The following is a 112,662-nucleotide window of genomic DNA, read 5'->3' on the forward strand; positions in this document are numbered from 1 at the left end:
ATATAAATAGTGGTCAAGTGAAACACGGTCCCGGGAAACGTGCATCAAACCATTTCCCAATATACTGAACTGGAGGAGGGGATGCAACTCAGTGTTTGACAAATCTACGGCTTCAAAAGGTGTACTACGGTCAGAAACGTATCTCAACAGCGGCTATCACCCGGACCAACCTATCGGCCGGGACTCAGAAATAGACCGGATAGCCGACGCAGTAAGACCTCTCACACACCGAAAGAAGCCTGAAAACCTGTTGATACACGGACCAGCCGGCGTCGGCAAAACCACCTGTGTAAAACATGTATTCGATCAGTTAGAGAACGAGACTTCTGCCAGATCCGTCTACATCAACTGCTGGCAGTACAACACCCGATCCAGTCTTCTCACACAGCTTCTGATCGAACTCGGGTATCCAGCACCACGGAAGGGAAAACCGGTAGACGAACTACTTTCAAAAATCCGGGAATGGCTTGACAAAAAGCGGAATGTAGCCGTCGCACTCGACGAATTTGACCAACTAGAACAACGCACCGAGATCATCTACGACCTCCAACTGCTCAACGAAGAAGCAGACAACCAAATCGGCATAGTCATGGTATCCAACCACCACCCATCCAAACTCAAACTCGATCCCAGAAGCAGAAGCCGACTAAACTGCCAAACACTCCAATTCAAACCCTACAACCAAGACCAACTCAAAAACATCCTCGAAAAACGAGTCGAACAAGCCTTCCGCCCAGGCACAGTACCCGACGAAGTCATAGAAAAGATCGCCGAACAGGTAGCAGAAAACAGCGGCGACTGCCGAGAAGCACTAGAAATACTGCTGAGAGCAGGAAGAGAAGCAGATTTAGAAGAAAAGAAACGTGTAAATCCGTCTGATCTACCTTTTGAGCAAAGATAATGTTATGAATATCCGGTCTATTATTTTGATCATAATCGAATGCGGTAGTAAAATATGCCTGATAATCTAATTCTCACGGTAGAAGAGGTTGTCGAGGACTCTAACAGGCTCGTTGCAGCCTTTGGTAATCAGAATGAAATCATAGTGGAAAATGATATAGAAGAATCTGTATCCTCTGGCGATGCCGTACGCATCAATGAAGATGGAACGGAAGCTCTCGAATTAATTAAGGCTGGAGGTGTCGATACAGGGAATTTAGTGGGGGTAGTCAAACGGATTTCTTCTGAAAGAGTGGTCGTTCAGACTGACAATGCTCCACTTGGATTTGCTAATCCTGATGATGTTGATCTAGAGGTGGATGACACTGTGGAGATTGCCTCAGGAAGGATTCTTAGAGTGATTGATGATATCGAGCCTCTATCATTTGATGAGGGAGCAGGTGACTCAGATGTGAGCGAGTATAGAACAGACAATCCAGAGAAATCATTTAGCGATATCGGTGGTCTGGATCGGATCAAGGAGCGTGTCCGGGAAGTCGTAGAATTGCCTCTTAGTAGGGCGGAGGAGTTTAGTGAGATAGGAGCAGAGGCTCCGACAGGAGTTCTTTTTTACGGGCCCCCTGGAACAGGTAAAACATTGTTTGCTCAAGCAGTAGCAAATAGTCTTGAAAATGGCACATTCTACAATATCAATGGTCCAGAAGTTCTTAGCAAGTGGTACGGGGAAAGTGAAAGGGAAATTCGCCGGATCTTCGAGGATGCTTCTGATCAAGAGGGGCCCTCTGTAATATTTATCGACGAAATTGAAAGTATAGCTTCCTCACGCGAGGGATCCCGCGAGGTCAACCGCCGGATTGTCACACAGCTATTGACTATGCTGGATGGATTTGATGATTTTGAGGATGTAATTGTCATTGCCGCAACCAACCGTCCTGAGGACATCGATCAAGCACTTAGAAGACCAGGTCGTTTTGATCGTGAAATAGAGTTTCCTTCGGAACTACCCACTAGGGATCGAGTGGACATTCTCAAAACGATCTCTGAACAAGAGGATATGAAAATCAGCGACTCAGTCGATTTCGAGGAATATGGCGCTAAGGCAGAAGGATGGAGTGGGGCAGAATTAGAACGGTTGCTGAACGATGCCGCGATAATCGCTATTAAGGACGGAAAGACTACTATTATGTCTGAGGACTTGAATTTAGCCTTCCGGCAAGTGGAACGCTCCAGACGAAATAAAAAGAAAACATCGAAAGGTGAAAGCAATGACTAAAATGCCGATGTGGCCATACAGTAAGCGTTCCCAAGAGAATACTGATGAGGATTTACCTCTAAGAGAGTTCGTCTATCTTGACGAAACGAGTGTTGTAAGTTTGCTGGCATCGCTTACACGGGAAGTTACACAGGCAAGAACGGAAACTGACACAACTGAGGAACAAGAGGGTTGGGGAGCTAAAATTAAAGCTACGTTGCCGCTCATAGGTAGTGGGGTTGATGCACACCATTTGGAAATCGATAGAGATACTGAAGAGGTTGTTCGGAGGTCAGAAATTCAATCGAAGTTTGACGAGCTTTACAGCGAAACCTCCTCACAATTTGAACTACAGAACGGCGAACAGGACGTCACTAGAGATCTCTCAGATGTCTCTGAAGGTGGTGTTGCTGAGGTAGAGGTTGAGTTTTCGGCTCATGAGCTTTTTCACTATTACAAGGCTTTTGAGTACCTGATCGATATGGCTGAAGGGGCGGAGTATGAGTTCAACGATGATGAAAAACAGATTGTGGAACTGTTGGGTTCTCTGTTTGGAGAACAGATTCCCGTTGTCGGTGAGGTCCATGGATATAGACTGGTAGAAGGGAAGCTCCGGCCAACAGAGACCGTCAGTGAAGATGAGTCTGAACCGTTGCTGATCGTTGGGACTCTTGATCCAGATATGATGTGGCAGGAAGCCAGCCAATTCCTATTCGAGGATAATCAGTATACTGCGTACGTTCGAATTCCTGAACCAGAAATTCAAGATGAGTGGGATCCTCTGAAACTAACCCGAGTTATCAGAAGTATTTCTCCGCGTATTGGAGATCAGTTGAGTGTCGTTCTTGATGGAGCTCTTCGACAGGCAAAGCAGGAAATCGACGAGACTTCAATAGAGAACGTCGCGGTGCAGGATGACTTGGTTAATGATCGTCATCACAATTATTTTGATTATATCGAAGAGGAGCATGAAATCACAGTCTCTGATGAGTATAGAGCTCAAATCGTAGAAGATGCATACGAAAGTAACAATTCGCCAGAGGATGCGTCAGATTATGAGATCGAATCAGAAGTTCTGAAGGACGCAACAGATTCTATTGAAGAAGATAAGGATGTTGAGTTGGATAGAGAGAGCTTGTCTGACTTTCGGTCAGATATTCTTGATCAGCAACAGAATGGGCCAGTTCCGGGTAGCAGTGAGGAGGATCAGAACTATCTGGAGGTTAGCTTTGTAGCTATATATTGGTGAGTTTATACCCTTGCGAGCCGTTCAATTAGTGTTATCTCTCAGGCCGAAAGCCTGCTTACCCGGTGTTTGAAGGGGGTGCGTGATAATACTAAGTTGACGAAGAGACCGGCCAACACCGGAAAAAACAGGAAAGTCCAAGACGCAACCGTGGTTCGGAAAACGGAAGAGATTCCTGCTGCCTGAGGACGGACAAAAATCGGTTTCCAGGCCACGACTTATATCAGTGTCTTGGTAAGGACGAGAGCCCGGGTTCAAATCCCGGCCTAGGCTCTTTTCACGATCCACGTACCCGACAGATCTTCGCGTGTCTCCGAGGTGGGACGCTGGCCACGAGAGGATCAGTCACTCACCGTCCCGGTGACGACGAAGTACCGGTCGAACGGGACTCACCTTTGACTCTCCGTCGCGTGGACGAACGTCCAGTCATCCGTGTCGACTCCCTCGGTCCGTTTGTCGACGCTGTCCTCGACCTCCGACGCGCTGTCGACCCGCGGCATGTCGTTTGCGCGCTCCTCTGCGGAGCGTTTCTCGACCGTCTCCGGGCTACTGTCCGACCCGTCTCCGTCGACGTTTGGCGATATCGTGCCTCGTCGTGAAACCGTTCTCTTGTACGCCCCTGCCTGCCTCGATAGCGTCGACATACGTTCCCACCGAACTCGGCAACACGCGGAGTAGCCCAACCGACTGGTACCTCCGGCGTCCGTTCAGGACTCTGAAAGTCTGATAGGGTCGCCATCCCAGCGGATATCGAGGCGGTGACGGGGGAGATACGGCGCGAGATGATCGGCCGTAACGAATCCCTCGTACCCGTTGTCGACGATCGGAAGCACCGAGATGCCTGCGTCCCGCATCCTGTCGGCGGCGAGACCGACCGGTAGCGTCGGGTCGGCGGTCTGTACTGGTGTCGACATGTACGCCTCGACGGGTGGGTTCTCACCACCCTCTGCGACGGTAGCCACGATGTCCGATTCGGTCACGACGCCGATCAACGTCTGACTCTCTACGACGAACAACGCCGGAATCTCCGGATCCCGGAGCCGTGCAGCCGCGCTCGCCGTCGTCTCGGTCGGTCCGATCAGCGGTTCCCGCTCGACCATTGCCGACGACACTGGCACGTCGATCATATATTCAAATGTTTCGCAATCTACGTAAATCTGTGGTGTGTGTCACGTTCAGGGCCATATTACCTAGTTATTTTGATCTCAATAGCACAGAGATACCAGAATAAACTTTTCTGTCCGGGCCGTCTCCCGCCGGGCGGCCGGACCAGACGCCAAGCTTGATTTCCCTGCCGTCGGTTGATCTGGTATGTCCGGAATCGACATCGCAGCACTGGGTGCGAAATACGCCGGCCTTCTCAGTCAACTGGCCGAGTTCGCACTCGTGACTGTGCTCCTGTACCTCCCGGCTCGGTTCGTCCTGCGGCCGCTGGTCAGCCACGGTCTCGCACGGTGGAACCTGAACCGGACGCTCGAACAGACCATCGAGAAGGCACTGGGTGTCGTCACGGTGCTCGTCGCGGTCGTAGCCGGTGCGTGGGCGGCCGGTTTCGCGGGGTTACTCGGCGGTTCCGCACTCTTTTTCGCCGCGCTGACGCTTGCAATCGGCTTCGCGGCACAGGACGTGCTCTCGAATTTCGTCGCGGGCATCTTCATCGTCCAGGACCCGAACTTCAACATCGACGACTGGATCGAGTGGGAGGACAAAGCCGGGTTCATCGACGATATCGGCTTCCGCGTGACGCGCATCCGAACGTTCGACAACGAGACGGTGACAGTCCCGAACACCGTGCTGGCGACGACCCCCGTCACGAATCGGATGAGCAACGAGACGCTACGGATCTCCTACACGGTCGGCATCGGCTACGCCGACGACATCGATACCGCGACGCGGATTCTGCTGGACGCGGCCGCCGACCACGCCGACATCCTCGACGACCCGGAACCGTCCGTTCGCGTCGCCGAACTCGCAGACAGTGCGATCCTGCTCCAGTCTCGCTTCTGGATCGCCGACCCGGACCGCGAGGACTTCTCCGTCACTCGTTCCGAGTACATCCAGGAGACGAGCGAGCGGTTCCGCGAGGCGGGAATCGATCTCAGCACGACGACACAGCACCAGTTGTCGGGCAACCTCAGCGTCGACACCGACCCGCGGGAGTGAGCACGCGAGCGCCGCTCCGACGAGTGTAGGGATCGTTTCGGGGGCGACTCAGACGAACTGCGACGCCGCTTCGAGATTTCCGGCGAGCGTTTCGAGAAACCGCGCACCGTCGGCGCCGTCGACGACCCGGTGATCGAAGCTCAGATCCAGCGGGAGTTCCCGACGGAACGTGACGCCGCCGTCGCCGTCAGGCATAGCTCGCTCGTCGAGTCGCCCGACCGCGAGAATCGCAATCTCAGGCGGGTTGATAATCGGCGTGAACGAATCGACTCCCAAGGGTCCGAGATTCGTCACGGTGAACGTCCCGTTTCTGAAGTCGCTCATCGAATACTCACCGGCCCGAACGCGGTCGACCAGCGACCGCCGCTGTCGGTGAATCGTCTCCAGCGACTTCGAGGCGACATCCCCGAGCACCGGTGTGACCAGGCCGCTGTCGATATCGACCGCGAGACCGATGTTGTGCTCCTCGTAGAGGCGGTGGGTCCCGTCCTCGTAGGTTGCGTTGAACTCCGGATGCTCCGCGAGCGTCTCCGAGAGCGCACACAACAGAAGATCGACGAACGAGATGCTCTCGATCTCCATTGCCGCCTGCTCTGTCGCTTCGAGCAGTGGCTCCGCGTTCACCTGCCGACTCAGCGTCACGTGCACAGCCTCTCGATAACTCTCGGAGAGTCGTTTCGCGATGGTCTTGCGCATCCGGTCGAGTGAACGCTGCTCGCGGAGTGTCCGCTCGACGGGGTCGGCTCGACCGCCGTCGGCCTGCAACCGAGTGCGATCGGTCCGACACCGGGCGCTGTCTGCCCGATACGACCGGCGTGGGAGTTCGTCGTCAGTCATACTCTCCGATGTACGCGAGTGTCTCTCCGCGCTCGAACTCGCCGTCCTCCGGGACGACGATTTCGGTGACCGTCCCACCCGCTGGCGCGGCGATATCGACGTCGACCTTTTCGACCTGAATCTCACAGATGACTTCCCCCTCGTCGACGGTCGTCCCCTCACCGACGAACCAGTTGATGACGACGCCTTCGTCGTCGTCGGCATCCTCCGGCCAGTACTCGTCGACGTTGATCGCCACTCGGTCGCCGCTCATGGCTCTGTCGCCCGGATCGCCTCCTGGATGTCCTCGCTGTCGGGAACGACCTCGTTTTCCATCGGTCGGGCGTACGGAATCGGGATGTCCGGTATCGCGACCCGCTCGACGGCCTCGACGCTCCCGGGGTCGTCCTCAACGACCCGGGTGATTACCTCGCCGGTGACCCCGAAGGACTGGTAGTCCTCGTCGACGGCGACGAGACGCCCGGTCTTGTCGACGGACTCGCGGATCGTCTCCTCGTCCAGCGGGACCAGCGAGCGGAGATCGATTACCTCGACGTCGATCCCCTCCTCGGCGAGTCGCTCCGCGGCATCGAGCGCACGGTGGACGTGCAGACCGAGGGTGACGACGGTGACATCGTCGCCCTCGCGTTTCACGTCGGCACTGCCGAACGGAATCGTGTACTCCGTCTCGGGGACTGCGGTCTTGGGGCCGTCCGGCGCGGGCAGCCAGCCGATTCCCATCAGTCGCTTGTGGAACATGTAGGCCACGGGGTCGTCGTCGCGGATGGCGTTGTGCATCAGCCCCTTCGCGTCGTAGGCGGTCGACGGGACGACCACCTTCATTCCGGGGACGTGCGCGAAGGTGCCGTACAGCGTCTGTGAGTGTTGTGCGGCGTCGTTGTACGTCCCCCCGACGGCGGCGGTCAACACCATCGGGACGTTGACCGCCCCGCCGCTCATGTAGGTGTTTTTCGCCATCTGGTTGTAGATCTGGTCCATCGCGACGCCGAAGAAGTCGACGAACATCAACTCCGCGATGGGCCGCATCCCCTCCTGGGCGGCGCCGACCGCCGCGCCGATGTAACTCGTCTCGCTGATCGGAACGTCCATGATCCGGTCCCGGCCGAACTCCTCGAGCAAGCCCTCCGTGGAGTCGAAGATGCCGCCGTAGTCCGCGACATCCTCTCCCATGTAGAAGACCTCCTCGTTTTCGCGCATCTCTGTCGCGATGGCCTCGACCATCGCGTCGCTCATCGTTCGCGTTCGCTCGACCGTCTGTCGCTGTTGTTGTGCCATCAGTCGTCACCTCCTGCGAGATCGAAGTTCGGTTCTGTGTCCGTCACGCCCGAGGGTGGGTTCACCCACATGTCGTCGTAGGCGTCCTCGGGGTCCGGTTTCGGCTGGTCTTTGGCCCACTCGATGGCCTCCTCGACACGGCTCTCCGCGCGCTCGCGGATCTCCGCCAGCGTCTCGTCGTCGACGCCGTGGCTGCGCAGATCCGCCGCGAGACGTTCGATGGAGTCCCGGCGCCGGTGAGCCTCCTGATCCGCCTCGGATCGGTATGTCTCGGGGTCGCCCATGAAGTGGCCCATCCGCCGGTGGACCTGCACCTCGATGACCGTCGGTCCGTTGCCGTCTCTGGCACGCCCGACGGCCTCCCGGGCGGCCTCGGACACCGCGAGCACGTCGTCCTGATCGACTCGGATCCCCGGCATATCGAAGCCGTCCGCCCGACGGGAGCCGTCCTGGGAGTCCGCGACCCGCTCTTTGGGCATGCTGATCGCCCAGTCGTTGTCCTCGATGATGAACACGACGGGCATGTCGTGGACGCTCGCGAAGTTCAGCGATTCGAGAAAGGCCCCCTGGCTGATCGCTCCCTCCCCGAGGAAGGCGACGCCGACGCTGTCCTCGTTTCGCTTCTGTGCCGTCAGACCCGCACCGACCGCCGGCGGAACCCCCTCGGCGATGATCCCGCTACAGGCGAAGTTCACGTCGGGATCGAACAGGTGCATATGTCCCCCCTTCCCGGAGGAGAGGCCGGTCTCGCGGCCGAATATCTCGGCGGTCATCCGCTTGAGATCGACCCCCTTCGCGATGGCGATGTGGTGCGGGCGATGCGGTGCCGTCACGGTATCTTCGTCGCGGAGGTGGTGACAGACGCCGACCGCGGCGGCCTCCTGACCCGCCGCGAGGTGCAACTCGCCCGGAATCTGGCCGGCGCTGATGTCGAATCCGGGTGTTTTCCCCTCCATATACTCCTCCTGCAACCGCTCCTCGTACACTCGTGCCGTCACCATGTCCTCGTAGAATGATTTCATTTGTGTGGTGCTGACGCTTGTCATGAAACCCCCCAATCGTTGTTGGTTCGAATCCGACATAAAATTTGAGGGTGTCAAAAACCGATAGTACAACCGGTTTATTTCGTGTTTCGTGATGAACGCCAGCTGATGATCTACCTGCGGTGGTCGCTTCGTCTCCGGTTTCGTGTGTCCTGTTTCGTCTCGACTACTTCGCGCCGGGCGTCTCTTCGAGGCTTGATTGCGGACATTACAGTGGAAGATCTATTAAATCGAACAATATTTTGAATCGCGGGAAACGACACATCTATGCCCTCCACCGAAGACACCCACAGTAGCGGACCGAGTGAAAGAAGGCTCAGTGTGATTCTCTACGTCCTGGGTATCGTTACCGTTCTTTTCCTGACTTTCATGTTGCTGATTTACGAAGGCCCCAACGCGCTCAGGATTATCCGGATCGGGTGGGTCGTCTCGATAGTGTACCTGGTTTCTAAGCTCGCATAGGTGGGTTCGTCTTCCAACAGGACACGCTGGTGCTGTCTCATTTGTTGGCGGGTCGGCCGCCAGTCACCCTGAGATATTGTGGATGCTATGGTCTCGGACTGGCGGCTTGCGGTGACGGTCTCACACAGATTGGTGAGAGTGGCCCAACAGTTCTGGCGTATTCCTGCGTAAAAAGATAAACATCGCCGTTCGAATTCAGCTGCAACCAGGGTTACCGACTGGCTCAGTCACTATTCCACTCCCAGAATACGGGCGACATCTCTGGCGTCACGCACGTTAATGGTATTCGCCTCTGACTCCAGGCTATTACTCTGGTCAATCGCTTCGTTCGCACTCTCAATATTCCCCTCACGAGAGTATTTCGCAGCCTGTTCTGCTTGCCACATCGCCTGTTCCATCATGGATGCATGTTCCTCTGCATCACTACAGATTTGCTGGACACGTTCATTGTTTATTTCATACGCGAGATCAAGTGCTTGGGCAAATCCTGATGCAGCGCTTGAGAAGTGCTGTTGCGCTGTACTTGCTTCGCTCTCTGCTTGACCGTAATTCTCGGAGTTCATTGCGTTGACTGCGTTATTTCGCGCAGAAATACCGTTATTCAAGCTACCGAGCGCCTCGTTATATCTGTCAGCCAACCTCTCCCGAGTCCGCCGGTTCTTACTGTTCCCATCGTCGGACTCCCCACCAGAATTTCCTCGCTGGCCCACGCTCGGGGTGGTTGTATTTGTTTGATCTTCTTCACCCTCGTTCTTTCCACTCTCTTCTATCCAATTAGAACACCCCGAGAGCGCAACCGCAATCGCAGTTCCTGACCCAATCAGGAGGGATCGTCGTGAAGACATACAGACAGACGGCGTCGGTACGACCTTAAAATTAACTCTACTTTAACATTAGATAACAACTACACTACAAGCATTTTGGATTTTTCAATTTAAATATAATGTCACCTGAACCCGTAGTGAGGTTGCACGGTAATGAGAACGGTGACCGGTCTGTACGACTCTGTTATTTCCCTGTTCTTCGTGACCTGAACCCGGACCCAGACGTGCTCGCTTCGCTGCGCGCGACCGGTGGGGATTCAGATCCACACGTCCGCAGAGCAGACGCTCGGCTCGCCATTTTTATTCGTTCAGAAACGGACCCGCCGGGACTGAGCAAAACCGAAGGTTTTGCGAAGGTCGGCGAGGCCACTCACTTCCTTCCGTCGCTTCGCTCCGTCAGTCTTCGTGGCCTCGCCGGGATTTGAACCCGATTGCAAGACTCGCTACGCTCGTCTTGCGTGATTCAAATCCCGTCTCGACCATTCTCGCTCGCAAGAACTCGCTCCGATGGACTCGCCGGGATTTGAACCCGGGGCCTCTTGCGCCGCGACAGGGCCTCCTACCGCCGATTTGGGGGAGGCCGTCGCGGCGCGTGGGGTGCGAAGGACCGCCGCGGCTGCCAAGTTGGGTTGAGCGAAGTCCGACGGTGCGCACCCTCACGCGCGTTCGGTGGGAAAACCATGAACGCAACACCACCACACGAAGCCAAGAACCGCTACCTGAAAGACAAGTCCACCGACGTTACCGACTCGACTCTCTCGAACTACGAAACCACGTTGAACGTATTCTGCGGCTGGCTCACCGATGAGGCAGATGTGGATACACTCAATACGCTAAGCAGCGACGATACACAGAAATTCAAAGAATGGCGGCTCGAACGGGTGAAAACCATCACTCTCAAGAGCGACATGACCTGCATCAAGGGCTTTATCCGGTTCTGCGAACACATCAATGCCGTACCGGAGGGGATGCACAAGTTGGTTCGTGTGCCGAAACCGAGCCGCGAAGACGAGGTGTCCAGCGATCTAATCACCAGCGAGGAAGCTAGCGAGATCTTGGACTACCTCGATACCCACGAATACGCGAGCCTCCGTCACGTCATCTTCCGTACCCTGTGGAAGACCGGGATGCGGCGGAGTTCGCTGTACGCGCTTGATGTAGACGACTTCGATGACGGATCAAAGCCGGTACTCCGCCTGCGTCATCGGCCTGATACCGGCACGCCGCTCAAGAATAAGCGCCGAGGCGAGCGGGATGTGCGTCTTGACCGAGAGACAGCAGATGTGATAGCCGACTTCCTCAAGCACAATCACCCCAGCGGGACCGATCAACACGGACGGACGCCGCTACTCATGTCCACACAGGGGAAACGATGCAAGCCTTCCACCATCCAACGGAACATCTACACCGTCACTCGGCCCTGCCACTACACCGGCGAGTGTCCCATGGGCCGCGACCTCGATGAGTGCGAGGCAACATCCTACAATACAGCGAGCAAGTGTCCGGGTTCGGTCGGCCCACACGCCCTTCGGCGCGGGTACGTCACCGAGGCATTGAACGCCGGTCAACCACGTGACGTAACTGCCGACCGAGTAGACATGACTACTGAGGTATTGAACAAGCACTACGATCACGCGACGAAAGAGGAGCGGATGGAACGGCGAGAAGACTACCTCGTTGATGTATAGCGACTTCGAGTGAACATCAAGAGTTATTAGACACCACCGCATACACCAAAATGAGCGTCTTTGAGAGAAGACGTGATTTCAGTCCCTCACAGGGGATTGACTTTTACACTCATTAGTCGCAACTACTCCTCTTATCCCTCAAAATACTCAATTGCTTCGTCTCCAACAATTAACTCGACATCCTTATTCAGCTGAGATAGACGGGTTAATTTATCTGTTTCTCTGTCCAGGGCAACCAGTACATCCCCTTCCGAAATATAGTGTCGGTCGATTTTCATGTCAAGCGATTTGACACAGCCTCGCTTCCGATAGGCATAATCACAGGCATACCGCATGGCGTCAAGAGATTCCATTTCTTTTTTACCCACGTTCCCTCGATCTATATATATGGTTGGCTTCGGGTAGTGTTGGGAGCGTCGGATTGTTTCATTTCGGCTCGGAATCATACGCTCAAACTCGTACTCTTGTGATGTACTCAATCCATCTGCGTCGATCCAAGCATCTGAATTACTCCCATCATCATAATACTCCCGCAGGTGTTCATAGATATTCTGTGCGAACAATGGATAGACTTCCTGCTCTAAATATCCCATAATAATATCTGCGGCAGAAAGTAGCGGGTACGTTTGATCTCCGTTGGGAACAATATTTAGGTGCTCTGATTGATCGCCCAATTCTGACCACATTTTATTATATTTCCCAGTGAAGTCATCAGTCAATATATTATTTCTATTTTCTGTGGGTCTACTACCATCATTGTCAAGATACTGCCATATTGACACAAGATTATAATACGAAGATAGTTTCCCAGTCAGCAGTTCTTGAGCGTTTATTCGGTTATGTGAATGGTCGTCATCTTTGTAGATGTCAACCCACGAAGGTTCAAAGTATGTTTCTGTAATCTGTATAGTTTCAACAGAATTTATATCTAGTAGAGAAGTCGCAATATCAACCCGAGCTTCATCAATCCTCCAATCGGCGACCCATCTGTTAATATCTTTATTTTTTATGACCTCGAATGGGACTCGGATATTGTATTTTTCTTTCTTTTCTGATATGACCTCTTTATAACTTTCATCGAAGTCATCAATATCCTTCACAGCGACTGCAACAGAAAGAAGGCTGGCTCCTCCGGGCCGTTCACTGTCAAATCTCACTACCAAGGAATCCGAAGCAACCCAGCCATTGTTTGTCATACACATTGTTTGATGCTAAATAAGTATAAATTATGGGGAGGATAATGATCATGGATTCAGTAGAAGTTCGATCCCGTAACACGGCCAAGATTTCTTAACCACTGGGGTCTGGTTCGAATCACTGATCAACTCCTCGACCGACCTCCTGAATAGCATCTAATGCCCGGCTCATTTTTTCCCTCACATCTTTGCCTACGCTGATCGTGTCTTGTGCGGCCCTTTCGTATCTTCGCGGACCAAAATCGGCCTCATATGGATATAACAGTCGTACTATTTGTACACCATCCCAAATTGGCCCATCCTCTGAATTCTTATTTTCCAAACTCAGATTCTGTATACGACAATCTGTGTGCGTTATGTAGGAGTCTGCCTCCTCCAGAGATTTCCTCGCTTCTTCAATGCCAATATCGTCAATGCGCTCATATGCAACCTTCTTGTGTAAGTCTTCGTCGCCTATTGTAGTCTCATCAATCTCATACCTCTCTATATGGCCACGAAGTAGTTGGTTTTCCCGCTTATATGCTGCTATCAGTTCATTACTGAGACGATATTCGTATTGTATCCTGAAATGTCGAGTATACGGCTCTGCTAATAGATCTATATACTCATCACCTCGATGTAGTGTGAATTTCAGACCAGATTCACTTTTTCTCTGAGCATATATCGAGTCGCCAGCACCCAGAGCATAAGCCAATACTTCTCCGACCGCATCATAATATTCGTCAGCAGCCATTCGTAGGCGTATACTGCGGGAAATTTTATTAAATTATTCACCACGATGAGAATCTCTGTTACTAAAATCAACTAACATTTATAGTATCTGTAGTAACGTGACGGTAATCTACTGATCATGAAAATTTTAATGTTGGCGTCTTATTCGCGAAATATGGCTGATGAAAATAATGAAGGTGATAAGGATAGTAATCCAGAAACCAGCGAAAGCGAAAATTCAGAATTTAATGTATTTACAGGGTTAGAGGACGCGGGTGATGACCGAAGTGGATCTCCGCCACACGCACCAGAGAATGATAATGCGCCGACAACTGGTCAAATGGCAAACGAACAGCCTGACTTGAACAAAATCCTTGCAAACCTTGAGGATATAACCGACTTAATAAGAGAATACTTTGAACAATCCCGAGAAAATAAGCGAGTAGAAAATGAACGAAGACAGCGTTACTTAAAACACCAAAGGAAAGTCATCTTTACGGCTGCGATTACATTTATTGTCGTTATTGGGATCTCGGCCCTGATGACATTCTACAATGCTCTCAGTGGAGATGCTTTCACTTTTGTGCTGGGGACACTGTTTGGTGCTATTCTCACTTTCTTACAGAATATGCTGGGTGCGAATAGTGAGGACTAACTTGCGTTGATATCCTTAATTCACAGCAAGTTCGTACCGTCTTATTCTGGAATACGACTAACCCACCGATGACGAACCGAATAAAATTCCAGAGAAGCCATCCCATCCTCTTGAATAATATCCACCAAACTCACGGGAATTGATACCGGTCCTGAAATTATATTAACAGTGAGTTAGAATCTACCTGTCGTCCCACCGTCGCGGTAGCCTATACCGATAACAACCATGGATATTGAATTACCATCTGACAACGATCAAGAAGATGATTCCGTGTTTGGTGGCCGTATTGATGCCTATGAGGCGTACTGGCTGTACGTTGACGGCGTGAGATACGTCGGTCCCGCATTAGAGCAGTCTGAAGCCACAAAACAGGACGAGGATCGTTCTCCGCTCGCTTGCCACTATAATCACTTCTATGAAAAGAAGGAAGAATACAAGGATAGGTGTAAGGATCTTCCAGGGTCCCTTCCTAAATACAAAGATCATTTTGAAGAACCGCGGGGTGATGTCCGAAAGATTCCAGAACACCGGCTGTCTGATTTAGGACTCGGTCAGGAGGGTGATGATCCAATTTGGCTTCCCCCAGAGTACGAGTTGCCGGATGTATGGGAAAATGATCTCGATGAAATGGACGAGCCGGAGCTTCGGGACCTTGTCGAGAAACTTCGAGAGGAAAAGAAAGAATTGAAACAAGAACGCGATGATCTGCGCGAGAAATTAAAACAGGTTCGGCAGTCGTTGACGAGTTTTCTTGATGATGAGTCGATGAATAAGAGCGACGGTGATTCGGCAGCCTACACCTGCAATAATTGTGGCCGGGCATTTGAGTCCCGAGCAGCTCGGAACGGTCACAAACCCCACTGCGATGGCGTGTCTTCTGGCAATCGTGCTTCGGATGATAACGCGTCCCGGCAAGACTTGGCTCAACTTGCTGAGGACCTACCCGAAATATTGGAAGAACAATCGGACACAGATCATGAATCCGCTGAGGAGGAGCTGAAGAATCTAAATCATCTGCTTCAAGGTAGCCTGTAAACGCGTTCTTATTACATCTATCTGTCAGGGAGGCTAATAGACACTCACCGTAGCAAATAACATCATCCGGCCAGATTGGACGGACATGGCTCTCACGTTGGATGATCTTGATTCACATCTATTCAAATGCGCTGACATCATCCGCGATGCAGTAGACCCGACGGATTATAAAGAATACATCCTCCCGCTCGTCTATTACAAGGCGATTTCCGACGAGTTCGAGAAACAGTACGAGGAGAACCTTGACGACTACGGCGAGGACTTCGCTCGTGATCCCGACCTCTACGACATTCCTGTAGTCCCGGAGGGCTACCTCTGGGAAGACATCCGTGCGGTCAGCGATAACGTCGATCAGGCACTCAACGAGGCTTTCGATGCCCTCACCGAGGAGAATCCTGACTTGGAAGGCGTCTTTCTGGCGGATTACATCGACGCTGGTGGCCTCGATGACGACCGACTGGGCAGACTGGTCGAACACCTCTCGAAGGACGGGTACGAACTGGACCGCGATAGCGTTCCGCCGGACATGCTTGGTGAGGCGTACATGGACCTCGTTCGCCACTTCGCGGAGGAGGAAGGCAAGTCCGGTGGGCAGTTCTTTACACCGCCGCACATCGTCCGGCTTGCGGTCAAGCTCGTGGACGACTTCGAGGATGGTGACGAGTTCCACGACCCTACAGTTGGTTCCGGTGGGATGCTCATCGAGGCTGCGAAGCACTATCGGGAGGAGCAAGGCGGTGACCCCTCGAAGCTCCGTTACACTGGTCAGGAAATCAACCCTGACATCGCGGCTATTGCCCGGATGAACCTGTTCCTCCACGGGCTGACAAACTGGTCGGTCGAGCGCGGCGACTCGCTCTCATCGCCGGCGTTCACCGATGGGGACCAGCTGGAACGGTTCGACTATGTCCTTGCTAACTTCCCTTTCTCGGCAGACTGGGCGAAGGACGAACTTCAGGACGACCCGTACAACCGCTTCGACTGGCACGAGAAACTACCCCGAGCTGACCGCGGTGACTACGCGTTCATCATGCACATGGCGAAGCAACTGAAACGCCCCAGCCTCGATGACACCGGCGGAAAGGCCGCCATCGTGATCCCTCACGGCGTGCTGTTCCGCAAACACGAGAGCCGGTATCGGGAACCAATGCTGGAAAACGACATGGTCGAGGCCATCGTCGGTCTACCAGAGAACCTGTTCCAGAACAACTCGATTCCGTCGGCCATCCTCGTGCTGAACACGGACAAGCCCGCCGAACGAGAGGGCGAGGTGCAGTTTATTCACGCCGCCGACGAGGACTTCTACGAGGAGCTGTCGAACCAAAACGAACTAACCGAAGACGGCCTCGATCACATCATCGATAACTTCCGCGGGTGGAAAACCGAGGAGCGCGTGAGCCGTACTGTGTCTTTGGACGAGATTCGAGAGAACGACTACAATCTCAATATCGCGTTGTATGTAGATACTACGGAACCGGAGGAAGATATTGACGTGGAGGAGGAGCTGGCGACACTGCGCGAGTTACAGGCTGAGCGCGATAAGATCGAGTCGCGGATGACTCGACACATGGAGGCGCTAAATTATGAGTAAGGACTCTACCTTGGACGACTTTATCGAGGATAAGAAAGAGAAGTCATCGAATCTGAAACTGGGTCCTATTGAGATAGACATACCGGATGAGTGGGACTCGAAAGAACTGACAAGCGTACTCGATTTAACCACTGGGAATAACTACTCTGGAAAGCATCTCTCGGATAATGATAATGGTGGTCGTATATTCTTAACACTGAAATCGGTAAATAAAGGAGGCGGTTTCAACTGGGATAGTCTAAAATACTACACTGGTGAGGTGAATGACAAAGAAATAGTAGAGCCAGGAGATCTACTCATAGCCAATACTGACGTTACCCAAGACGGAGACATTGTCGGGTATTCCATCAGGGTACCTGATTTTAACTCAAAAAAAGAGATTGCGGCGTCAATGGATCTGTCCATCTTACGGCCTAAATGTGATAGTATAAATATCCCATACGTAGAGTACCTTCTACAGACGAATTATGTGCACTCTCGAATGCGAGCATTCAGTGCAGGTTCAACAGTCCTACACCTGAATACCGATCTTGTAAAATCACTCTCTCTTCCTTTCCCACCACTCCCCGAACAGCGCAAAATCGCGACTATACTCCACTCCGTCGATCAGGCGATTGAGAAGACCGAGAAGATTATTGAACAAGCAGAGAGAACAAAACAGGCTCTTATGCAGAGTCTCTTTGTAGATGGGTATTTTGAACATGGTGAGACAGTTACCGCTCACCACCAGAACCGACTTCCTCGGCATCCAGCAGAATGGCAAACTAAACCAGCAGAAGATGTGATGGAGGTGACTCGAGGTGCCCATCCCCGGCCTAAGAGTGACGATTCTCTTTGGAGAGGAGAAACTCCTATTGTGAAAATCGGCGACCGGAATCGAGGGGATTCCCGTACGATTACCACAACGAAAGAGAAAGTAACCGAAAAAGGGAGCCAAAAGAGTAAATTGGTTGATGAGGGAACTTTGATTGTATCTAATGCTGGGACTGTTGGGGTTGCCCGAATTACGGGAATGCAAACCTGTATTCACGACCATTGGCTCATCCTCCGAGACTACGAGGAAGACCTCTCTACACGCTATCTCTACTATTTCATAAACTGGAATCAGGAATTCTTAGAGGCACTTGCATCTGGTAGCACAGTATTGGATCTAAATACTGACGATTTCCGACTATTTGATGTGACCTTCCCGCCGTTGGATGAGCAACAAAAAATCGCTGACTCACTTGACAGCCTACATGACCAGAAGATGGCTAATATACAATACTCTGAGCAACTCAAACGTCTCAAGCAAGGGCTTATGCAAGATCTCCTTTCAGGAACAGTCCGCACAACCGACACTAACATACAGGTTCCCGACGAAATCGAACAGTATGGTTAGTATCCCATCCGAGAGCGGTGTTGAGCGATCACTTCTCTCGTGGCTTGACGGCGAAGGATGGGTGATACACGGACAGGATGGAGATCGGGGCGCAAACGTTCTTGATGACGCCTACAACCGCGATAGTCACGATGTCATCTACTGGAATCTCCTCGAAGAACAGGTAATTGAACTCAATGATGCCGTAACAGAGGGCAACGTCGGAAAGTTCATTTCCTCGCTTCGCCGCGATCTCGACGCCGAGAACCTGATGGACGGCAATCAGGCGTTTCACCAGTTGCTCACCAAAGGCAAGCCATTCGCTGTTCAGCGTGATGATGGGAGTAGTGAGACAGTCTACGTTGACCTCATCGACTACGAAAATCCCGATAACAATCGCTTCCACGCGGTGAATCAGTTCTCTGTCTCCCGCGAGACGACGATCCGCCCCGACGTGAATCTCTTCGTGAACGGGATTCCGCTCGTGACGATGGAACTCAAAAGTCTCGCACAGGATAACGACTGGCACGACGCGGTGAGTGATCTGTTGGCTTACGAGAACGATGCTCCCCGACTGTTTGTTCCCGGTCTGTTCAATATTGCCGCCGATACGATGGAACTTCGATATGGGGCCGTCGGGGCTCCCCGCGAGTTCTACGAACCGTGGAACGACGCACCAGCGGACTTTGAGGATGAGAATTCGATGAGACAGGCAGTCAGGGCGCTCTGCAATCCCGATACCATCCTCGATCTGCTGAAAAACTTCGTCTTCTACGAACAGCGGCCCGGTGGAGACGCGAAGATCGTTCCGCGGTACATGCAGTACTACGCGGTAAATCGCATCCTCGACCGCGTTCGTCAAGGCAATCATAAGCGCGGTCTCATTTGGCACACCCAAGGATCCGGGAAGTCGTTCACCATGCTCTACGCCGCCGAGAACCTACTCTCTCGCCCCGACGTGGCCCGCAACCCGCAGGTCTTCATCATCGTCGATACGGACAAGCTGAACTCCCAGATGCGGGACCAGCTGGCAAACCTCAATCTGAATCAATGGACCGAGGCCGAGAGCATCGATCACCTCCAGCAACTCATCGAAGACGGTCAGAGTGAACTGGTATTAACGACCATTCAGAAGTTTGAGGACGTTGAGCCGGACGTGCAGGGTAACGATGATGTCGTAGTGATGTCGGACGAGGCTCATCGCTTCATGGAGGCTGACCTCGGAAGCCGGCTTGATGCCGCATTACCTGATTGCTATCACTTCGGATTCACGGGTACGCCCGTCCGTGAGGGTGAACGCCACGAGGACCGCAACACTTTCCGTGAGTTCAGCCCCGATGACGAAGACTACCTGCACCGCTATTCAGTCAAACAGGGCATTGATGATGGTTTGATCCTCCCGGTCTACTTCACCCTCCGTCACGAGATGGAGTGGGAGATCGACGAAGCTGAACTTGATGAGGAATTCGAGCAGCAGTTCCGTGGGATGAGTACTGAGGAGAAACGTGAGTTCATTCAGGATAATATCAACGCGACTACGCTGGCTGAACTCGCTCCTCGTGTTGATCGAGCGGTCGAGGAAATTGACCAGCACTACGATGAACACGTCGCACCCAACGGCTGGAAGGGCATGGTAGTCACGCCGAGCCGACGCTCAGCCGCGATGTATGGCGAACGACTGAGCAGACGCCGCGATGAGGGCGAGGTGGAAGTGCTGTATACTGCAACGAACGATGATCCGGATCTTATCCAGCAATTCCACACAGACAACGACGAGCGTGACCAGATCGTCCAAGACTTCAAACAGGAAGCTAATCCCAAGTTGCTCGTAGTGCATAATATGCTCCTGACTGGGTTCGATGCACCGGTGCTAAAGACGATGTATCTCGACCGCAACCTGAAGAATCACAATCTCATGCAGGCAATCGCGCGGACTAACCGTCCCGCACCGGGGAAAGAGAATGGCGAGATTGTGGACTTCCAGGGCGTGTTTGAGAACATCGATGAAGCACTGGACTACGACGCCGAGACGAAAGCCTACGCTGCCCGTGACAAAGACGAACTGTTCGAAGATCTCGTTGATCACCTCGGAACAGTCTGGGATATCTTCGATGGAATCTCGAAAAACGACGACCAGGAAGCCACCTACGAAGCAGTAGAACGCGTAAGCACCCACCCAGAACGGCGCGAGTTCAAACAGGGCTTCCGTCGTCTTCAGAACCTCTACGAAGCAGTGGCTCCCGATGGCCGCCTCGTTAGCGAAGGTATCGAAGACAAGTACAAGTGGCTCAGTCGCGTCCATGTTGCCTTCAAGCGAACCACCTCTGGTGACCCGAAACCCGAGAAAGCAATGCGGGAAAAGACCCGCGACATTTTAGAGGAGAATATTGACGTGGGAGAGATCCGCCGTGATTTCCCGACGTACAAACTCGGTGAGGAGTATCTGGAGGACGTGGAGGGGCTGGACAACCCCGGAGTGAAAGCCTCACAGATTGCGCACGCCACACGGGAGCATCTGCATCCCCGGACCGAGCAGAATCCGCGATATAAGCGGCTCAGTGAGAGAGTGAACGATATCGTCGAGCGGTGGCAAGGTGGTGAAATCGGTGATCCTGAGGCCGTTGAGGCCTTGAGGTCTGTTGAGGAAGAAGTGCTGGAGGTTGAGGAGCAGGCCAGCGAACAGGAATTGAACGATGCAGAGTTCGCTATCTTCACTCACCTCACAGAGGAATGTGAAGAGAGCATCAGCACCGATGAGGCCAGAGAGATTGCTCAGGAGGTCGTGTCGGAGTTCGAAGATCGCGTTGACCGTGGTTACCCTGGTTGGGAATCTAACCAGCAGACTACAAAACAAATTACACAGATTCTGTTCGACATTTTGGTCGCAAATCGTGGGCTTGGACACCTGATCAAGGGAGATGATGAGTTTACAGACGCAGTTCAGGGATATCTCATTGAGAACTATGTCTGAAGTGGCCTCGCATGAAGTCACGTTGCTTGGGGAACGTGTGAACTATGACCTAAAGCAGAGTGATGAAGCGACAGAACCTCGAATTGAGGTGGATATCCATGGAGTGACTGTTATTCTTCCTCCGAAATCGTCCGCAGATCCAGAAATATTACTTCATGAAAATGCCGCGTGGGTGGTTGAAAAGAAACGTAAATTCGATACTTACCGTGAGGATATACCCCAGCGTAAATTTGAACCTGGGGAGTCGTTCCCCTATCTCGGCAACCCTCATGAGGTCATCATTGAGCGGCGTTCTTCCTCTGTGGTTGGAGACAATACACTTCGGTTAGCAAAGCACCACGTTCAGGAAACGTCGGTGAAGCGTGCATTGGAAACCTTGTATCGGCGGAAGGCTCGTGAACGGTTCGAGAGCCAAGCCAATCGTTACGCGTCAGAGATGGGAGTAGAGTATGAGAAGATCGAAGTACGGAACCAGCGGACCAAGTGGGGGAGCTGCTCAACAACCGGAACACTTGGCCTGAACTGGCGATTGATGATGGCCCCACCGGAGATCTGTGACTACGTCATCATTCATGAACTTGCACATCTCAGTGAACCCAATCATACAGACGCATTTTGGTCGCTGGTTGCGAAGTATGATCCAGAATACGAAAGTCACTCGCGGTGGCTTGAAAACCACGGCGCCGAGCTGATCTTCTCTGATGACGACATTTAGGTTAACATTGTAAAATAGCGACTTTCCTGGACTGGAGAGTGAACGCCGAATTTCAGGCTATATATAGAAATTCTAAACAGCCTGCTACCAAAGATCGAAACTTTGACCGAACCCTCATGTAATAACTCCCGTGTGGTTTTTAATCTCGCTGAGAGCGCTAAGGACGCTTTCTGAGAGGTTTCTATCTGGCATAGTGTTTCCCCCTCGCTCAGTCATTAATCCTCATAGGGCTTATCTCAGGCTTGTTTTGGCCGTTTGCAGAGTGTAGGGCCGGTCTGACAATAATGGGGGGTACTGGAATCTGTCAAGATCAGTAGGGGCCCTCTTGTGCCAAAGCTATCTGAATTTGAAAACCAGTGGGGATCAATTCTAACGGTATTTGCATTGAAGCGGTAACTCCTGTAGGTGTCTGTATCTGGAAGGTCCCCAACTTGGTGCATACACACTGGTGAGTCTGGTGTAATCTACACAGTCAGTATAACTTATAAAGTGTACACACCGATGAGGCCGAGAGACTTTACACATGTCTAACTGGTACCGTTTCATTGGTACACATCTAACTGATACCGTGTTATTGGTACTGGTAGAGTTACTATTGAAAGTGGGACGTATGAGAGTATACCTTGTTGTGGGGGCCCTTTGTTGTGGGCCCCTGCTTAGGCAATGCCCACTATGTTGTTCCCCTTCGTTGTTGCATTCAATTGTGGCTCCATTTTTATAGCCCAATTGATCATCTTCCCCTGAACTCAACGACTGTCTCAGGCAAGATCTGGTGGTTATGGAGACTTGATGAATAATGGCTGCCTTTCATGATTTTACTAATTGTGCTATATTCTGGTAGTAACGTAACATTGTAAGTTGCTCCTATCGAGACATCCATGAGGCCAGTTTCCCCGCTATTGGATTCCCAGATTCACGGATTTTTGACTGCTTCAATCATTATATTATTATAATTTCATACCAAACGACAAGACAACATCGTCCGTCATCGGTGTCATGACTTGCTAAGCTCTACAGCAGGAGGAGAGTTCACTTTAATTTCTGGACAATACAAACCTGATACGTTGTCAACTCGGCGTAAACAGTATATCAGTACGGTAGTCGAAGGTGATTCGCTGCTGCTGCTTGGCCTTCGGCGTAGATAGTTTCGATGTATTCAGGGTACCAAATAGTGGTGGTAAAAACGCTCATCTCATTTCCGGACGAAGACCTATCAATTTTGAAATCAACTCGGTCGGTTCCGAAGACCTCAGCCGGGTGTTCTCGCGGCGCGTCACAGTATGCGATTAGTGTTTTCGTGACAGCATCAGAGAGTTCTGCATAGGGTCTACCTGAATCGCTTAGATATGTTACACTGACATTGTCAGATTGCTCCTTCATACTGGACTCTTGTGCGGCTCGCAGATCTTGAGAAAAGTGTAATGACACACGGAGAACTCGCTTATTATCAACCCCACCTGTGATGCTGATGGTTTCAAGGGCTGGAGTGGAAGCAATTGACAATGTATCCTGCTGCTCCCACTGTGCAGGGATTAACCGTGTGACTTCGTCGTTTTCCCGATGGGCCTCAGTGATTATGTCCCGAAGTGTCTGTTCAAACTGTTCTTGAAGATGTTCCGGAAGATTGGTGGATAGCATGAGTTGCTGCCTCAGGGTGGTTCCCCTTAGAACCACCTATGTCCTCAACAATTGTAAGTTTAAAGACAAAAGCGCCGGGAGTTAATTCTTTGCTCGGATCCAAACGGGTGGGTACCTCGGATAGATTGCTGGTTACACGCGTTACCCGGCACCCCCGAAGTGTAGAACAGCTGAGAGTGAATAGAGACGATAACATTGTCTGAGTCATCGGGGCATTTTCCGAGTACGGCAATCACCTGATTGATCAGACCATCCTCCCATTGTGAAAGTATACCGGTACATTCCCGGACTGCTCGCTAAGGATGAGAGAGGAGGAGTACAGCGGACACGTCGCCGCTCACTTGTCACTGATGACTGCGAGCATTCTGTACACCTCGCGTCAGCCCACGAAAAATCTCACCGAGGTCCTCCGGAGGAGATCGCCGACGCCATCTACGTCGAAGCAGTCGTCCGGTCATCGATGCGAACGCCTTCCCTGGGGCTACCGAGTAGTTGTATCTATCTGACTCGCTTCTCCGCCTCATCGAGTATCAACACGACTGGGTGGGTGATATTGGTGGCACGATTCCGTAATTCTCGCCAATCGCAGGACAGCGACCGGAGGACTCCGAGAAATCACGAACTCTCAACCGGCAAAGGGTGCCGAGTGACGGGGCGAACACACCGTTCTAACGGTCATGTGAATTTAAGTAAAAGCCGTCCCGTATGAGGATTACCGAACGCGTGGAGTGCGTATGGACTCGCCGGGATTTGAACCCGGGGCCTCTTCCTTGCGAAGGAAGCGATCTGCCACTGATCTACGAGCCCGCACCGAACGGTTCGCGCCGCACCGATAAATACGCTACGTCTTCGGGAAACCGCCTGCGCGTGAGGCCCCGTTGTCAGTCTTCGAGGACGATCTCGATGCTGACGTCGTTGGGGACCTGGATGCGCATCAGCTGTCGAAGCGCGCGTTCGTCGGCGTCGATGTCGATCAGCCGCTTGTGAACGCGCATCTCCCAGTGCTCCCAGGTCGCGGTCCCCTCACCGTCCGGGGACTTCCGGGCAGGCACTTCGAGCGTCTTCGTCGGCAGCGGCACCGGACCCGACAGTTTCACGCCGGTGTTGTCGGCGATGTCTTTGACCTCTCCGCAGATGCTGTCGAGATCCTCGGGGCTGGTGCCAGCGAGGCGGACGCGTGCTTGCTGCATGTTATCGCTCGTTGACCGAGAGGACCTTTCCGGCCGCGATGGTCTGGCCCATGTCTCGGATCGCGAACGAACCGAGCTCCGGAATCTCGCTGGACGGCTCGATGCTGAGCGGCTTCTGCGGTCGCACCGTCACGACTGCGGCGTCGCCGGACTGGATGAAGTCCGGGTCCTCCTCGGCGGTCTCGCCGGAGGCCGGGTCGATCTTCTTGTCGATGGACTCGATGGTACAGGCGACCTGTGCCGTGTGCGCGTGGAAGACCGGGGTGTATCCCGCGGTGATAACGCTCGGGTGCTGCATGACGACGACCTGCGCCTGGAACGTCTCGGCGACGCTCGGCGGGTCGTCGGCCGGGCCACAGACGTCGCCACGGCGGATGTCGTCTTTGCCGATGCCGCGGACGTTGAATCCGACGTTGTCACCGGGTTCGGCCTTGGGCACCTCTTCGTGGTGCATCTCGATGGTCTTCACTTCGCCGCTCACGTCGGAGGGCTGGAAGGAGACGTTGTCGCCGGTGTTGAGGACGCCGGTCTCGACGCGTCCGACCGGGACGGTACCGATCCCGGAGATCGTGTAGACGTCCTGGATCGGGAGTCGGAGGTCGGCGTCCGTCGGCGGCGACGGCTCCGGCAGGTTGTTCAGCGCCTCGAGCAGGATCTCGCCGTCGTACCACGGCGTGTTCTCGGACTCGCTCGCGACGTTGTCTCCCTCGAACGCGGAGACGGGGATGTACTTGACGCTGTCAGTGTCGAAGCGGACCTGGTTGAGTAGATCCTCGACTTCGTCTTTGGTCTGCTCGTAGCGACCTTCCTCGTAGTCGACCAGATCCATCTTGTTGACCGCGATGATCATCTCGTCGATGCCAAGCGTCCGGGCCAGGAAGACGTGCTCCTGGGTCTGTGGCTGGACACCGTCGTCGGCGGCGACGACGAGCACTGCGTTGTCGGCCTGGCTCGCGCCAGTGATCATGTTCTTCACGAAGTCCCGGTGACCCGGACAGTCCACGATCGTGAAGTAGTACTCGTCGGTGTCGAATTCCTGATGGGCGATGTCGATGGTGACGCCTCGCTCTCGCTCCTCGGCGAGGTTGTCCATCACGTAGGCGAACTCGAAGCCGCCTTTGCCCTTCTCTTCTGCTTCTTCTTTGTGCTGTTCGATGACGTGCTCCGGCACGTTCTCGGTCTCGTACAGGAGTCGTCCGACCAGTGTACTCTTCCCGTGGTCTACGTGGCCGATCACGGCCAAGTTCTGATGTGGTTTATCCTCACTCATTGTTTCTCACGCGCAGAGGCGCTATATCGGATACTTTACGCGGTTGTTCATAAAATCATTTCGATACCGCCCGTCGTCGATACTGACGCCCTCCGGTGATTTTGTGAACTGCTCTCACGCCACTCGACCGCCAGCGGCCGGGCGATTTGCTGGCCGGTCGCTACTCGAGATGGCCGATATCGGCAAACACGGCTGTCGCGGTCTCCGGACCCCCAGCGCCGCGACCAGAGTTGTACAGCGACCCGGCGTAGGTCGTCTCAAACTGGACGATGTTCTGCGTCCCCGACACCGCGAGCGCGCTGTTTTCGGGAATCAGGCGCGGGCCGACCCGTACGCCGTCTTCGGTCACCTCGCCGATGAGCCGGATCGTCTGTCCGTCCTCCTCGGCGAGGTCGAGCGCGCTCGCGGGTAGCTCGTGGATTCCTTCGACGGTCGCGTCGTCGAGAGTCAGTTCTGCCCCGTCACGGAGCACGTTGGCGACGATCACGAATTTGAGTGCGGCGTCGGTTCCCTCGACATCGAAGGAGGGATCGGCTTCGGCGACGCCGAGGTCCTGGGCCTCCGCGAGGACGTGTTCGTAGCTCAGCCCCTCGTTTTGCATCCGCGTGAGGATGAAATTCGCCGTCCCGTTCAGCACGCCCCGGACCGTCGTGATCTGGTCGGGGCCGAAGCTCTCGATAGTCGACAGTACCGGGATCGCGCCGCCGACCGTCGCCTCGAACCGCACCTCGCCCTCGCTTTCGGCTTCGAGTTCGCGCACGTCGCCGTACCGCTCGGCGACCGGTCCCTTGTTGGCGAGAACGACGTGGCGGTCGCGTTCGAGCGCGGTGCGCAGGTGCCCGAATCCTGGCTCTGCGTCGCCCAACGTCGTCGGGGTCGCCTCGACGAGCACGTCGTACTCCGCCTCCAGCGCGTCTTCCGGGTCGGCGCTGCCGACCACGCCCTCGGCGTTCTTTCGGTCCAACACTGTTGTGGCGTCGAGGCCGCCGGGGTCGACGACCGCGCTACTCGAATCGGCCATCGCGGTGACGGTGTGTCCGTACTCGGCGGCGAGTTCGAGCACCGACGAGCCGACCGCGCCGGCGCCCATGACTGCGACGTTCATACCGCCTCACCTCCCGGAAGCGGCTCGACGACCCGGAGCGCTTTCTGATCGGCGATTTCCCGAATCGTCTCGATCACGTCGTCTGCGCGACCCTTCTGCGTGGCGAGGCGGAGCCGTGCGCTCGACTCCTCCTCTTCGCCCTCCGGTGCGGACAGAGAGAAATCCCGGACGGACGCACCGGTCGCGTCCTGAATCTGTGTGAGCGTATCTGAGAGATCTGTGTCGACGAGATGGCCGACGAGTACGATGGTGAGTTCGTCGCTGTACTGCTCGGCGCCCGCCTGGATGACGTTGATCCCCGCCTCCCGGAGGGCGTCGACAATCGAGTCGAACTGTCCCGGCGTCGCTTCGAGATCGACCTCGACGGGAATGTCGCCCCGAGGTGTGAGGTTGCCGCGTTCGTGAAAAATCGAGAGGAGATTACCGCCCTGCTCCGCGATCGGTTCGAGCGCACGCAGCAACTCCCCGGGCCGGTCGACCAGTTCGAGCCGGACAGTGTAGGCGCGCACGTCCTCGGCCGAGTCACTCATCGGTCGCTCACCTCGTCGGTCGTGTCGCTCATTAGCTCTCCCTCAGACTGCCGGCTATAAGAAACCAGTCGTTCGCCGCCCGCCTCAGCCGCCGAAGGTCTCTTTGATCTGTTCCTGCCAGGTCTGCAGATCGTCGAGCGTGCGCTCCATCTCCTCGATCCGCTCAACGACCTCGTCGTCGGTCACCTGCTCTTCGAGTTCCGCAATCGACCCCTCGATTTCCTCGATGGACTCGTCTAACTCCTCTACGGTCGTATCCATCGCTTCGAGATCCGAACTCACGTCGTCGATTTCCGTCTCGATCGCCTCCATCTCCGAGCTTACGTCCGCGACCTCCCCGCTGAGTGATTCAATCTCCGAGTCGACCGAGGAGACCGTCTCGCTCATCTCGTCGAGGTCCGCGCTGACCGAGGTGATCTCCTCACTGTTGGCCTCTAACTCCGACTGGACGGAGTCGAGCCGTTGATCGAACGACTCCAGCCGCCCCTCGAACTCCTCGATGATCTCCTCGCCGGTCCCGTTCTCGTCGAGAAATTCTTCGAGCGCGCCCGTGTATGCGCGGAGATCCGAGATGTCGTCTTGAAGTTGTGCGATCCGCGCCCGGTCGCTCCCCCCGCCGTCCTCCTGTTCCGCCACGTCGAGTGCGCGCCGGAGCAGTTTGAGATCCTCTCCGGACACGTTTTGCTCCCGGATCTCCGCCGCGAGCGCGGCAGTCAGGCTCTCGCCCTCGACGGCCAGTTCGGTCTCCCCCGCCGTCGCAGTCTGTTCGTCCTCGTCGGCTTCCCCCGCTGGGTCGGGGCCGGCGGACTCGGACTCGTTCGGGTCGTTGAGCTCAAGTGTTACGTCTTCCTCGTCGGTCGGATCGTCCCCCGGATCCTCCAAACCGGGAATCTCGCCGTCACCCGCAATCGCGTCCTTGACGACATCGTCGTCGGTCTCCGGAATCACGTCCTCGGGGCTCTGTGTCTCCCCCGACAGCGGCGGGTCGACGGACTCGATTGTCGGTTCGGTCAGAAACTGCTGCACGTCGTCGCTGCCGGTCGCCCGAATCCCGTAGACAGTCGTGTAGGTCCCCCCGGCCTCCAGCTCCCGCTCGAAGGTGATCGTGTCGTCGTCGATGGTCCAGAACTCGCTGCCGTACTCGGGGTGAAATCCGAGATCCTCGACCTCGATCCCCTCCGGGACGGTATCACTCATCGTCACGGTCACCGCCTCCTCGCGGGCAGACTCGAACTCGAAGGCAATCGCCGGGACGGGGAACTCGTCCTCCTCGAACCGCTTGATTACGGTCACCCCGTCCGACGAGATGGCGACCTCCTCGTACGCCTGTGAATCACTCATGTATCCATGTGGGACCTTCCGGTGTATTAAACCTATTTGCTGTTTCGGCGGCCGTTCGGTCACAGCGAACGGCGGTCTCCGATCTCGACGACGGAGATCGTCTCGGGGTAGGCGAAGCTATTCGCGTGTCTGTGTACGACCGTCGGGTCGGCGGTGAGTCCCTTCCACATGTCGTAGTGGGTCGGCACCAACCGCTCGGCCTGTAGTTCGTTTGCCGCCTCGACGAGCATGTTTTCGTCGTTGTACCAGGTCGTTCGCTCGGGCTCGCGGCTCTGTTTGTCCGGGATCATCCCGGTCGATCCGAACGCCAGCACGGCGACGTTGACGTCGTACTCGGCTCCGATCTGCTCGAACTGCCCGGGCCGGGCATCGCCACCGTGGACGAAGGTGCCCGCGTCGTGTTCGATCACGTAGGCGACGGGATGGACCGCGTCGGGGTCGTTAGCCGGGTAAACCGAGATGGTCAGGTCACCGACCTCGAACGTGTCGCCGTCGTCGATTTCGACGATCTGCTCTTCGGTCACGTCCCAGCGGTCGGTCCACTCCTGTTCCTCGGTGACGGCGACGCTCTCGTCGGGGCCGTAAAACGTCGAGCCCGTGGCTTCGAGAATCGGGGCCTGACTCTCGCCGTGGACGTGATCGGAGTGCTCGTGGGTCGCGAGCACCGCGTCGGCCTCGCGCACGTCCTCCGGATTGAACGGGACGGGGATCATCCGGACCGTCCGCGGCGGGTCGCCGAGACCGAGGTACGGGTCGATGAAGACGGTCGTACCGTCGGCACTCTTGAGGATGAAACCGTTACAGCCGAGATACCAGAAGTCGACGCCTTCGGGGTCAGCCTCGGCGACGGCCTCGGGGAGCCAGTCGCTCCAGTCGCTTTCGATTGGCATATGCGAGGATCCGGGGGCGAGGGAGTAAGCGTTTTGTCTCAGTCTTCACAGCAGCCGCCGGCCTTCTCGCCGAAGTCGACCGCCAGCGGATCGCTGACGTACTCGTTGAGCGCCTGCAGGCGCAGTTCGAGGTCGTTCTCGGCCTGGAGGTACTCCCGCATCACCGGGATGTCGTGCAGTTCCTGCTGGGTCTCCTGCAGTTCGCGGAGGTCGTCCTGGGTCGCCTCGCCGCGCTGGCGGGCGGACATGTACTTCGTGCGAACCTGCTCGAACTCGGCGATTTTCTCCTGTGTCTCCTCGTCGGCCTCCACTGCCTCCTGCTTTTCGAGGAACGTCTGGTACTCCGGCAGGTCGGCGATGGCGTCGCCGAGGCTTCGGGCGAGGTCCTCGATACTCTGCTCGCTGTCTGTGGGGGTGTCGCTGTCGACGCTCATTGCTCCTGTGTTCGTGTGGGTATGCAAATGGTTGGCGGTCCGCTTCTCACTCGAAGCGCTTGTCGACGCTTTCGGCGTGCGCATCGAGGCCCTCGGTCCGGGCGAGCGTCGTCACGGTGTCTGCGATCTCTCCGAGCGATTCCTCGTCGAGGCGCTGGACCGTCGTCGACCGGAGAAAGGTCTCGACGGAGAGGCCGCCGACGCGCTTCGCCGCGCCGCCGGTCGGGAGCACGTGGTTCGGACCGCTGGCGTAATCACCCGCCGCGACGGGACTGTACGGACCCAGAAAGATCGACCCCGCGTCGTCGATCCGGTCGAGTAGCGCCTCGTCGTCCTCGGCGATGATCGAGAGGTGCTCGACGGCGTACTCCTCGGCGAACAGCGCCGCTTCGCTCATCGACCGAGCGAGGAAGACCCCGCTGGCCTCGCTGTCGAACGCCCCCCGGATGATCTCCTCGCGCTCGCGCTCGCTGGCCTGCCTGTCTGCTTCCGCTGCAATCTCCTCGGCCAGTTCCTCGTCGTCGGTCACGGCCGCGACGGCGGCGTCGGTGTCGTGTTCGGCCTGCGCGACCAGATCCGCCGCGACCAACTCGGGGTCGGCGGTCGAATCCGCGACGGTGAGCAGTTCGCTCGGCCCGGCTAGAAAGTCGATCTCCACGTCGCCCCGCACCTCCGCTTTCGCGGCGGTCACCCACCGGTTTCCGGGGCCGACGATCACGTCGCTCGGCACGACCGTCTCGGTCCCGTAGGCGAGCGCCCCGATGGCCTGTGCGCCGCCGACCTGATAGACGGCGTCCGCACCGGCGATTTCAGCCGCCGCGAGTGTCGCCGTCGGTAGCTCCTCTGCCGGTGGCGTCGCGACGGCGACGTGGTCCACGCCGGCGACTGTCGCCGGAATGACGCCCATCAGCACGCTCGACGGGTACGCTGCCGTCCCGCCGGGCGCGTACACGCCGGCGTGATCGAGCGGTCGGAACCGCCGGCCTAGCTCGCGGCCGTCGAACTCCTCGCGCCAGTCCTCGGGGCGCGTTCGCTCGTGGAAGGCTCTGATGTTCTCCGCGGCGTCTTCGATGGCCTCGCGCAGGTCGTCGTCGACCTGACCGACCGCTCGCTCGGCCTCGTCGGTCACGTCGATGTTGCCGACCGAGACGCCGTCGAACTCCTCGGCGAACTCCCGAAGGGCCACGTCTCCCTCCGTCCGAACCCGCTCGACGATCTCGACGACGTCGTCCCGGACCGCTTCGACCCCGCTCTCTCGGTCGAAAATCGCCGCGCGCTCGTCCGGAGAGAGACTCTCGGTTTCTCGAACGTCCATACCTACCCTTTCGGGGGGCGACACATAGGCCCCTCGGAGCCGACCCGTCCGAACGCCGACTATCCGAGCAGTTGGTTGTCGACGAGTTCGCCCACGCAGTTCCCGCCCGCGGTGTGCTCTGCCGGCTTGTAGTAATCGAGATGCCGAAGCACCTGGTCGGTGACATCGACATCGGTGTAGTTCGACGGCAGTCGACCGGACGACCGGAGCAGACCGCCCCGACAGTCGCTCCCGCGACAGCCGAGCCCGGCCGACAGCTCTCCGACCCGGTAGAGCCGACAGACCAGCGTGTCGTTCTCGGAGTGGTAGCTGTACACCGGTCCGTCGACGCTCTCGATGGCTGGCCGGTACCTGTGACAGACCGAGTCCGGATCGACGGCGGCCCCGAGCAACGCGACCGATTCGAGGCAGTCTCCGGGGTCGTTGCGAAGCGCCTCCAGAGCGACTCGACTCCCGAGTGAATGGCCGACGAGGTGGATCGGTTGCGTCTGTCCGTCCAGCCAGTCGGCCAGTTGCTCGCCCGCGCGGACCGACCGCCCTTTCGCCCGCGTCCACGTCGTCGAGGAGTCCCACATGGCCGCGGCGACGACGGGCGGTTCGCGGTCCCGGGACTCGAACTCGAGCCGTAGCGCCTCCTGTAACGCCGCGGCCTGGTGTGCGCCGCTCATCCTCGCGATGTCGAGTCGGCCCTGGCCGAGGAAGCCGTGGACGTAGACGACGAGTTCGCCCTCGCCCGGAACGTCGTCCGTTTCGACCGCCGGCTCCGCCGTCAGATCGATCCGTCTGTCGAGTTCGGTCGGCCAGTCGGTCAACTGCGCCTCCAGCGCGGGTAGAAACCGGCTCTGCAGTCGCGCGCCGGTTCCGGCCGCCCGCTCTCGAACCCGCGCCCACCACTCTCGGAGTCGGGCGCGCGCGCTCGACCGCGGCCGCCGGTCGCTACCCCGGTCTGTCATCGTCTGGTCCGTGGACCGCAGACGTGAAATGGGTTGCTCTGTCACGGGATTCGAAGCACAGGGCGTATATCGCCGGCTTCCCAACACCGCGTCAATGAGCAAACCCAGCCCGGATGTCTACGAGCAAGGCCGGGGAATGGACGCCCACAACCAGGCGATGCGGGAGATCCGCGGCCGCAACGACGAGAGCTATGATCCCCGCGAACCCACCCGCGTCTGGCTCGACGAGGACAACACGCCGGACGGCGTCTACGACTCGCTGACGATCATCCTCAACACCGGCGGCTGTCGCTGGGCGCGCGCCGGCGGCTGTACGATGTGTGGCTACGTCGCCGAGAGCGTCGACGGCGGCACCGTCGCCCACGAGGACCTGATGCACCAGATCGAACGCTGTCTGGAGCACGAACGCGAGCACGCCGACGACATCTCCGACGGCGAGCAGGCCGGCCAGATCAAGATCTACACCTCCGGCTCCTTCCTCGACGAGCGCGAGGTCCCCGCCCAGACCCGGGAAGCCATCGCTTCCGAGTTCGCGGACCGCGACCGGATTGTCGTCGAGTCCCTGCCGGATTTCGTCGACCGCGAGAAGATCGAGGACTTCACCGACCGCGGTATCGAGACGGACATCGCCGTCGGGCTGGAAACCGCCACGGACCAGATCCGCCACGACTGCGTCAACAAGTACTTCGAGTTCTCGGAGTTCGAGCGCGCCGCGGTCGAGGCCCGAGCGGCCGGCGCGGGGATCAAAGCCTACCTGCTGATGAAGCCGCCCTTCCTCTCGGAGTCCGAAGCGATCGAGGACATGAAGCGGTCGATCCGGCGCTGTGCTGACGTCGAGGGGTGTCACACCGTCTCGATGAACCCGACCAACGTCCAGCAGTACACGATGGTCGAACAGCTGTATTTCGACGACGGCTACCGCCCGCCGTGGCTGTGGTCGGTCGCGGAGGTGCTCGACTCGACAGCGAAGGAAGACGTGATCGTCGTCTCCGATCCGGTTGGCCACGGCAGCGACCGCGGCCCGCACAACTGCGGGGAGTGTGACGACCGCGTCCAGCGCGCGATCAAGGACTTCGACCTGCGTCAGGACCCCTCGGTCTTCGAGCAGGTCTCCTGCGAGTGCGAGCGCACGTGGGAGGAAGTCTGCGAACGCGAGCGGAGTTACTCGATGCCGCTGGTTCGGTAGCCGATCACTCGACTCTCACGCCACGAACCCACTCCGGCGGATCAACCCGGTAATACATAAAGAATACGCACCCGCGTACGAGTCCGGATGTAAACACTTTGTACACGGACAGAATCGGCTCCGGTGTCAACAGCAGGACGAAAACTGTCGGGACAAAACACAGCGACCACGATGGCGAACTCGACAGGTTCGCTGCACTGGTTCTACCACGCCGGGCGGCGTTTCCCCAGACAAGTATCTCAACGGCAACCGTGACGCCGATGGCGACCGCCAGCAGCGGCCGCACTCCGCCTCTGACGACATCCCAGGATACCGGGGCAATCCAGAACGCGTACAACGTCAGGGGTACGATACGCCTCCCGACCCGTCTCTCCATATTTTCATAGTTATATATCCAAATATCTGAATGTAAAAGCATAAATTTTACCACTGGAAGCTCGTTCGCAGTGTCGGGTGGTTACGAATCCTTATCCCCGTTCCCGAGGAACCCACCGTAGATGGCCGACGACGACCGCGTCTACTACGTGATCAGCGACCTCCACATCGGCGGCGACGAGCAGTTAGAACAGGTCGACTTTCTCGACGAACTGCTCGCCTTCCTCGAGCGCCTCGCTGACACGGACGAGGACGCGGAACTGATCGTCAACGGCGACGCGTTCGGGCTGTGGGAGTTCACGACTATCGACGGCGTCGAGAAGTTCGACACGCTGGTGGAGAGCTACCCGGAACTGTTCGAGCAGTTTCGCGAGACCGGCCGCAACGTCGATATCACGCTGCTGCCGGGCAACCACGACCACGAACTCGCCGCCTACGACGCCTACGTCGACAGATTCGCCGAGTACAACGTGGACCTCGTTCAGGACCAGTCGATGCGCCGAACGCTCGACGAGCAGGCGATTCACTTCGAGCACGGCCACCAGCGGGACCCGAACAACCGCATCGAGGACTGGGGTAACCCACACGCCTCACCGCTGGGGTATTACTACAACACGCTCGTGACGAGCCGAGCGGGCCAACTCTCGGACCGCGGGCGGTACAACTGGCTGAAAGATGTCCAGGCCGTCACCCCGACCGAGCGGATGCCCGTCTGGCTGTTCTCGAAGTACTTCTACCGGGAGATGAACCCGCTGATCCGGTACTCGCTGATCCCCTTCCTGCTTCTGTTCAACATCTCGCTGGTGCTCGCCGTCTTCGCCGGGTTGGATCTCGCCGGCGTCTGGTCGACCCCCGTCGACGCGGTGACGGCGTTTCTCGGCCAGTTCGGCTCCGCCGGGGCCGCCGTGTGGGTGGTGCTCGTCCTCAACGTCACCGCGGTCGGACTGCTCGTCCTGATCGGGATCCCGCTGTATTTCATCCGTCGGGATATCCGGCAGACGATCGACCGCTTCGGCGTCTTCGAGACGGAACTGACCGTCGACGCCGCGTCGCCGTATATCGACGCCGCCGGGGAGGTGTTCGAGACCCATCCCGAGACGGGAGTCTTCTGCTACGGCCATACCCACCGCCCGCGGGTCAACGACGTCGACGGCGGACTGATCGTCAACACCGGCACGTGGCTCAAACGGCTACACCGCCGGGACGGGATTATCGGGGTACTCCCCCCGGTGTTCTACCCCTCGTATCAACTGCTGGTCGTGCGGATGGAGTCGGCCCCGGGCGAGGGTATCGTCGTCGAGTACGAAGAGATCAAGAAGCCGAGTCCGGCGACGGAAGAACTCACCCGGACCGAGCGCATCCTGACCGTCGGTCGCGAACCGGAGTTCGACGTGCCCGAGCGTCGGATCGTCCGCCCTGACGGGACGGTTGCGAAACGGCCGGGTTCGGACGGCTAGCTCTCGGCGAAGCCGGTGAGGACGCCGCGGCCGTCAGTGCTGCCGAGTTCCGGCAGCGACACTCGCTCGGGATGGGGCATCATCACCGCGACGTGGTCGTCCTCGCCGGTGACCCCCGCGACGTTGTGTTTCGACCCGTTCGGATTGGTATCTGCGGTCACGTTGCCGTCCCCGTCGCAGTACCGGAAGAGGATCCGATCGTCCTCCTCCAGTTCTTCGAGGCGCTCGTCTTCGATCTCGAAGCGGCCCTCGCCGTGGGCGATCGGAAACTCCACGACTTCCCCCTCCTCGTAGGCCCGTGTCCAGGGCGTATCGGCGTTTTCGACACGCAGATAGACGTGTTCGCACTGGAACCGGGCGCTCTCGTTGGTCGTGAACGCGCCGGGGGTCAGCGCCGACTCACAGCCGATCTGTGCGCCGTTGCAGATGCCGAGCACCGGCGTCTCCTCCTCGGCCAGTTCGCGGACCTCGTCCATGATCGGCGAGCGGGCGGCCATCGCGCCCGCCCGGAGATAATCGCCGTAGGAGAAGCCACCGGGAAGGACGACGCCGCTGGTCTCCGCGGGCAGGCCGTCCTCGTGCCAGACGAGTTCCGCGTCGACGCCCATCGCGGTGAGCGCCTGTACCGTGTCGCGGTCACAGTTGCTCCCGCCGAACTGAATTACTGCGACAGTCATTGTTCGTCGATAGTGATCTCGTAATCGTGTAGCGTCGGGTTGGCGAGCAACCGCTCGGTCATCTCCGTCACCCGATCCTCCGCGTCCTCGCGGTCCTCGGCGTCGAGATCGATCTCGAACTGGTCGGCCGAGCGGAGGTCCTCGAGCTCGAAGCCGAGCCGTTCGAGCGAACGCTGGGTCGTCTCGGCCTCCGGATCGAGGACCCCCGATTTCAGCCGGACGGTCACCGTCGCGGTGTAGGCTGTCATTGTTTGCTCTGCGGGTGGGCACCTCGAAAACGCTTGTGGTTTGGGGGTGCCCGGGTCACGACGAGTCCGGAGCCCAGCCCTCGATCCCATCGCTTCGGAGAACGTGTACAGCTATCCTCAGAACGCCGAACAGGCCGATCCCGATCCCGACGTTCGACGCGAGTGCTGCCGGTACCGGCCCGACACCGATCAGGACGATGACAGCGAACAGAATCGGCACGATGGCGGTTACCCGCCCGAGGACTCCGATGTCGCCCCACCACTCGTCGACCCGCGTTCCGACGCCGGTGTGTGCGATCAGTCCCGAGAACACCGCACCGGAACAGAGGCCTATCGCCACCGCCGGGAGCGACGACAGCGAGAGCAACTGCGGCCGGAGTCCGAGGAGCAACGAATAGGAGACGACGGCCACGACATCCCCCCACGTCGGAGGCCGATCCGGAAGATGCCCCTCGATACCGAACCAGTTTCTCATAATTTATTCTGTCCCCTTTCAGAAATAATATTTCTGGCGGTCTCGAATGCCGTCCCACGCGACACGGCCGCCGCGGGTCGCAACCGACAACACGCGACGGCCCGAATAGTCGGTATGAACGAACCGTCGAGTCCCCTGCCGCCGGGCACGGAGATCGGTCGCACCGCGCTCCGGGTGGCAGACCGCACCGCCGTCGTAGAGTTCTACCGCGAGGTCGTCGGGCTTGATCCTCTCCGTGAATCCGACAGCCGGACCGTCTTGGGTGTCGACGGGGAGCCGTTACTCGTCCTGACCGAAGGCGAGGACTCCTCGCCCAGAGCGAGCGACACTACCGGACTGTTCCACAACGCCGTCCGGGTGCCGACGCGGGCGGCGCTGGGGGCGGCGCTCCGCCGAGTCCGCGAGCGGTGGCGGCTGGACGGGGCCTCGGATCACGGCGTCAGCGAAGCCCTGTATCTCACCGACCCGGAGGGAAACGGCGTCGAAATCTACCGGGACCGCCCCCGGGAGGAGTGGCCCCGAACCGACGACGGAGGCGTCGAGATGGGCACGTATCCGCTGGCGCTCGAGGACGTTGCGGCCGACGACGACGGGAGCGACGCGGCCCCTCCCGGAACCGATATCGGCCACGTCCACCTCGAAGTCTCCTCGCTTGAGGCGGTGGATTCCTTTTACACCGAGACGCTGGGCTTCGAGGTGCAGGCGCAGATGGCCGACGCCCGGTTTCTCGGGGCGGGCGGCTACCACCACCACATCGGCGCGAACACCTGGAACCGCAGGACGGAGCCCGCTGAGGGGCTCGGGATCGACTACGTCGAGGTCGTCGTCCCCGACGGAGATGCGTTCGATACGCTCCGAGACCGCCTCGACAGTGCTCAGCACTCGGTGACGGAGACGCCCGAGGGAATCTCGGTGAGGGACCCGGACGGGATCGAGATTCGCGTCCGGGTGACCTGAGTTCGGGTCAGCTGTCGAAACGAAAGCTTATCGGCCCCTACTACACTCACTACGAGTATGACCCCCGTTGTGAGGTGGTTCAGATGACCCGGGAGTTCACCGAGATCACCGTCGTCGGCGAGGACGACACCGGGCTCATCGCGAACGTCACGACGCTTCTGTTCGAGCGGAGTATCAACATCGAGGATCTGGATCAGGCGGTCCGTGACGGCGTCTTCCGGATGACGATGCGGGTCGATACCGCCGAGATGGTCTGCACCCAGGAGAAACTCCGGGAGGATCTCCACGACCTCGGGGACGAACTCGGCGTCGACGTGCAGGTCCGGTTTCCGGCCGACCGGGAGACCCAGCAGATCGCTGTCCTCGTCACCAAGGAGTCACACTGTCTCGAAGCGATCTTCGAGGCCTGGGCCAGCGGCGACCTCGGCGCGGACGTCAGCGTCGTCATCGGAAACCACAGCGATCTGGAACCGCTCGCAGAGAAGTACGACGTTCCGTTCCACGACATCGGAGACGAGAACGGCAACCCCGACGAGGAGCAGTTGCTCGACCTGCTCGGTGAGTACGACGCCGACCTGATCGTGCTGGCGCGGTACATGCGGATCCTCAGCCCCGATGTCGTCTTCCGTTACGAGAACCGCATCATCAACGTCCACCCCTCTCTGCTCCCCGCCTTCCCCGGTGCCGAGGCGTATCTACAGGCGCTCGAAGAGGGCGTCCGGATCGCCGGCGTGACCGCACACTACGTGACGACCGACCTCGACCAGGGACCGATCATCACACAGCGGGCGTTCAACGTCCCCCCGGACGCCGAAGTCGAGGATCTCGAACGCCTCGGCCAACCGCTCGAAGCGGACGCGCTGCTCGAAGCGATCGATCTGCACCTGAACGACGATATCACCGTCCATCGCGGGCGGACGCAACTGCGAGAGAGCGCCGACGACGACGTGCAGCTCGGGTCGCCGCCGGAACTGGACGACCTCAACCCGGATCGGCCGCTGGACGGGCTCGGAGAAATCGTCGCCAACGAGCGAGAAGCCGACGACTGATCGCTACTCCGCCGGCGGAACCGGGTCTTCTCAGATCCCCTTTTGCCCGCCGAGGAGTGTATGGAATTTGGTATATTCGCTGAACTGATGAGCTCGATCGATATCCTGTTTCGAGGCTTTTTAACCCATCGACCGCATGTATTCGGATACACTAAGTGTATTCCGGGACTGACGCCAGACCCTACTTGAAGCAACCAGTATATACTGGTCCCATTGCTATGCTGATAGGCCGGTATACTCGAACTAAGAGGCGACAGAGCGGATGTCAGAGCCCGAGACACGATCAGGAGGCCGATCTCGATCCATGAAAGAGTACGAGTTCACGTGTTCCGCGTGTGGGCAACAGATCGATGTAAACGAGACGATGCGGGACGCCATCAAGAGCAACGGCTGTCCAGTCTGTGCGACCGCAGTCGACGAAAGCGAGTTCTCGGAGTGAGTTCCGACTGTCCGCTCAGAAATCGCGGTCGACTTCGGTTCGGCGGCCGGTCAACTCCTCCGGTTCGAGTCGATACAGTTTGATGTCGAGTTCGTCCTTTCCGGCACCCCAGATCTCGAACAGCGGGCGCCGGGCCTCGCCGTACTGTTCGATCTCTTCGACAGACATCTCGTCGGGTTCGATCTGTTCGAGTGTTCCGGTCGCGAGGACACTCCGGTACCGGGTCTGTGGCTCGTTTTCGTCGTAGATGACCAGTCGCGCCTGGGGCTCGGAGGAGAGGAACCGCCGCTTGTCGCTGTCCGGGGTCGAAACCAGCCGCATATAGAACGCACGCGTCTCGGCGTCGTACCCGTAGGAGATCGGAATCGAGTACGGCTCGTTGTCGCGGGCGAGGGCGAGGACACCCGTTTCCGCCCCGCTGAGAAACTCGTCGATCTCCGTCGCCGACATCTCTGTTTCCTGGGCTAGACTCATTGTTCCTTCGTCATGGACATGTGTTTTCGGGGCCTTAAGCTATTTCATGAGCGGCCGGCTCACGGTCGCTCCGTTTCGAGCGCGTCGTCGAGGAGTTTTCGCTGTGCGGTCATCAGATGCTCCGTGAACGTCGACTGCGCGATTCCGAGTTCCTCGGCAATCTCGGTCGCGTTCGCCCGTTTCGGCCGCTCGAAGTATCCCATCTCGTANGCCGTTTCGAGCACTTCGAGTTGCCGGCCGGTCAACCGTCCGCGGTTGACGAACACCCTGTCCTCCGGCGTCCCCTCCAGCGGCGGTTGTAACAGTCGCTGCACGTCCACCGGCGGATACCGGTCTCGAAGCTCCCCGACGACAGTCTGCAGGGTATCGAAATCACCCGCGTGAAAGACGAGCGTCAGGCTCCCCTCCTCTGCGATATACCGGTGGACAGGGCAGCCGTGGCGACCGAGACACTCGCAGGGACAACACTCCTCGCCGTCGTGGGTGGTCCGATAGATCGTCTCGGTGCCGTACGAGAAGATCGGTTCGACCCCGGCCGGCGGTTCGATCTCGCTCGGGGCCAGAAACTCGGTCACGCTGTCGGTCCCCTCGAAGCCGACCGAGGTCGACACCTGATCGATCTGCGTGTCGACCTGTCCGGCCGTCGCCGCGATTGGACAGTCGCCAGGATCTGCGAATGCGATCGTCGCGCGGATACCGGAGGCCATCTATTGGTTCGGGATTCGCCCCCGCCGGGCTTGAACGTATTGCTCCGAGAACGACTCGCGATCAGGCGTGCGCCGGATCGGTCCCCTGGTGGGACGATCCGGTATCGAGCAGACCGAGTCGGCCAGCCAGTAGCCCGACTAACAGGCCCGCGAAGTGTGCGATCAGCGCGACCCCGGGGCTGGCTGTCGCGAGGGTCACGACCGCGGCGATAGCGACGAAGACGAGGAGACTCGCCCAGGTCGGCAGGCGGACGATCCGGGCGAGCGAACTGGACAGCCGGTTGCCCGCGAGCAGATAGCCGAGCAGCGCGAACACCGCGCCGCTGGCCCCGAGAACCCCGCCGGCACTGCTCACGAGAACCTGTGTGACGCCGGCGATGGAGCCGCTGGCGACGACGAACAGGTGAAACCGTACCTTAGTTGTCGCGCGTGCGACCGGCCAGCCGAACACCACCAGCGCGACGGCGTTCGAGAGCAGATGTCCGGGTCCGTTGTGCGCGTAGATGCTCGTCACGACCGTCCACGGGTTCTCCGAGACCGGCGCCGAGAGGACGAACAACTCGGCGACGATCCCGGCGAACGCGGTGACGATCTGGAGGAGGTAGACGAGGAAAAACACGAACAGCAGTTCGAGAACCGCCATCCCCGAGCCTCTCGCCATACTGTCACTGGGACTGTCTCTGTGATAACTCTGCTGCCCGCGAGCCGTGAGCGAAAAAGCTAATGCATCAACCGCAGAACACCTGGTATGGACAGTGAACAGATCATCGCGCTGTTTCTCGTCGGGCTGATGGTGCTCTCGATGCTGGCGTACAGCGCCACCCTCATCTGAGCCCGCGCCGTGCGGATCGCAACATAGTTACTCGCCGTTCACGGAGGAGTGACCGATGAGTGGGCTTCGCGAACGACTCCGGGCGGTCGGTCACGAGAACGTCAGTGCGGAACACACGAGCACGCTCGAACTGACCAGCGACGACTTTCTCACCCTGGCAGGCGACTGCATCATCGGTATCGAGGCCGACCGGGTTCCCGCCGACTTCGACGAGGAGTTCGTCGCGGCCTGTCAGGACGCAGACGCGACGATCAGGATCGAACTCGAAGCGGCGGGACACACCGCCGTCGTGACCGCCCGCGGTGACCCGGATCTGAGCTTCGAGAGCGAGCGCAGCGCCGTCGTCAGGACCAGCGAGTACGTCGACGACGACCGGACGATTGCGGTGGAGGCGACGGCCGCGGCGGCGGATCTCGACCGTGATCTGGTCGAGGCGCTCGCGGACGGGGCGGCCCTGACCGCGACACTCACCGTGACGTGACGGTCAGAGCGACTCCGGATCGAGGCCGTCGACGTACTGCCGGACCGCGGCGAATCCGATCACCGCGACGACGGCGAGTCCAGCGACGTGGCCGACGGTGAGCGTCGTCGGACTGTCGACGGCGAGCAAGGCGGCCGTCGAAGCCGGGTGTTCCGGCAGGACGGCAGCGGCGCCGAAAAGCAGTAGTACGAGCGTCGAGTACAGCAGTTGGGCTTTCTGTCGCGTCCCGGTTACCAGGCCCAAAAAGAGCCCGATGGCGACCGTCAGCGTCGCAACTGCGGTGACGAGCAACAGCAACAGCCCCGCGTTCGCGATGGCGATTCCGTTGAGCCACAGCAGGGCGAGCCAGAGAATCGCCTGCAGCGGGGCGATCAGGATCATCCCGATGGCCTTGCCGTCGACGATCTCCGTCAGCGAGACGGGCGCGACCCGGAGCAGTTCCAGCGTCCCGCGCTCGATCTCCTCGGTCACGGAGTCGACGACGACCGACCCGCTGATGAACGGCGGCAGGAACAACAGAAGCGGTAGCAGGATCGTGTACGTGAAGTTGAAATACTGCGTGAAGTCGTCGGTGTTCTCCTGTTCGTCCGGCATATCCACCGGCGAGAACTCCAGGCTCTCGGCCCGGAACCGCCGCTCCTGCCGCTCGAACTCCAGCAGTAGCTCCCGAACCCGGACGATAATCAGCGTCGTCTCCAGACTATCGGCCGGCACCTCCACGTCGACCGCGATACGGGTCCCCCGGTCGGTCTGTACTGTCCGGGTGTGTAACACCGCGTTGAGGTTGCGGTTGTCGAACTCGGACAGCGCCGCCGCTCGGCTCTCGTAGACCGTCGGATCGACGCCCTCCGTCTCCGCCGCGACCCGGGCCAGTTTCTCTCGCTCGTCGCCGGAGATCCCGACCGCGATCTCGCCTCCCTCGGCGGAGGGGTCGTACAGCGAGGTCAGACCGACGACCAGAAACGAGGAGAACGCCGCGATGAACAGCTGAATCGCAAGCGCCAGCACGATCGTCTTCTCGCGGCTCAGTGCCGTGATCTCCCGGCCGGCAATCGTGATCCTGCTGTCCGAGGTCAGTGCGCTGAGTTGGTTACGCAACGACGTTCACCACCGTTAGGTTGTAGACGAGATGGACGACAATCGCGGCAGCCACCGCGGCGAGATACCGTCGCCGCTTGCCGAGGGCCCCGACCGAGGAGATCGTCGCCGTGACGACGTGCAGCGCCAGCGGCGCGAACAGGAACAGCACCACGACCGGCCCCTCGGGGACGTTCCCGCCCTGCAGCGCCTGTCGGGCGAGATCTAACTCCGAGAGCCCGACTAACTGCCCGAGCAGGGCGATCTTCTCCCCGAGGAAGAAGCCGATCCCGCTCGCGATGCCGAGCACGACCGCCACCCGCCTCGTCCGCTCGAAGGTGTTGTGGCTGTGCGCGGCGTAGATGTGCAGGCTCTTTGCGAACTCCTCGACGACCGCGACGACGATCAGGATGAGCACCTGTCCGATCTCCGGCGAGCCACGGGCAATCGGGAACACGAGCGCGATAGCCAGCAGTTGGCTCACGAAGACGAACGGGATCAGCACGATCGTCATGATCCCGACGTGGTACGGCCGGGAGATCGGAACCGCCAGCGCGTCGAGGACCTTCCCCGTGATCGAGCGCTGGTCGAACAGATCTTCCTCGCGGTACAGCCCCGATCCGAGGCCGAAAAACAGTCCGGCCGTCAGAAACGGCGGCAGCGTCGAGAACGCCACCGCCGACAGCGAGAGGGCCTCGCCCTGCAACTCCCGAACCACGAGGGTGAGCGGCGAGATGAGCGCAACCGGGCCGGAGTCGGTGAAAATTGCCGGCACGAACGCGTAACTCGTCAGGACGACCGTTATCGTGACCGTGATGAACGTCAGTTCCTTGAACGACCGTGCGAACATCGCGCCGAGGAAAGTCGCAGAGAGGAACAGCAGCACGATCGGCGTGATCGCGAACAGCGAAATCGCCCCACCGAACCCGCCCTGGGCGATGTAGTACAGCGCCGCGGCGATCACTCCTTCGACGGCTATCGCCCCGGCGAAATACGGCAGCGTCTTTCCGCCGATGATGTCGAGCCGCGAGACCGGTGAGACGAGCAGCAACTCCCCGCGTCGGTTGAGCCGTTCGGAGAGCATCGTCGAACCGTAGGCCTGGATCAGGAAGTTCAGCGGGATCACGAAGACGAAGGCGAGCACGAGCGACTGGAACGGGAACGGGGGGTTGATGTCGGCCGGCGAGCCGCTGATCTCGTCGTCTCCCAGCGGAGGCGTGGCGCTGCCGACCGCCGACCCGTCGCTCGTTCCGTCGCCGCCGTCGGTCCCGCCGGACGTTCCGCCGTCGGTGCCGTCGCCCGTCCCGCTGTCGGTGCCGTCTCCGTCGGAGCCGTCGCTGCCGTCGGTCGTTCCGCCGTCGGTGCCATCGCTTCCATCGGTCGTCTCACCGCCTGTCGAGGACCCGTTGTCCCGTCCGGGGGCGGACTGCTCGCGGAACTCCACGGTCACCTGAATCGGAAAGGCGGCCGTCTGGTTGGACTCCATCGCTAGCTGTTCGTTGTTGTACGCCTGGATGCTGTCCCGAAACTCCGAGAACGCCGCCGAACCCTTTCGAGTGTCTGCGATGCGGATGGCGCTGCCGTCGATCAGGAGTTCGATCTCGCCGTCTCTGAGTGCCTGCTCGCCCCCGTCGACGATTCTGAACTTGGGATCGTCGGCCGCGACGCCGTAGTACTGGCTGTCTTCGTCGACGCTCACGCGGTAGATGTCCTCTTCCAGCCCCGCCCCGCCGGAGGCGATCAGCGGCGAGACCGCTCCGAACAGGACGATCACGGCGACGGTGATCGCGACGGTTCGACGGTCGAGTCCGCCGGCGTTTTTCTGTACCTCCCAGCGGGCGATGCGGAGCAGTTTGCGCGGGTTCACTGCGGCTCCTCCCCCTCGACGTACCGGCTCCCGCCCGTCCCGGATTCCGCGACGTTCAGGAACACCTCTTCGAGGCTGGATTCCTCGGTGCGGATGTCGATCACCTCCCCACCGGCCTCTGCCGCCGACGCGCGGATCTCCTCGACGGCGTCCATGCTCTGGACGACGCTCCGGTACCGCCCGTTCTCCCGGACGCTGTCAGCCAGTTCGACGGTCGTGTATACGTGATATGTCGTCTCGCCGTACTCCCGTTGGAGTTGGTCGAGATCACCGCGAGCGACGATCTGTCCCTCGTTCATGATCACGACCCGATCACAGATCGACTCGACGTGAAAGAGGTTGTGTGCGCTGAAAATGATCGTCTTGCCTTCCTCGGCGAGTCGTTCGGTGAACTCGATGATGTAGTTCGTCGTCAGGGGATCGAGCCCGCTGGCCGGTTCGTCGTAGATCAACACCTCGGGGTCGTTGATCAGCGAGCGCGCGATGGCGACTTTCCGTTTCATCCCCTTGGACATGTCACCGAGTTGGCGGTGCCGGTGCTCCAGCTGGAGGTCGTCGAGCGTGTCGTGAATCCGCCGTTCGGCCACGTCTCCGTCGACATCGTAGAGGTCCGCGAAAAAGGAGAGATACGAGATCGGCGTCATCTCCTCGTACAGCGGGGACTCCTCGGGGAGAAAGCCCAGGTGGTGTCGCATCCGCGTTTCGGCCACGTCGTAGCCTGCCACCTCTGCACTCCCACTCGTGGGATCGAGTAGGCCGGCGAGCATCTTCAGCGTCGTCGTCTTGCCGGCCCCGTTCGGACCGATCACGCCGAACACCTCTCCGGAGTCGACGCTGAACGTGCTCCCCTCGACGGCGACGAACCCACCGTACTCCTTGCGAAGCTCCCGCGCCTCGATCATCTACCCCCGCATTGTGAGTCGACTGTTGTATATCTGGCTCCCCGATTATCGCTGACAATATCGTGGGCCGGATCACCAAGACCGAACTCGGTAATAATATTTAATTAGATGCCGGTCTGAAGACATAGTATGACAGCACAGTTGAGTGAATACAGTTTCACGCGACACGACATCTCGCTGGCAGTGATCGGGGGGGTCCTGCTGGTCGGACTCGTGGTCGGGCTTTCGCCGGTCGCGGAGCTCTCACGGTCGCTGTTTGCCGCCAGCGTCCCCGCGACCGGTGGCATGGTGTACACGTTGTTCTACCGTCCCCCGAACAAACAGCCCGGCGGTCAGCCGCCGGGAGCGGAGTAACGAGACCCAGTTATCGCGCGACGGCCGAGCGTTCGCCTTTCTGTGCCTGCTTGACCTGGAGGGCGGCGCTGGCGGCCAGTCCGACGGCGAGGTCCTCCTGCTGGGTTTCGTCGATTGTCAGTTCGTCAGTGAGCGAGCAGTTCGCGCTGACGATGCCGCCGACCGGCGGCTGGACGGCGACGGTCGCCTGCGGACCGTTCGAGCCGTCGACGAGTTCGGAGCCGACGACGAACTCGCTCGGGAGCAGGTCACGCGTCCGGTCCGCGACGGTCGAAAGCTCCCGTCGGAGGTGTTTGCGCTGTTCGGCACTCAGCTCGATATCCGACGACTCCTCGCCAAACGGGGTGTTTCCATACATGTAGTTCTTCATGCCATTGGAGACAGGTGGATATAAAACCGGCGGCCAGTACAAGTGCTGCGAATTGCACGACGACCGACAGGCTCTGTCCGGACTTGACCGGGCTCTCGACGAGGCCTTCTGTTCTCTGAACCGACAATCTCCGGTGATCGGGACGCTGTGTCACGCAACTTGATCGCTCTAGTTAGACAACTTGAGATTACGAATAGATTTGACAAAAATACGGGTATATATCCGTCTGTCCGGTACGTATCCGAAATATCAAAACATTTGTCGGTTGTTTCCGTCATCAGACCCGTAATGTGGGATTCACAGCGGTCGACGCAGTCGCGTCGCGCTCACAGGCGAAGTGTATCGTTAACAGTTGCGCTCGCGTTGGCGGCCCTGGTCCTGCTCGCTACGGTTCCGGGAGCGGCCGCGGGCACAGCAGTGACCGGCCCACAGGGCGGGACGTTCGCGGAGGTCGACGACTCCGTCGAACCGACCGACGGCACCAACGTGACGATCATCCAGTACAACGATATTCAGACGGCGATGTCGGACAACGAGTCAGTCGGGCGGCTGGTCGGTGCGATCAACGACCGCCGGGCGGCGAGTGACGGCCCCGCGTTCGTCGTGGGCGGGGGCGACGAGGTCAGCCCCAGTTCGCTCTCGGCGGTCTCGGAGTGGCGCGTCCCCGTCGAGGTGCTGAACGTGATGGACCCCGATGCGGAGGTCATCGGCAACCACGACCTCGACTACGGCTTCGAGGCCGTCTCGAACTTCAGCGAGCAGTCCGAGTTCCCGTGGCTGCTCGCGAACGTCCGGGCCGAGGACGGCGGTAACGTGCCCGGCACCCAGAACTACACGACGGTCGAACGCGGCGGCGTCAAGATCGGTATCCTCGGGCTCGTCGACGACGCCATCAAGGGCAAGACGGCGGTCGACTTCGAGGAGAACGGTTACGAGGTCACCGACTGGTCGAAAGCCGGCCGGCAGGTCGCGACCACGCTCCGCGAGGAGGAAAACGTCGATGTCGTCGTTGCACTCACCCACACGGGCGTCCCCGAATCCAAGGAGATTGCGAACAACACGGAGAACATCGACGTGATCGTCACCGGTGACGACGAGATTCTCTACGAGCCACAGGTCACCTCCGGGACGGTCATCGTCGAAGCCGGCGGCGTCGCCTCGCATATCGGTGAGGTCAACCTCAGCGTCACCGAGGGCGGAGTCGGTTTCAACAGCGGCCGCCTCTACAGCCTCGAATCCGGGCAGTGGTCGACGAACGAAACCGCCGACAGTATCGTCCAGGAGGGCCGATCGGAGGATCTCTCGCAGGTCGCCGGCGAGACGACCGAACCGCTCGACTCGCGGTTCAGCTCCAACTACGCCGACGACACCGGATGGGGACGGATCATCGGCGACGCGTTCCTCGCGGAGACCGGCGCCGACGTGGCCATGACTAACGCCGGCGGGATTCGCGGAGATTTCGTCATCGACGAAGGCGAGATCACGTACGACGACGTGTACACGTCGCTGCCGTTCGGAAACACGCTCGTGACCAAGGAGATGACTGGTCGCCAGATCGTCGAGTATCTCTCGATGACGGCGACCCCGCCGGACGCGAACTTCGGCGCGCAGGCGGAACTGCAGGTCAGCGGTATCACCTACGAACTCGTTGACCGACCGAACGCCGAGCAGCGGGCCACCGACGTGTACATCCAAGGTGAGCCGATCGAGATGGACGAGACCTACGAGGTGACGGTCAACTCTTATATGGCCGGCGGGGAGTATCTCTCCCAGTTCGAGACGGTCGACAGGACGCTCAAACTGTACGGTACGGCGACCGTCGAGTACATCGAACAGCAGGGGACGGTGACGCCGCCGGCGGAGGACCGGATCCGCAGAGCGACCCGATCAGTCGGCGCGGGTGAAATCTCGCTGGGCAACGAGACCGCGACCCTCGAATACGAGGTCCCCGACGCGGTCGAGTCGATTAACGACTCGTCGTTCGTGCTCATGAACGAAACGTCCGCACGGTTGGGGGTCGACCAGGCGGAACTCTCCGGCAACACCCTGACCCTCACCGTCGATCGGTCGGCGCTCGTCTCGCTCTCGCAGGCGAGTGATACCGTCCAGTTCTACGGGACGTACGACGACTCCGAGGTCGACAGTGTCCGCAACGGCTACGAGCAGTCCCGGCTCAACGGACAGGCGATGGTCTCCGAGGCGACACTGCTCGAAGCCGAACTCTCGGCGGCCAGAAACGAAATCGACGAACTGCGCTCGGAACTCAGCGACCGGGAAGAGGAGATTTCCGAGCTGGAATCTCAGCTCGGCACTCGCGAACAGCGGATCAGTGAACTCGAATCCCAGCTCGAATCCGCAAACAGTAGCTCCGAGGACAGCTCCGACGGGAGCGGTCCCGGATTCACGAGCGTCGTCGCCGCCGTCGCCCTCGTCGCGTTCGCGTTCGTTGCCCGCCGTCGGGCGTAAAACACGGTACCGCACTCGCAGTGCCGCTTCTTTTTATACCGTTTCACCGACGTTCGCGGTTCGATCCGGTTCGTCACGTACTTGCGACTCAAGTCCCTACTGTGCAGTAATGGAGTATCTGGATCGACGGCGGGACCGCATCGAGCGACGGCTCGAAGCGGTACTCGCGGAGACCGAGCCGGACGAACTCACCGAGGAGATGCGCCACGTCACCCTCTCTGGTGGGAAACGCGTCCGGCCGACGGTCACTGTCCTCGTCTGCGATGCGCTCGACGGCGACACTGCGGAAGCGCTCGATTACGCTGTCGGAATCGAACTCGTGCACAACGCCTCGCTCGTGATCGATGACATCATCGACGAATCCGAACTGCGCCGGGGAACGCCCGCCGCGTGGACGGCCTTCGGCTACGGCCCCGCCATCACCGCCTCGGACGGACTGATCGGCGAGGCCTTCGCGCTGTTCTCGGAGAACGAGCGGGCGATGCAGGCCGTCGCGGAGTCGATGGTCGAACTCGGGGAAGGCGAGGCGATGGAACTGGTCAGCGAACCGGTCACCGAACAGGAGTACATGGAGTTGGCACGTCGCAAGACCGGTGCGCTCTTTCGCGCGGCGGCCGAACTCGGCGCGATTGCCGCCGATGCCGACCCCTTCACCGTCGAGGCGTTCGGCCAGTACGCCGAACGCGTCGGTGTCGCCTTCCAGATGCGCGACGACGTGCTGGACGCGACGGCCGACGCCGAACAACTCGGCAAGCCGACCGGAACAGACGCGGAGATGGAGCGGCCGTCGCTGGTCGAGGTGACTGATCTGACCCCCGAAGAGGCTACGCAACGAGCGCGCGAGCAATCGAGCAAGGCTCTGGACTCGCTGGAGGCGGCCGACGTCGCGGACAGCGAGGCCAAGCAGTTCCTGCGGGAGTTCGCCGAGTTCGTCGTCGAGCGCGAAAAATAACGGGCGGACACGATGGACGAACGCGAGGTTGTCACCGGATTTCTCCGCAACGACGGAGAGATCCTCCTGCTCCAGCGAAGCGAGGATGTCGGTTCGTACCGAGGGCGCTGGGGCGGTATCGCGGGACACGTCGAAGACCACGCGGAGGACGAAGATCCGTACCGGGGCGCAATCCGTGCGGAGATCCGCGAGGAGACGGGACTCGACCCCGACCTGCTTTCGCTGGTCCGCTCCGGCGACGCCTTTTCGGTCGCGGATTCTGAACTCGATGTCCGCTGGGTCGTGCGTCCGTTTCTGTTCGACTGCCCCACCAGAACGGTCGATCTCGACTGGGAGCACACGGCCGCCGAGTGGGTCCCAGCGACGGCGATTCTCGACCGCGAGACGGTGCTTCGGCTCTGGGACTCGTACGACCGCGTTCGTCCGACCGTCGAAACCGTCGAATCTGACCGCGAACACGGATCAGCGTACCTCTCCGTCCGGGCGCTCGAAGTGCTCCGTGACGAGGCCGGCTTGCTGGCACGCGGTGACGACCGCAGCACCGCCGACGACGTTCGCGCCCTCGCCCGGGCGCTTCTCGACGCCCGGCCGTCGATGACCGTACTCGCGAACCGGATCAGTCGGGTTACCGATACCGCTGGGATCGAACCAGGGGCCGTCGAGTCGGCGGCAATCGAGGAGATCAGCCGTGCCGTCGCCGCCGACGAGCGGGCCGCGAAACAGCTCCGACCGCGGCTCGACGGTGCCCGCATCGCCACGCTCTCGCGGTCTGGTACCGTTGTCGAGGCGCTCCAGACCGCCGACCCGGCGGCGGTGTTACTGCCGGAATCTCGCCCCGGGCGAGAGGCGATCGAGGTGGCCGAGGCGCTCTCCCCGGATCTCCCGGTAACGCTCACGACCGACGCCGCCTTTCCCGGACAGCTAGAGTCGTGGGGCGCAGACGGTCTGGTCGTCGGTGCCGATGCGGTCCTTCCAGACGGCTCCGTCCGGAACAAGGTCGGCACCAGACCGGCGGCGGCCGTCGCGGCCCGGGCCGGTATTCCGGTCGTCGTCTGTGCGGCGGTCGATAAGATTGCCCCCTCCAGCAGTGACGAACCCGAACCCCGACCGTCCGGGGAACTCTACGACGGTGACCCATCGATCACGGCGCGGAATCCGACCTTCGAGCGTACCCCTCCCGATCTGATCGACGCGTACGCGACCGACCGCGGCGACCTCGACACGGCAGAGATTCGCTCACTCGCCGAGGAGTTCGAGAAGCGCCGGACGGACTCGGACGATCCTGACTGACTGTTCAGTTTTTTCCACGCCAACTGACGATAACGGTATCTTCTGTGATAACGTGGGGGAAACCCTCTTAATGGGTTGTGAACGACTCACATATATCGGCCGTGAACCAGCCATGTTCGAGCTACTCACCACCACGCTTGCGGCGACCCAGGGCGATCAGACGAGCGCAGTCGACGACTCCTCGGCGTCGACAACCGACGAGCCACGTCGCTCCGACGATATGCAGGCGCTCGTCCGGAGTATCCTCGACGGGTTGCAGGCACCGACGACCGTCGTCGACGGGGATGGGAAGATCACGCATATCAACTCGCAGGCGCTCGACCTCTACGATTGCACCGAGGAGGAGGCGGTCGGGCGCCGTCCCGGCGAGTTGCAAAACGAGGACGCCAGCGAGGTAGTCGCGACCGCGCTCGAACGAGGCGAGGACATCCAACAGCGCGAGGAGACGATTCGCGTCGGCAACGAGGAGACGCCGGTCGAACGGACAGTCACGCTGTTGTACGACGACGACGGCCGACTCATCGGGGCGATGCTGGTCGACCGCGACGTGTCCGAGCGGAACCGACAGCGCCGCAAGAAGCAGTACCTCGAACAGTACCAGGACGCGGTCACGGACGACCTCCAGCGGAAAGTCGAGCGACTGGCCGACGGCGACCTGACGATCGACCCGACTGTCGATCCGCCGACGGAGGAGTACGAAGAGGCCCACCAGATCTACGAGGAGTTCACCGAACTGAACCAGAACCTGGTGGCCGCAGTCGAGAACATCCGGGCGGTGATCGAACAGTTGACCGCCGACGCCGACGAACTCGCCGACGCCGGCGACGATCTGACGGCCAACAGCGAGGAGGTGACCAGCGCGGTCGACCAGATAGACGCTTCCTCGACGGAGATGGCCCGCGGGGCCGACGATCTGGCCGAACAGACCCAGCGGGCCAGCGAGAACGTCGACTCGCTGTCCGCCTCCATCGAGGAGGTCACCGCCTCCGTCCAGCAGATCGACGAGCAGTCGGCGGAGGTCGCGGACCTCGCGGCAGACGGCGTCGAGGAGGCGAGTGCGGCCGGCACGCAGATCCGTCAGGCGACCGACGCCACCTCGACGGTTGCGCGCCGGATCGACTCCTTGGAGGAGAGCATGGCGGAGGTCAACGAGATCGTCGACATCATCGCCGACATCGCCGAACAGACCAACATGCTCGCACTTAACGCGAACATCGAGGCCGCGCGCGCAGGCGAGGCCGGCGAGGGCTTTGCCGTCGTCGCCAACGAGGTGAAGTCGTTAGCCGAGGAATCCCAGGAGTCGGCGGCCGAAATTGCCGACATCATCGAGAACGTCCAGAACCAGACCGACGACCTGGTCGAGAGCATCCACGAGGCGAACAGCGAGGTCGAGAGCGGGGCCGACGTCGTCGACGACCTCGTCGACCGACTCGAACAGATCGACGAGCGCGCCGAGCTGACCAGCGAGGGGCTGGACGAGATCAGCGACGCCGTCGAGTCACAGGCGAAAAACACCGAGGAGGTCAGCGGCGTTCTCGACGACGCGGCCGGACTGACCGAGGAGATGACCGCCGCGATCCAGGAGATCTCGAACGGCCTCAACGAGCAGGCCGAGGCGACCGACAACGTCGCTCGCCGGGCCGAGCGGATCAGCCACATGGGCGACGAACTCTACGAGGCCGTCGACGCGTTCAAAACCGACGCCGACGAGAGCGCAGACATCGAGGCGGAACTCTGATGCGGTGACGGCTGTTGGCGGTTGCTGTCCGGCCGGAGCGGCCCGTTTTTGCTCCGGGGAAAGGGACACACATTTATGCCGGCACGGGATAGAAACGGGTACTATGAGCAAGAAATCGAAGGCGAAAAAGAAGCGACTGGCGAAACTGGAGAACCAGAACAGCCGCGTTCCGGCGTGGGTCATGGTCAAGACCGACCGCGACGTGATGCGCAACCCGCAGCGACGACACTGGCGGCGGAGTGATACGGACGAATGAGCGCGAGTGATTTCGAGGAGCGGGTCGTCACCGTCCCGCTTCGCGACGCCAAGCGCGGATCGAACACCGACGCCGCCGACAAGGCGCTGTCGATCGTCCGCGAACACCTCGCACAGCACTTCTCCGTCGAGGAGGAAGTCGTCCGACTCGACCCCTCGATCAACGAGGAGATCTGGTCGAACGGCCGGAGTTCGCCGCCGAGTTCGATCCGGATCCGTGCGGCCCGGTTCGAGGAAGAGGGCGAGGTCGCAGTCGAAGCGGAAGTCGCAGAGTAACGGTGCTCCGCGCGGCATTCTCCGGGTCGCCGTACATCGGCGTGTTCGCCCGGGCGACCAACGACAGTCTGCTCGTTCGCCCCGACATCGACGACGATCTCGTCACCGACTGCGGCGACGAACTCTCGGTCCCGGTCGTGGAAACGACGATCGGCGGCTCCGGCACCGTCGGTTCGCTCGTCGCGGGCAACTCGAACGGGTTGCTCGTCAGCAACCGCGCCACCGACCGCGAGATCGAGCGCATCGAGGCGGCCGTCGATCTCCCGGTCACGGAGCTACCCGGCCGGATCAACGCGGCCGGCAACGTCGTCCTCGTCAACGACACCGGCGCGTACGTCCATCCGGATCTCCCACGTGAGGCGATCCAGCGGATCAAAGACGGTCTCGACGTACCCGTCGAACGCGGGGATATCGCGGGCGTCAAGACCGTCGGGACCGCCGCCGTCACGACCGGTCGCGGCGTCCTCTGTCACCCCAAGGCCACCGACGAGGAACTCGACCGGATCGAGGAGCATCTCGGCGTGCCGGCCGACATCGGGACGATCAACTACGGCGGCCCGCTCGTCGGCTCGGGGCTGATCGCAAACGACTACGGCTACATCGTCGGCTCGGAGACGACCGGCCCCGAACTCGGCCGGATCGACTCCGCGCTGGGGTACGCGACTGATTGATCTGACATCTTCTTCCCGGTCCGCCTGACGGCGCTCACACTCCCAACGGCGTGGACTCGCTGGCCGGCAAACCGGAAAAATTTACTTCAATACAACAACCAACTTTAACTTTGACAGGCCCAATACGATATTGTGAACACAACTCAGCGCGATAGGGGCAAGGCCATCCACCGCGAGACGGGCCAGACCTTCTATTACGCGACACGGCTGCTTCCCGAGCGGATCCGGGAGCAGACCTACGTGCTCTACGGATTTTTCCGCGTCGCAGACGAGGTGGTCGACGACGGTTCGGAGCAGTCCCCAGACCGCCAGCGCGAGCGGTTAGAGGAGATTCGTGCGGCCGCACTCGGTGACGCGCCGGCGGAGGAGCCGGTGATCGAGGCGTTTTCGGAGATCAGAGCGGAGGAAGGAATCGCCGACGAGGAGGTCGATGAGTTCATCGACGCGATGTGTGCGGATATCGAGACGGATCGATACGAGACCTACGAGGATCTAAAAGGGTATATGCGAGGATCCGCGGCGGCGGTCGGCAACATGATGACGACGATCATGAACGCCGACAACCCGGAGAAGGCCCGCCCACACGCGATGGCGCTGGGGGAGGCCTTCCAGTTGACGAACTTCCTCAGAGACGTTCGTGAGGACATCCGCGAACTCGACCGGATCTATCTCCCGATGGAGACCCTCGACCGCTACGGCGTCTCCCCCGAGCAGATCGAACGCGAGGAACCGAGCCCCGAGTTCCGCCGCGCCATCCAGTCCGAACTCAGACGCGCCGAGCAGCGGTATCGCGAGGGGGTCGCCGGAATCGAGTATCTCCCTGAGGACTGCCAGTTCGCGGTCGTCCTGGCGGCGGTGCTGTACGCCGAACACCACCGACTGATCCGCAAACAGGATTACGACGTGCTCTCGACGCGTCCGGAACTGTCGAAACCGCGGAAACTGTATCTCGTCGCCAAGACGTGGTGGAACTGGCGGCGCTACGAGGATCCTGTCACCGTCTTCCGCCGGGTCAGTGCCGTCCCGGCCGACGAGACGACCTCCGACGACGCCGAACACGGCGTGCCGTCGGTCAAATAGCGGTCACCACTTCTCGACGACCTGCGGGATACAGCCCACGTCCCGGATGTAGTAGTCGTAGTGAGTTGGCACGATATCCCCGACATCGTGGTCCGTGTAATTCGCCGGCTCCGGACCGTCACAGCCCTTCTCGCCGGCAGCGTCCTCGAACTCCCGCGTCTCGTAGATCCACTCCAGCACCTCGTCGCCGTCGTCGTAGAAGTTGTCACACTGTTCGGCCGCGTACTCGATATACTGACCGTACTCGCTGTCGAACCAGCCTGCGTCCGTCGATACGTCGTCCTCCTCGACCGCAGCGCCGAGCAAGGAAACGGACTCGACGGCGTTCGCCTGATCGTAGTCCTCCGTCAGCGACTGCAGTGCGAACAGCACGACCCGTGCCCCGAGAGAGTGCGCAATCCACCGGATATCGACGCCGTAGGTGTTCGTGTACCACTGCGTGAAGTTGGCGAGTTTGCGACCGTTTTTCTCCGCGATTGTCTTCCCGTCGGCCCACCCGAGGTCGAGGCTGTCGCCCTTGTCGGCGTCCCACGTGAACACGGCCGTGTCGCCGGTGTAGCCGTTCGCCTCCAGGGCGAGTTGGCACTCGTACCCCGAGTCGATATCGTCGTCGTCCTCGTCGGAGCTTTTGAACCCGTGGATCAGAAGCGTCAGCGTCTCCTCGCCCCAGGAGTCCGGTAACGATCCCTCGACGTCGTAGCTGTACGCCGTCTCGCCGTTGATCAGGTTCCCGTCGCTGTCGAAGTGATCCCGCGTCGACACGCGTTGATAGTCGCTCGGAGCGGCGGCCTTCTCGCCTTCCCCGTCGGTCAGTCCGCCCGCGGCGGCCGTTCCGCTCGCCCCCACGAGCGTCCCACAACTGACCGCAGCGACCGCACTTCGCCGCAGAAACGACCGCCGACCGAAGCGGCCTCCGGCGGTCTCCTCCTGGTCTGTCTCTGCTGGCCTCCCAGCCGTTCGATTCCCCCACTGTGATGGCCCTGTCGGTGCCATACCGTGTCAGCGACTCACTCCCACATAGTGTTTGCGGAGTACTAACAACTACCGTCACTCGCCCCTCCGACCCCGGTACAATCAGCGTCCGGGGACGAGTTGCCCGACGGGGAAGTCGAACCGATCCAGCCGGTACAGCGCCGCGCCGAAACACGCGGCGATCACCACGGGCACCCACGCGCCGTAGAAGGCGCTGATAGATCCCCACAAGAGCACGAAACTCACCATGTCGTCGAGCACGTACTCGCAGTCACCGATCCGCTCGATGAGTTCCGTTCGGCCGAAGGCCAGATCGATCAGCGCGGTTGCGACGACCGAACTCAGCACCCACCCGGCGTAGTTGAGCGCCGGGACGCCGTAGTAGGCCCCGGCTTCGTACTCCCAGAAGCCGAGCGCCACGGCGCCGGGGTCGAGGACGAGATCGATTGCGACGACCATCGCGGCGACGACGGGGAGACGGACGGCCGCCGAGCGCGCTCGCTCGCCGAACAGCAGCACACAGAGCAGGTAGCTGTTCAGTACCAGCGGGATGAAAAACAGCGGCAGCGCCCACGGGATCGTCCCGAACAGCATCGGGCCGAGCGAGACCTCGTAGCTGAACTCGCCGTAGGGCAACCCGGTCGTCGCACCGAGGTACTCGATCCCGTAGGTGTACGCGACGAGCAGTCCCAGCGCGATTCCGGCCCGCCGGTCGACCAGCGGCGCGAGCCCGCCGATCAGCGGCAGTCGCATCACCGCGACGCCACAGAGGACCAGCCAGGGGTTGAACGCGAGCGGGTCGGGGAGCAGTCCCTCTGCGCTCGCCAGGAGCATCACCGCGCCGACGACGGGGAAGACGACGGCAATCGTCACCCGGTTGTCCCCGATCAGCCTGTCGAGGCTGTGCTCGAAGGCGCGCCGATCCGAGAGCGCGCGCCGGAGAACTTCTCGGGTCGTCGACTCGCCTTCCGGCTCAGGCATAGGTGAGCCTCCAGACTGCGGCCATCGTCAGCAGTGCACCGGCGACCGTGTTGAGCACCGGGAACCACCAGTACGCCCGGTCGATGTCGACGGAGGCGAGGACGATTCCGACGACGAAGAGCGGATAGATAGCCAGTACCGCCGCGAAGAAGGGGTGGACGACGCCCATCGCGCCCGCCGCCGCGAGCCAGCATCCGGCGCAGTACGCCAGCGTCCGGTCCCGACCCAGTACCGTCGCCGTGGTCTGGATTCCGGCCGCCCGGTCCGGTTCGATGTCCGGAATCGCCGAGAAGGTGTGCATCCCCATCGTCCAGAGCCACCCGCCGACGATCACGAGCGTCGGGGGGAGTTCGCCCGCCAGCGCCGCGTACGCGACCAGTCCCGGCATGATGTACAGCCCGTTCGAGATCGAATCGAGAAGCGGTGTCGTCTTGAACCGGACCGGCGGTGCGCTGTAGGTCGTCCCGAGGAGCAGAAAGCCTGCGAGAGCCGCGACCCCGACCGTCGGCAGCGCGGGCACGAAGACGACGGCGGCAAGTGCGGAGCAGACGACGATGACCGTCACCGACCTGCTGCCGCGGTACTGGACCTCTCGGCCCTCGTCTGACTTCTTGGGGTTCACCTCGTCGATGTCGGCGTCGAACAGATCGTTGATCCCGTACAGGAAGACGTTCGCGGGGACGAGGAAGTACGCGAACAGCGCGACCGTCAGCGGCGTGAAGTACTCCGCCGTCGAGGAGGCGCCGTAGGCGACACCGACGACCACCGGGCCGGCGAGATAGAACCAAAAGCGGGGCCGGGAGAGCCAGAAGAGATACCCCACCAGCGTCTGCTCGGAGGGCGCGAGCGCGCTCAGACGGTCGCTGACGTCTATCACGGTACTGTTTCGGTCGTCGGTTCTCTTTAATGTGGCCGATCACTGCGTGACGGCGGCAGCGTCCTCGACCAGCGCCTCGGCGGCGTGTTGGCCGCTGATCAGACACATCGGCACGCCGATTCCCGGCGTGGTGAACGAGCCGGTGAAGTACAGCCCGTCGACCGCGGACGACCGGTTCGAGGGGCGAAGCAGTGCGGTCTGTCGGAGCGTGTGTGCGAGTCCGAGCGCTGTGCCCTCCGTCGCGTTGTACCGGTCGACGAAATCCGACACCGCGAACTGCTCTTCGACGACGGTTCGGTCGTGTAACTCGACGCCGGTGTGTTCGGCGATGTCGTCGAGGATCTTCTCCCGGTACTGGTCGCGGATGCTGTCGCCGTCGGCCAGCCCGGGGGCGATGGGAACGAGGACGAAGAGGTTGCTGTGCCCCTCCGGCGCGACGCTGTCGTCTGTCTTCGAGGGCACGCAGATGTAGTAGGCTGGCTCGTCCGGCCAGGTGGGATCGTCGAAGATCTGCTCGAAGTGTGGGTCCCAGTCCTCGGGCAGCACCAGGGTGTGATGTTCGAGTGGCTCTACGTCGCCCTCGACGCCCATGTACAGCAGATACGCCGAGGGGGCGTAGGTCCGCTCCTCCCAGTACTCCTCGTCGTACTGGCGTTCGTGCTCCGGGAGTAGCTCCTGCTCGGCGTGTCTGTAATCTGCGTTGACGACGACGTTGTCTGGTTCGAGCACGCGAGCGCCGTCCTCGACCTCGACGATGAAGTTGTCCCGCCCCTTGGTGAGGCTGGTCACTTCGCTTCCCGTCTCGTAAGTGACGCCGAGTTCCTCGCCGAGTTCGACGACGCCGTCGACGACCGCACCGAGGCCGCCGTCGGGGTAGTAGACGCCGAGGTTGAAATCGACGTGGCTCATGATGTTGTACAGCGCCGGCGTGTTCTTCGGCGCGCCGCCGAGAAAGACCAGCGAGTACTGCATAATCTGCTTCAGTTTGGGGTTGTCGAAGTACTCGTCGACGTAGTCCTGCATCGAGCCCGTGAGTTGCAGTCCGATGGGCGCGGCTTTCATGACCTCGGGATCGACCCAGTCTCGCAGCCGCGAGCGATCCTCGTAGACGAACTTCTCCATGGCCGTCTCGTAATGTGTTCTGCTCGTGTCCAGATACTCCTCGAAGGCGTCTCCCGCCCCCTCCTCGTAGGACTCGAACAGCTCGCGCATCTCCTCGCGGTCGCCGCGGATGTCGATCTGATCGCCGTCCTTGAAGAAGATCCGGTAGTGGGGATCGAGATGTTCGAGGTCGTAGTAGTCCGCGGGTTCGTGGCCGAAGTACGCGAAAAACCGCTCGAAGACGTCGGGCATGAGATACCACGACGGCCCCATGTCGAACTTGAAGCCGTCGCGTTCGAGTCGGCTCGCCCGGCCGCCGAGCTGGTCGTTCTTTTCGAGCAGCCGTACGTCAGCGCCCGCGTCGGCGAGATAGCAGGCCGCCGAAAGCCCGCCGAATCCCCCGCCGACGACGGCGACCGTCCGTCCGGACAACGATGACATTGCCAGTCATTACGACGGGACCGGCATAAAGGACCGCCTTCCTCGCGTTGCTGCCGGCATCTCAGAACGGATCGGAGAGATACGCCTTCGGGACCGCCTCTCGAACGGTCACGAGCGGATCGACGACCTGGCTGATCTCCAGGTCGGCGGTGAGACTCGACAGCATGTACGCCTCCGTCGAGTCGATGTCGTGCTCGCTGGCCAGCAACTCGATTGCGTCCTTGTTGACCAGTCTGCAGGCCTCCTCCAGCGTCTCGGCGCTCGCCAGCGGTTTCCAGTGCTCCGCTGTCTCGACGACGGGCCGTTCGATTTCGGTCGCCGGGTCGTCGATCACCGACAGCGTCACGTCGATTTCGGTCGCAATCTCAGAGCCCGTGCCGCACATCTCGCCGTCTGCCATCGCCGCCTTGCAGTCGCCCATCGCCAGCATCGCCCCCTCCTGGAAGACCGGGAAATACGCCGTCGATCCGGCGGTCATGTCAGTCGTGTCGAGGTTGCCACCGTGGTCGTGCGGCGTCAGCGTGGTATAAGTGTCCGATTCGGGGGCGACACCGATGGTCCCGATACAGGGGTCGACCGGCACGTCGATCCCCTCGAAGGAGAGGGTGCCGTCCTCGTCGGGGGTCATCCGGGTCTCCGGCGCTTCGATTTCGGGCTCGCCGTCGAGCAGTCCGAACCCGTCGATGGTGATAACCCGACCGGCCTCCTCCGCCAGTCGGATCTCCTCGATTTCGACGGCCAGTACGTCGCCGGGTTCGGCGCCTTCGACCGCGATTGGTCCCGTGGCGGCGTTGACCTCCTCGGGAATCTCTTCGATCACGTCTTCCTCCGATTGGACCGCGCCGTCGAGGCTGTCGCGGGTCTCGACGGTCACTGTCGCGTCCGACTCGACTGTCGCCACGGGCTCTAACTCGGGTGTGAACTCGTAGATTGCGCCGTCTTCGTGAGACACTCGATCTGCCATATCTCTCCCTGTGGCTGGCACGCCCCTAAAAGTATCTCCGGGTGGGAACTATGAGTCTCCGGGCCTTCCTGTCGGTATGCTCGGCCTTCGGTACGTCGCCTGCGAGCAGTGTGAGACAGTCTTTGCCCTGCCGGAGTCGCCGCCACGGTGTGGCCGGTGTGGCTCTCCGCGCCTGATCGAACTCGACAGTGAGGACGGTGCGGCGGCGTATTTTTCCCCGTCGGCGGGCGGCTGACTCCCAACTTACTTGTGTTCCGTGGGAGTTCCCAATGCACAATGGCGGAGTTAGACGACATTCAGCAGGCGGTGGCCACCGCTCCGGAGCCGGCGGCGGAGTTCGGGAGACTCTCTCGAGAGCGCAAGCGAGAGGTGTTCTTTCGCTTTCCGGAGTCGCTGCAACGGCGGGTGGTCTCCGATATGGACACCGAGCAGCTACGCGAGTTCGTCCGTCGGCTCGACCCCGACGAACTGACCGACGTACTCGCCCTCGCCGAGGACGAGCGCCGCGAGGCCGTCCTCCAGCGACTCGACGAGGACCGCCGCGAGAAGGTCGAGTATCTGCTCGGCTTCGAGGCCGAGAGCGCGGCCGGATTGATGCGGTTGAACTACGTCACCGTCGACGCGAGCCGCGATCTCGAAACCGTCGCAGAGCGCGTCCGCAGCCACGAAGCCCGGACCGGGGAGGTCCCGACGATTCTGGTCACCGACGACGGCGACCTCCTCGGTGAACTCCCGGGACAGGTACTGGCGATGACCGACGAGGAGGTCGATCTCGCCGAGCGCGTCCAGTCGATCCCCTCCGTGCCGTACAACGCGGCGGATACGACCGTCGCGGACGTGTTCCGGGAGAACCCGGAAAGCTCCGTCGTCGTGCTGGACGAGGACGGGGGAATCATCGGCGTCATCTACGCGGAGGATCTGCTGCGGATCGTCGAGGAGGAAGCCACTGGCACGCTGTACGAGTTTACGGGTGTCAAAGAGGAGGAGAGCATCCTCGACGGCCCGTTTACGAAGGTGAAATACCGATACCGCTGGCTGATCATCAACCTCGGCACGGCGTTTCTCGCCGCAGCCATGGTCGGTCTCTTCGAGGACACGATTGCCGCGTTCACGCTGCTTGCGGTGTACATGCCGGTCGTCGCCGGGATGGGCGGCAACGCCGGCACGCAGTCGATGGCCGTCACGGTCCGGGGGATTGCGCTCGACCAGATCACGCTCGCAACCGGTGGTCGGGCGGTCGTCAACGAGGTGATCGCGGGCGCGGCGAACGGCCTGATCACGGGCGTGCTCGTTGCCCTCATCGCGTCGGTGTTCAACCAGAGCCCGCTGTTGGGGCTCGTTCTCGGGGTCTCGATGGTGTTGAACCTCGTCATCGCCGGCTTCTTCGGAACGATCATCCCCCTGTTACTCGATAAGATCGGGAAGGACCCGGCCACCTCGGCGACGATTTTCATCACGACGATGACCGATGTCCTCGGGTTTTTCATCTTCCTCGGGCTGGCACAGGTGGTCCTCTGACCGCCGGATGTACCGGTTTGTCACAGCTGATCCGAGACATAACGTTGATTACCGTTTCGAGAGTCCGATAGGGTATGCCTGAGTGGTCTCCTGGAGGTGAGCCGCCGTGAGTGGCGACGAGGAACTCGCGAAGGACCTCGGCCTCTTTGCGGCGCTGGCAATCGGGATCGGAACGATGATCGGTGCCGGTATTTTCGTCCTCCCCGGGACTGCCGTCGCCCGGGCCGGGCCGCTCGCGGCTGGTACCTTCGTTCTCGGCGGCGTGATCGCAATCTTCACCGCTCTCTCGGCGTCGGAACTCGGCACGGCAATGCCCAAATCCGGCGGTGCGTACTTCTACGTCAACCGCGCGCTCGGCCCGCTGTTCGGGACGATCACCGGCTGGGCGAACTGGCTCGGACTGGCCTTTGCCTCCGCCTTCTACATGTACGGTCTCGGCGAGTATATCAACACGCTGATTGGTCTCGGGCCGGTCGGTGGCGGTCCGTTCTCGCTCGAAGCCGCACAGGTCATCGGGCTGATCGGCGCGCTGTTTTTCATCTCGGTGAACTACCTCGGCGCCAAGGAGACCGGCGGACTCCAGATCGCTATCGTCGCGATTCTCGTCGCAATTCTCACCACCTTCATGCTCGTGGGGCTGTTCAACGCCGACCTCCGAAGCCTCCGCCCACTTGCACCGCCGGGTGCATTACAGGAGGTACTGCCGGTGACGGCGGTCGTCTTCGTCTCGTATCTGGGATTCGTCCAGATTACCTCCGTCGCGGAGGAGATCAAAAATCCCGGCCGGAACCTGCCGATCGCCGTCATCGGAAGCGTACTCATCGTAACGACAATCTATGCGCTGTTTCTGATCGTCCTGTTGGCGGCGGTCCCGAACGAACTCGTCAGAGACAACAGCACAGCCGTCGTCGACGCCGCGCAACTGCTCTTTTCGCAGTACGGCTTTTCGGGTTTGTCTCTCTTCGGCCAACTGAGTCTGCCCGCTTTCACCTTCGGCGTCGTCGGTACGGGAATGTTGCTGTTCGGCGGCTTGCTGGCCACGGCATCCTCCGCGAACGCTTCGATTCTTTCGTCGTCACGCATCAACTTCGCGATGGGTCGAGAGAAGATCATCACGCCGAAACTGAACACAATCCACCCGCGATTCGGGACGCCTTACCGCGCAATCGCGCTCACCGGCTCTCTGATCCTCGTGTTTCTCATATTCGGGAATCTCGAACTGCTGGCGACTGCCGGTTCCGTCCTCCATCTGGTCGTCTACGGTCTGCTTAATCTCGCGCTGATCGTCATGCGCGAGGCGGAACCCGAGGGGTACGATCCGGACTACGAGATTCCGCTGTATCCGGTCGTTCCGATCGTCGGCGCGATTGCCTCGTTCGCGTTGATCTACTTCATCGAACCGGTCGTGATCGTCCTGTGTGCGGCGCTCGTGGTTTTCGCCGTTCTCTGGTATTTCCTGTACGCACGCCAGCGCGTCGAGAGTGCGGGCGTCCTCGCCGACTGGGTGCTCTCGCGGTCCGAGGAGTTGCCGGACGCGGCCGTATCGGCGGCGACCTCCGTCCAGCCGGAGGCCAACGACTTCCGGGTGATGGTCCCGCTCGCGAACCCCGCCCACGAGAAAGACCTCATTCGACTCGGTGCCGCGCTGGCCCGCGAACGCGAGGGGACCGTCGTCGCAGTCAACATCGTCGACGTGCCCGACCAGACGCCGCTCGAAGGCGCGCGCGATCAGGAGGAGTACGAGGCCGCACACCACCTGATCGAACAGGCGGAGAAAGACGTCCAGTTCTACGGCGCGGACATCGAGACCCACGTCGTTCTCTCGCACGAGCCCTTCGAGGAGATTTTCACGGCGGCGCGGCGCTACGGCGCAGATATGACGCTGATGGGATGGGGGCCGAACTCCCACGCGGCCGGCCCGTCGACGGGGATTGTCGACGAACTCGCACACTCACTGCCCTGTGATTTCCTGGTTCTGCGCGACCGGGACTTCGATCCCTCGCGGATCCTGCTCCCGACCGCTGGCGGCCCGGACTCCGACCTCGCCGCGGCGGTCGCCCGGGCGCTGTCCGACCAGACCGGTGCCGACGTGACGCTCCTCCACGTCGCCGACGACGAGGAGAAGGGTCGACAGTTCCTGCGCTCGTGGGCTGTCGATCACAACCTCTCCGACGCGGAGATACGCGTCGACACCGGCGACGTGCAGGCCGGCATTGCCCGTGCCGCGGAGGAGGCCACGCTGTTGATAATCGGCGCGACCGAGAAGGGACTGCTCTCCCGTCTCGCGAGAGGGTCGCTCGTCCTGGATGTTCTCCAGGAAGTCGAGTGTTCGGTGCTGCTGGCGGAGAAACGTCACGAACGGACGCTCCGCGAACGGCTGTTCGGCACCAAAGGGGGGCCGGACTACGACACGACCGGCGTCGAACCGGACCCTTCGACTCCCGACATCGACGACGAGGCCCCGCTGGACGACCCCGACGACTCCCCGACCGACTGACGGCCGTACGCAAGTCTTATGTACATCTCTGTGCATTAGTGTTCAGTAATGACCGATACTGGTGGCATCGCGCCGGCCGTCGAGTCGATTCTCGCGACGGCACGACAGCGCGGTGGCGGCGACGAGCGAGTGAGCGTCGATCCGCGCCCCCTGCCGGCGGCGATCCAGCGTGCGGAGGCGGCGGGTCGGGTACCGATCATCGCGGAGATCAAACCGACGTCCCCGACGACCGACGGCGAGCGCCGCGACGATCCGGTCGAGTTGGCCGAGCAGATGGTCGACGGCGGCGCGACGGCGCTGTCGGTGCTGACCGAACCCGAGCATTTCGGCGGGTCGCCGGAGACGCTGCGGGCGGTGCGCGAGGCGGTCGACGTCCCCGTTCTCCGGAAGGATTTCATCCTTCGGGAGGACCAACTCGACACCGTCGAGGCGGATCTGATTCTCCTGATCGCTCGCTTCGTCGACGACCTCGACGAACTCGTCACCGCGGCGCGCGAGCGGGGATTCCAGGTGCTCGTCGAGACCCACACAGAGGCGGAGGTCGAGACGGCACTCGACGCGGGTGCGGAGATCATCGGGGTCAACAACCGCGACCTGGCTCGACTGGACGTCGACCTCTCGACGTTCGAGTCCGTCGCACCGAGCGGTTCCGAGGACGTGACGCTGATCGCCGAGAGCGGGATCAGCACGCAGGGGGATGTCGAGCGGATGCGAGCGGCCGGTGCCGACGCGTTGCTGGTCGGTTCGGCCATCATGGACGGCGACGTGGCGGCGAACACCCGAAGGCTAACGACCACAGAGACGGAGCAATAACCAATGAGTACCGATAGCAAGTTTGGCGAGTACGGCGGACAGTACGTGCCGGAGGCGTTGATGCCGGCAATCGAGGAACTGACGGATGCATACGAGCGGTACGTCCTGGACAACGAGGACGGCTTCATGGACGAATTCCGCGAGCGGATGGCGGATTTCGGCGGCCGGCCGCTGCCGCTGCAGCGGGCCGATCAGCTCTCACAGCGGTACGACACCGAGGTCTATCTCAAGCGGGAGGATCTGCTGCACGGCGGCGCACACAAACTGAACAACGCCCTCGGCCAGGTGCTGCTGGCGAAGTACATGGGCAAAGAGCGGATCATCGCGGAGACCGGCGCGGGCCAGCACGGCACCGCGACGGCGATGGCCGCCGCCCACCTCGACATGCCCTGTGAGATCTACATGGGCGAGACGGATATCGCTCGCCAGCGCCCCAACGTCTTCCGGATGCGAACCAACGGGGCGGAGGTCAACCCCGTAACGACCGGCCGCGGGACGCTCAAGGAGGCGATCAGCGAGACGATGCGCGACTGGGCGCGAACGGTCGAGAACACTCACTACGTGATCGGGTCCGTCGTCGGCCCCCATCCGTTCCCGTCGATGGTCCGGGATTTCCAGGCACTCATCTCCGAGGAGGCCCGCGAGCAGATCCAGGAGAAAACCAGCGACCTGCCGGATAGCGTCCTCGCGTGTGCCGGCGGGGGATCGAACACGATGGGCATGTTCCACAACTTCGTCGAGGACGAGACCGTCGACCTCTACGCGGTCGAGGCCGGCGGCTCCTCGCTGTCGGTCGACGAGGAGGAGGGGGTCGCGCCCAACTCCGCCTCGCTGTCGACCGGCGAGGAGGGAGTGCTCCACGGCGCGCGGACGAAACTCCTGCAGGACAGCGACGGCCAGATCATGGAGTCACACTCCGTCTCGGCGGGGCTGGACTACGCCGGCGTCGGACCGGAACTCGCCCATCTCGTCGACGAGGGCCGTGTCGAACCTGTCAACGTCGACGACGATACCGCGCTCGAAGCCTTCCACCGCCTCTCTCAGGACGAGGGAATCATCCCGGCGCTGGAGACCGCCCACGCCTTCGGCTATCTCGAAGAACACCACGACGGCCTCGGTGAGACGGTGATCGTCAACGTCTCCGGGCGCGGCGACAAGGATCTCGAAACCGTCATCGAGGAGACTGGCAACCGCGATCTGGACAACGCGCCCGACATGAGCATCTTCCGGGAGATCGGAGGTGGGATGCTGTGAGCCTCGAAGCGGCCTTCGCGGACGAACCCGCCTTCGTCCCGTATCTCGCGGCTGGTGATCCGAGCTACGAGGCCTCGATCGAGTACGTCGAAGCGCTCGCCCGCGGCGGCGCGGACGCGATCGAACTCGGCCTCCCCTTCTCCGAACCCATCGCCGAGGGAACGACGATTCAGGAGGCAATCGTCCGGGCACTCGACGCCGGCATGACCCCGGACCGGTATCTCGAGTTCGTCCGCGAGGTCGACGTAGACGTGCCGCTGGTCTGTATGACCTACTACAATCTGATCTACCAGTACGGCGAGAGCGACGGCCCGCGGTCGTTCGTCGAGGCCGCCGCCGAGGCGGGTATCGAGGGCTTCGTCGTCCCCGACCTCCCGGCCGAGGAGGCGGGACCGCTCCGGGCGGCCTGTGACGAGTTCGGGCTGGATCTCGTGTTCATCGTCGCGCCGACGACCGAGGGCGACCGCCTCGAAACGATGAAAGAGCAGGTGTCGGGCTACGTCTACGTCCAGGCGCGCCTCGGCACGACGGGTGCCCGCGACGAGGTGTCCGATTACACGGAGCGCTCGCTCGCTCGGATCGCCGACTGGGACGTGCCCAAAGCCGTCGGCTTCGGGATCAAGACCGGCGACCACGCCGAGCGGATCGTTCGAGCGGGCGCGGACGGGATCATCGTCGGCTCCGCCCTGGTCGATATCGTCGCCGAAGGGTACGAAAACGGCGATTCGACCGAGGTGGTCGCCGACCGACTGGAGGCGAAAGCCCGGGAGCTAAAAGAGGGGGCGCTCGCCGGCGCGCCCGTCGAGCAGTAACCCGCAACCGGAACTAACATATTCGCTTATGCCAGAGGGTGACACGATGACCGCAGGGAAGTCCGCACGACTCGACCGCATCGGGACAGGTGGGAAACACCTGATCGTCCCGATGGATCACGGAATCACACTCGGCGCAGTCAGCGGGCTGGCCGAGATCGAATCGACAATCGACGCCGTCACGCGCGGCGGCGCGGACGCCGTGCTCACGCAGAAGGGGATCGCGCCACGGGTCCACGAGAGCAAAAACGACGCGGGGTACATCGTCCATCTCAACGGCTCCACCTCCATCGGCCCGGACGAGCGGGACAAGCGACCGACCGGCACGGTCAAAGACGCCATCCGAGCCGGCGCCGACGCCGTCTCTTTCCACATCAACGTCGGCAGCGAGTACGAACCCGAGCAGATCTCGCAACTCGGTGAACTGACCAGCACGGCCGAGGAGTACGGCATGCCGGTGCTGGCGATGACCTACGCCCGGGGTCACGACGTGCGCGACCAGAGCAACCCCGAAGGCTACGCCGAGGATCTGGCACACGCCACCCGACTCGGCGAGGAACTCGGCGCGGATCTGATCAAGACCGCCTACTCCGGCGACCCCGAGAGCTTCCAGCGCGTCGTCGAGGCGACGCGGCTGCCGGTCGTCATCGCCGGCGGAAGCAAGGGGACCGACACGGAGACGCTGTCGATGGTCCGCGGCGCAATCGACGCCGGTGCGGCCGGCGTCTCGATGGGACGGTCTATCTTCCAGCACGAGACCCCCGAGGCGATCACCGAGGCAATCGCGTCTGTCATCCACGACGGCGCGAACCCGGAAGACGCCGCCCGACAGGCCGGACTCGTCGAACACTGATCGTAGCGGGCGGCTCACCGGCACCGTTTTCTCCCCGAGGAACGCGCCACTGCGGCCCGTCGAACGAACTGTGAACGCACGTCTGGGGACGTTCCGCCTCGGTTCCCGTGGGCGGGTGTCCCGACAGTTCTGTTCGTACCGTTGCGGAATCCTTTTGCCCGTGCTTGTGCATTCAATGGCCAACGGATGGTCGGGAGCACGCAGCTATGACGATGGAAGACCGAATCAACGAACTACGGGAGAAACGTGAACAGGCGCGCAAAGGCGGGGGCGAGGAGCGCATCGAGTCCCAGCACGAGAAGGGGAAACTCACCGCCCGCGAACGCATCGATTACTTCCTCGACGACGGGACGTTCACCGAGTTCGATCAGTTTCGGACGCATCGGACTCACACCTTCGACATGCAGGAGAAGACGTACCCCGGTGACGGGGTGGTGACGGGCTACGGCGAGGTCAACGGCCGCACTGTCTTCGTCTTCGCGCACGACTTCACCGTTCTCGGTGGCTCGCTGGGCGAGGTCTTCGCCGAGAAGGTCACCAAGGTGATGGACAAGGCGATGGAGACGGGCGCGCCGGTGATCGGACTGAACGACTCCGCCGGCGCCCGAATCCAGGAAGGAATCGACTCGCTGGCCGGTTACGCGGAGATTTTCCACCGCAACCAGCAGGCCAGCGGCTACATCCCCCAGATCTCGGCGATCATGGGTCCCTGCGCGGGCGGGGCCGTCTACTCGCCGGCGATCACGGACTTCATCATGATGGTCGAGGACACCAGTCACATGTTCATCACCGGGCCGGACGTGATCGAGACGGTCACGGGCGAGCAGGTCGGGTTCGACGAACTCGGGGGCGCGAGCACACACGCCTCCGAATCCGGCGTCGCGCAGTTCACCGCCGCCGACGAGAAGGAAGCGCTCGACGATATCCGGTATCTCCTCTCCTATCTCCCACAGAACAACCTCGAAGATCCGCCGCGGCTCGATCCGTGGGACGACCCCGACCGCGAGGACGAACAACTCCGCGAGATCGTCCCAGACGAACCCCGCAAGCCATACGACATCGTCGACGTGATCGACAGCGTCGTCGACGAGGGCTCGTTCTTCGAGGTCGCCGATTCCTTCGCCCGCAACATCGTCACCGGCTTCGGTCGACTCGACGGCCACTCTATCGGCATCGTCGCCAACCAGCCCCGGGTCAACGCCGGCACGCTCGATATCAAATCCTCGCGGAAGGCCGCCCGGTTCGTGCGATTCTGTGACGCCTTCAACATCCCGATCCTGACGTTCGTCGACGTGCCCGGGTTCATGCCCGGGACCGATCAGGAACACAACGGGATCATCGTCCACGGCGCGAAACTGCTCTACGCGTTCTCCGAGGCCACGGTGCCGCTGATGACGGTCATCACGCGGAAGGCCTACGGCGGCGCCTACGACGTGATGGCCTCGAAGCACATCGGCGCGGATGTCAACTACGCCTGGCCGACCGCCGAGGTGGCGGTGATGGGGCCGAAGGGCGCGGTCAACGTGCTGTACAGCGACGAACTCGAAGCGGCCGACGACCCGGAGGCTCGCCGCAAGGAACTCATCGACGAGTACCGCGATCAGTTCGCAAACCCCTACACCGCCGCGGACCGCGGGTTCGTCGACGCGGTGATCGAACCGGAGAAAACTCGGCCACAACTCATCAGCGACCTGGAGATGCTCCGCTCGAAGCGAAAGTCACAACCGGAGAAGAAACACGGGAACATCCCACTTTGATATGGGGGGGACGAGTATGGACGAGGAGATGCAGTCGGTACAGATCGACGGTCACCGGGTAACGATCCCGCCGGACGCGTCCGCCTCGGAAGCGGCGGCCATCTCGGCGGCTATGGGGGCACATATCAGGGATCAGCAGGCGGCCGCGGCGGCGGCCGACGAGGAGGAACCCGACGACGAGGACTGGGAGGGCGAGCGGTTCGCCTTCGCCGGTCGTCTGGAGGGAGTCGGGATCGGCACCCGCCGCGTCCCGCGAGAGGTACCGACCGACAGGTGGACAGCAGCAGGACGAGCAGACAGATACTAACACATGACAGGAGACACATTCGACAAGGTACTGGTCGCGAACCGCGGTGAGATCGCGGTTCGGGTCATGCGCGCGTGTGAGGATCTCGGAATCGATACCGTCGCGGTCTACAGCGAAGCGGACAAACACGCCGGACACGTCCGGTACGCCGACGAGGCTTACAACGTCGGCCCGGCGCGGGCGGCGGACTCGTATCTCGACCACGAGGCGATCATCGACGCCGCCAAACGCTCCGGCGCGGACGCGATCCATCCCGGCTACGGATTTCTCGCGGAGAATGCGGTCTTCGCCGGCAAGGTCGAGGAGACCGAGGGGGTGACGTGGATCGGTCCGTCCAGCGAAGGAATGGAGCAACTCGGCGAGAAGACGAAGGCTCGGACGATCATGGACGAAGCGGGCGTTCCCATCGTCCCCGGGACGACCGACCCGGTGACCGAACCGGAGGAAGTGACGGAGTTCGGCGAGGAGTACGGCTTCCCCGTGGCGATCAAGGCGGAGGGGGGCGGCGGCGGCCGGGGGATGACCGTCGTCCGCGGCGAAGAGGAGGTCGAGGACAAACTCGATACCGCCAAACGCGAGGGCGAGGCGTACTTCGACAACGACTCGGTCTACCTGGAGCGCTACCTCGAAAACCCGCGCCACGTCGAGGTGCAGATCATCGCCGACCACCACGGAAACGTCCGTCACCTCGGTGAGCGGGACTGCTCGCTGCAGCGCCGTCACCAGAAGGTCATCGAGGAGGGGCCCTCGCCCGCGCTGTCGGACGAACTCCGCGAGGAGATCGGTGAAGCCGCCCGCCAGGGCGTCCAGGAGGCCGATTACGTCAACGCGGGCACCGTCGAGTTCCTCGTCGAGGAGGATCCCGACCGCGACCCGGACGACCTGCTCGGCCCGGAGACGGACTTCTACTTCCTCGAAGTCAACACCCGGATCCAGGTCGAACACTGCGTCACCGAGGAGATCACGGGCATCGACATCGTCAAGTGGCAACTGCGGGTCGCACAGGGCGAGGAACTGTCCTTCTCGCAGGACGACGTGGACATCGAGGGCCACGCCTTCGAGTTCCGAATCAACGCCGAGAACGCCGCGAACGAGTTCGCGCCCGCCACCGGCGGCACGCTGGAGACGTACGACCCACCGGGCGGCGTCGGCGTCCGGATGGACGACGCGCTCCGGCAGGGCGACGACCTCGTGACGGATTACGACTCGATGGTCGCGAAACTGATCGTCAGCGGCGAGGACCGAACCGAGTCCATCGCCCGCGCCAAACGCGCCCTCGCGGAGTACGAGATCGAGGGCATCGTCACGATCATCCCGTTCCATCGGATGATGCTCGACGACCAGCGTTTCGTCGACGGCCTCCACACGACGAAGTACCTCGACGAACACATGGACCACTCCCGCATCGAGGAGGCCCAAAAGCGGTGGGGAACGGAGACCTCGACCGCCGAGAGCGACGAGGAGGTCACTCAGCGGGAGTTCACCGTCGAAGTCGACGGCAAGCGCTTCGAGGTCGAACTCGAAGAACGGGGCGCACCGCCGATTCAGGCCCCGAGCGGCGGCGACAGCGGTGGCGGGGGCGGCGGCCAGTCCCAGCGACCCGACCGCGCCGGACCCGGCGACGACGACTCCGGATCCACCAGCGTCAGCGCCGACGGCGAGACCGTCTCCGCGGAGATGCAGGGAACGATCCTCGAAATCAACGTCAGCGAGGGCGACGAAGTCGCCGCCGGTGACGTGCTCTGCGTCCTCGAAGCGATGAAGATGGAAAACGACATCGTCGCAGAATACGGCGGAACCGTCGCCGAGGTCGCGATCAGCGAGGGCGACAGCGTCGACATGGGCGATCCGATGTTCGTCATCGAATAGCGCCCCGCGCCGAAATCTGTTCCTACCGCGTCAGTAGCCGTCGCTTTCGCCGATACTGTTAATTCATCCGAGGACTATGAGTGTGCATGGCATTCGCACGGCACGAGTCCGGACTCCGGGCGGAGATTGCGGCCCTTCTCTCCCAGGTCCACCCGGTCTTTATGATTCCGCCCCTGGCGGCCTCGTGGTTCGGTGCGGTCGTCGCCGGCGGGGTCACGATGTCCCACGGAGCAATCCACATGGCCGCGATGTTCTTCGCGGTCTACACCGCCCACGTCAAGGACGGCTACATCGACTTCTACGAACGGGGCGAGGACGAGGATCACCCGCTGACGAGGTGGGGCTGTCGGACGGCGCTGCTCGCCGCTGGCGTCGGATTCGCTGCCTGTACGCTCGCGCTGGGTGTTCTCGTCGGTTCCGGTGCGGCGCTGATCACGCTGCCGACGTGGTTCATCGGCTATCTCCACGCCCCGCAACTGGACACCAACCCGGTGACGACGACGCTGGGGTATCCGACCGGCATCGCACTGGCGATACTCGGCGGTTTCGTCGTCCAGACCGGCACACTGACCCCCGCCATCCTCGGCTTCGCGCTGGTCTTTCTGACGACGCTGGCGGGAGTGAAGATCATCGACGACGAACAGGATTACGAGTACGACCGCTCTATCGACAAGCGAACGGTCTCGGTGCTGGTCGGGCGGTCGCCGGGCCGAACCATCGCCGTCTCGTTGCTCGCGCTCGGACTCGTCGGGGTGCTCTGGGGGACGATCAGCGGCCTGTTCCCTCCTTCGTCGCCCGTCGCTGCTCTCGCCTTCGGCTCCGTCGCGCTCGTCGCCCGCCGCGCTCGGCCGACGATTGCGACGATGCTTCTGATCCGCGGCGCGTACGTCTTCCTCGCGCTCCTGCTGGTCGCGGTCTGGTTCCGACCGCTCTCCGGGGCCACCCTTCCGGACATCACGGTTCTCGGTCCCTACACCTACCTGGCGACCGAGCTCGTCTTCGGAGCAGTCGCGTTCGGGCTGCTCTATTACGCCGGTTCGCTCCGCTCGGCCGCACGGACTATCGCCGCCGTCTATCCGATCGCGTACCTCTGGGACTGGTACACCCTGGAGGTCGGCGTCTTCGAGATCGTGATGCGCTCGGGCTACGACCTGTTCGGCATCCCGGTCGAGGAGCACATCTTCATGATCGTCGTCCCGGCGCTGGTGCTCGGCTTTCACGAGGCGATGGGTGCTATCGCGGAGCCGTCGCCCGCCACCGAGACGACGAGCACTCGCCCCGTAGACGACGATTAGTTCCGGGAGCGAAACAGGGAGGTGCCTCGGCGCTAACCCCCGTCCATGAGCGAGGAGTTCCCCGACGACCTCCCCGACGGAATCCCCGAGGAACACGCCGAACGCGCCCGCGAACTCCAGATGCAGCTGCTCGCGTTGCGCGCTCAACTCGAATCGGCCAACTTCGAGAACAAGGAGGCCTACCGCCGGAAGATCAACGAGAAAGAGGGGGAACTCGAAGCGCTGAAACGGTCCTGAGATGTCAGTTCAGTCGTGGGTCGTATCGGCTTCTCACGCGAGTCTCGCGGGTCGACTGGTGGGACAGTCGAGTGCTCGTCAGTCGGAGTCCTGTGTGCCGTTGTCAGGAGACGACCAGCCACAACGCTGGCACTCCTCTGCATCCGCGCCGATGTATCTATTACAGTCCGGGCACCGCCGTGATCCAGACTCTTCGAGCGTGTCTGCCTCGATCCAACGCTGTCGCTGTCGCCGTCTGCGTCTGATCAGACCGCCAACGGCCAGTCCGACTGCGATACCGAGGCCTACGACAGAGACGAGTGCCGAGAGAATGTTGGCCTGTACGTTCCCCGTGTACTGTGCTGTTAGCTCGTAACACTCCGACTCGTACTGGATCTCGTTTATATTCTGAGTCGTATCCAGCAGCAGGTCGAACTCCTCGGGGTGTCTGCGCGTGACGTACACCTCACCCGCTCGGGACGCTTCCAGCGCCGAGCGGAACACGTCCTGCGCTTCCGGCGATAGCTCGCTGTATCGGGTCTCCGCAGTCATCGTACGGTTGTCCGTCCCGTTCTCTCCGCCGCGGTCCGGACACTGCTCGACGGTGTACTCGATTTTCTCGCCGTTCGCATCGATCACTCCGGCACCGAGGAGCGTAACCACCGCGACTGCAACACCCAGCAGGATGTACAGTAGATAGACGGGGAGCGTTCCCTTGGATGTCAAGTAGACCGCGATAGCCCCGCCAACGAGACAGACCGGTGCGGCGATCAGCAACAACACGTTGACTGTCGGCACCGGGGCCATACGACAGACCTGTTCCAATTTCGGAATAAGTTTTGTGACTCCGTGTCACGTTTTCCGACGCTGGTCGGTGCTATCCAGTACCGGCGAACGCAGGGGCGGGAAACTCGCACGCAGAACGCCGACTCTCTCAGGACCAGTCCCGTGAAACCTTCGTCTCGCTGGCGTTGATTTCCTCGAGTAACCACGCGGCCGCGCCGTCGAGTGCGTCTTGGTCGGTCGCGGTGATCTTCAGCCGGTTGTGTCCTTCCTCGCGGTCGGGGTAACAGCCCACGGACACGTCGAACTCCGACTGGACCTCGTCGAGCGCCCAGACGATGTTGCCCTCCGGCTCGACGGTGTACAGGAAGGTCGACCGGCTCTCGCCGTCGAAAGCTTCGGCGACAGTCTCGAACATCGCCTTCAGTTCGTCCGGGATGCCCGGCATGACGTAGACGTTCTCGATGACACAGCCGGGTGCGAGCCCCTCGGGATTCGACAGTGGACGACTCCCGGCCGGCAGGGACGCCTCCGCCTCCATGTCGATGTCGAGTTCGAGTTCGGGCCGGGCCTCCTCGTACCGTCTGATCTTCTCCTCGATCGTTTCGAGGACGGGTTCCCGGACGACCATCTCGCGGTCGAAGGCGTCCGAGACGGCTTCCATCGTCACGTCGTCCGGCGTTCCCCCCGTCCCGCCGGTCACGAGGACGGCGTCGAACTCGTCGTTGTAGGCCCGCACTCGGTCGGCAATCACCGCGCGGTCGTCGGGGAGTGCGAGCACGCGCTCGACGGTCGCACCTCGGTCTGTGATCTGGTCGGCCAGCCACGTCGCGTTGCTGTTTACCGTATCCCCCGCCAGCAGTTCGTCCCCGACCGTGATGATTGCGACTTCCATTACAGAAGCCTTTGCCGTCGAGAAAAATAGGCTTTCGTTCCGCCCCGTCACCGGGACGTGAGCGTATCTCGGACGGAGTAGCGGGCGGTGGATTTGAACCCCGGTCGTTTCGGTCCCCTCCCTCGTCCAAATCCAGTCAGGAACTTTGATTCACAGACGACTCGCTTCGCTCGTCGTGTGGTTCATCAGAAAGTAGCGGGAGGTGGATTTGAACCACCGATCTGCGGGTTATGAGCCCGCCGGAATCTCCTAGCTATCCCATCCCGCTATCAGTTCATAACCTCGGTCACCGCTTAAGGATTGTGTTTCGGTTGCCGTCTGTGAGATTCACCCACGATGGCGTCGAAAGGAACAGGACACTCCCACCCCTCGATTCGGGTATGGCTGACTCCGAGTACACCTATCACTGCATCGACCCCGAGGAACTTCCGTCGACTCCGGAGTATCCCTGTGACCGCCGCTCGGTCAGCGACGACGCTGATCTCGGACTGCTCGCTGCCGCCGTCTACGAACTCGCCCCGGGCGAACAACTCCCCCGGAGCTACCATTACCACGAACAGCGCGAAGAACTGTTCTCCGTCCGCGAAGGACAACTCACCGTCGAGACCCCCGACGGCGAGTACGAGGTCGAGGCCGGCGAACTCTTCGTTGCCCACCCGGAGAGTCCCCACCGTGCGTACAATCCCGACACGGCCGACGAACCCGTCGTCGTCCTCGGCGTCGGAGCACCCTCGACCGACATCGCACACCCCTACGATCCCGACGAGTAACGCCCGATCGGAGCGGTCGTACAGCCTTAAGACGCTCCCGTCCCGCTGTTGTGATGATGAGCGACGTTCTCGGCATCGACGAGACGATTCTTCGAGTCGGCAGTCTGGCCGTGCTCGCGGTCGCACTCCTCGTCTCCGTGTCTGTCCTCTCTCGTATCGAGGGTCGGTCTCGACTGTTCGCTGGCCCCCGCGAACGGTTCGTCTTCGGGATTCCGTGGGGGACGGCTCTCGTCGTCGTCTCCGTGGTCGCCGTCTACTATCTGGTCCAGGGCGGCGGCAAACCGGGCGGCCCAATCGTCTCCGGGTTTCGCTCGTGGTCGCTGTGGTATCCACAGGGGATCCTGTTCTCCTCGTTTGCACACTTCAACGACGCCCACCTCACCGGCAATATGGTCGGGACCGTTGCCTTCGCCCCGGTCGCGGAGTACGTCTGGCGGCACTACCCCGATGATCCGGACCTGTCGGGCTGGCGAGGGAATCCCCACGCCCGGATCGGGGTGTTCGTGGCCGCCGTCGTCTCGGTCGGCGTACTCGGGAGCGTCGTCGTTCCCGGCGCAGTGATCGGATTCTCCGGCGTAGTGTTCGCCTTTGCAGGCTTTACGATCGTCACCGCGCCAATCGAGACCGTATTTGCCATCGTCGCCATCCAGGTCGTTCGTCTCCTGCACAGCGCCGTCACGGACCCGTTCGTCGTCGCACAGGCACAGGAACAGTTCGTCCGGCCGTCGTGGGCCAACATCGCGGTCCAGGGCCACCTCTATGGACTGGTTGTCGGGGTCCTTCTCGGCGTCGCGTTGCTCCGGTACCGCGACCGCGAACCGAACCTGTTCGCCGTCTTCGGCGCCGCTCTCGTCTTCGCGGTCAGTCGCTCGCTGCAGTCGGTCTACTGGTTTCTGGGCAACGAGACCTACGTGCTGTTTACTGCGATCGGTGCGGCCGGCGTGTTCGTCCTCGCGACGATCATCGCCGTCGCCGCCTGCAACCCCGGCGACTCGTCGCTCCCGGTGTTCGATGTCTCCGGAGCCAGGGCGGCGACCGGCATCCTCGTCGCACTTCTCCTCGGCCTCGCGGTCATCGGTATCCCGTACAACCTCGTTCCGGTCGATGGGGGACCCGCGACGGCCGACGGCAGTGGGATCGAGGTCCGTGACTACACCCTCACCTACGCCGAGAACGTCGACGACCAGTATATCGGTGCACTCGAGATCCCCGGCGTCTGGGAGCCGTCGGTGAGCAGAAGCGGTGTCATCGTCACGAGTACACAGCGAAACAGCTGGGGGGTTGCCATCTCCGCACAGGAACTCGCGACCCGGCGGTCGGCCACTGTCGCTCTCGGCGACGCCACCTGGCGCGAGACGGTCGAGATCTCTCGAACTGGATGGGAGGTGGCCGGATCGAACAGCACCTACAAGGTGTACGCTAACCGGGGTGACGGGTGGCAGGAACTGTACGCCGCCGATCCCGTCACGGCGAATCTTCTCATCAACGACAGCACGATCACGATCCGTCCGGCCGATGAGTTCTACGAACTCGTGGTGGAACGCGACGGCGAGCGGATCGGCGTCGAGCAGATTCCCGGCCCGGGCGGCAAAACCACGATCGGATCGATTCAGTTCAGCCGGAACGGCTCGGCTCTGCTGGCCCGCCACGAGGGAACCGTCGTCCAGATCGCCGCGTTTCGGTCGTGACCTCTGCGCCTACCCCGCCTCGGCGGTGACCGTGTTGACGTTCATCTGGTCCCCGGTGAAGATGACCGTGATCTTGGTCACGTCTGCTGTCACCTCGATAGTCGCGCCGAACCGTCCGCCACCCGGCTGGCCGTCGCTGCTCTCGTTTGCCGACCCGCTCGTTTCTGACCCGGCCCGGGGTTCCGTCTCGTTCTGACTGCCGCGGACATCGATCTCGAACGAGCCGACCACATCGAACCGCGTCGTCGAATCGGGCCGGGGGAGTTCGTCTTCGTACTGGTCCGACCCGCTCGCCTCTATTGCGCCGGTCTTTTCGACCTCTTCGATCGTCACGTCGTAATCGACCGGCACTGTCGACGCGTTGCTCACGGTGACGTCGATTTCCTCGCGCTCACTGCTATCGAGACAACCAGCAAATGATGCCGCGAAAACGGCGCCGACAGAGGACAGCAGTCCACGGCGAGACGGGCGGCCCGACATACCTCATGGACTGTCACACCGGCTGATAAATAGTTCGGTCCGCCTCACCGCCAGTCCCCGTACGTGCCGCGCCGCCAGAGCCACTCGACGGGACCGTACTCGAACCGCCGGAGCCACACGACGGAGAGTATCGCTTGGACGACCCAGATGGCGACGACGACGCCGAGCTGTTCGACTCGATTGAGCTGTCCGAACAGCCCGAGGCCGTACCCGTAGAAAATCGTCGTCGCGACGACGGTCTGGAACAGGTAGTTGCTGAGCGCCGTCCGCCCGACCGCCTGGCAGACGGTGATGAGCAGGCCGCTGGAGCGACCCTTGCAGTAGTACATCACGAGACTCGCGTAGGCGAGCGCCACGAACAACGCTCCGATGTTGTTCAGCGACCAGTTGAGCACACCCGCACCGCCGGCCCAGTCGTAACTGAACACGATCCAGAGCCCTGCTCCGACGAAGGCGAACCCGACCGCGGCACCGAGGAGGATCAGCCGCCGGTAGGTTCGACGCGACCAGTCGTTGGTCAACAGCCCCGACTTGTACATTGCCATCCCCCACAGCATCAGCCCGGTGTACCGCCACGCGGTCGAGGTGAGCAGTTGTGTCGTGTGTGCCTGTATCGCTTCCTCGCGCCGCTGCTCGAAGCCGTCGAGCCACGACCCCTGGTAGGCTTCGATCTCGGCCTGAATCGCCCCGTCGGCGGCCGTCCAGGCGTCGTGAGTGGCCGATAGCCCGATCCGAAACGCCGCGTCGATGCTGAGGACGGTCGGAATCGCGATCAGGACGGCTCCGATAGCGAGCAACTGCTTCGGGCTTTCCTCCCAGAACAGCACCGCCAGGGAGCCACACACCGCGTAGACGACCAGAATGTCTCCGTCCCAGAACAGGTAGGCGTGGGCCAGTCCGATCAACAGCAAGACGGCCGTCCGACGGTAGTGGAGCACGATTGCCGACCGTTCGGCGTCCTGCTTCGACTGCATGAAGAGGACGATCCCCGCGCCGAACAGCACCGAAAACAGCGCGATGAACTTCTGCTCGAAGAAGACGTGGCTGCCGAGCCAGACCCACAGGTCGGCGCCGCTGAAATAGCTGTACTCGGTCGGGTTGACCCGGGCGATCGAGGGCAGCGAGAACGACTGGATGTTGATGATCAGAATCCCGAAAATCGCGATGCCCCGGAGCACGTCGAGGCTGACGATCCGCTCGTCCGGCGCAGTCGGTCTCGGCTCCGGGTCGTCCGCACGGTCATCGCCGACGGTATCGGCTGCTGTCACGTCTGGTGTGTGTGGCTATGCCCCAATAAATCCGGTCTTCTCCCGGTCACCACTCGATACGAAACAGCTCCACGTCGATCGTCTTTGACTCCGCCGAGTGGTGCTCGAACGTCTTCGGAAGGTCGAACTCCGCGCTGTAGGCGTGGGTCATCTCCCCGCCGTGGTCGGCCGCGAACGATTCCACGAACTCGGAGCTTCCCGCGTTGTGGATCGAGTACGAGACGCTCGCGATCTCTGCGGTCGTCTCCAGAAACGCCCGGTCGGCGTGTTCGTTGCCGTCCTGTGCGCCGAACGGCGGGTTCATCACGACCGTCGTCTCCTCGTCGGGAGCGAGCGGAACCTGGGTCGCGTCCGCCTGCACCCACGAGACGGAGCTTTTCGCGGCGATTCGGCCGCGGTTCTCCTGTGCGGTGTGTAACGCGGCGGCGTCGATATCGACGCCGATGACCCGCCGGGGGCCACGTAGCGTCGCCGCCAGCCCGAGCATGCCAGTGCCACAGCCGAGATCGACCACCGTCCGGTCCTCGATATCGCCCTGCAGGTCGGCCACGTGAACGAGATAGGAGGCAAGCTCTGGCGGCGTCCGGTACTGCTCCAGGTCGACCCGCGGATCGTCGAACCCCGCGACGACCCCGAGCTGCTGGGTCAGTTGACTCCGTGTCGACATCTACACGGAAATACCGCTGTTAATACTAAAAGACTTCCGAATAACTATAGGTAATTACTTGTGCCCGACGAGAGCGAACGTCTCCGAGCGGGTCGCCGCCACCTCGATTTCGAAGCCGGCCTCGGAGAGGAGCGTCCGGGCTTGATCGAGGTCGTATCGCTCCGAGAGCGGCGGGCCGGACTCGCCGTCGCCCGAGGCGGTCCAGTCGACGATGACCACCTGTCCGTCGGGGGCGAGCACGCGGTACAACTCGCTGACCGACTGCTCGGTCGCGCTCTCGTGAAACGTCATCGTCGAGAACGCGCCGTCGAATGTGTTAGCGGAGAACGGGAGTCGCCCGGCGTCCGCGGTCACCGGGCCGACGGTCTCCGGCAGGCCTCGTTCACGGTAGCGCTCGTGCATCACAGCCTGGACATCGAGCGCGACGACGCTTCCCACGAACGGAGCCACTTCGTCCGTGTAGAAGCCGGTTCCACTGCCGATGTCGAGTATTCTGCTGTCGGCTCCCGTCGGGAGCCACTGGAGCAACTCCTCTCGTGAACAGAACCGAAACCGCGTCGGCTCTTCGAGTCGGTCGGCCATCTCCGGGTCGAACGTGTGAAATCCCATCGGCGGGACTACGTGCGGCGCAGATAAGTAGGGTCGGAACCGGCGGCGTTACCACGTGCCGTGGAACGTGTCGAATTCGAGGCTGTCAAGCGGCTTCTCGCCGATCGCGATCTCGTACTCGCCGGGGGTGAGCATCGGCTTGTTGAACTGCGGACCGTCGTCGGTCGTGATTCGCGGACAGCCAGTGTTCACGTAAGCGTCGAGTCCGAAGTTTCGCAGCCGATCCGGGGTGACCTCGTCCATCGTAATCAGGTAGGCGTCGTCGTTGTTCTCGACGATCTCCTGGGCCTGCTCCCAGCGACCCTGTCCGATCTTCGTACAGAAGATCACGCCCCACGTGTCGGCGTCCATCGCCTTGTGGACCGTCGCGTAGCGCTGTTTCATGAACTTCTCGTTGTCGGCGACGGAGACGGCGTTGTTGACCGGATCAGCGATGACGACGTGTTTCTCGGGGTGTTCCATCGCCAGCCCGAGGGGGTGGAACTTCCCGCCGCCGACGTACAGCATCTGGTCGGCGTCGACGTCCGCGGAGGCGTAGTTACAGCCGAGCACCTGACCCTCGTGGGTCAGCCGTTCGTCGCCCCGCCGAGTGTGGACCGTGTACCCCTCGTCTTCGAGATACTCGCGCATCTCGTCGAACTTGTTCATGTGCTGGGCCGTCGTGACCAGCCCCACGTCCGGATCCTCCTCGGGCGGTGCGAGTTCCTCGTCGAGTGCCCGGTCGATGATCGGGAAGACATCGACGTTCGAGAACAGCGGGACGTAGATGATGCGGTCGGACTCTTTCATCGGGGAGTGACCGAAGTGGACGAACACGTCGGTCCGTTTCATCAGGTAGGTGTCGAGATCACAGGCCCCGTAACAGGGCTGTCCGGAGATCATCACCGACACGTCGTCTGGAAGTAGTTCGCGCAGATCGCTGGCGACGCCCGGACCGCGGCGTTTGAGTCCTTCCGGGAACTGCAGGCCGACGGTCTCGGCGTCGCGTTCGGCAACGGCGTCGACGATCCGGTCGAGTTCGTAATCCCACTCGCGGTCGTGCCGCAGAGACATACCGGTGTTACGCAGATCGCCGTCGGGCCGCTCGCTCGTTTCCTGGCTCATTACACTCTTCTATCCGCTCAGTCCGTAAAACGACGGCGTTCCTCTGCCGAGACCGGGGGGTTTACGATTGTTCCGTCCATACGGCCGGATATGTCAGCGCTGCGCGATGCGTTGCGTGATCTCCCAGAGGCCGTGTTCGCCGATATCCTGGAAGGGGAAGATAGCTATCTCCTCGTGATCGACCTTCCGGGAGCGACTGCCGAGACCATCGACATCAGCGCCGAGAGCAACCGGCTGCGCATCGAAGCCCGGCGCAGCAAGGACGTCTCCCGCGAGTTCCGGTTCCTCTCCGAGGAGCGCTCGCTGTTTCTCGATGTCGACCTCCCGCTGCCGCCGGACGCCGATCCGACGGCGGCGGAGGCGACCGTCGAGCGCGGCGTCCTCGAACTCACCGTCCCGAAACACGCCGTCACGGAGGAGACACGGATTCCGGTCGACGAGGCCTGACTTCGAGGTGTCGTCGTAGTGAATCTCCGTGCATACTGGCGGTTCGTTATCGTTATCTGGCAGTTCTTCCCCCTGACCGTCGCCTACCTCCGGGATCGACGCCGATTCCTGATCGTCGGGGGCCCCCGCGAGGTGTCCAGCGCGACGCGTCGCCGCCGGGCCGAAAAGTTGCTGAACTCCCTTCTGACCCTCGGTCCGACCTTCATCAAACTCGGCCAACTGCTCTCGACGCGGCCGGACATCCTCCCGCCGGAGTACATCGCCGAGTTCTCGAAACTCCAGGACGACGTGCCCGCCGCCGAGTGGGCCGAGGCCGAACGGGTGATCGAGGCGGAACTCGGCCCGGTCTCCGAGTGGTTCGCGGAGTTCGACCGGGACCCGATCAGCGGAGCCAGCCTCGGGCAGGTCTACCGCGCGCAGATCGACGGGCAGGATGTCGCGGTCAAGGTCCGTCGACCCGGCGTGGAGGACCTGGTCGAGGCCGACCTCCGGGTGATCCGGTGGCTGCTCCCGGTTCTCATGCGGTTTGTCGACGACGCGCGGTCGTTCTCACTCGAAACACTCGCAGACGAGTTCGAGCGGACGATCCGCCAGGAGATGGACTACGAGCGCGAAGGCGAGATGCTCCAGCGCATCCGTCAGAACTTCGCGGGCAACGACGACATCCGTATCCCGCGGTTGATCGAGTCTCACTCCGGGCGGCGCGTGCTGACGATGGAGTACGTCGAGGGGACGAAGATCAACGACCTCAACCGACTGGACGAGAAACGCCTCGACCGCTCGGAGCTAGCGACCACGCTCCAGGAGACGTACCTCCAGATGATCGTCGAGGACGGCGTCTTCCACGCCGACCCCCATCCCGGAAACCTCGCCGTCGCCGACGACGGGACGCTCATCTTCTATGACTTCGGGATGAGCGGGTTCGTCGACCCGTTCGTCCAGGACAAGATCATCGACTTCTACACCGCCGTCGCCAGACAGGACATCGACGCCATTCTGGATACGCTGATCGAGATGGGAACACTCTCGCCGGAGGCCGACCGCGATGTCATGGCCGACGTGATGGAAGTCGCAATCGCGGACGTCCGCGGCGAGGAGGTCGAACAGTACCGCGTCCAGCAGATCATCGAACAGGTGGAGGACACCATCTACGAGTTCCCGCTCAGGTTGCCGTCGAATCTCGCGCTCGTTCTCCGCGTCGCGACGGTCGTCGAGGGTGTCTGTGTCACGCTCGACCCGGAGTTCGATTTCATCTCGGTCGCGACGGACTACCTTCGCGAACAGGGCTATCTCGAACGCGGTATCCGGGAGTACGCGACCGAGCGCGTTCAGGAGGTCGGTGACGCGGCCAGTTCCGTGATCCGCGTTCCGCCGAAACTGGAGTCGACGCTGGACCGGATGCAACGGGACGACCTCCGGGTGAAGGCGGAACTCGAAGAGGACAACGACTTTTTCGATCGGCTGGCGAAACGGATGATTCTCGGGATGGTTTTCACGGGTGGCCTCGTCTCCACGACGCTTCTGTACGTCTTCGAGAGCATCGAGGCGACGGCGGTCGCCGCCGTCCCGACGCTGATCGTCGGCCTGTTACTCTATCGCTCGTTCACGAAAGACCGCGGGTTCAGCGGTCAGCCACAGTTCACCAGACAACGGATGCGCCAGCGCGAGGACGAGGACGCGGTCGGTCTCGGTGAGGCTCTCGGCGGGTCCGCGAGCGACTCGATGGACTCGCAGTCGGACTCGGACGACTCCGCTCCGGAGGGGGACTCTCCCGGCGGCGGCCAGTCGATTGCCGTCGAAGAGCGCCCCCCCGACCGCGACGGGAACCGCTGAGCTCGCAGCCGTGAGACCGCCTCCGGTTCGATTCCAAACCGTTTATACTCACACGTAGACAACGACTGGACATGGCAAAGCAGCAGACCGAAGTTCGCGAACTCGACGAAGGAAGTTACGTCCTCATCGAGGACACACCGTGTAAGATCACCTCCTACAGTACGGCGAAGCCGGGCAAGCACGGCAGCGCCAAGGCCCGAATCGACGCCGAGGGGGTCTTCGACGGTCAGAAACGCTCGCTCTCACAGCCCGTCGACGCGAAGGTCTGGGTCCCGATCATCAACCGCAAGCAGGGCCAGGTCATCGACGTTCGCTCCGACGAGATCCAGGTGATGGATCTTGAGACCTACGACAACTTCGTCATGAAAGCCGGCGACGAGGACCTGTCCGCCGACGACGAGATCGAGTTCCTCGAATTCGAGGGCCAGCGCAAGATCGTCTGATGTTTCCGGGGGCCGTGGCCGACCGCGACGAGGGCTCGTTCGCAGTTGTGGGGGCCCCGCTCGATGCGAGCACGAGTTTCCGGCCGGGAACTCGGTTCGGTCCGCGGGAGCTGCGCCACGCCGCCCATCCGTTCGAGGATTACGACCAGTCGACGGATTCCTGTTTTACCGACTGTGCGGTCTACGACCACGGAGATATCCACCCGACGGACGACGTGAGCGAGTATCTCGACTTCCTCTCCGGCACGCTCGCTGAACTCGCCGGAGAGGGGCTGACGCCGCTGGTACTCGGTGGCGAACACACCGTTACCATCGCTGCACTCCGCGCGCTCGACCCGGACGTGTACGTCTGTCTCGACGCCCATCTGGATCTCCGCGAGTCCTATGCCGGGAACCCTCTCAGCCACGCGACAGTGACACACCACGCCCTCGATATCGTCGACGAAGCGATCATCCTGGGCGCTCGCTCCGGATCGAAAGCCGAGTACGAACGCGCCGAGGTGGCCGACGTGACGCTCGTCGAACCGGCCGACGTTCCATCTTGGGAGTTCGACCGGTCCGGTGATCTCTACCTGAGCGTCGACATCGACGCCGCTGACCCCGGATTCGCGCCGGGGACCGGGACACCGGAGCCGTTCGGCCTCGAACCGCCGACGATGCACGACGTGGTGCGTACCGTCGCGCCGGAGGCGGTCGGATTCGACGTAGTGGAGGTAAACGACCGCGACGACGGCCAGACAGCGGCTCTCGGCGCGAAACTCCTCCGGGCGTTCGTGTACGAAAACGGACAATAACAGTCGCTGGCTTTTTGACCTGATGGACCCCTCGTAGCCACATGGACCATCTTTCATCGTGTTACTTCTGTGGGGCGGCGCTGGACGAGCCCCTCGGGGTGTACACGGTCGAGGCCTCCGGCGGGGAGCGTTCGGTCACGCTCTGTGCGAGCTGTCGGCACAAGTTGGACCGACTGCTCGACGCCTCCGGTGTCGGGGAGACTCGGCCCGCGGACGCGGACACCTCCGCCGAGGAGGACCGCCAGACCGGTGACCCCGTCGCGACTGCTTCCGCAGATCTCACGCCGGAAGACGACGAGCGAGCCGCCGAACCGTCGGCTGACGAAGCCACTCCCGCGGGTCTGCTCGGAGAGCCGGACACAGACGGCGACGAGACGGCCGACACCGCGGAGTCGGGCGGCCGCCGAATCGACGACATGATGGAGGCGGCGGGTAGCCGGACGGAAGATATCAGCCCGGAGCCGGTCACCACGGATCCCGACGCACTCCCGGACGACGAGGAGATCAAGGTCGTCCCCGGGCTGGCAGTCGACGAAGCCGACGACGCCGAACAGACCGACATCCAGGCGGAGATGCAACCCGACGTCCCCGACGAGTTCGCGGAGCCGGGGGGAGACGCCCAATCGGAGGATGCTGACTCCCAAGCCGAGGGAGGTAGGTCGGCCGATTCCGCGGACACCACCACTGACACAGATCTCGACCTCGCTTCCGGGTCCGACGACGCCGAAGCGGACCCGTCCGGACCCGACGACACTGAGCCAGCCGAGGCTGACGACGGCGATTCCGAAGGGGACGAGACCGAGGGCGATGTCGAACTCGGAGACACAGAACCGCCGACGGCGGAAGGAGAGGCGGACGTGCCGGCCGAATCTGATGCCGAGAGAGAGGACGAACCCGGCCTGGAGGGCGAAGAGGAATCGGAGGGTCTCGATCTCGGGGACAGCGAGGGGAAAGCCGCGGGCGTGACCGATGGGGTCGAAGAGTTCGAGGCGGACTCCTCCGATCGGGGACTGGGCGATTCCGACCCGGATGACGAGGATGGGGCGACGACTCCCGAGGGCGAAGAGATCGATCCGAGTATCCTGCAGGCCGACGAGATTGCGACCGGTAACGCCGACATCGAGGAGGTACTGGACGGCGAAATAGAGATACCCGAGGAACTCAACGCCGAGCTACAACGCTCCGCCGAGGGCGAGACGCCCGGCGAGGGTGAGCCGCCGGCCCGGCCCGAGGAAAACGGCGACCGGGCGGAGGTGAACGACACGACCGACCTGTCGGAAGACGATACGACGGACCTCGAACCGGCAGACGACGACTCGTTCGATCTCGACACCGGGACAGAGGAATCCGGCGCGATCGAGTCGACCGAGCCCGACGAGGATTCGGACGACGGCGGGTTCGACTTCGACAACGACCCGGGGACCACGGTCCCGGACGATGACGACGAGCTACAGTCCGAGATGGAACCGGACGTTCCGGACGAACTTCGAAACGACCCTCTCGCGGGCGGTGACGAGTCGGAACAGAGCGATCCGGATCGGCGCGACGAGTCCGAGACGACCGACCAACCGGACGACAGGCAGAGTCTCGCCGACTCCGCCGAAGAAATCGCCTTCGGCGGCGACTCTGAGGACGACTCCGACGACATCGCGGATGAGTCGGCGGACGAGCCCGACTCCGCGGACGATTCCGGACTGGGGGACGACCTTGATCTCGCGGACGATTCCGGATCAGCGGACGAGTCTGATCTCACGGAAGATGACCCCGGATCGGCGGATCCAGCTCCGGAGCTGTCCGGTGGCCGCGAGGTCGGCGGTTCCGACGACCCTTCACCGGAGTCGGGGGTCCCAGAAAGCGACGGCGCACTCGGCGGGCGAGGTACAGAAGACGATGGCAGAGACGAGTCCGAGCACAGGCGTTCGATCTCGGCGCTGGAGTACAACAAGGTCATGCGTCTCCTCCAGAACCGCGAGTTCCCTGTCGACAAGACAGAGCTGATGGCGGTCGCAGCCAGCACCTACGACCTCTCGGAGGCCGACTGCGCGGAGGTCATCAGCATCGCCGTCGACCGCGGACTGCTGGCCGAGGACGGGAACAAACTGGTCAAACCCGACTAGAGTTCGTCGACGACCGCCTCGGTCATCTCCTCGGTGGAGGCGGAACCGCCGAGGTCGGGCGTGCGCGGCCCCGAGTCGAGCACGCTCTCGACCGCCGCGCGGACGGTTTCGGCCTCCTCCGGATATTCGAGATGGTCGAGCATCATCGCCGCCGAGAGAATCATCGCCGAGGGATTGGCGACGCCCTCGCCCGCGATGTCGGGAGCGGAGCCGTGGACGGGCTCGAACAGCGCGTTCTCCTCGCCGATGTTCGCAGAGGGAAGCAGCCCCAGTCCCCCGACCAGACCGGCCGCCAGGTCCGAGAGCATGTCGCCCGCGAGGTTCGGGCAGATGACGACGCCGTACTCCTCCGGAGTCATGGCCAGGTGCATCGCCAGCGCGTCCATCAGCGCGGTGTCGTACTCCGCGCCGCGTTCCTCGGCGACGCGCTCCGCGGTGTCGAGAAAGAGCCCGTCGGTCTCGCGCATCACGTTCGCCTTGTGGGCGATGGTCACGTCGTCGTAGCCGTTGCGTTTCGCGTACTGGAAGCCGTACTCGGCAATTTTCTCGGAGGCGTCTTCTGTGATGACCCGAGTCAGCGTCCGCACCCCTTCGGTGATCTCGTCTTCGATGCCGGAGTAGACCCCCTCGGTGTTCTCCCGGATGAACACCAGATCGGTCTCGGGCTGGAGCGCGTCGAGTCCCGGATACGCCCGGGCGGGGCGGACGTTCGCGAAAGAGCCGACGATCGACCGGAGCGGGAGAATCACGTCCGCGGCCGTCTCGCCTGCCGCGCCGAACAGCGTCGCGTCCGCGTCGGCCGCAATTTCTGCCGTCTCCTCGGGCAGTGCCGTCCCGGTCTCTGCTTTCGTCTCGTCGCCTGCCTCGGCGTGCACGAACTCGAAATCGATGTTCAGTTCCCCGAGCACGTCGACCGCCGCGGGCGTCACTTCCTGTCCGATCCCGTCGCCGGGAATGACCGCGATCTCGTGAGTCATGCCCGTAGTTCCACGTGGGGCGGAAAAGAGGATGTCGATACCCGAGCCGTTCTCTCCGGGAGAGTCGTCACTGGTGTGGGCAAGATCGACCAGGACCGACACTGCTTAGGGTCACGGACTATCAGGAACTTTCATGGAAGACATCTTCGTCGGACGGCTCATGTCCTCGGATGTTGTGACAGTGACGCCCGGAGAGAGTGTGGAGTTCGCCGCGGAACTGCTCCGCGACAACAACATCGGCTCGGTCGTCGTCGTCGACGAGAACGAGAAGCTTCGGGGGATTCTCACGAGCACGGACTTCGTTCACATCGTCGCGGAGAACGACCCCAAAGACGAGAGTTCCGTCATGGATTACATGACGACCGATGTCGTCACGATCGGCGTACAGGACTCGGTGCAGGAGGCCGCAGACCGCCTCATCACCTACGACGTTCATCACCTCCCGGTCGTCGACGACGAGGAACACGTCGTCGGCATGCTCTCGACGACCGATCTGGCGGCGTATCTCTCGGGGGTCGAGGATCCGACGCCGACCTACAGCGACCCGAAACAGGCCGGGTCCTCGTAATCGGACGGTCCGATTCTCGTTTCCTCGCACGCCCGCCAGTGGCGACGCCGCGCGGAGTTCCCGCCCGGTTCGTCGCTGTGATCTCGCAGAACTACGGCGAAAACAGGCCGGAGAGTCGGCCGATCAGGCTTCTTCGACGTACGGCAACTTCGACGCCGTCTCCTCGACCTTCGAGAGGTTCGAGTACATCAGTTGGGTCGTGTCCCAGATGCCGTCGATCAGGGCTTCTTTCATCGCGTCGTCGATGTTGCCCTCGATGACGGTATCGCCGTAGGTGACCGTCTCGGCCTCGACGTCGATTTCGATCTCCCCGTCGGGGTTGTCTTCGATCCACTCCTGCAGCGCCGAGACCTCCTCGTGTGAGGCCGTGATCGCCGGGATACCCAGCGACTTGCAGTTGTCCCGGAAAATCTCGGCGAAGGACTCGCCGACGACCCCGTCGACGCCCCAGCGCATCATCGCCTGCGGCGCGTGCTCCCGGGAGGAGCCACAGCCGAAGTTGGAGTTGACGACGGCAATCGATGCCCCGTCGAATCGGTTGAGCGGGTGGTCGTTGAACTCGCCGTCGTCGTCGCGGCGGGCGTCGTAGAACAGGTAATCCGCCATGTTGTCGAAGGTGACCTCCTTCATAAAGCGCGCCGGGAGGATCTGGTCGGTGTCGATGTCGTCGCCCGGAATCGGGACGCCGGTGCCGCCGACCTCGCTGATCTCGATATCGTCGGCCATCAGTCGGCCACCTCCTCTGCGCGGTTCGTTCCGCTCGGCAACTCGGTGTCGAAGTGATCGCGCACGTCGACGACCTCGCCCTCGACGGCCGCGGCGGCGACCATCGCCGGACTCATCAGCACCGTCCGGCCGTCCTTGCTGCCCTGTCGCCCGATGAAGTTGCGGTTCGAGGAGGACGCACAGACCTCGTCGCCCTCCAGCGAATCGTCGTTCATCGCCAGACACATCGAACAGCCGGCCTGTCGCCACTGGAAGCCGGCCTCGATGAACGTCTGGTCGATGCCGCGCCGCTCGCACTCCTTGCGAACGGACTCCGATCCGGGGACCGCCAGCGCGCGCACGTCGGGGTCGACCTGCCGGCCTTCGAGCACCGTCGCCGCGACCTCGAAGTCCTTGACGCGGCCGTTCGTACAGGTGCCCAGGAAGGCAACGTCCACGTCGTAGCCTTCCATCGTGTCGCCGGGCGAGTGATCCATGTGTTCGAGCGCCTTCTCCGCGGCCTCGCGGTCGGTCCGGGCCTCGAACTCCTCCGGGGCCGGGATCGGGTCGTCGATTTCGATGACCTGTCCGGGGTTGATCCCCCAGGTGACCATCGGCGCGATGCCGTCGGCGTCGATTTCGACGACGTCGTCGTACTCGGCGTCCTCGTCCGACCGAATGGACTCCCAGTACTGTTTGAGTTCCTCGAACTCCTCGCCTTCGGGAACGTATTCGCGGCCCTTCAGGTACTCGTAGGTGGTCTCGTCGGGGTTGATGTAGCCCGCGCGAGCGCCGCCCTCGATGGACATGTTACAGATGGCGAGTCGGCCCTCCATGTCCAGGTCGCGGACCGCGGAGCCGCCGTACTCGTAGACGTGGCCGACGCCGCCGTCGACGCCCAGTTCCTGGATGATCTTCAGGATGATGTCCTTCGCGTAGACGCCCTCCCCGAGTTCGCCGTTGACCTCGACGCGGCGGACGTTCTGCTTCTCGGCGGCGATACAGCCGGTCGAGAGCACGTCCCGGATCTGGGAGGTGCCGATGCCGACGCCGATGGAGCCGAAGGCACCGTGGGTCGCCGTGTGGCTGTCGCCGCAGGCGACGGTCATCCCCGGCTGGCTCAGTCCGAGTTCCGGCGCGACGACGTGGGTGATCCCCTGCTTGCCCGACTCCAGGCCGAAGAAGGTGATGCCGTTCTCGTCGACGTTCTCCTCGAGCGCGGAGAGCATCTCCTCGGCTTCGGGGTCGTTCAGCGGTCGCTCCCGGCCCTCCGGGGTCGTCGGGACGATGTGATCCGTCGTCGCGAACGTGCGCTCGGGGAAGGCGACCTCGTGGCCGCGCTCCTCCAGCATGTGGAAGGCCTGCGGGCTCGTCACCTCGTGGACGAGATGGAGGCCGATGAACAGTTGGTCCTGTCCGTTCGGCAGTTCGGTTACCTTGTGCTTCTCCCAGACCTTGTCGTACAGTGTTCCCTGGCTCATACTGACCTCTCACGTCCTTCTGTGCCCCGCTCGAAGGCGCGCGTCGCGCCCTCTGCCGGTTCGTGGTCGACGTCTTCCATCGTCTCTTCGTCCGTTTCGCGGCCGCCGTCGGTGGCGACAGCGCCCGCGTCGTAGTAGTTCCGTCCGAACGCGGTGCCCGTGTGCGGGTGCGTGTGATCGATATCTTGCATCTTCATTCCTGCTCACCCCACTCGAACAGCTCTCGGAGGCGTTCGCCGACCTCCTCGATCTGGTGGTTCTGTTCGGCGCCGCGGTACTGCCTGTAGGCCGGCCGGTTGGCCTGGTTCTCCGAGATCCACTCCCGGGCGAACTCGCCGCTCTGGACGCCTTCGAGGATCTCCTCCATCCCTTCACGGTCGATGACATCCTCACCTCGCGTCAGGCCACCGTATTCCGCGGTATCGGAGACGGAGTTCCACATCTCCATGTGCCCGCCTTCGTACATCAGATCGACGATCAGTTTGAGTTCGTTCAGACACTCGAAGTAGGCCATCTCCGGGGCGTAGCCCGCGTCCACGAGCGTCTCGAAGCCGGCTTTGACCATCTCGGTCACGCCGCCACAGAGCACCGCCTGCTCGCCGAACAGGTCCGTCTCCGTCTCCTCGCGGAAGGTCGTCTCGATGACGCCTGCCCGCGTGCAGCCGATCGCTTCGGCGTAGGCCAGCCCTTCCTCGTGTGCCTGGCCGGTCGCGTCCTGGTAGACCGCCAGCAAACCGGGCGTGCCCTCGCCGCGCTTGTAGGTTCGGCGGACCAGATGACCCGGCGACTTCGGCGCGACCATCGTCACGTCGACGTGCTCCGGCGGTTCGATCTGCCCGTAGTGGATGTTGAACCCGTGTGCGAACTGCAGGGTGTCACCCTCGTCCAGTCCGTCCTTGATCGCCTCGTAGACGGCGGGCTGGACCGTGTCCGGGATCAGCATCACGACGGTGTCGGCCTGCTCGGTCGCGACGTCCGGCGTCGCGACTTCGAGGCCGTCGGCTTCGGCCTCCGGACGGGAGGACGACCCCTCCCGCAGGCCGACGATCACGTCGACGCCGCTGTCGTCGAGATTCTGTGCGTGGGCGTGGCCCTGGCTGCCGTAGCCCAGGACCGCGACCGTCTTGTCTTCGATGTACGATTCCTCAGCGTCCTCGTCGTAGTAGACTGTCGTCGTAAACTCGTCTGTCATGGTTAGTCGTCTGCGCGCTCTTCTGTTGCGACCTGCGCTTCGGTCGGTGCTTGGTTCGGCTGTGTCACCTGTGCAGTCGGTGCTTCGCCGCGTGCGAGGGCGGCGTAGCCGGTCCGGGCAATCTCACGGATACCGAACTGCTCGTAGGCGTCGATTGCGTCGTCGATCTTCTGCTCGTTGCCGGTGATCTCGACGGTGATCGTCCGCGGTCCGGCGTCCAGCGTCTGGCCGTCGTACATGTCGGTGATGGCGTTGACCTTGTCGGGTTCGCGGCCGTTGACCTTCACGATGACCAGTTCTCGCTGGACGGCGTCGGCGTCGAGTTCCCGCACCGAGATCACGGGGATCAACTTTTCGAGCTGTTTTTTCGCCTGATCGACGCCGGGTTCGGGCTCTTCGATGACGATTGTCATCCGGGCCAGGTCGTCGTCGACGGTCGGGCCGACGGTCAGCGACTCGATGTTGAACTGGCGCCGGCTGAACAGCCCGGAGACTTCCGCCAGCACGCCGGGTTCGTGTTTGACCAGCGCCGACAGCACGGCGCGCTGCGGCGGGTGCTCTGCCTCTGCCTCGGGATCGATCCTGATCCCCTGACTGTTCCGTCGTCCCTCCGGATGCATCCGCTCGTCCGGGCCGGGACCGGGGAGTTCGCCTTTCGTCATAGTTGCTCCAGGTGTTCTTCGTTCAGTGCGAAGCGGGCGTTGTCGCCGCCGCTCGGCACCATCGGGTAGACGTTCTCTGCGGGATCGATGATCGCATCGATCACCGACGGTCCCTCGTACTCGCGGGCCTGCTGGATCGTCTCCTCGACGTTGTCGGGGTCCTCGACGCGGAGCCCCTGTGCGCCGAAGGCCTCCGCGAGTTTGTCGAACTCGGGCACCCACGGGTACTCCGAAGCCATCCGTCGGCCCTCGAAGAAGCCGTCCTGCCACTGCCGGACCATCCCGACGGCCTCGTTGTTCAGGACGACGATGGTGATGTTCAACTGCTCGCGGACCGCGACGGAGAGTTCCTGTGCGGTCATCAGGAAGGAGCCGTCGCCGTCGAAGGCGACGACCTCCTTCTCGGGTGCCGCGATCTTCGCGCCGATGGCCGCGGGCACCGCGTACCCCATCGTCCCCAGACCATGGGAGGTGACCCACGTCCGGGGCTCCTTCCAGGTCCAGAACTGCCAGGCCCACATCTGGTGCTGGCCGACCCCCGCCGCGACGATGGTGTCGTCCGGCGTCAGTTCGTCGTACTTCTCGACGACGTACTGCGGTTTCAGCGGCTCGTCCTCAGGCATCTCGTAATCAAGCGGGTACTCCTCCTTCCAGGTCTGGCACTGCTCGCGCCACTGCTCGGCCGGCGGAGCGCCCGCCATTGCGTCGTCGAGCTGTTCGAGCACCCGCTCGGCGTCGCCGACCAGCGGGTAGTCGGCCTCGACGTTTTTCGAGATCTCCGCCGGATCGATGTCGATGTGGACGATCTCCGCGTCGGGCGCGAAGGTCTCGATGTCGCCGGTCAGCCGGTCGTCGAAGCGGGTGCCGACACCGACCAGCACGTCACAGTTCGAGATCGCCAGGTTCGCGTAACCGGTGCCGTGCATCCCGGCGATCCCCTGCGAGAGCGGATCGTCCTCGGGATAGGCACCGGTCCCGGGCATCGTCGTCAGCACGGGAATCTCGTACTCGCGTGCGAACGCGCGCAGTTCGTCACAGGCCTCGCCCTTGATGACGCCACCGCCGGCGAGAATCGCCGGCCGCTCGGCCTCGCTGAGCGCCTGCGCCGCCTCCTCGACGATGACCTCGTCGGCCTCCGTCGGCGGGTCGTACGTCTCCGGCGTCTCCGGGACGGCCGGTTCGCTGTCGGTCTCGCCGTTGGTCACGTCTTTGGGCAGGTCGACGAGCGTCGGCCCCTGTCGTCCCTCGTTGGCCAGCGCCCACGCCTCGCCGACGTCCTTCCCGACGGTGTCGGAGTCGTCGGCGAAGATGTTGTACTTCGTGATCGGCTGGGTGACGCCGATGGTGTCGGTCTCCTGGAAGGCGTCGTTCCCGACGAAATCCGTCGGGACCTGACCCGTCAGCGCGATCAGGGGGTCCGAATCCATGTTGGCGTCGGCGATGCCGGTGATGAGATTCGTCGCGCCCGGGCCGGAGGTGGCCATGCAGACGCCGGGGTCGCCGGTCACGATGCCGTAGGCGTCTGCGGCGTGGACCGCGCCCTGCTCGTGGGCCATCGTGTAGTGGTCCATCTCCTCGTGTTCGTACAGGGCGTCGTAGACGGGCATGATCGCCCCGCCCTGCACGCCGAAGAGACTCTCGACGCCGGCGTTTTCCAACGCCGCGACGGTCGCGTCCGCGCCCGTCTCGATGTCGGTTGTCGTCGCCTGTTCCTCTGGCTCCTCTTTCGGGACTGATGCACGCTCGCTCATGTGCATCCCCCCTGTGGGTGTGTCTGTGTCATTGTCTGTCGTCTGCGCAGCACGGCTGGAGTACGATACGAACCGGAAAACTGGAGAATGGAATGCTGAGGGGCTATACCGCCCCTACAATACGGCCGATGACGGGCTGTCCCCGCCGGGAGCTGCTGCTGGCAACGGTCGGCCATCGGTTGCCAGCGTGCTGTCGCATCAGTACGTACCTCTGTTCGGGGTGGATAATAAACGTTCCGTGACAGAGCGCGACAGCAGGCGCCGCTGCTCGGTGGTCGCTGTGCGGCTGCTCGTCGACTCTGGAACGCCGAAGGGGTCATGGGGTCAGGCCCGAACCTCCCCTTCCCTGTTGCGGTCGACACCGACCTCGCGGGCGAACTTCTCCAGTTCGGACATCGTCACCCGCTGGGCTTCCGCGCCGAAGTCCTTGACTCGGCGCGTGACCTCGGTGACCTCCTCGTCGGTCGGGTCGAAGCCGGCCTCGATCAGCCGCTCCCGGACCGAGTGGGTACCGGTGTGTTTCCCGAGCACCAGCTCCCGCTCGGCACCGACCATCTCGGGGGTCATCACGCCCGGCTCGAAGGTGTCGGAGTTCTCGATCACGCCGGCCGCGTGAATCCCGCTCTCGTGGGAGAAGGCGTTCGAGCCGACGACGGGCTTGTTGCCCGGTACCGGAACGTCTGATTTCTCCTCAACGGTCCGGGATAGCTCCGTGATCGCCGTCGTGTCGATACCGGTGTCGACGTTGTACAGCGACTCTAAGGCCATCACGACCTCCTCGTAGGCGGCGTTGCCGGCCCGCTCGCCGATGCCGTTGACCGACACCTGCGCCTGGCTCGCGCCGGCCTCGTAGCCGGACAGCGCGTTGGCGGCCGCCAGCCCGAAGTCGTCGTGGGTGTGCACGTCGACGCGTGCGCCGCCAGCGTCGGCCACCTCGACGACCTTGCCGACCATCTTCTGGAAGCGGGTCGGCGTCGCGACCCCAGTCGTGTCGGGGATGTTAATCCAGTCCGCGCCGGCGTCGACGGTCTGCTCGACGATATCGAGCAGGAACGCCTCGTCGGTGCGTGTCGCATCCATCGGCGAGAACATGCACTCGACGCCGGCTTCTTTCACGCGCTCGACAGACTCGACGGCACGCTCGGCCGCGTCCTGGCGGGTCGCGTGCATGGAATCTTCGAGCTGGACGTCGCTGGTCGAGACGAACACGTGGACCATATCGACGCCACTGTCGAGCGCGGCCTCTACATCCTCCTCGACAACACGCGCCAGTCCGCAGATCGTCGTCGTACTCGTGTCGACGATGTCACGGACGGCCTCGAACTCCGCGTCGCTGTTAACGGGGAACCCGGCCTCGATGACGTGGGTTCCCATCTCGTCGAGCAGCGCCGCTATCTCACGTTTGTCCTCGTAGGAAAACGATGTTCGCGGCGTCTGCTCTCCGTCGCGGAGCGTGGTGTCGAAAATTCGTGCGTCTGTGATTTCAGACGTACTGTCCAGTGTGCCCTGGAAGAACTCGATCCGCCGGGGATTCCGACGTATCCTCGTTGTTGGACATAAGCATTCTACAAAGAACGAGCCAGCCTTATATATCTGTCTACCTCCGTCGCGACCCCGCGACGAGCGGACGGCTGACGGTGGCGGCCGGTTTACCCCCCAAAATCGACTCTCAGAGGCGGTTACTCCGAAATTCGCTTTGTAGTGATCTGGAGCCGGCTGCTGTCTTCCGGGAAGCTCACGGTTCCGTAGCCGCTCTCGATGATCCACTTCGCGAGCCAGAGATCCAGACCGGTCCCGTGTTTCAACTGTGTCTCGGTTCCGCGTTCGAGTGCGTCGCGGTCGGTAGCCGGAATGAGCGGTCGCTCCGCCTCGATGCTGATCGCGACGTTCTCCGGAGCGACTGGTTCGCAACTGATCGTTATCGCGGTGGGTTCTTCGGGTTCGCTCTGGACGATCGCGCTCAGCAACCGCACCAACGCCTCCCCGAAGGCGTTGCTGGTCGCTATCTGCACGTCTGTTTCGCCCTCGACGTTTAGAGTGGCGTCCGGATACTGATCGGTGACCTCCGCGACGACCTTCCGGAGCAGCGCCCTCAGGTCGAAGGAGTTGATCGTGGTCCGTTCGAGCGTCTGCTGAACGTACCGGGACTTTTCGGCGATTTCACAGACTCTACTGACGTGTTCGATCGCGTCGGCGAGTCGCTGTTGATCCTCCTCGCTCAGCGCGGCGCTCTCGCTGACGAGTTCGATGTTTCCGGTCACGACGTTCAGGTCGTTCCGGATGTTGTGCCGCAACACCCGACTGACGACTTCGAGCCGCTGTTCGCGCTGTTTCAGCTGTCGCTGTGTCCGCGCCAGATCGTAGGTCTGGTTGAGCATGAGCTTCGCGTCCAGCGCCACGTCGGTGTCGGCGGTGAACTCCTCCGGGGGGATGTAGTATGGATTGTCACACAACGTGTACTGGTAGATGAGTTGGTCGTGTGTCCACAGCGCCTTCGCCGCGGACTCGCGGCTGAACCGCGCGAGGTCGTACTGACACAGCGCCGTCACCGGGACATCCCCGCAGGCGTCGTCGAACTCGGATTCGAAGCTCAGAATCTGCTCGAACGGGACGTCGGTGTGGAAACACCACGTGTTCTCGCCGGCCGCGCACAGTCCGTCGTATCCTTCCTCGACGCTCTCTTCCGCGGCGGCTTCCAGCGTCGAAATCATCCGGTCGGAGTCGAACTCCGGGTCCAGGTAGGCCTCCGTCGCGTCTGTGATCGTGAGATCGCCGTCGGCGATTCGCTGGTCGACATCGATTCCGGCGTCTCGGAGCGACTGTCTGATCGCCTCGGGTCCGTTGCTCTCCGGGAAGTACAGACACTTCTTGCCCGACATCAGCCCGTAACAGAGATAGATCGTCGCAACCTCCAGTTGCACGTCCTGATCCTCGTAGAACAGCGCGAGATGTCGCGATAGATCCGCGCGGTCGAGTTCCGCGAACAGTTGCTCTTTCTGCCCGTCACCGGTGAACAGCCTGCTCGATTCCTCGTGCCTTGCCATCCTCCCCATGATATTATATACCACGGAATTCTAACCATATGAAGCTATTGAATTCGAAGCCAACGAGGCCAATTTGAGGGGTTTCAGAGCCTTAGGGCCGAACTGAGCAGACCGCCGTCGCCGCTACCGGTCGGCGGTCGGCAACGTCACTTCCTCGCCGTCCGCGTAGACCGTCGGCTCCGTCAGAATACCGTCGAGGTGGATCGGAACCTCGATATCCCCGCCGATTCCGTGGTCGTCCCCGATTGCGATGTGGACGGTACCGCCGGCCTTCTCGTCCAGCAGGACCGACCCGACGAGGTCGGCCACGGCGACGTTCGTCCCGATCCCGAGTTCGGCGAGGTTGTATGCGTCGTCGCCCGCCTCCGCCGCCGCGGCCTCGACCTCCTCCCGGAGGCCCTCGTCCTCGATACTGGTCACCGTCCCGTCTTCGACGGCAAACTCGACGGTGTGGCCGTCTTCGAGCTGGCCGTGGGGCATCATGGTCCCGTCGACGACGACCGTCCCGTCCGCGGTTTCGGGGCTGACGAACACCTCCCCCGCCGGCAGGTTCGAGAACTCGCCGGCCTCGTGGACGATGCCCGTGTCTTCGATCCACTCTCGGTCGCCCGGAACGAACGTGATGTCGGTGCCCTGCGGGGACGTCACGCGGATCTCCTCGGCGTCCTCGACCTGCGCGAGCACGTTCGCACACTCCTCGCGGATGCGCTCGTAGTCGGCGTCCAGTCCCATCAGGAAGACGCCGTCGGTGATGCCCGGCAGCGTCGCCATCCGCGCGCCGGCCTCGATCGCTTCGACTCGTGCGGTCGTGTGGCTGAGACTCTTCGTCGTCGGTGCGAGAACGACGTCGCTGTGTTTGATCGCCGCCGCGATTGGCTCCGGCGGTTCCTCGCCGTGCTGGTCGCCCGGCGGATACCTGAGTAGTACCGCGTCGTCGGTGATTTCGGAGGCAACGGCGTACAGCGCCTCCCCGATTGCCTGGCGGTTGTCGTCGGTGACGATTGCACACGATTCGGTCGGTTGGAGGTTCATACACTGTTCGACGGCCGTCCGTGCCGGCGCGTCGAGCGAACTGTTGGTCATGCACAGGTCAAGGGGTGGAACTCGGATAGTCGTTACCCATCCTCGCGACGGGCCACAGAAGTGACGACACCCTTTTCCCGCGGGCAACAAAAAGCGGTACTATGTCCGACCAACCTGCAGACGACGATTCCACAGCCGAGGAGAGCGAATCCGAAAACGCCGACGGTGAGGAGAAATCCTTCCGCGAGCGGGTCGAAGAGATCCGACAGCGCCGCGCCGAGGAAGGCGAGGGCGACGGCGAGGAGGGCGACCGCGCACCCCCCGAGGAGATGATGGGCGGAATGGGTGGCGGTGGCATGGGCGGCGGCAACCCCTTCGCGCAGATGATGGGCGGCATGATGGGCGGCGGCCCCGGCGGTATGGGCGGCATGGGCGGCGGTCCCGGCGGCCCCGGCGGTCGACCCGGACAGGACGAGGGTGACTCCGACAACGAGGAACTCGCCCGCGAGATGCGGAAACTGCGCGACGAGGTCCACGATATGCGGCGCTCGCTCGACCGGATCGCCGACGCGCTCGAAGACAACTAACACACCACTCCGTTTCTGCGTTCGAGTCACCTACCGGGAGCTACCGGACCGAGCGAGTACGAAAACTCCCGGGGATCGCTACGTCACTCCTCGTAGGCGAGGTTCATGACCCACTGCGAGAAGGCGTCGCTCTGCTCGTCGATCTCCTCGTCACCGATAAACGGCGAGAGCATGTCACCGGCCATCAGAAGCGAGAAATCGAGGTCGGCGGCCGTCGGCGACAGGTAGTAGGTGTTGTGTCCCTCGTGGACGGTCTCCTCGCGGTCGATCAGGTCCTTCTCGACGAGCGACTCGACGATCCGACTCCCCTTTCGCGAGGAGACATCCAGTTCCTTCCAGAAGTTGCTCTGGTGGATGCCGCCGGTCTCGCGGATCAGTGCGAGCCCCCGGCGTTCGTCCTCGGACAGCTCGTCCTCGGCAGTCTGCGTGCTCATGTTCCTACCAACATATGTGAGCCGGATAAATTTGACCTTCGATTGACTCCGGTCACGCGAACGGCACCTCGACCGGCTCGAACGCCGTCTCGCAGGGCGGCCCGTCGGCGTACCGGTACCGGGTCTCCGCCTCACCGACGTACAGCAGCGACGACGACCGCGTTCCGAACTGCTCACGGTGGATGCAGACGCCGTACTCGTGATCTCCGACCACCGTCGCGGCCCGGTCCAGCCACTCCTCGCCGGACTCGCCCGGCTCCGGCCGGAGCGCGGTGCGCACGGCGTCGGCGTTGCTGGCCTGCTGGGTCCCGTCGGCCTCCCGCCGTGCGGGAATGTCGTAGTTCCCGTCCGCGCCGACGTTGACGACGACGTGGACGCCGGGATCGAGCGTCGAGATCCGTCGGTTCCCGTCGTACTCGGCCAGCAGCGCGCTCGTGCTGTCCGCCACGACGAGATTGAACCCCTCGTAGGCGCGCTCGTCGAGTTCCCGCTCGACCAACCGCATCGCCTCGTCGGCGCTGGACTCCCCGAGCGCGTCCCGGACGAGCAGGCCGCGGGACCGGTCACCGTCGATCTGAGACGGCGTCCACCGGTTCGTGATCGCGACGAGCACTCCCGCGTCGTTGTAGCCGATCCACGTTCCCGCCGCCTCCTTGTCCTGGGGTGCGATCACCTGTCGACCCCAGTCCCGCGGGGCAGGCGGCTCGGACGGGCGGTCGAGAAACTCGTCGCGGTTGGCCGCGACGATCAACGGCGCTTCCTCGAAACACTGCCAGGCGAGCGTAATCGTACACACGGGACGTGGTAGGTGATCCTCGGTAAAAAGCGGGTGGACTCTCCCGGGCGAACAGTTACAACGGTGGCCGCCGCTGCTGTGTGTATGTTCACCGACTGGACTGTGATCGATCTCAGCATCGGGATCGAGGACGGGCCGGCCAGCGAACCGTATCCGGCGAACATCGAGCGAATGGATCATCGGGCCGGAGCGGAATCGCTCGCCGAAACGCTTCGGGAGCAGGACATCGACGTGACCGCCGACGACTTCCCCGACGGGACGGCCCTCGCCTGGGAAGAGATTGAAGCGATCACCCACACCGGCACACACATGGACGCACCGTACCACTACGGCCCGGAGAGCGAGGGCGAACCCGCGCGCCGCATCGACGACGTGCCGCTCGAGTGGTGTCTCGGCGAGGCAGTCGTCCTCGACGTGCGCCACCTCGATGCGGGCGAGGAGATCGGTGTCGACGACGTCGAGGACGCCGTGGACGCGCTCGATTACGACCTGACCGGCGACGAGATCGTCCTGCTCCAGACCGGTGCCGACGAACGCTGGGGGGAGGCGAGCTACCTGACGGAGTTCCCCGGGATGGGGAGGGATGCGACGAGATATCTCGTCGAGCAGGGGATTCGCGTGATCGGTACCGACGCCTACGGCTTCGATAAACCCTTCGCGGAGATGGGTCGACGGTTCGAGCGGACCGGCGACGCCGGGGAGTTGTGGCCGGCCCACCTCGCCGGTCGCGAGGGCGAGTACTGCCAGATCGAGAAGATGGCCAACCTCGACGCCCTGCCCCGGAAGACCGAGGTCCCGCTGATCGCACAGCCGATCAAGGTCGAGGACGGCAGCGCCGGGTGGGTGCGTCCGCTGGCGGTGTTTCCGGAGGTGGGCGCATGAAACTCGCCAGTTTCGCGGTCGACACTCCTGTCGGGCCACAGCGACGGGTCGGGGCGGTCGACGGCGACGACCTCGTGGACGTGACGACGGCGTACGCGGCCGCGCTCGCGGCCGACGGCGATGCCGACCCGGTGACTATCGCACAAGCGCACGCTCCGCCGGAGATGGTTGCCTTTCTCCGGCGCGGCGACCGGGCTCTGGAGGCCGCACAGACGGCAAAGACCTACGCCGCCGAGACGGACGACGAGACCGGACCCAACGGTGGCCGCCTCGTCTTCCCCGAGGAGGACGTGGATCTGCTCGCGCCGGTCCCGCGGCCGAACTCTCTGCGCGATTTCATGGTCTACGAGGAACACGTCAAAAACGCCATGGGCGAGGACCCGCCCGACGTGTGGTACGAGATGCCGGTCTACTACAAGTCAAACGCCGACAGCGTGGTCGGGCCGGGCGTCGAGGTCGAGTGGCCGGCGTACTCCGATCTGATGGACTACGAACTGGAGATTGCGGCGGTCATCGGCAAGGAGGGGAGAGATATTCCCGCGGAGGAGGCAGAGGAGTACGTCGCCGGCTACACCATCTTCAACGACTTCAGCGCCCGAGACATCCAGGGCGAGGAGATGGAGGCCCGTCTCGGGCCGGCGAAGGGGAAAGACTTCGCCAACGCCTTCGGCCCGTATCTGGTGACGGCGGACGCCTTCGATCCGGAAGCGGCGACGATGCGTGCGAAAGTCGACGGCGAGACGTGGTCCGAGGGGACCCCCGGCGAGATGTACCACTCCTTTGCCGACATCATCGAACACGTCTCCCAGAGCGAGACGCTCCATCCCGGCGACGTGCTCGGGAGCGGGACCGTGGGCGAAGGATGTGGTCTCGAACTCGGCAAGTTCCTCGAATCGGGGAACACTGTCACGCTTGAAGTCGACGGCATCGGGGCCCTCGAAAACACCGTCAGGTGACCGCCACGGCACTCCTTACCCCGTTCTCACAAACGATACTCGGGGGGTATTGCTTAAACCGATTGACTGCCCAGTTCGGGTATGGGTCAGGGAAGACTTGGGGACGTCTCTTCGGAGACCACCGACTCCGAAGCGGGGGCGACAGCGACGGATACGTACATTTCACCGCTCGCTGACTTCCTGCTGTTCTTTACGCTGACAGTCGTCGCTGCGGCCGCGATGGTCGTGTTGCTGTAGCGAACACTTTAGTTGGACTGCGAACAACGTCCTGCCGTGTCGGGGAACACGGGAGTCGTCGCCGCTGCTATCGATAACCAGCCCGCACTCTGGGTTCTCGCGGTCGTCCTGTACGGGATCGGTGATACCGTGACGACGTTGCTCGGTCTCCACAGCGAGGGGGTGACAGAAGGCGGGCCGGTCGCCCTGTTCGTCTTCGGACAGGGCGGAGTCCCTGGGTTCCTGCTGTTGAAGATCGGGTTCGTCGGCACCTGCTTTCTGGTCTGGTATCTCGTTCGGACGCCGGGACGCGTGGCGATTCCGCTCGCGCTCGCCGTCGTCGGGGCGGTCGTGACCTGCTGGAACCTGTTCGTGATTCTCTCCTGACCGTGACCCTCCCGTTCATGAGGGTGGCGGCCAACAGTATCGGTATGCCACGAGACACGGCGTTCACGATCGACTGTCCGGAGATTGCTCCCGGACAGACGTTGCTCGTCGGGCTCGCTTCGCCGGGCATGGCGAGTCTGACGGCGGCCACGCATATCGTCGAGGAACACGAGGCGACAGAGATCGGTCACGTCGCGCCGGCGGAACTCCCCGCTATCACCCCCTTCGAGGACGGCACTCCCCGCCATCACACCCGACTGTACGACATCGACGGCGAGAGTATCGTCGTCCTGTTGAGCGAGTTGTTCGTCCCGCCGTGGGCCGCCCGGCCGTTCGTCGAGGAGGTGCTCGACTGGGCGACGGACAGTCAGATCGCCGAGATTGCGATGCTCCACCCCGTCGCGTACGAGCACGCCCCCGACGATCACCAGGTCTTCTACGTCGCCACCGAGGAGTACGAAACCGAGCGCCTCGACGGCGACGTCCCGCCGATGTCCGGCGGCGTGCTCGACGGGGTTCCAAGCGAGTTCCTGAGCCACAGTCTCCGCGGCGAAGGGCCGCCGACCGGGATCTACGTGACTCCCGCTCATCCCCCTGGGCCCGATATCGACGGTGCGTTGCTGTTTCTCGATGCCGTCGAATCGACCTACGACCTCGATATCGACCGGTCGGAACTCGAGGACTTCTCGCGGGAGATCAAACAGCACTACGAGACGCTGGCCGAGCGGATGGCCACGCTCGACGAGGCCGAGCAGTCCCGCGACGACCGCGAGTTCTACGCGGATCGGATGTACATGTAACGACGGCGGGACGACAGCGTCACAACTATGAGCCACCTGGACGCAGTGGCTGGTAATGGATCGGTCTGTCGACGACGCCGTCGTCCGAGGGGAAAGCAGATGCTCCTGACTGTCGGTACGGCGATTGTGCTGCTCGCCGGACTGCTCGGCGGCGCACTCGGCGCGGCAGTCGGGGCGGCATCGGCGCTCGGACTCGCCGGCGTCGTCATCGTCGTCGGCGAACTCGCGACCCTGTTCGTCCTCGACGGGAACGCGGTCGGACTGCTCGCGACGCTCGGCGTCGACGGCGCACCGACGGCCGCCGGCCCGGTGTCGGCACTCGGCGTCGGCCCGCTGTTCGGCCCGCACGTCGCGTTCGCGGGCGGGGTCGGAGCGGCGGCCTACGCCGCCCGGAAGGGACCGATCGACACCGGATTCCGGTATCACCAGGCGAAACAGATCCGACGACCGCTGTTCGGACGGCCGCGGGCGGTTCTCGTCGGCGGGTGTTTCGGCGTCGCCGGCGTCGCCCTCGGAGCACTCGGGAGCTATCTCCCGGTCGATCCGGTCGCGTTCGCCGTCGTCGGGTCGGCACTGCTCGTCCGTCTCACCGTCGGCTACCCGCTGGTCGGCCGCTTCGACGGCAAGCGACTGCTCGACATGTCTCCGTTCGAGGAGGGGGCGTACTGGGGCGGTGACGGCTACGACACGGCCGACGGCATCGCCGGCCGACACGCCGTCGAGCCGTGGCAACCCCGGTACTACGAGTGGTGGATCGTCGCCATCATCGGGGTCGTCGGCGGAGCAGTCGGCGCCGTGCTCGCGCTGGCCACCGACAGCGTCTACCTCCCGTTTGGCCTCTCGCTCGTGAGTCTGTTCGCGCTCGTGTTCGGCCTTCGCGTCGGACGCTACCCGATCCCGGTTACGTTTCACGTCGTCCTCCCGGCCGCTATCGCCGCACTCGCGGTCGGTAACGGATTTCCGCTCGGGCTCGCTTCCGGGACGGCGATGGGCGTGGTCGGTGCGGGACTCGGTGAACTCGGCCAGCGCGTTTTCTACGCCCACGGCGACACGCACGTCGATCCCGCGTTCGTTTCGCTCCTCCTGAGTAGCCTGCTGATATCGGTGCTCGTCCTCGCGGGCGTGTTCGACGGCGGACCGGTGCCGTACCTCTGAGCGGCCGACTGTGTCCGCGCACCGTAATCGGTACGTTCTGTGAGCGTGTATGTACGCACATGAGCGAGAGCGAGGACGACAGCGGTCCGCTCGTCGCACTCAGCGGCGGCCTCGGTGCCACGGTGGGGTCGGCCCTCGCCGGCCTCACGTCCGTCTCACTCGGGGCGCTGGCACTCGCCGCCGGTGTCGGTGCGGCAGTCGGTTACGGAAGCTACCGCGTTCTCGACGGGGTTCGTGCCGAGTAATCAGGTGTTCTCCGCTCGCCACTCCGCGAAGGCCCCGAGCACGTCCGACTCCTCGAAGCGCTCGATACACGGCACGTCGTAGGGGTGGAGCTCGCGGAGTCGCGCTTTCAGCGCCGGATACCGGTCGTCGGTGGTCTTCACTAGCAGAATGAGTTCGTCGTCTTCGTGCACGTCGCCCTCCCAGCGGTAGACCGACGAGCACTCGACGGTGTTCACGCAGGCGGCGAGTTCCTCCTCGACGACGGTTCGTGCAATCTCCGCGCCCGCCCCCGGCGGTGCCGTGACGTAAACGGTGGGCATCTCAGGACTCGGATTCCTGCAGTGGGTTGTACTGCCCGTTGATGTCCCACTCGTGCAGACAGTGCGGCGTGCCCTTCTCGTCGTCGGCGACGAACGTCTGGCTGTCCTCGTCCCACCGTTCGACGCGACCGCAGCGCTCGCAGGTTCGTTCGGTCGGCGGATCGATAGTTACCATATCTGACGGAACGACGCGGAGCGTAATGAATCGTGCTATCGCGGGTCAGTACCACGTCCCGCCGGAGTCGATGTTGATGTCCTGGGCGGTGATCTGCCGCCCGGCGTCGCTCGCGAGATACGCGATCATCTCCGCGATGTTCTCGGCGTCGATGAACTCCGCCAGCGCGAGGTCGTCGAAGTACTCCTCCTCGCGGACGGTGTCGGGAGAGACGCCGCGCTCCTCTGCCTGTGCCTCGATCACGCGCTCGATCCGCGGCCCCTCGACGGGACCGGGACAGATCGTGTTCACCGTGATATCGTCGCCGCCGAGTTCGTGCGCCCAGGTCCGACTCATTCCGATCATCGCCATGTTCGCTGCCGCGTACGGCGTTCGGTTGGGGTAGGGTCGCTTGCCGCCGATCGAGGAGATGTTGACGACCGTTCCGCGCTCGCTCTCCCTGAGGGCGTCGACACCGTGTTTCAGACAGAGAAACGGCCCCGTCACCTTGACATCGGTCATCTGCGTGAACTCGTCGGTCGCGATCTCACCGACCGGCGCGGTCGGCCCCTCGATGCCCGCGTTGTTCACGAGAATATCCAGCCCGCCGAACGTCTCGACTGTCTCGGCAATCGACGCCTCGACGTTGGCTTCGTCGGTGACATCCGTCTCGACGGCCAGCGTCTGCTCCGGTGTATCGATCCGCTCGGCGGTCTCGTAGATCCCGTCCGAGCGGGCGGCCAGCGCCACGTTGACGCCGTAGTCCGCCAACGTGACCGCGATTTCCTCGCCGATACCCTGGCTCGCGCCCGTAACGAACGCAGTCGCGCCTTCGAGTTCGTCCATACAGGCCGATTCACGGCCGACCGCCTTCAGCGTGTGTGCTGGCGAACCGACAGGACGGCTGTCGGCTCACCGCTCGGTCCCGACCAGGCCGGTGTCAGTGATGCGGAACTGCGCCGTCTCGCCGGCCTCCCTGCTGTGGTGTTTCTCCAGCGTCGCCCGGCGGTTGCCGCCACGAAAGCGGTCCAGGCGGAGAATCAGCGCCGACCAGTGATCCAGCGTATGTCCGCCGAGTCCGCTGGTCGCGTCGCTGTCCGGATCGGTGTAGACCTGGTTGGTAAAGGCGACGGCGAGATCGTACTTCCGGGCGAGCGAGAGGAGATGCGTGATCTGTCGCCCGACCGCCCGGAGCGCGTCGCCCTCGTCCTGTTCGGTTCGTTCGAGCCGGTAGAACCCGGTCGCGCTGTCGAGCGCGACGAAATCGACCTGGTCGGCGAACTCGGCGGCGTCCTGGACGGCCTCGCGCTGCTCCTCGAAGTCGTACGCCTCCGTGATGATGATTCGGGAGGCGATGGTATCGAGGTCGGTGTCGTAGGGCTGGGCGAGTTGTTCGAGGCGTTCGACCGGCATTCCCTCGGTGTCGATATACAGGGCGGATCCGCCGGAAGCGGCCACCTCGACGGCCGCCGAGAGGACGAGATTGCTCTTGCCGGCGGCCGGCGCGCCGTAGATCTGCGTCGCGGCCCCCCGCTCGAAGCCGCCGCCGAGCAGCCTGTCGATCGGCTCGCAACCGGTCGGAATCGGGTCTGTCACTGCCTGCTCGTTGGGTCGCTCTCACATATAACCCTTAGTTTCCCCCGGTCGCCCTCACCTCTCCGGACGGTTGTGCGCCGGCCGCGTGACCGTCCCCAAACATTATCGAACCGTCCTCCGTAGTTGGAGTAATGAACTGGCGGTCACTGTCACCGTGGGGGCTCGTCATCGCACTTCTCGGATTCGTTCTCACGCGGATGACCGTGACGTTAGCGGCCCAGGAGTCAACCCGGCAGTTTCTGTTCGCGGGGATCGTTCCGCTGGTTCTCGGTCTCTCGCTGACGGCCTTCGGCGTCATCCTCACCGTCGGGGCCTACGACCAGACGCTGTTGCGCAGGACCGCGCTGTGGTCGATCGCCGGCACCGGCGGCATGGCGGTTCTGGTCGTGTTGACGGCGCTCGGCACCCAGTCGGATGTCTCGACGATGGCGGAGTTCCGCCAGCAGACGTATCTCTCGAATTTCCTCATCGGCGGCGCGGTCGGCGGAACGCTGACCGGCCTCTACGCCGCCCGCAACCGCAGACACCGCCGTGATCTGAAACGGCAGGCGAACCGGCTCATCCTCCTGAACCGACTGCTGCGGGACAAGGTGATCAACTCCGCGACCGCGATCAAGGGTCACGCCTCCGTCCTCGCCGACGGCGACCGAACCGAATCCATCGACGTGATCGACGGACAGACCGACGATATCATCGAGACGGTCGAGAACGTCAAGTACCTCTCCGAGACTGCCGACCGCTCCGACCGCTCGCTCGGCGCGGTCGACGTGATCGACTGCCTCGACAGCGAGATCGACGCCGTCCGTGATCTCGCGCCGGAGGCGGAGATCACCGTCGAGACGCCCGCAGAGGACGTCCTGGTCCGCGCGAACGCCCAACTCGCGGAGGTCTTCCGCCAGTTGCTCCTGAACGCGGTCGAGTACGCCGACGAGAACGCCCCCCGGGTCGATGCGAGCGTCGACCTCGCGCCGAATCACGTCACCGTCCACATCTCGGACACCGGTCCCGGGCTGCCGGCGGATCAGCGGGCGCTGCTCGAACGCGGCGAAATTGCGGAGTTCGACGACCCGACGACGGGATTCGGGCTGAACATCGTTCGTCTCCTCGTCGAGAGCTTCGACGGGCAGATCACGACCACAGTCGACAGCTCCGGGACGACCGTCTCGCTTCGACTCCCCCGGGAAGGGGCGACACTCGGGACCAGTTCTCCCGGGGCGACCGCGACCACCGCCGGGGTCGCCCCCTCGCGCGTCGCCCTCGCGGTCGGTGCCTCGCTGGTCGCCGGCGCCGTCATGGCTCTCGCGATGCTCGTCGTGGGCGGTGACGTTCCGGTCATCGGCGCACTCTACGGCGTCGACAACCTCATCGTCGCAACCATCTCCCACGAGTTCCACAGCGTCGTCTTCGGGCTCGTCTACGCCGGTCTGCTGTCGGCGCTGCCCGCCGAATCGAGCCGTCGGCTCCGGCACCAGATGGGAATCGCGGTCGGGTTCTCGCTCGCGCTGTGGCTCGTCGCCGCGGGAGTGGTAATGCCGCTCTGGCTCCGTGCGCTCGGACTCGACGCGACCGTGCCGATGCTCTCGGCTCCCTCGCTACTCGGTCACCTCCTCTGGGGGCTCAGCCTCAGTGCGCTCTACTTCTACGGGGACCGCTGGCTCGCGGACTCGGATCCCTCCGCGTCGGCCTCGCTTTTCGAGCGCCTCTCACGGGTTCCGGAGAACTGATCCGGGGGCTCAGGCGACGACCCGCCGACAGCCCACTTCCCCCTCGACGGAACCGGTCTGCCACGTCGCTTCGAGTCGGGTCCTGTTCTGGTGGTAGCTTCCGAACGACTGCTCGGCCATCCAGCGGTAATCGTCGAACGGTGCTCTCCGGGAGAAGGTGACCGGCGTCCAGTGGTTGTAGTTCATGACGCTTTCGTAATCGCCGTCGCTGTACGCTCTGGAGTCGATTCCCTCGAACGCGGACCGACTCAGGCCGAGAGAGTGGCCGAGTTCGTGCGCGAGTGCGCTCGCCTCGTGAGTCGGCGTTACGCGCTGGCTGAGCGTGCCGTCGATGACCATCCAGCTCTGGTCGCCCGTCGACGTGTACGTGAGTCCCGACACCTCGGTCCCCCGGAAGGTGAGCGAGCCGTCGGTCACGAGCAGGTAGTGAAAGCCAAGCCCCCTGAGAGTCCGATCCTCCGCGATCCGGTCGCCCATCTGGCTCGCCCGGCTGACATCTGGCCGATCCGAATCGCATCGGAAGAAGTGGACGTTGATCGGACCGACATCGTCCGGCTCCGAGCGGAACGTTTCGGCGACATCGCGGAGTTGGGCCTCGCTCGCCGGCTCCTGACCGCTGACGCTGTCGAGTTCGACGTACACGTCGGGTTCGCCTGGCGTGACCGACAGTCCGAGATCACGCATCGGTCCCCAGACCAGGTGGTCGAGGTAGCCGTCGCCGCTGGTGTCGGCCCGCTGCGGATCTGTCCCGAACTCGGCTTCGATCCCGTTCAACAGCCGGTCCTCGTCGTCGTTTCCGAGCGCTCCCAGTTGGCCCTCAGTGACGGTCCCGTTCGCGACCGCGTCGTCGAGCAATCCGAGCTGTCGGGCCTGCGCCCAGCGTTCGTACCCGTTTCCGCGATAGGGCCGCAGTGCTGCGACCCGTTCGAGGTAGGCCAGTTCGGTGTCGCCGTACCCGCCGACGGCCAGCGGCCCGGCCAACTCACCGAGCCGCGGATTCGCCGTCGCCGGATCGACCCCGATCTGACGTGCCATCGGGTCGAGCAGACCGTCGCCGGAGCTATCGACCAGCGCGTCGCTGTCCTCGGTCGTCACGGTCCCGTCTGTTGTCGGCTGTTCGAGTAACGAGAGCGTGCGAGCCTGTGCGTACCGAGGCGGCACCGCGGTGACGGTCGCGGCTCGTCTGAGATACGTCAGCTCGGTCTCGGTGTACCCGGCATCTGCGAGTCGCGTCGCCAGGCGCCCCACCGTGGCGTTGTCCGTCCGGTTCGTGAGCCCGATTTCGGCCGCGAATCCCGCGAGCAGTCCGGTGCCGGTCACCTCCAGCCCTGCGACCACCGCCGGATCGACCGATCCGTCGCCAGCGGCCCCGTCGCGCAGCCCCACGGCGGCGGCCTGCGCCCACAAAGACCGGTTTTTCGAGGCGTTGCTGATTCGGGAGAGATACGACAGTTCCGTCTCGGAGTAGCCGTTCGTCGCGAGCGATTCCGCGAGCCCTGAGACGACGGGATGCGAGCCGTTGGGAGCGAGTCCGAGTTCCCTCGCCGTTCCGTCGAGCAGCCCGTCGCCGGAGCGATCAGCCAGCGCCCGCCGGTCACCGGCGGTGACTGAGCCGTTCGCGACGGACCGGCTCACGAGGCCGAAGCCGCGAATCTGTGCGCGCTGAAACTCCGAATCGATGCGGGCCGAGAGTCGGTCGAGGTAGGCGAGTGACTCGTTCTCGTACCCGCCGGCGGACAGTTCCCGAGCGGCGGCCGAAACCGTCGGATACCGTTCCGTCCGGTCGAGGCCGAGCAGTCGGGCCTCCCCGTCGAGCAGGCCGTCGCCGGAGGTGTCTCGCAACCCGTCTCGAAGTATCGTCTGCCGGGCGGCAGGCGGCGCGGCCAGCACCGCATCGAGCCGAGTGAGTCGTCCCTCCCCGAGGCCGCCGGTCGCGAGAGAGCGCGCGACTGCATCCCGCTGTGTCGTCCCGACGCTCTCGACGGCTTCGAGTCGATCGACCCAGGCGCGGGCTACTGGTGTCAGTTCGCCGGAGTCGTCGGTCATCGCGGCGAGAAACGCCGATGCGTTCTCCTCGGACAACGAGGCGGTCGTCCGGTCGACGACACCCGGATAGGTCTGGCCCTCGGCCCCTCCCGAACCGGAGTTAGCGCCGCCGGGGAGGCCACAGCCAGCCAGCGCGACGACCGAGACGGCGAGTACGACCAGCAGAGTTCGCCTACGGGACTCCGACCGCTCCATTGCCCCGGGGTTCGGTGAGCAGGAAAAAAGAACTGTCGGCCTCGCTCAGGCGTGGCTTTCGATGAGCGCCGCCACGTCGTCCCAGAAGCCGTCTTCGTACTTCGTCGCGGTATCGATTGTCGGTCGTGCGTTCGTCTCGTTGACCACGGCCCTGTCGTCGGTGACGAGCAGATCGACCCCCAGCCACGGGATGTCGAGCGCCTCGGCCGCCCGTTCGGCCAGCGCCCGCAGTGCCGGATCGAGGCTCACGCCGGTCGCCTCGGCTCCGCGGTGGACGTTGTGTTTCCACTGACCCGATTCGAGGGCCTCTTCCGGGAGTCGGCGCTCGACCGCACCCACCACCTCGCCGTCGATCAGCATGACGCGGTAGTCGCGGGCGCCGGGGAGATACTCCTGGACCAGAAAGGACTGATCGCCGGTCGCCCGGTAGTCGTGCACCAGGTCGAGATAGTCACAGATGCCCAGGAAGGAATCGAGGTCGTGGGCTTTCGCGACGCCGACGCCCCGGGTCGTGGAGTTCGGCTTGATCACGACCGGCGGATCGAACTGCTCGAAGGCATCCCGCAGGGCCGACTCGTCGGTCGGATCCGAGACGACGACCGACTCGGGGACCGGAACTCCGGCGGTCGAGAGGTGAGCGAGCGTTTCGCCCTTGAACCGCGAGCGGAGAATCTCCTCGCGGCCGTTCACCCAGGGGATGTCGAGTAGACCGTTCGCGACGCCGCCCTCGGCCAGTCGGGGCGGGAAGACGAACCCGACATCGAAGCTCCCGGTCCGCTCGGCGGGTCGGTACGCCCGGTCACCGGCGGCGAGCCGGACGGACCGCTCCGCTGTCTCGACGTGCTGGGGGTCGATACCGCGCTCGCGGAGCGGCGATTGCATCCGCTCGTACGTTTCGGCGTTGGTCGCCACGGCGAGCTGGAGCATACCTCTTGATTGGACGGAAGTACAATAGGACTGCTGGTCGCTGTCCTCGCGGTTCGTACCGAAAGCGCACTATTAAAACCGAAGAACCGCTATCACGACCGTGCTCGGCGGTACGGACGACGACGCTACGGTCGAGTTTGAGCGGGCGATCAGCGCCGTTCTGGGCGTGACGCTGATGGTCGCCATCGT

General features: G+C 62.3%; 116 protein-coding genes and 2 tRNA genes (1 of these 118 only partly in view). 57 read left to right on the plus strand and 61 right to left on the minus strand.

Features of this window, described 5'->3' with window-relative positions:
* The first annotated feature begins 91 nt into the window (after nt 1-91).
* From GRX03_RS10555 to GRX03_RS10565, 3 genes are read left to right on the plus strand one after another with little or no spacing between them, the layout of a single operon-like run.
* Nucleotides 92-901 (plus strand): Cdc6/Cdc18 family protein, encoded by an 810-nt coding sequence (locus tag GRX03_RS10555; RefSeq protein WP_368278322.1) that lies wholly within the window; start codon nt 92-94, stop codon nt 899-901.
* A gap of 54 nt (nt 902-955) precedes the next feature.
* Nucleotides 956-2,173: an AAA family ATPase gene (locus tag GRX03_RS10560; RefSeq protein ID WP_159764183.1), complete on the plus strand. Its 1,218-nt coding sequence runs from the start codon at nt 956-958 to the stop codon at nt 2,171-2,173.
* A complete protein-coding gene (locus GRX03_RS10565) occupies nt 2,166-3,401 on the plus strand; it encodes a DUF6414 family protein (protein ID WP_159764184.1) in 1,236 nt (411 codons plus the stop codon). Before GRX03_RS10560 ends, GRX03_RS10565 begins: the two co-directional genes overlap by 8 nt.
* Nucleotides 3,402-3,787: 386 nt before the next feature.
* Here the strand turns inward: GRX03_RS10565 and GRX03_RS10570 are convergent, their stop codons facing one another.
* Together GRX03_RS10570 and GRX03_RS10575 are read right to left on the minus strand one after the other, a co-directional pair.
* Nucleotides 3,788-4,042, minus strand: coding sequence for a hypothetical protein (locus GRX03_RS10570; protein WP_159764185.1), 255 nt, complete (start codon nt 4,040-4,042; stop codon nt 3,788-3,790).
* Nucleotides 4,043-4,105: 63 nt separating this feature from the next.
* Nucleotides 4,106-4,525 carry a CBS domain-containing protein gene (locus GRX03_RS10575; protein ID WP_159764186.1) on the minus strand — a complete coding sequence of 140 codons (420 nt, stop codon included), beginning with the start codon at nt 4,523-4,525 and terminating at the stop codon, nt 4,106-4,108.
* Nucleotides 4,526-4,709: 184 nt separating this feature from the next.
* Between GRX03_RS10575 and GRX03_RS10580 the strand changes: the two genes are divergently transcribed.
* On the plus strand, nt 4,710-5,561 hold the full coding sequence (locus GRX03_RS10580; protein WP_159764187.1) for a mechanosensitive ion channel family protein: 852 nt from the start codon (nt 4,710-4,712) through the stop codon (nt 5,559-5,561).
* A 48-nt stretch (nt 5,562-5,609) separates the two neighbouring features.
* Here the strand turns inward: GRX03_RS10580 and GRX03_RS10585 are convergent, their stop codons facing one another.
* Genes GRX03_RS10585 through GRX03_RS10600 form a run of 4 tightly spaced genes read right to left on the minus strand, consistent with a single transcriptional unit; the run spans nt 5,610 to nt 8,719 of the window.
* Nucleotides 5,610-6,398 carry a 2-oxo acid dehydrogenase subunit E2 gene (locus tag GRX03_RS10585; RefSeq protein WP_159764188.1) on the minus strand — a complete coding sequence of 263 codons (789 nt, stop codon included), beginning with the start codon at nt 6,396-6,398 and terminating at the stop codon, nt 5,610-5,612.
* Complete coding sequence (locus tag GRX03_RS10590; RefSeq protein WP_159764189.1) at nt 6,391-6,651, minus strand: lipoyl domain-containing protein; 261 nt, start codon at nt 6,649-6,651, stop codon at nt 6,391-6,393. Before GRX03_RS10590 ends, GRX03_RS10585 begins: the two co-directional genes overlap by 8 nt.
* Entirely contained in the window at nt 6,648-7,673 is a 1,026-nt protein-coding gene (locus GRX03_RS10595; RefSeq protein WP_159764190.1) for an alpha-ketoacid dehydrogenase subunit beta, read from the minus strand. Before GRX03_RS10595 ends, GRX03_RS10590 begins: the two co-directional genes overlap by 4 nt.
* Nucleotides 7,673-8,719 carry a thiamine pyrophosphate-dependent dehydrogenase E1 component subunit alpha gene (locus tag GRX03_RS10600; protein ID WP_159764191.1) on the minus strand — a complete coding sequence of 349 codons (1,047 nt, stop codon included), beginning with the start codon at nt 8,717-8,719 and terminating at the stop codon, nt 7,673-7,675. The genes GRX03_RS10595 and GRX03_RS10600 overlap by 1 nt, the downstream gene beginning before the upstream one ends.
* A gap of 264 nt (nt 8,720-8,983) precedes the next feature.
* On the opposite strand from GRX03_RS10600, the gene GRX03_RS10605 reads away from it, so the two are divergent.
* Entirely contained in the window at nt 8,984-9,178 is a 195-nt protein-coding gene (locus tag GRX03_RS10605; RefSeq protein ID WP_159764192.1) for a hypothetical protein, read from the plus strand.
* Between the two features lie 230 nt (nt 9,179-9,408).
* On the opposite strand, the gene GRX03_RS10610 is transcribed toward GRX03_RS10605, so the two are convergent.
* Nucleotides 9,409-9,741 carry a hypothetical protein gene (locus tag GRX03_RS10610; protein ID WP_159764193.1) on the minus strand — a complete coding sequence of 111 codons (333 nt, stop codon included), beginning with the start codon at nt 9,739-9,741 and terminating at the stop codon, nt 9,409-9,411.
* 941 nt (nt 9,742-10,682) lie between these two features.
* Here GRX03_RS10610 and GRX03_RS10615 point away from each other — a divergent pair.
* Entirely contained in the window at nt 10,683-11,690 is a 1,008-nt protein-coding gene (locus tag GRX03_RS10615) for a tyrosine-type recombinase/integrase (protein WP_159764194.1), read from the plus strand.
* Nucleotides 11,691-11,821: 131 nt separating this feature from the next.
* Here the strand turns inward: GRX03_RS10615 and GRX03_RS10620 are convergent, their stop codons facing one another.
* Both GRX03_RS10620 and GRX03_RS10625 read right to left on the minus strand, forming a co-directional pair.
* Nucleotides 11,822-12,886: a hypothetical protein gene (locus tag GRX03_RS10620; RefSeq protein WP_159764195.1), complete on the minus strand. Its 1,065-nt coding sequence runs from the start codon at nt 12,884-12,886 to the stop codon at nt 11,822-11,824.
* A gap of 118 nt (nt 12,887-13,004) precedes the next feature.
* Entirely contained in the window at nt 13,005-13,619 is a 615-nt protein-coding gene (locus GRX03_RS10625) for a hypothetical protein (RefSeq protein WP_159764196.1), read from the minus strand.
* A 153-nt stretch (nt 13,620-13,772) separates the two neighbouring features.
* Between GRX03_RS10625 and GRX03_RS10630 the strand changes: the two genes are divergently transcribed.
* The 6 genes from GRX03_RS10630 to GRX03_RS10655 all read left to right on the plus strand — a co-directional run bounded on the left by GRX03_RS10630 (nt 13,773) and on the right by GRX03_RS10655 (nt 21,924).
* Nucleotides 13,773-14,252 (plus strand): hypothetical protein, encoded by a 480-nt coding sequence (locus GRX03_RS10630; RefSeq protein ID WP_159764197.1) that lies wholly within the window; start codon nt 13,773-13,775, stop codon nt 14,250-14,252.
* Between the two features lie 225 nt (nt 14,253-14,477).
* A complete protein-coding gene (locus tag GRX03_RS10635; RefSeq protein WP_159764198.1) occupies nt 14,478-15,287 on the plus strand; it encodes a hypothetical protein in 810 nt (269 codons plus the stop codon).
* An 85-nt stretch (nt 15,288-15,372) separates the two neighbouring features.
* Nucleotides 15,373-16,878 (plus strand): type I restriction-modification system subunit M, encoded by a 1,506-nt coding sequence (locus tag GRX03_RS10640; RefSeq protein WP_159764199.1) that lies wholly within the window; start codon nt 15,373-15,375, stop codon nt 16,876-16,878.
* Nucleotides 16,871-18,259, plus strand: coding sequence for a restriction endonuclease subunit S (locus tag GRX03_RS10645; protein ID WP_159764200.1), 1,389 nt, complete (start codon nt 16,871-16,873; stop codon nt 18,257-18,259). The genes GRX03_RS10640 and GRX03_RS10645 overlap by 8 nt, the downstream gene beginning before the upstream one ends.
* Nucleotides 18,252-21,209, plus strand: a complete 2,958-nt coding sequence (locus GRX03_RS10650) for a type I restriction endonuclease subunit R (protein WP_159764201.1) — start codon at nt 18,252-18,254, stop codon at nt 21,207-21,209. The genes GRX03_RS10645 and GRX03_RS10650 overlap by 8 nt, the downstream gene beginning before the upstream one ends.
* Nucleotides 21,202-21,924, plus strand: a complete 723-nt coding sequence (locus GRX03_RS10655; RefSeq protein ID WP_159764202.1) for a M48 family metallopeptidase — start codon at nt 21,202-21,204, stop codon at nt 21,922-21,924. Before GRX03_RS10650 ends, GRX03_RS10655 begins: the two co-directional genes overlap by 8 nt.
* 2,373 nt (nt 21,925-24,297) lie before the next feature.
* Here the strand turns inward: GRX03_RS10655 and GRX03_RS10660 are convergent.
* The 10 genes from GRX03_RS10660 to GRX03_RS10705 all read right to left on the minus strand — a co-directional run bounded on the left by GRX03_RS10660 (nt 24,298) and on the right by GRX03_RS10705 (nt 32,590).
* Nucleotides 24,298-24,369: transfer RNA gene (locus GRX03_RS10660), tRNA-Ala, on the minus strand.
* A 74-nt stretch (nt 24,370-24,443) separates the two neighbouring features.
* Nucleotides 24,444-24,752: a 30S ribosomal protein S10 gene (gene rpsJ / locus GRX03_RS10665; protein WP_159764203.1), complete on the minus strand. Its 309-nt coding sequence runs from the start codon at nt 24,750-24,752 to the stop codon at nt 24,444-24,446.
* 1 nt (nt 24,753) lies between these two features.
* A complete protein-coding gene (gene tuf / locus GRX03_RS10670) occupies nt 24,754-26,022 on the minus strand; it encodes a translation elongation factor EF-1 subunit alpha (RefSeq protein WP_159764204.1) in 1,269 nt (422 codons plus the stop codon).
* A gap of 160 nt (nt 26,023-26,182) precedes the next feature.
* Nucleotides 26,183-27,127, minus strand: coding sequence for a homoserine dehydrogenase (locus GRX03_RS10675; RefSeq protein WP_159764205.1), 945 nt, complete (start codon nt 27,125-27,127; stop codon nt 26,183-26,185).
* Nucleotides 27,124-27,657, minus strand: coding sequence for an amino acid-binding protein (locus tag GRX03_RS10680; RefSeq protein ID WP_159764206.1), 534 nt, complete (start codon nt 27,655-27,657; stop codon nt 27,124-27,126). Before GRX03_RS10680 ends, GRX03_RS10675 begins: the two co-directional genes overlap by 4 nt.
* Before the next feature lie 84 nt (nt 27,658-27,741).
* The gene (locus tag GRX03_RS10685; RefSeq protein ID WP_159764207.1) at nt 27,742-28,998 is read right to left on the minus strand and encodes a hypothetical protein; all 1,257 of its coding nucleotides are present in this window, start codon (nt 28,996-28,998) and stop codon (nt 27,742-27,744) included.
* A 59-nt stretch (nt 28,999-29,057) separates the two neighbouring features.
* Entirely contained in the window at nt 29,058-29,888 is an 831-nt protein-coding gene (locus tag GRX03_RS10690; protein WP_159764208.1) for an MBL fold metallo-hydrolase, read from the minus strand.
* 38 nt (nt 29,889-29,926) lie between these two features.
* Complete coding sequence (locus GRX03_RS10695) at nt 29,927-30,322, minus strand: YlbF family regulator (protein WP_159764209.1); 396 nt, start codon at nt 30,320-30,322, stop codon at nt 29,927-29,929.
* A 46-nt stretch (nt 30,323-30,368) separates the two neighbouring features.
* On the minus strand, nt 30,369-31,637 hold the full coding sequence (hisD, locus tag GRX03_RS10700) for a histidinol dehydrogenase (protein WP_159764210.1): 1,269 nt from the start codon (nt 31,635-31,637) through the stop codon (nt 30,369-30,371).
* Between the two features lie 59 nt (nt 31,638-31,696).
* Nucleotides 31,697-32,590 (minus strand): DUF726 domain-containing protein, encoded by an 894-nt coding sequence (locus GRX03_RS10705; protein WP_159764211.1) that lies wholly within the window; start codon nt 32,588-32,590, stop codon nt 31,697-31,699.
* A 94-nt stretch (nt 32,591-32,684) separates the two neighbouring features.
* Here GRX03_RS10705 and GRX03_RS10710 point away from each other — a divergent pair, with 94 nt between their 5' ends.
* Complete coding sequence (locus GRX03_RS10710; protein ID WP_159764212.1) at nt 32,685-33,776, plus strand: archaeosine biosynthesis radical SAM protein RaSEA; 1,092 nt, start codon at nt 32,685-32,687, stop codon at nt 33,774-33,776.
* 4 nt (nt 33,777-33,780) lie between these two features.
* Here GRX03_RS10710 and GRX03_RS10715 read toward each other — a convergent pair whose 3' ends face one another.
* Nucleotides 33,781-34,152, minus strand: a complete 372-nt coding sequence (locus tag GRX03_RS10715; RefSeq protein WP_159764213.1) for a hypothetical protein — start codon at nt 34,150-34,152, stop codon at nt 33,781-33,783.
* 121 nt (nt 34,153-34,273) lie between these two features.
* On the opposite strand from GRX03_RS10715, the gene GRX03_RS10720 reads away from it, so the two are divergent.
* Entirely contained in the window at nt 34,274-35,608 is a 1,335-nt protein-coding gene (locus tag GRX03_RS10720) for a metallophosphoesterase (protein ID WP_159764214.1), read from the plus strand.
* On the opposite strand, the gene purQ is transcribed toward GRX03_RS10720, so the two are convergent.
* From purQ to GRX03_RS10735, 3 genes are read right to left on the minus strand one after another with little or no spacing between them, the layout of a single operon-like run.
* On the minus strand, nt 35,605-36,285 hold the full coding sequence (purQ, locus tag GRX03_RS10725) for a phosphoribosylformylglycinamidine synthase I (protein ID WP_159764215.1): 681 nt from the start codon (nt 36,283-36,285) through the stop codon (nt 35,605-35,607). The two genes, GRX03_RS10720 and purQ, sit on opposite strands and share 4 nt — an antisense overlap.
* Complete coding sequence (gene purS, locus GRX03_RS10730; RefSeq protein WP_159764216.1) at nt 36,282-36,533, minus strand: phosphoribosylformylglycinamidine synthase subunit PurS; 252 nt, start codon at nt 36,531-36,533, stop codon at nt 36,282-36,284. The genes purQ and purS overlap by 4 nt, the downstream gene beginning before the upstream one ends.
* Nucleotides 36,534-36,588: 55 nt before the next feature.
* The gene (locus GRX03_RS10735; RefSeq protein WP_159764217.1) at nt 36,589-37,008 is read right to left on the minus strand and encodes a hypothetical protein; all 420 of its coding nucleotides are present in this window, start codon (nt 37,006-37,008) and stop codon (nt 36,589-36,591) included.
* Nucleotides 37,009-37,122: 114 nt separating this feature from the next.
* Between GRX03_RS10735 and GRX03_RS10740 the strand changes: the two genes are divergently transcribed.
* From GRX03_RS10740 to GRX03_RS10750, 3 genes are all read left to right on the plus strand, one after another.
* On the plus strand, nt 37,123-37,965 hold the full coding sequence (locus GRX03_RS10740; RefSeq protein ID WP_159764218.1) for a VOC family protein: 843 nt from the start codon (nt 37,123-37,125) through the stop codon (nt 37,963-37,965).
* Nucleotides 37,966-38,048: 83 nt separating this feature from the next.
* Complete coding sequence (locus tag GRX03_RS10745; RefSeq protein ID WP_159764219.1) at nt 38,049-39,014, plus strand: formyltetrahydrofolate deformylase; 966 nt, start codon at nt 38,049-38,051, stop codon at nt 39,012-39,014.
* A gap of 304 nt (nt 39,015-39,318) precedes the next feature.
* Nucleotides 39,319-39,453 (plus strand): DUF7560 family zinc ribbon protein, encoded by a 135-nt coding sequence (locus GRX03_RS10750; RefSeq protein ID WP_159764220.1) that lies wholly within the window; start codon nt 39,319-39,321, stop codon nt 39,451-39,453.
* Between the two features lie 15 nt (nt 39,454-39,468).
* Here the strand turns inward: GRX03_RS10750 and GRX03_RS10755 are convergent, their stop codons facing one another.
* The 3 genes from GRX03_RS10755 to GRX03_RS10765 all read right to left on the minus strand — a co-directional run bounded on the left by GRX03_RS10755 (nt 39,469) and on the right by GRX03_RS10765 (nt 41,295).
* The gene (locus GRX03_RS10755; RefSeq protein WP_159764221.1) at nt 39,469-39,927 is read right to left on the minus strand and encodes a pyridoxamine 5'-phosphate oxidase family protein; all 459 of its coding nucleotides are present in this window, start codon (nt 39,925-39,927) and stop codon (nt 39,469-39,471) included.
* Between the two features lie 59 nt (nt 39,928-39,986).
* Complete coding sequence (locus GRX03_RS10760; protein ID WP_159764222.1) at nt 39,987-40,634, minus strand: helix-turn-helix domain-containing protein; 648 nt, start codon at nt 40,632-40,634, stop codon at nt 39,987-39,989.
* 61 nt (nt 40,635-40,695) lie between these two features.
* A complete protein-coding gene (locus GRX03_RS10765) occupies nt 40,696-41,295 on the minus strand; it encodes a rhomboid family intramembrane serine protease (protein ID WP_159764223.1) in 600 nt (199 codons plus the stop codon).
* Nucleotides 41,296-41,521: 226 nt separating this feature from the next.
* Here GRX03_RS10765 and GRX03_RS10770 point away from each other — a divergent pair, with 226 nt between their 5' ends.
* Entirely contained in the window at nt 41,522-41,947 is a 426-nt protein-coding gene (locus GRX03_RS10770) for a DUF371 domain-containing protein (RefSeq protein WP_159764224.1), read from the plus strand.
* 3 nt (nt 41,948-41,950) lie between these two features.
* On the opposite strand, the gene GRX03_RS10775 is transcribed toward GRX03_RS10770, so the two are convergent.
* From GRX03_RS10775 to GRX03_RS10785, 3 genes are read right to left on the minus strand one after another with little or no spacing between them, the layout of a single operon-like run.
* Nucleotides 41,951-43,045 (minus strand): ABC transporter permease, encoded by a 1,095-nt coding sequence (locus GRX03_RS10775; protein WP_201289222.1) that lies wholly within the window; start codon nt 43,043-43,045, stop codon nt 41,951-41,953.
* On the minus strand, nt 43,038-44,891 hold the full coding sequence (locus GRX03_RS10780) for a PrsW family intramembrane metalloprotease (protein ID WP_368278331.1): 1,854 nt from the start codon (nt 44,889-44,891) through the stop codon (nt 43,038-43,040). Before GRX03_RS10780 ends, GRX03_RS10775 begins: the two co-directional genes overlap by 8 nt.
* Nucleotides 44,888-45,793: an ABC transporter ATP-binding protein gene (locus GRX03_RS10785; RefSeq protein WP_159764225.1), complete on the minus strand. Its 906-nt coding sequence runs from the start codon at nt 45,791-45,793 to the stop codon at nt 44,888-44,890. The genes GRX03_RS10780 and GRX03_RS10785 overlap by 4 nt, the downstream gene beginning before the upstream one ends.
* A gap of 129 nt (nt 45,794-45,922) precedes the next feature.
* On the opposite strand from GRX03_RS10785, the gene GRX03_RS10790 reads away from it, so the two are divergent.
* Nucleotides 45,923-46,147 carry a hypothetical protein gene (locus GRX03_RS10790; RefSeq protein ID WP_159764226.1) on the plus strand — a complete coding sequence of 75 codons (225 nt, stop codon included), beginning with the start codon at nt 45,923-45,925 and terminating at the stop codon, nt 46,145-46,147.
* A 10-nt stretch (nt 46,148-46,157) separates the two neighbouring features.
* On the opposite strand, the gene GRX03_RS10795 is transcribed toward GRX03_RS10790, so the two are convergent.
* Nucleotides 46,158-46,505 carry a DUF5811 family protein gene (locus tag GRX03_RS10795; RefSeq protein WP_159764227.1) on the minus strand — a complete coding sequence of 116 codons (348 nt, stop codon included), beginning with the start codon at nt 46,503-46,505 and terminating at the stop codon, nt 46,158-46,160.
* A 429-nt stretch (nt 46,506-46,934) separates the two neighbouring features.
* Here GRX03_RS10795 and GRX03_RS10800 point away from each other — a divergent pair, with 429 nt between their 5' ends.
* From GRX03_RS10800 to GRX03_RS10835, 8 genes are all read left to right on the plus strand, one after another.
* A complete protein-coding gene (locus tag GRX03_RS10800; protein WP_368278332.1) occupies nt 46,935-48,983 on the plus strand; it encodes a 5'-nucleotidase C-terminal domain-containing protein in 2,049 nt (682 codons plus the stop codon).
* A gap of 109 nt (nt 48,984-49,092) precedes the next feature.
* Nucleotides 49,093-49,935: a polyprenyl synthetase family protein gene (locus GRX03_RS10805; RefSeq protein ID WP_159764229.1), complete on the plus strand. Its 843-nt coding sequence runs from the start codon at nt 49,093-49,095 to the stop codon at nt 49,933-49,935.
* Nucleotides 49,936-49,947: 12 nt separating this feature from the next.
* Entirely contained in the window at nt 49,948-51,225 is a 1,278-nt protein-coding gene (locus tag GRX03_RS10810; protein WP_159764230.1) for an NUDIX domain-containing protein, read from the plus strand.
* 112 nt (nt 51,226-51,337) lie between these two features.
* Nucleotides 51,338-52,963, plus strand: coding sequence for a methyl-accepting chemotaxis protein (locus tag GRX03_RS10815; RefSeq protein WP_159764231.1), 1,626 nt, complete (start codon nt 51,338-51,340; stop codon nt 52,961-52,963).
* 103 nt (nt 52,964-53,066) lie between these two features.
* The gene (locus tag GRX03_RS10820; RefSeq protein ID WP_159764232.1) at nt 53,067-53,219 is read left to right on the plus strand and encodes a 50S ribosomal protein L39e; all 153 of its coding nucleotides are present in this window, start codon (nt 53,067-53,069) and stop codon (nt 53,217-53,219) included.
* A complete protein-coding gene (locus GRX03_RS10825; RefSeq protein ID WP_159764233.1) occupies nt 53,216-53,494 on the plus strand; it encodes a 50S ribosomal protein L31e in 279 nt (92 codons plus the stop codon). Before GRX03_RS10820 ends, GRX03_RS10825 begins: the two co-directional genes overlap by 4 nt.
* A 2-nt stretch (nt 53,495-53,496) precedes the next feature.
* Complete coding sequence (locus GRX03_RS10830) at nt 53,497-54,165, plus strand: translation initiation factor IF-6 (RefSeq protein WP_368278335.1); 669 nt, start codon at nt 53,497-53,499, stop codon at nt 54,163-54,165.
* 129 nt (nt 54,166-54,294) lie between these two features.
* Nucleotides 54,295-55,245: a phytoene/squalene synthase family protein gene (locus tag GRX03_RS10835; RefSeq protein WP_368278398.1), complete on the plus strand. Its 951-nt coding sequence runs from the start codon at nt 54,295-54,297 to the stop codon at nt 55,243-55,245.
* A 3-nt stretch (nt 55,246-55,248) separates the two neighbouring features.
* Here the strand turns inward: GRX03_RS10835 and GRX03_RS10840 are convergent, their stop codons facing one another.
* From GRX03_RS10840 to GRX03_RS10860, 5 genes are all read right to left on the minus strand, one after another.
* Entirely contained in the window at nt 55,249-56,238 is a 990-nt protein-coding gene (locus GRX03_RS10840) for a DUF726 domain-containing protein (RefSeq protein WP_159764234.1), read from the minus strand.
* 81 nt (nt 56,239-56,319) lie between these two features.
* Entirely contained in the window at nt 56,320-57,198 is an 879-nt protein-coding gene (gene cruF / locus GRX03_RS10845) for a bisanhydrobacterioruberin hydratase (RefSeq protein ID WP_159764235.1), read from the minus strand.
* The gene (locus GRX03_RS10850; protein WP_368278338.1) at nt 57,191-58,075 is read right to left on the minus strand and encodes a prenyltransferase; all 885 of its coding nucleotides are present in this window, start codon (nt 58,073-58,075) and stop codon (nt 57,191-57,193) included. The genes cruF and GRX03_RS10850 overlap by 8 nt, the downstream gene beginning before the upstream one ends.
* Nucleotides 58,076-58,114: 39 nt before the next feature.
* On the minus strand, nt 58,115-59,617 hold the full coding sequence (locus tag GRX03_RS10855; RefSeq protein WP_159764236.1) for a phytoene desaturase family protein: 1,503 nt from the start codon (nt 59,615-59,617) through the stop codon (nt 58,115-58,117).
* A 61-nt stretch (nt 59,618-59,678) separates the two neighbouring features.
* Nucleotides 59,679-60,581, minus strand: a complete 903-nt coding sequence (locus GRX03_RS10860; RefSeq protein WP_159764237.1) for an acetamidase/formamidase family protein — start codon at nt 60,579-60,581, stop codon at nt 59,679-59,681.
* Nucleotides 60,582-60,657: 76 nt separating this feature from the next.
* Between GRX03_RS10860 and GRX03_RS16570 the strand changes: the two genes are divergently transcribed.
* From GRX03_RS16570 to GRX03_RS10915, 12 genes are all read left to right on the plus strand, one after another.
* Nucleotides 60,658-60,816: a hypothetical protein gene (locus tag GRX03_RS16570; protein WP_201289223.1), complete on the plus strand. Its 159-nt coding sequence runs from the start codon at nt 60,658-60,660 to the stop codon at nt 60,814-60,816.
* Between the two features lie 41 nt (nt 60,817-60,857).
* Nucleotides 60,858-62,099 (plus strand): magnesium transporter, encoded by a 1,242-nt coding sequence (locus GRX03_RS10865; RefSeq protein ID WP_159764238.1) that lies wholly within the window; start codon nt 60,858-60,860, stop codon nt 62,097-62,099.
* A gap of 106 nt (nt 62,100-62,205) precedes the next feature.
* A complete protein-coding gene (locus GRX03_RS10870; protein ID WP_368278340.1) occupies nt 62,206-64,596 on the plus strand; it encodes an amino acid permease in 2,391 nt (796 codons plus the stop codon).
* A 48-nt stretch (nt 64,597-64,644) separates the two neighbouring features.
* Nucleotides 64,645-65,409, plus strand: a complete 765-nt coding sequence (gene trpC / locus GRX03_RS10875) for an indole-3-glycerol phosphate synthase (RefSeq protein ID WP_159764239.1) — start codon at nt 64,645-64,647, stop codon at nt 65,407-65,409.
* A gap of 3 nt (nt 65,410-65,412) precedes the next feature.
* A complete protein-coding gene (gene trpB, locus GRX03_RS10880) occupies nt 65,413-66,663 on the plus strand; it encodes a tryptophan synthase subunit beta (RefSeq protein ID WP_159764240.1) in 1,251 nt (416 codons plus the stop codon).
* Nucleotides 66,660-67,475, plus strand: a complete 816-nt coding sequence (gene trpA, locus GRX03_RS10885; protein ID WP_394351732.1) for a tryptophan synthase subunit alpha — start codon at nt 66,660-66,662, stop codon at nt 67,473-67,475. The genes trpB and trpA overlap by 4 nt, the downstream gene beginning before the upstream one ends.
* A gap of 46 nt (nt 67,476-67,521) precedes the next feature.
* On the plus strand, nt 67,522-68,328 hold the full coding sequence (locus tag GRX03_RS10890; protein WP_159764241.1) for a 2-amino-3,7-dideoxy-D-threo-hept-6-ulosonate synthase: 807 nt from the start codon (nt 67,522-67,524) through the stop codon (nt 68,326-68,328).
* A 212-nt stretch (nt 68,329-68,540) separates the two neighbouring features.
* Nucleotides 68,541-70,085, plus strand: a complete 1,545-nt coding sequence (locus tag GRX03_RS10895) for an acyl-CoA carboxylase subunit beta (RefSeq protein ID WP_159764518.1) — start codon at nt 68,541-68,543, stop codon at nt 70,083-70,085.
* A 1-nt stretch (nt 70,086) separates the two neighbouring features.
* The gene (locus GRX03_RS10900; protein ID WP_303646653.1) at nt 70,087-70,392 is read left to right on the plus strand and encodes an acc operon protein; all 306 of its coding nucleotides are present in this window, start codon (nt 70,087-70,089) and stop codon (nt 70,390-70,392) included.
* Between the two features lie 3 nt (nt 70,393-70,395).
* A complete protein-coding gene (locus GRX03_RS10905) occupies nt 70,396-72,261 on the plus strand; it encodes an acetyl-CoA carboxylase biotin carboxylase subunit (protein ID WP_159764242.1) in 1,866 nt (621 codons plus the stop codon).
* 86 nt (nt 72,262-72,347) lie between these two features.
* Nucleotides 72,348-73,556, plus strand: a complete 1,209-nt coding sequence (locus GRX03_RS10910) for a UbiA family prenyltransferase (protein WP_159764243.1) — start codon at nt 72,348-72,350, stop codon at nt 73,554-73,556.
* A 45-nt stretch (nt 73,557-73,601) separates the two neighbouring features.
* The gene (locus GRX03_RS10915; protein WP_159764244.1) at nt 73,602-73,793 is read left to right on the plus strand and encodes a hypothetical protein; all 192 of its coding nucleotides are present in this window, start codon (nt 73,602-73,604) and stop codon (nt 73,791-73,793) included.
* Nucleotides 73,794-73,871: 78 nt separating this feature from the next.
* Here GRX03_RS10915 and GRX03_RS10920 read toward each other — a convergent pair whose 3' ends face one another.
* From GRX03_RS10920 to GRX03_RS10930, 3 genes are all read right to left on the minus strand, one after another.
* A complete protein-coding gene (locus tag GRX03_RS10920; protein ID WP_159764245.1) occupies nt 73,872-74,579 on the minus strand; it encodes a hypothetical protein in 708 nt (235 codons plus the stop codon).
* Between the two features lie 127 nt (nt 74,580-74,706).
* Complete coding sequence (locus tag GRX03_RS10925; protein WP_159764246.1) at nt 74,707-75,450, minus strand: competence/damage-inducible protein A; 744 nt, start codon at nt 75,448-75,450, stop codon at nt 74,707-74,709.
* A 193-nt stretch (nt 75,451-75,643) separates the two neighbouring features.
* Nucleotides 75,644-75,718: transfer RNA gene (locus tag GRX03_RS10930), tRNA-Met, on the minus strand.
* Between the two features lie 112 nt (nt 75,719-75,830).
* Between GRX03_RS10930 and GRX03_RS10935 the strand changes: the two genes are divergently transcribed.
* The gene (locus GRX03_RS10935; RefSeq protein WP_159764247.1) at nt 75,831-76,220 is read left to right on the plus strand and encodes a cupin domain-containing protein; all 390 of its coding nucleotides are present in this window, start codon (nt 75,831-75,833) and stop codon (nt 76,218-76,220) included.
* 56 nt (nt 76,221-76,276) lie between these two features.
* Nucleotides 76,277-77,908: a rhomboid family intramembrane serine protease gene (locus GRX03_RS10940; protein ID WP_159764248.1), complete on the plus strand. Its 1,632-nt coding sequence runs from the start codon at nt 76,277-76,279 to the stop codon at nt 77,906-77,908.
* 9 nt (nt 77,909-77,917) lie between these two features.
* Here the strand turns inward: GRX03_RS10940 and GRX03_RS10945 are convergent, their stop codons facing one another.
* Genes GRX03_RS10945 through dph2 form a run of 5 tightly spaced genes read right to left on the minus strand, consistent with a single transcriptional unit; the run spans nt 77,918 to nt 82,036 of the window.
* Nucleotides 77,918-78,388 carry a hypothetical protein gene (locus GRX03_RS10945; RefSeq protein ID WP_159764249.1) on the minus strand — a complete coding sequence of 157 codons (471 nt, stop codon included), beginning with the start codon at nt 78,386-78,388 and terminating at the stop codon, nt 77,918-77,920.
* A gap of 44 nt (nt 78,389-78,432) precedes the next feature.
* Nucleotides 78,433-79,656 (minus strand): DUF418 domain-containing protein, encoded by a 1,224-nt coding sequence (locus tag GRX03_RS17060; protein ID WP_159764250.1) that lies wholly within the window; start codon nt 79,654-79,656, stop codon nt 78,433-78,435.
* Between the two features lie 46 nt (nt 79,657-79,702).
* Nucleotides 79,703-80,323: an METTL5 family protein gene (locus GRX03_RS10955; protein ID WP_159764251.1), complete on the minus strand. Its 621-nt coding sequence runs from the start codon at nt 80,321-80,323 to the stop codon at nt 79,703-79,705.
* A 54-nt stretch (nt 80,324-80,377) separates the two neighbouring features.
* A complete protein-coding gene (locus GRX03_RS10960) occupies nt 80,378-80,932 on the minus strand; it encodes a class I SAM-dependent methyltransferase (protein WP_159764252.1) in 555 nt (184 codons plus the stop codon).
* Between the two features lie 48 nt (nt 80,933-80,980).
* Nucleotides 80,981-82,036: a diphthamide biosynthesis enzyme Dph2 gene (gene dph2 / locus GRX03_RS10965; protein ID WP_159764253.1), complete on the minus strand. Its 1,056-nt coding sequence runs from the start codon at nt 82,034-82,036 to the stop codon at nt 80,981-80,983.
* A 90-nt stretch (nt 82,037-82,126) separates the two neighbouring features.
* Between dph2 and GRX03_RS10970 the strand changes: the two genes are divergently transcribed.
* The 5 genes from GRX03_RS10970 to GRX03_RS10990 all read left to right on the plus strand — a co-directional run bounded on the left by GRX03_RS10970 (nt 82,127) and on the right by GRX03_RS10990 (nt 87,670).
* The gene (locus GRX03_RS10970; RefSeq protein ID WP_159764254.1) at nt 82,127-82,483 is read left to right on the plus strand and encodes an Hsp20/alpha crystallin family protein; all 357 of its coding nucleotides are present in this window, start codon (nt 82,127-82,129) and stop codon (nt 82,481-82,483) included.
* An 18-nt stretch (nt 82,484-82,501) separates the two neighbouring features.
* Entirely contained in the window at nt 82,502-84,316 is a 1,815-nt protein-coding gene (locus GRX03_RS10975; protein WP_368278341.1) for an ABC1 kinase family protein, read from the plus strand.
* A 71-nt stretch (nt 84,317-84,387) separates the two neighbouring features.
* Complete coding sequence (locus tag GRX03_RS10980) at nt 84,388-84,759, plus strand: translation initiation factor IF-5A (RefSeq protein WP_159764255.1); 372 nt, start codon at nt 84,388-84,390, stop codon at nt 84,757-84,759.
* Nucleotides 84,759-85,553 carry an agmatinase family protein gene (locus GRX03_RS10985; RefSeq protein WP_159764256.1) on the plus strand — a complete coding sequence of 265 codons (795 nt, stop codon included), beginning with the start codon at nt 84,759-84,761 and terminating at the stop codon, nt 85,551-85,553. The genes GRX03_RS10980 and GRX03_RS10985 overlap by 1 nt, the downstream gene beginning before the upstream one ends.
* A 41-nt stretch (nt 85,554-85,594) precedes the next feature.
* Nucleotides 85,595-87,670, plus strand: coding sequence for a hypothetical protein (locus GRX03_RS10990; RefSeq protein WP_159764257.1), 2,076 nt, complete (start codon nt 85,595-85,597; stop codon nt 87,668-87,670).
* On the opposite strand, the gene GRX03_RS10995 is transcribed toward GRX03_RS10990, so the two are convergent.
* Nucleotides 87,667-88,647 carry an isocitrate/isopropylmalate family dehydrogenase gene (locus GRX03_RS10995; RefSeq protein ID WP_159764258.1) on the minus strand — a complete coding sequence of 327 codons (981 nt, stop codon included), beginning with the start codon at nt 88,645-88,647 and terminating at the stop codon, nt 87,667-87,669. The genes GRX03_RS10990 and GRX03_RS10995 overlap by 4 nt on opposite strands.
* Nucleotides 88,648-88,780: 133 nt before the next feature.
* Here GRX03_RS10995 and GRX03_RS11000 point away from each other — a divergent pair, with 133 nt between their 5' ends.
* On the plus strand, nt 88,781-89,215 hold the full coding sequence (locus GRX03_RS11000; RefSeq protein ID WP_159764259.1) for a CBS domain-containing protein: 435 nt from the start codon (nt 88,781-88,783) through the stop codon (nt 89,213-89,215).
* Nucleotides 89,216-89,338: 123 nt separating this feature from the next.
* On the opposite strand, the gene GRX03_RS11005 is transcribed toward GRX03_RS11000, so the two are convergent.
* The 9 genes from GRX03_RS11005 to GRX03_RS11045 all read right to left on the minus strand — a co-directional run bounded on the left by GRX03_RS11005 (nt 89,339) and on the right by GRX03_RS11045 (nt 99,133).
* Nucleotides 89,339-89,941 (minus strand): 3-isopropylmalate dehydratase small subunit, encoded by a 603-nt coding sequence (locus GRX03_RS11005; protein WP_159764260.1) that lies wholly within the window; start codon nt 89,939-89,941, stop codon nt 89,339-89,341.
* The gene (leuC, locus tag GRX03_RS11010; RefSeq protein WP_159764261.1) at nt 89,941-91,401 is read right to left on the minus strand and encodes a 3-isopropylmalate dehydratase large subunit; all 1,461 of its coding nucleotides are present in this window, start codon (nt 91,399-91,401) and stop codon (nt 89,941-89,943) included. Before leuC ends, GRX03_RS11005 begins: the two co-directional genes overlap by 1 nt.
* Entirely contained in the window at nt 91,398-91,592 is a 195-nt protein-coding gene (locus tag GRX03_RS11015; RefSeq protein WP_233739925.1) for a hypothetical protein, read from the minus strand. Before GRX03_RS11015 ends, leuC begins: the two co-directional genes overlap by 4 nt.
* 2 nt (nt 91,593-91,594) lie before the next feature.
* Nucleotides 91,595-92,593, minus strand: coding sequence for a ketol-acid reductoisomerase (gene ilvC / locus GRX03_RS11020; protein WP_159764263.1), 999 nt, complete (start codon nt 92,591-92,593; stop codon nt 91,595-91,597).
* Nucleotides 92,594-92,595: 2 nt separating this feature from the next.
* Nucleotides 92,596-93,255, minus strand: coding sequence for an acetolactate synthase small subunit (gene ilvN, locus GRX03_RS11025; protein WP_159764264.1), 660 nt, complete (start codon nt 93,253-93,255; stop codon nt 92,596-92,598).
* Entirely contained in the window at nt 93,252-95,006 is a 1,755-nt protein-coding gene (ilvB, locus tag GRX03_RS11030) for a biosynthetic-type acetolactate synthase large subunit (RefSeq protein ID WP_159764265.1), read from the minus strand. Before ilvB ends, ilvN begins: the two co-directional genes overlap by 4 nt.
* Before the next feature lie 324 nt (nt 95,007-95,330).
* A complete protein-coding gene (locus GRX03_RS11035; RefSeq protein WP_394351733.1) occupies nt 95,331-96,599 on the minus strand; it encodes a LeuA family protein in 1,269 nt (422 codons plus the stop codon).
* An 86-nt stretch (nt 96,600-96,685) separates the two neighbouring features.
* Nucleotides 96,686-98,050, minus strand: coding sequence for an MEDS domain-containing protein (locus GRX03_RS11040; RefSeq protein WP_159764266.1), 1,365 nt, complete (start codon nt 98,048-98,050; stop codon nt 96,686-96,688).
* A gap of 123 nt (nt 98,051-98,173) precedes the next feature.
* Nucleotides 98,174-99,133: an aminopeptidase gene (locus GRX03_RS11045; RefSeq protein WP_159764267.1), complete on the minus strand. Its 960-nt coding sequence runs from the start codon at nt 99,131-99,133 to the stop codon at nt 98,174-98,176.
* Nucleotides 99,134-99,234: 101 nt separating this feature from the next.
* On the opposite strand from GRX03_RS11045, the gene GRX03_RS11050 reads away from it, so the two are divergent.
* On the plus strand, nt 99,235-99,660 hold the full coding sequence (locus tag GRX03_RS11050; protein ID WP_159764268.1) for a hypothetical protein: 426 nt from the start codon (nt 99,235-99,237) through the stop codon (nt 99,658-99,660).
* An 83-nt stretch (nt 99,661-99,743) separates the two neighbouring features.
* Here the strand turns inward: GRX03_RS11050 and GRX03_RS11055 are convergent, their stop codons facing one another.
* Both GRX03_RS11055 and GRX03_RS11060 read right to left on the minus strand, forming a co-directional pair.
* Nucleotides 99,744-100,094 (minus strand): helix-turn-helix transcriptional regulator, encoded by a 351-nt coding sequence (locus tag GRX03_RS11055; protein WP_159764269.1) that lies wholly within the window; start codon nt 100,092-100,094, stop codon nt 99,744-99,746.
* A 52-nt stretch (nt 100,095-100,146) separates the two neighbouring features.
* Complete coding sequence (locus tag GRX03_RS11060; protein ID WP_368278343.1) at nt 100,147-100,890, minus strand: NRDE family protein; 744 nt, start codon at nt 100,888-100,890, stop codon at nt 100,147-100,149.
* Between the two features lie 84 nt (nt 100,891-100,974).
* Between GRX03_RS11060 and GRX03_RS11065 the strand changes: the two genes are divergently transcribed.
* The 7 genes from GRX03_RS11065 to GRX03_RS11095 all read left to right on the plus strand — a co-directional run bounded on the left by GRX03_RS11065 (nt 100,975) and on the right by GRX03_RS11095 (nt 105,531).
* Nucleotides 100,975-101,772, plus strand: a complete 798-nt coding sequence (locus GRX03_RS11065) for a cyclase family protein (RefSeq protein ID WP_159764271.1) — start codon at nt 100,975-100,977, stop codon at nt 101,770-101,772.
* Nucleotides 101,769-102,728 carry a fumarylacetoacetate hydrolase family protein gene (locus tag GRX03_RS11070; RefSeq protein WP_159764272.1) on the plus strand — a complete coding sequence of 320 codons (960 nt, stop codon included), beginning with the start codon at nt 101,769-101,771 and terminating at the stop codon, nt 102,726-102,728. Before GRX03_RS11065 ends, GRX03_RS11070 begins: the two co-directional genes overlap by 4 nt.
* Nucleotides 102,729-102,809: 81 nt before the next feature.
* Entirely contained in the window at nt 102,810-102,965 is a 156-nt protein-coding gene (locus GRX03_RS11075) for a hypothetical protein (RefSeq protein ID WP_159764273.1), read from the plus strand.
* Nucleotides 102,966-103,001: 36 nt separating this feature from the next.
* The gene (locus GRX03_RS16900) at nt 103,002-103,331 is read left to right on the plus strand and encodes a DUF5658 family protein (RefSeq protein WP_159764274.1); all 330 of its coding nucleotides are present in this window, start codon (nt 103,002-103,004) and stop codon (nt 103,329-103,331) included.
* Nucleotides 103,332-103,375: 44 nt separating this feature from the next.
* Nucleotides 103,376-104,131, plus strand: coding sequence for a proteasome assembly chaperone family protein (locus tag GRX03_RS11085; RefSeq protein WP_159764275.1), 756 nt, complete (start codon nt 103,376-103,378; stop codon nt 104,129-104,131).
* 99 nt (nt 104,132-104,230) lie between these two features.
* The gene (locus GRX03_RS11090; protein ID WP_159764276.1) at nt 104,231-105,286 is read left to right on the plus strand and encodes a hypothetical protein; all 1,056 of its coding nucleotides are present in this window, start codon (nt 104,231-104,233) and stop codon (nt 105,284-105,286) included.
* A 59-nt stretch (nt 105,287-105,345) separates the two neighbouring features.
* On the plus strand, nt 105,346-105,531 hold the full coding sequence (locus tag GRX03_RS11095; protein WP_159764277.1) for a hypothetical protein: 186 nt from the start codon (nt 105,346-105,348) through the stop codon (nt 105,529-105,531).
* On the opposite strand, the gene cutA is transcribed toward GRX03_RS11095, so the two are convergent.
* The 4 genes from cutA to radB all read right to left on the minus strand — a co-directional run bounded on the left by cutA (nt 105,532) and on the right by radB (nt 107,581).
* The gene (gene cutA, locus GRX03_RS11100) at nt 105,532-105,831 is read right to left on the minus strand and encodes a divalent-cation tolerance protein CutA (protein WP_159764278.1); all 300 of its coding nucleotides are present in this window, start codon (nt 105,829-105,831) and stop codon (nt 105,532-105,534) included. It abuts the gene before it with no gap.
* Between the two features lies 1 nt (nt 105,832).
* A complete protein-coding gene (locus tag GRX03_RS16575) occupies nt 105,833-106,006 on the minus strand; it encodes an HEWD family protein (protein ID WP_201289225.1) in 174 nt (57 codons plus the stop codon).
* A 45-nt stretch (nt 106,007-106,051) separates the two neighbouring features.
* Entirely contained in the window at nt 106,052-106,831 is a 780-nt protein-coding gene (locus GRX03_RS11105; protein ID WP_159764279.1) for an SDR family NAD(P)-dependent oxidoreductase, read from the minus strand.
* 66 nt (nt 106,832-106,897) lie between these two features.
* Entirely contained in the window at nt 106,898-107,581 is a 684-nt protein-coding gene (radB, locus tag GRX03_RS11110; protein WP_368278346.1) for a DNA repair and recombination protein RadB, read from the minus strand.
* 131 nt (nt 107,582-107,712) lie between these two features.
* On the opposite strand from radB, the gene GRX03_RS11115 reads away from it, so the two are divergent.
* A complete protein-coding gene (locus GRX03_RS11115) occupies nt 107,713-109,305 on the plus strand; it encodes a sensor histidine kinase (protein ID WP_159764280.1) in 1,593 nt (530 codons plus the stop codon).
* A 9-nt stretch (nt 109,306-109,314) separates the two neighbouring features.
* On the opposite strand, the gene GRX03_RS11120 is transcribed toward GRX03_RS11115, so the two are convergent.
* Together GRX03_RS11120 and GRX03_RS11125 are read right to left on the minus strand one after the other, a co-directional pair.
* Nucleotides 109,315-111,546 (minus strand): hypothetical protein, encoded by a 2,232-nt coding sequence (locus GRX03_RS11120; protein WP_159764281.1) that lies wholly within the window; start codon nt 111,544-111,546, stop codon nt 109,315-109,317.
* A 45-nt stretch (nt 111,547-111,591) separates the two neighbouring features.
* On the minus strand, nt 111,592-112,473 hold the full coding sequence (locus GRX03_RS11125) for an ATP-grasp domain-containing protein (protein ID WP_159764282.1): 882 nt from the start codon (nt 112,471-112,473) through the stop codon (nt 111,592-111,594).
* A gap of 100 nt (nt 112,474-112,573) precedes the next feature.
* Here GRX03_RS11125 and GRX03_RS11130 point away from each other — a divergent pair, with 100 nt between their 5' ends.
* Nucleotides 112,574-112,662, plus strand: the 5' end (the start) of a protein-coding gene (locus GRX03_RS11130; protein WP_159764283.1) for a type IV pilin N-terminal domain-containing protein. Its footprint extends 598 nt past the window's final position; only the first 89 of its 687 coding nucleotides appear in the window; its start codon is at nt 112,574-112,576; the stop codon falls past the right edge of the window.

Origin of the sequence: Halovenus carboxidivorans (assembly GCF_009831575.1) — an archaeon.
GTDB classification, from domain to species: domain Archaea; phylum Halobacteriota; class Halobacteria; order Halobacteriales; family Haloarculaceae; genus Halovenus; species Halovenus carboxidivorans.

Coding starts and splice junctions, on each gene's coding strand:
- GRX03_RS10970 (WP_159764254.1), top strand. CDS start 82,127: ATGTCAGCGCTGCGCGATGCGTTGCGTGATCTCCCAGAGGCCGTGTTC.
- GRX03_RS11015 (WP_233739925.1), bottom strand. CDS start 91,592: ATGCAAGATATCGATCACACGCACCCGCACACGGGCACCGCGTTCGGA.
- GRX03_RS10655 (WP_159764202.1), top strand. CDS start 21,202: ATGTCTGAAGTGGCCTCGCATGAAGTCACGTTGCTTGGGGAACGTGTG.
- GRX03_RS11045 (WP_159764267.1), bottom strand. CDS start 99,133: ATGACCAACAGTTCGCTCGACGCGCCGGCACGGACGGCCGTCGAACAG.
- GRX03_RS10675 (WP_159764205.1), bottom strand. CDS start 27,127: ATGAACGTCGCAGTCATGGGCGCCGGCGCGGTCGGCTCGTCGGTGCTC.
- GRX03_RS10715 (WP_159764213.1), bottom strand. CDS start 34,152: ATGGAGAGACGGGTCGGGAGGCGTATCGTACCCCTGACGTTGTACGCG.
- GRX03_RS10825 (WP_159764233.1), top strand. CDS start 53,216: ATGAGCGCGAGTGATTTCGAGGAGCGGGTCGTCACCGTCCCGCTTCGC.
- GRX03_RS10915 (WP_159764244.1), top strand. CDS start 73,602: ATGAGCGAGGAGTTCCCCGACGACCTCCCCGACGGAATCCCCGAGGAA.
- GRX03_RS10980 (WP_159764255.1), top strand. CDS start 84,388: ATGGCAAAGCAGCAGACCGAAGTTCGCGAACTCGACGAAGGAAGTTAC.
- purQ (WP_159764215.1), bottom strand. CDS start 36,285: ATGACTGTCGCAGTAATTCAGTTCGGCGGGAGCAACTGTGACCGCGAC.
- GRX03_RS10615 (WP_159764194.1), top strand. CDS start 10,683: ATGAACGCAACACCACCACACGAAGCCAAGAACCGCTACCTGAAAGAC.
- GRX03_RS10860 (WP_159764237.1), bottom strand. CDS start 60,581: ATGGCAGATCGAGTGTCTCACGAAGACGGCGCAATCTACGAGTTCACA.
- GRX03_RS10960 (WP_159764252.1), bottom strand. CDS start 80,932: ATGGGATTTCACACGTTCGACCCGGAGATGGCCGACCGACTCGAAGAG.
- GRX03_RS10855 (WP_159764236.1), bottom strand. CDS start 59,617: ATGTCATCGTTGTCCGGACGGACGGTCGCCGTCGTCGGCGGGGGATTC.
- GRX03_RS16570 (WP_201289223.1), top strand. CDS start 60,658: ATGCTCGGCCTTCGGTACGTCGCCTGCGAGCAGTGTGAGACAGTCTTT.
- cutA (WP_159764278.1), bottom strand. CDS start 105,831: ATGCCCACCGTTTACGTCACGGCACCGCCGGGGGCGGGCGCGGAGATT.
- GRX03_RS10985 (WP_159764256.1), top strand. CDS start 84,759: ATGTTTCCGGGGGCCGTGGCCGACCGCGACGAGGGCTCGTTCGCAGTT.
- GRX03_RS10705 (WP_159764211.1), bottom strand. CDS start 32,590: ATGACAGACCGGGGTAGCGACCGGCGGCCGCGGTCGAGCGCGCGCGCC.
- leuC (WP_159764261.1), bottom strand. CDS start 91,401: ATGAGCCAGGGAACACTGTACGACAAGGTCTGGGAGAAGCACAAGGTA.
- GRX03_RS10620 (WP_159764195.1), bottom strand. CDS start 12,886: ATGACAAACAATGGCTGGGTTGCTTCGGATTCCTTGGTAGTGAGATTT.
- GRX03_RS11050 (WP_159764268.1), top strand. CDS start 99,235: ATGTCCGACCAACCTGCAGACGACGATTCCACAGCCGAGGAGAGCGAA.
- cruF (WP_159764235.1), bottom strand. CDS start 57,198: ATGCCTGAGCCGGAAGGCGAGTCGACGACCCGAGAAGTTCTCCGGCGC.
- GRX03_RS11040 (WP_159764266.1), bottom strand. CDS start 98,050: ATGGCAAGGCACGAGGAATCGAGCAGGCTGTTCACCGGTGACGGGCAG.
- GRX03_RS10840 (WP_159764234.1), bottom strand. CDS start 56,238: ATGGCACCGACAGGGCCATCACAGTGGGGGAATCGAACGGCTGGGAGG.
- hisD (WP_159764210.1), bottom strand. CDS start 31,637: ATGGACGTTCGAGAAACCGAGAGTCTCTCTCCGGACGAGCGCGCGGCG.
- GRX03_RS11120 (WP_159764281.1), bottom strand. CDS start 111,546: ATGGAGCGGTCGGAGTCCCGTAGGCGAACTCTGCTGGTCGTACTCGCC.
- GRX03_RS10770 (WP_159764224.1), top strand. CDS start 41,522: ATGAGTGGGCTTCGCGAACGACTCCGGGCGGTCGGTCACGAGAACGTC.
- GRX03_RS10720 (WP_159764214.1), top strand. CDS start 34,274: ATGGCCGACGACGACCGCGTCTACTACGTGATCAGCGACCTCCACATC.
- GRX03_RS10895 (WP_159764518.1), top strand. CDS start 68,541: ATGGAAGACCGAATCAACGAACTACGGGAGAAACGTGAACAGGCGCGC.
- GRX03_RS10990 (WP_159764257.1), top strand. CDS start 85,595: ATGGACCATCTTTCATCGTGTTACTTCTGTGGGGCGGCGCTGGACGAG.
- GRX03_RS11005 (WP_159764260.1), bottom strand. CDS start 89,941: ATGGCCGACGATATCGAGATCAGCGAGGTCGGCGGCACCGGCGTCCCG.
- GRX03_RS16575 (WP_201289225.1), bottom strand. CDS start 106,006: ATGGTAACTATCGATCCGCCGACCGAACGAACCTGCGAGCGCTGCGGT.
- GRX03_RS10865 (WP_159764238.1), top strand. CDS start 60,858: ATGGCGGAGTTAGACGACATTCAGCAGGCGGTGGCCACCGCTCCGGAG.
- GRX03_RS10815 (WP_159764231.1), top strand. CDS start 51,338: ATGTTCGAGCTACTCACCACCACGCTTGCGGCGACCCAGGGCGATCAG.
- GRX03_RS10735 (WP_159764217.1), bottom strand. CDS start 37,008: ATGAGAAACTGGTTCGGTATCGAGGGGCATCTTCCGGATCGGCCTCCG.
- GRX03_RS10940 (WP_159764248.1), top strand. CDS start 76,277: ATGAGCGACGTTCTCGGCATCGACGAGACGATTCTTCGAGTCGGCAGT.
- GRX03_RS10750 (WP_159764220.1), top strand. CDS start 39,319: ATGAAAGAGTACGAGTTCACGTGTTCCGCGTGTGGGCAACAGATCGAT.
- GRX03_RS10685 (WP_159764207.1), bottom strand. CDS start 28,998: ATGAGTGATTCACAGGCGTACGAGGAGGTCGCCATCTCGTCGGACGGG.
- GRX03_RS11115 (WP_159764280.1), top strand. CDS start 107,713: ATGAACTGGCGGTCACTGTCACCGTGGGGGCTCGTCATCGCACTTCTC.
- GRX03_RS10920 (WP_159764245.1), bottom strand. CDS start 74,579: ATGGCCCCGGTGCCGACAGTCAACGTGTTGTTGCTGATCGCCGCACCG.
- GRX03_RS10600 (WP_159764191.1), bottom strand. CDS start 8,719: ATGACAAGCGTCAGCACCACACAAATGAAATCATTCTACGAGGACATG.
- GRX03_RS10755 (WP_159764221.1), bottom strand. CDS start 39,927: ATGAGTCTAGCCCAGGAAACAGAGATGTCGGCGACGGAGATCGACGAG.
- GRX03_RS11070 (WP_159764272.1), top strand. CDS start 101,769: ATGAAACTCGCCAGTTTCGCGGTCGACACTCCTGTCGGGCCACAGCGA.
- ilvC (WP_159764263.1), bottom strand. CDS start 92,593: ATGACAGACGAGTTTACGACGACAGTCTACTACGACGAGGACGCTGAG.
- dph2 (WP_159764253.1), bottom strand. CDS start 82,036: ATGAGCCAGGAAACGAGCGAGCGGCCCGACGGCGATCTGCGTAACACC.
- GRX03_RS11000 (WP_159764259.1), top strand. CDS start 88,781: ATGGAAGACATCTTCGTCGGACGGCTCATGTCCTCGGATGTTGTGACA.
- GRX03_RS10795 (WP_159764227.1), bottom strand. CDS start 46,505: ATGTATGGAAACACCCCGTTTGGCGAGGAGTCGTCGGATATCGAGCTG.
- GRX03_RS11095 (WP_159764277.1), top strand. CDS start 105,346: ATGAGCGAGAGCGAGGACGACAGCGGTCCGCTCGTCGCACTCAGCGGC.
- GRX03_RS11125 (WP_159764282.1), bottom strand. CDS start 112,473: ATGCTCCAGCTCGCCGTGGCGACCAACGCCGAAACGTACGAGCGGATG.
- rpsJ (WP_159764203.1), bottom strand. CDS start 24,752: ATGCAGCAAGCACGCGTCCGCCTCGCTGGCACCAGCCCCGAGGATCTC.
- GRX03_RS11105 (WP_159764279.1), bottom strand. CDS start 106,831: ATGGACGAACTCGAAGGCGCGACTGCGTTCGTTACGGGCGCGAGCCAG.
- GRX03_RS10645 (WP_159764200.1), top strand. CDS start 16,871: ATGAGTAAGGACTCTACCTTGGACGACTTTATCGAGGATAAGAAAGAG.
- tuf (WP_159764204.1), bottom strand. CDS start 26,022: ATGAGTGAGGATAAACCACATCAGAACTTGGCCGTGATCGGCCACGTA.
- GRX03_RS11075 (WP_159764273.1), top strand. CDS start 102,810: ATGGGTCAGGGAAGACTTGGGGACGTCTCTTCGGAGACCACCGACTCC.
- GRX03_RS10935 (WP_159764247.1), top strand. CDS start 75,831: ATGGCTGACTCCGAGTACACCTATCACTGCATCGACCCCGAGGAACTT.
- GRX03_RS11085 (WP_159764275.1), top strand. CDS start 103,376: ATGCCACGAGACACGGCGTTCACGATCGACTGTCCGGAGATTGCTCCC.
- GRX03_RS10630 (WP_159764197.1), top strand. CDS start 13,773: ATGGCTGATGAAAATAATGAAGGTGATAAGGATAGTAATCCAGAAACC.
- GRX03_RS10590 (WP_159764189.1), bottom strand. CDS start 6,651: ATGAGCGGCGACCGAGTGGCGATCAACGTCGACGAGTACTGGCCGGAG.
- ilvN (WP_159764264.1), bottom strand. CDS start 93,255: ATGACGAAAGGCGAACTCCCCGGTCCCGGCCCGGACGAGCGGATGCAT.
- GRX03_RS10900 (WP_303646653.1), top strand. CDS start 70,087: ATGGGGGGGACGAGTATGGACGAGGAGATGCAGTCGGTACAGATCGAC.
- GRX03_RS10570 (WP_159764185.1), bottom strand. CDS start 4,042: ATGTCGACGCTATCGAGGCAGGCAGGGGCGTACAAGAGAACGGTTTCA.
- GRX03_RS10640 (WP_159764199.1), top strand. CDS start 15,373: ATGGCTCTCACGTTGGATGATCTTGATTCACATCTATTCAAATGCGCT.
- GRX03_RS10995 (WP_159764258.1), bottom strand. CDS start 88,647: ATGACTCACGAGATCGCGGTCATTCCCGGCGACGGGATCGGACAGGAA.
- GRX03_RS10905 (WP_159764242.1), top strand. CDS start 70,396: ATGACAGGAGACACATTCGACAAGGTACTGGTCGCGAACCGCGGTGAG.
- trpB (WP_159764240.1), top strand. CDS start 65,413: ATGAGTACCGATAGCAAGTTTGGCGAGTACGGCGGACAGTACGTGCCG.
- trpC (WP_159764239.1), top strand. CDS start 64,645: ATGACCGATACTGGTGGCATCGCGCCGGCCGTCGAGTCGATTCTCGCG.
- GRX03_RS10890 (WP_159764241.1), top strand. CDS start 67,522: ATGACCGCAGGGAAGTCCGCACGACTCGACCGCATCGGGACAGGTGGG.
- GRX03_RS10910 (WP_159764243.1), top strand. CDS start 72,348: ATGGCATTCGCACGGCACGAGTCCGGACTCCGGGCGGAGATTGCGGCC.
- GRX03_RS10580 (WP_159764187.1), top strand. CDS start 4,710: ATGTCCGGAATCGACATCGCAGCACTGGGTGCGAAATACGCCGGCCTT.
- GRX03_RS10765 (WP_159764223.1), bottom strand. CDS start 41,295: ATGGCGAGAGGCTCGGGGATGGCGGTTCTCGAACTGCTGTTCGTGTTT.
- GRX03_RS10925 (WP_159764246.1), bottom strand. CDS start 75,450: ATGGAAGTCGCAATCATCACGGTCGGGGACGAACTGCTGGCGGGGGAT.
- GRX03_RS10650 (WP_159764201.1), top strand. CDS start 18,252: ATGGTTAGTATCCCATCCGAGAGCGGTGTTGAGCGATCACTTCTCTCG.
- GRX03_RS10745 (WP_159764219.1), top strand. CDS start 38,049: ATGACCCGGGAGTTCACCGAGATCACCGTCGTCGGCGAGGACGACACC.
- GRX03_RS10790 (WP_159764226.1), top strand. CDS start 45,923: ATGACAGCACAGTTGAGTGAATACAGTTTCACGCGACACGACATCTCG.
- GRX03_RS10635 (WP_159764198.1), top strand. CDS start 14,478: ATGGATATTGAATTACCATCTGACAACGATCAAGAAGATGATTCCGTG.
- GRX03_RS10695 (WP_159764209.1), bottom strand. CDS start 30,322: ATGAGCGTCGACAGCGACACCCCCACAGACAGCGAGCAGAGTATCGAG.
- GRX03_RS10945 (WP_159764249.1), bottom strand. CDS start 78,388: ATGTCGGGCCGCCCGTCTCGCCGTGGACTGCTGTCCTCTGTCGGCGCC.
- GRX03_RS10585 (WP_159764188.1), bottom strand. CDS start 6,398: ATGACTGACGACGAACTCCCACGCCGGTCGTATCGGGCAGACAGCGCC.
- GRX03_RS10710 (WP_159764212.1), top strand. CDS start 32,685: ATGAGCAAACCCAGCCCGGATGTCTACGAGCAAGGCCGGGGAATGGAC.
- purS (WP_159764216.1), bottom strand. CDS start 36,533: ATGACAGCCTACACCGCGACGGTGACCGTCCGGCTGAAATCGGGGGTC.
- GRX03_RS10605 (WP_159764192.1), top strand. CDS start 8,984: ATGCCCTCCACCGAAGACACCCACAGTAGCGGACCGAGTGAAAGAAGG.
- GRX03_RS10820 (WP_159764232.1), top strand. CDS start 53,067: ATGAGCAAGAAATCGAAGGCGAAAAAGAAGCGACTGGCGAAACTGGAG.
- GRX03_RS10740 (WP_159764218.1), top strand. CDS start 37,123: ATGAACGAACCGTCGAGTCCCCTGCCGCCGGGCACGGAGATCGGTCGC.
- GRX03_RS11055 (WP_159764269.1), bottom strand. CDS start 100,094: ATGAGCACGCAGACTGCCGAGGACGAGCTGTCCGAGGACGAACGCCGG.
- GRX03_RS10955 (WP_159764251.1), bottom strand. CDS start 80,323: ATGTCGACACGGAGTCAACTGACCCAGCAGCTCGGGGTCGTCGCGGGG.
- GRX03_RS10690 (WP_159764208.1), bottom strand. CDS start 29,888: ATGCCAATCGAAAGCGACTGGAGCGACTGGCTCCCCGAGGCCGTCGCC.
- GRX03_RS10785 (WP_159764225.1), bottom strand. CDS start 45,793: ATGATCGAGGCGCGGGAGCTTCGCAAGGAGTACGGTGGGTTCGTCGCC.
- GRX03_RS11065 (WP_159764271.1), top strand. CDS start 100,975: ATGTTCACCGACTGGACTGTGATCGATCTCAGCATCGGGATCGAGGAC.
- GRX03_RS10810 (WP_159764230.1), top strand. CDS start 49,948: ATGGACGAACGCGAGGTTGTCACCGGATTTCTCCGCAACGACGGAGAG.
- GRX03_RS10575 (WP_159764186.1), bottom strand. CDS start 4,525: ATGATCGACGTGCCAGTGTCGTCGGCAATGGTCGAGCGGGAACCGCTG.
- GRX03_RS10610 (WP_159764193.1), bottom strand. CDS start 9,741: ATGAACTCCGAGAATTACGGTCAAGCAGAGAGCGAAGCAAGTACAGCG.
- GRX03_RS11090 (WP_159764276.1), top strand. CDS start 104,231: ATGCTCCTGACTGTCGGTACGGCGATTGTGCTGCTCGCCGGACTGCTC.
- GRX03_RS10595 (WP_159764190.1), bottom strand. CDS start 7,673: ATGGCACAACAACAGCGACAGACGGTCGAGCGAACGCGAACGATGAGC.
- GRX03_RS10560 (WP_159764183.1), top strand. CDS start 956: ATGCCTGATAATCTAATTCTCACGGTAGAAGAGGTTGTCGAGGACTCT.
- GRX03_RS10565 (WP_159764184.1), top strand. CDS start 2,166: ATGACTAAAATGCCGATGTGGCCATACAGTAAGCGTTCCCAAGAGAAT.
- ilvB (WP_159764265.1), bottom strand. CDS start 95,006: ATGAGCGAGCGTGCATCAGTCCCGAAAGAGGAGCCAGAGGAACAGGCG.
- GRX03_RS10625 (WP_159764196.1), bottom strand. CDS start 13,619: ATGGCTGCTGACGAATATTATGATGCGGTCGGAGAAGTATTGGCTTAT.
- GRX03_RS10805 (WP_159764229.1), top strand. CDS start 49,093: ATGGAGTATCTGGATCGACGGCGGGACCGCATCGAGCGACGGCTCGAA.
- GRX03_RS10680 (WP_159764206.1), bottom strand. CDS start 27,657: ATGAGTGACTCGGCCGAGGACGTGCGCGCCTACACTGTCCGGCTCGAA.